The sequence below is a fragment of the Agrococcus sp. TSP3-2-1 genome, from assembly GCF_049897585.1.
Classification (GTDB): Bacteria; Actinomycetota; Actinomycetes; order Actinomycetales; family Microbacteriaceae; genus Agrococcus.
Window position 1 is genome coordinate 1 of record NZ_JAFCWN010000008.1, and the last position, 108,803, is coordinate 108,803.

Consider the following 108,803-nt stretch of genomic DNA (forward strand, 5'->3'; position numbering starts at 1 on the left):
GCCAACCGGCCTCTACGGCACCGGCCTCGCCGCCGACGAAGGACTCTGGCAACGCGCAGGCTGGGCCGGACACTCATGACACACCCGAACGCATCCACACGTTTTGGCCAATAACCCGCCGAGCCTCCCGACGGAACCGCCTAGGAGCACGGAGACGAGCGAAGGCCCGGAGGACATGATCCTCCGGGCCTTCCGCGTGGGGTGAGTAACGGGGCTTGAACCCGCGGCCTCCTCGACCACAACGAGGCGCTCTACCAACTGAGCTATACCCACCATGTGCGCGAGCGCAACCATGACAGCATACGACATCCGCGACGCCTGCACGACATCGGCGGGACGGTGTGTCAGCTGCCGAGGTGCTCCCCGAAGCCGTCGACGACGTCGGCCGCGATCGCCTGGAGCTCCTCGCTCGAGCGACCCGGCGCATCCGTGAACACCGCGCGCCGGTAGTAGCGCAGCTCGCGGATCGACTCGAGGATGTCGGCGAGCGCGCGGTGGCCGCCCGCCTTCTCGGGGCTCTGGAAGTAGGCGCGCGGGAACCAGCGGCGCGAGAGCTCCTTGATGCTCGAGACGTCGATCGAGCGGTAGTGCAGGAAGCCGTCGAGCGCCGGCATGTAGCGCGCGAGGAACATCCGGTCGGTCCCGATCGTGTTGCCGCCGACGGGGGCCGAGCGCTCGAGCGGCACGAAGCGCTGCACGTACTCGAGCACGAGCAGCTCCGCCTCGGCGAGCGAGACGCCGTGCTCGAGCTCGGCGTCGAGCCCGCTCGTCGCGTGCATCTGGCGCACGAAGTCGTTCATCTGCTCGAGCGCGGCGTCCGACGGCTTGATGACGACCTGCAGGCCCGGGTCGAGCACCCGCAGCTCGAAGTCGGTCACGACGACCGCCACCTCGACGAGCTCGTCGACCGTGGGGTCGAGGCCCGTCATCTCGCAGTCGATCCAGACGATCCGGTCAGCGGCAGCCACACGCCGAGTCTACGGGCGGCCCGTCGGCGCTCAGCCCAGCTGCGCGAAGAGGGCGTCGGCGTCGATGTCGGCGAGCGTTGCGATCGTGCGCTCGGCTGGCACGGGCGACGCGGTCAGCTGCGTCGTGAGGAACCAGAGCCGGGCACCCGCGGCTGCCGCCGAGCGCGCGCCGCTGCTCGAGTCCTCGAACGCGACGCTCGCGGATGCGTCGGCCCCGAGGCGTCGGACGGCGAGCGCGTAGGGCTCGGGGTCGGGCTTCGAGCGCTCGACGTCGTCGGCCGTGACGGCGAAGCGCAGCGCGCCCGCGGGCGCCGCCTGCAGCAGCGCCTCCGCGTTCTCACGCGTCGCGTTCGTGACGAGCGCGGCGGGCACGCCCGCCTCGGCGACGCGCTCGAGCAGCGCGACGCTGCCCGGGAGCCACGGCGTCTCCTCGCGCACGGCGGCGGCGACGGTGCCCGCGACGGTGGCGATGATCGACGCGCGGTCCATCGTGACGCCGCGCTCGCGCATCCGGTCGGCCCACTCGATCATCGGCCTGCCGGTCGTCCAGTGCGCGTCCTCCGCGGTCCACTCGATGCCCTGCACGCGCGCGAAGGCGCGCATCTCCTCGTGCCAGAGGGGTTCGGAGTCGATGAGCGTGCCGTCCATGTCGAACAGGAGTGCGCCGGGCATGCCTCCAGCCTGGCATGCCGCCGAGCCGTGCCCGGCCGAGATGCGCACGGACAGCCTGCGCGCGACGTCCCGGTAGATTGGGCAGGCCCCCGTAGCTCAGCGGATAGAGCAGAGGCCTTCTAATCCTTTTGTCGCGGGTTCGACTCCCGCCGGGGGCGCACGCGCCGGGGTTGTGGGTGGCACGCTCTAGCATCCGCTCATGAAGCGCTGCGCGCGGTGCCTGGCGGAGAAGGCCGTCGGCGACTTCAATCGAAATCCGCGCAACAGCGATGGGCTGCACTCGTACTGTCGCGCCTGCCAGAAGGCCTACTACCGGGAGAACGCGGTCCGGCACAAGGCCAACGTGCGCCGAACGAGCAGAGCCCGACGGCAGCAGGCGTTCGACCTGATCATGACGCGGTTCTCCGAAGGGTGCGTGGACTGCGGCAGCGCGGACATCCGGGTGCTCGAGTTCGATCACGTCCGGGGGAGCAAGGTCGACACGGTCGGCAACATGGTGCGACGGGGACGCGCTCTGTCCGTGATCCGAGCGGAGATCGCGAAGTGCGATGTGCGCTGCCGGAACTGCCACGCGATCGTCACGATCACGCGCAGGGGCTTCTCGTGGCACGACGCCTACCTGATGGATCCACCAGATCGACGACCGTAGGCTGTCGTGGTGCTCCCGACCATCCTGCAGTCCACCCAGCCCTCCGACGAGCTGAGCGGCGTCGCCGGTTGGGCGGTGGGACTCATGGAGACGATCGGCGCTCCGGGTGCCGCCGTCGCGATCGCCGCCGAGAACCTCTTCCCGCCCATCCCGAGCGAGGTCATCCTGCCGCTCGCAGGCTTCAGCGCGGCGCAGGGCACCTTCACCGTCGCCGAGGCCATCATCTGGACCACGATCGGCTCGGTCTTCGGCGCGCTCGTGCTCTACCTGCTCGGCCGCTGGCTGGGCCACGACCGGCTCGCGTCGATCGCGCGGAAGATGCCGCTCGTGCGCGCGAGCGACATCGACAAGACGACCGCGTGGTTCGCGAAGCACGGCTGGAAGACGGTGCTCTTCGGCCGCTTCCTGCCGATCTTCCGCAGCCTCATCTCGATCCCCGCGGGCATCGAGCGCATGCCGGTGCTGCTCTTCCTCGGGCTCACCCTCGTCGGCTCCGCCATCTGGAACACGATCTTCATCCTCATCGGCGTCTTCCTCGGCCGGAACTACCACGTCATCGAGCCCTACATGGACTGGCTGCAGTGGGTCGTCATCGGGCTCGTCGTCGTGGTGCTCGTGTGGTTCGTGGTGCATCGGATGCTCCAGAACCGCAAGGAGGGGAAGCCGCTGCTCTCGGGCGAGTGACGGGCCGCGAGGCGCGTCGCAACGGATCGGGAATGGCTTCGCGCGATAGCGTGTTGTTCGAATTCGTACGACTTCACCGACGCCCCGAAAGGCACCCATGCTGCAGAACTTCCCCGGCTACCAGCCCGGCACCTACGTCATTGACGGCTCGCACTCGAACGTCACCTTCTCCGTCCGCCACATGATGGTCGCGAAGGTCCGCGGCGAGATCGAGGGTCTCGAGGGCACGATCGTGCTCGCTGAGAACCCCGAGGAGTCGTCGATCACGGCGACCGTCGACCCGTCGACGATCAACACGAAGAACGCCGACCGCGACCAGCACCTCCGCTCCAACGACTTCTTCGCCATCGAGGAGCACCCCGAGTGGACCTTCGTCTCGACCGGCGGACGCGTCGAGGGCGACGACCTCTACGTCGACGGCGACCTGACGCTCCGCGGTGTGACGAAGCGCGTCGCGCTGCTCGTCGAGTTCGGCGGCATCGGCCCCGACACGTGGGGCAACACCCGCGCGGGCGCGTCGGCGCGCACGCGCATCAAGCGCTCCGACTTCGGCATCAGCTGGAACGTCGCGATCGAGACGGGTGGTGTCATGCTCTCCGACGAGGTCGACATCGAGATCGAGATCTCCGCGATCCAGCAGGCGCCTGTCAGCGCCTGATCCGCACGGCGAACCGGGGCGGGGCCGGGGCGAGAGCCTCGGGCCCGCCCTTGTCGTCTCGGCAGTGGATCATGGGCCGGTGAAGCACGCGAGCGCGTCGTCGAGCGACCAGCACTGGCCGATCGGCAGCATCGCGGTGCCGCCGGACAGCAGGCGACGCGCCTCGAACGCGGGTCCGGTCGCCGCGTCGACGCGGGCGATGTAGCCGAGGGCGAGGCCGGACGCGCTGACCACCCTCCAGAGGTCGTCGCGCACGCGCTTGGTCGCCACGTGCGGCGCGTGCGGGGCGGTGCGCCGCTGGGCGGTCGACATGATGGCCATGGCGTGCTCCTTCCTTCCTGTCTGCGACGCTACGGGCGGCCACCGACATCGGGATCGCACAGCCGCCGCCGCTACGCTGGCGGCATGCAGGAGATCGTGCTCGCCGGTGGTTGCTTCTGGTGCCTCGACGCCGCCTATCGCGTCGTCGACGGCGTCGACGACGTCGTCTCGGGCTACACGGGCGGCTCGGTGCCGCACCCGAGCTACGAGCTCGTGTGCACGGGGGCGACGGGTCACGCGGAGGCCGTGAAGGTCGTCTACGACGAGGAGCGGCTGCCGACCGAGGTCGTGCTCGACATGTTCTTCACGATGCACGACCCGCGCCAGCTCAACCGCCAGGGCAACGACATCGGCACGCAGTACCGCTCGGCGATGTTCTACCGCGACGACGCCGAGCGCGAGCGCTTCGAGACCGCGATCGCCCGCGCGGGCGAGTGGTGGCCGGGCGAGATCGTCACGACGCTCGAGCCGCTCGGCGACTTCTACGACGCCGAGGACCACCACCAGGACTTCTTCGCGAAGAACCCGACGCAGGGCTACTGCCTCGCCGTCGCGGCGCCGAAGGTCAACAAGATCCGCGCCGGCTTCGCGGAGTACCTGCGCGCCTGACGCGGTTCTCCACAGGCCGCGCGTCGAGGCGCTCGTCGCCTCCGCTCGCCGGTGCATCCTCGCCCGCATGAGCGAAGCAATCTCCGTGGTCGGGTCCATCGGCACCGACCCCATCCTGAAGTCCGTCGCCGGCGACCAGGTCGCCGAGTTCCGCATCGGCTGCAAGTCCCGTCGCAAGGACGGCGACGACTGGGTCGATGCCCACACCAACTGGTTCACCGTCGAGGCCTGGGGCGGCTTCGCGCGGAACGTCATCACGTCAGTCCGCAAGGGCGACGTGGTCGTCGTGCTCGGCCGCCTCAAGGTCGACCAGTGGGAGTCGGGCGAGCGCCGCGGCACGAGCGTGAAGATCCGTGCCGACCACATCGGGCACTCGATGCGCGTGAGCCCCACGTCGCGCGAGCGGCGCCCCCGTGACGACGCTGAGCAGCGCGCGGCCGAGCAGCCGGGCGCCTCGCTCGATCCGGTGGAGCCGTCGCCACTCGAGCCGCAGGAGCCCGCGCTCGCGAGCGCGGGCGGCGAGCAGTGGGGCGCTCCGGTCATCGGCAGCGAGACGCCGTTCTGAGTCGGCATCCCTGGTGCACCCCGCTGCGGCCGGATAGCGTGACGATGACCCGAGCGGCGAGGAGGTCCACCGATGGAATGGCTGATGATCGTCTTCCTGGTGCTGGTCTTCGCGATCGCGACCGCGTTCCTGCTCGCGATCGATGCGGTCAGCGCCGTGCTCGCGAAGCTCGTCGTCTCGCTTTCGGGCCGCGTGCGGCGCGGCCGAGGCGCCGCGCTCTGAGCCCGCGCGGGGAGCGGGCCGCGAGCGGCGGCCGTCCTAGACTGGCCGCGTCCTGTCACGCATCGGAGGTGGGCGCGTGCGCCAGCTCGCGGCAATCGCGCTCGTCGGCGTCCTCGCGCTCGTCGGCTGCGCCGCCGATGTGCCGGCGCCGTCGCCGTCAGCATCCGACGCGGGTGGCAGTGCGGACGTCGATGTCGAGACCGATCCCGAGCTCGACGCGTTCCGCGCGGCGCTCGAGGGGCACTCGCCCGCCGATCCCCACGCGCTCGTCGCTGCCGTCGAGGCTGCAGGCTTCGAGCGCTCCGCGATCGAGCGCACGCGCGAGCTCGACTCGCTCGGCGAGCCGGTCACGTTCCTCGAGATCGCGGTGCGGCAGGGGGAGTCGTGCCTCCTCGGCCAGGTCGGCGAGGACGAGGCGAACGCGCTGCGCGCCGACGCCCTCGGCGCCGGCCGGTGCCTCGTGGGCGAGATCGTCACCGTAGACTGAGGGCATGGCCGAGTACATCTTCTCCATGGTGCGCGCCCGCAAGACGGTGGGCGACAAGGTGATCCTCGACGACGTCACGACCGCGATCCTGCCGGGAGCGAAGATCGGCGTCGTCGGACCCAACGGTGCGGGGAAGTCGACGATCCTGAAGATCATCGCCGGCCTCGACACGCCCTCGAACGGCGACGCGAAGCTCACGCCGGGCTACTCCGTCGGCATCCTCATGCAGGAGCCCGAGCTCGACGAGTCGAAGACGGTGCTCGAGAACGTGCAGGAGGCCTTCGGCCACCTGACCGCGAAGATCACGCGGTTCAACGAGATCTCCGCCGAGATGGCGAATCCCGACGCCGACTTCGACGCGCTCATGGCAGAGATGGGCACGCTGCAGGAGGACATCGACGCGGCCGACGCATGGGACCTCGACTCGCAGCTCGAGCAGGCCATGGACGCGCTGCGCTGCCCGCCGGGCGACTGGCCCGTCACGAACCTCTCGGGCGGTGAGCGCCGCCGCGTCGCGCTCTGCAAGCTGCTGCTCGAGAAGCCCGACCTGCTGCTGCTCGACGAGCCCACCAACCACCTCGACGCCGAGAGCGTGCTGTGGCTCGAGCAGCACCTCGCGAAGTACCCCGGCGCCGTCATGGCCGTCACGCACGACCGCTACTTCCTCGACCACGTCGCGGGCTGGATCTGCGAGGTCGACCGCGGCCGCCTCTACCCCTACGAGGGCAACTACTCGACCTACCTCGAGAAGAAGGCCGAGCGCCTGCAGGTGCAGGGCAAGAAGGACGCGAAGCTCGCCAAGCGCCTCTCGGAGGAGCTCGACTGGGTGCGCTCCAACGCGAAGGGCCGCCAGGCGAAGTCGAAGGCGCGCCTCGCGCGCTACGAGGAGATGGCCGCCGAGGCCGAGCGCACCAGGAAGCTCGACTTCGAGGAGATCCAGATCCCGCCGGGCCCGCGCCTCGGCTCGATCGTCCTCGAGGCGAACGACCTCGAGAAGGGCTTCGACGACCGCCAGCTCATCGACGGCCTCTCGTTCACGCTGCCGCGCAACGGCATCGTCGGCGTCATCGGCCCGAACGGCGTGGGCAAGACGACGCTGTTCAAGACGATCGTGGGGCTCGAGCCGCTCGACGGCGGCTCGCTCAAGATCGGCGAGACGGTCAAGCTCAGCTATGTCGACCAGGGCCGCGCCAACATCGACCCGAACAAGAACCTGTGGGAGGTCGTCTCCGACGGCCTCGACTACATCCAGGTCGGCAACGTCGAGATCCCCTCGCGCGCCTACGTCTCGCAGTTCGGCTTCAAGGGCCCCGACCAGCAGAAGAAGGCGGGCGTGCTCTCCGGCGGTGAGCGCAACCGCCTCAACCTCGCGCTCACGCTCAAGCAGGGCGGCAACCTGCTGCTGCTCGACGAGCCCACGAACGACCTCGACATCGAGACGCTCGGCAGCCTCGAGAACGCCCTGCTCGAGTTCCCCGGCTGCGCCGTCGTCATCACGCACGACCGGTGGTTCCTCGACCGCATCGCGACGCACATCCTCGCCTACGAGGGCACCGACGAGGAGCCCGCGAACTGGCACTGGTTCGAGGGCAACTTCGAGGCGTACGAGCAGAACAAGATCGAGCGCCTCGGTCCCGACGCCGCGAAGCCGCACCGCTCGGCCTACCGGAAGCTCACGAGGGACTGATGCGCCTCGCGGTGCCGGTGACGGTCCGCTGGTCGGACCTCGATGCCTACGGGCACGTCAACAACGCATCGCTGCTGACGCTCCTCGAGGAGGCGCGCGTCGCCGCCTTCTGGGCCGGCGGGCCCGAGGGCTCGCCGTCGACGGCCATCATCGACGCCGGCCACGGGGCGACGAGCATCACGGTGATCGCCCGCCAGGAGGCGGAGTACCTCGGCCAGATCCCGCACCACCGCGAGCCGATCATCGTCGACACGTGGATCGGGCACATGGGCGGCGCGAGCATGCTCCTCTGCTACGAGGTGCGCTCGCCCGACCGCACCGAGCTGTACGCGCGGGCGACGACGACGGTGGTGATGCTGGATGCGTCCACGGGCCGGCCGCGTCGGCTCACGACCGCGGAGCGCGAGGCCTGGGAGCCGTACTTCGAGGAGCCGATCGCCTTCCGGCGTCGCTGACCCGCCGCCGATAGGCTGGAGGGGCAACGTCGCCATCCGAGGAGGAGCCCCATGACCGACACCGCCGTCGAGCCCGAGGAGCAGATCAACGACGAGGTGAGGGACGACCCGAGCGGCCCCGACCGCATCCCGCACTTCATCGACGGGCAGCGTCGACAGGGAGCCGGTGAGACGGCGCCCGTCTTCAACCCGGCCCTCGGCACGCCCGTCTCCCAGGTGCCGCTCGCCGGCGCCGACGAGGTCGGCGAGGCGATCGCCGCCGCGAGCGCGGCGTTCCCCGCGTGGCGCGACCTCTCGATCGCGAAGCGCCAGGCGATCATGTTCCGCTTCCGCGAGCTCATCGTCTCGCGCAAGGATGAGCTCGCCGCGATCGTCACGCGCGAGCACGGCAAGGTGCACTCCGACGCGCTCGGCGAGATCGCGCGCGGCATCGAGGTCGTCGAGCTCGCGACCGCCTTCCCGCTGCTGACGAAGGGCGAGTACTCCGAGAACGCCTCGACCGGCGTCGACGTCTATTCGCTGCGCCAGCCCCTCGGCGTCGTCGGCATCATCAGCCCGTTCAACTTCCCGGCGATGATCCCGCTGTGGTTCGCGCCGGTCGCGCTCGCCGCGGGCAACGCCGTCGTCATCAAGCCGAGTGAGAAGGACCCGTCGGCCTCGGTCTTCATCGCCGAGCTCTTCCAGGAGGCGGGGCTGCCCGATGGCGTGCTCAACGTCGTGCACGGTGGCAAGGAGGCCGTCGACACGCTGCTGACGCACCCCGAGGTCCAGGCCATCTCGTTCGTCGGCTCGACGCCGATCGCCGAGTACGTCTACGAGACCGGCTCGAAGCACGGCAAGCGCGTGCAGGCCCTGGGCGGCGCGAAGAACCACATGCTCGTGCTGCCCGACGCCGACCTCGACGTCACCGCCGACGCGGCCGTCAACGCGGGCTTCGGCTCCGCGGGCGAGCGCTGCATGGCGATCTCGGTCGTCGTCGCGATCGACTCGATCGCCGACGAGCTCGCCGCGAAGATCAAGGAGAAGATGGCGTCGATCCGCACGGGCGACGGCACGCGCGACAACGACATGGGGCCGCTCATCACCGGGCAGCACCGCGACAAGGTCGCCGGCTACATCCAGACCGCCGCCGACGACGGCGCCTCGCTCGTCGTCGACGGCCGCGACCCGGAGGTCGACGGCGACCCGAACGGCTTCTGGCTGGGGCCCACGCTCGTCGACAACGTGCCCACCGACTCCGCCGCCTACAAGGAAGAGATCTTCGGCCCCGTGCTCTCGATCGTGCGCGTCTCGACCTACGAGGAGGGGCTCGAGCTCATCAACTCGAACCCCTACGGCAACGGCACCGCGATCTTCACGAACGACGGCGGCGCCGCGCGGCGGTTCCAGAACGAGGTGCAGGTCGGCATGGTCGGCATCAACGTACCGATCCCCGTGCCGGTCGGGTACCACTCGTTCGGCGGCTGGAAGCGCTCGATCTTCGGGCAGGGCAAGGCCTACGGCAAGCACGCGTTCGAGTTCTACTCGCGCGAGAAGGTCGTCACGAGCCGCTGGCTCGACCCGAGCCACGGCGGGCTCAACCTCGGGTTCCCGCAGCACGACTGAACGCTGCAGGTGGAGGCGGAGGCCCTTCCGGGCTTCCGCCTCCACTTGCTTCGCCTCCTACGTGGCGCGCCGCACCGCGAAGATCAGCGAGGTGCCGAGCTCGCCCGTCGCGGGGTTGAGCTCGTCGTCGACGAAGCGCCCCTCGAGCTCCATGCCGAGCCGCTCCGCGACCTTCCGCGAGCCGACGTTCTGCTCGTCGAGGTGGGCGATGACGCGGTGCGCGCCCATCGCGAAGGCGAGCTCGAGCGCGGCGCGCGCGGCCTCGGTCGCGATGCCCTTGCCCTGCTGCTCGGCCGCGATCATCCAGCCGAGCTCTGCCTGCCGGCTGCCGAGGCTCGTGATGCGCAGCATGAGATCGCCGACGAGCACCCCGTCGAGCTCGATGCCCAGCTGCGCGGCGTCGCCGTCGCGCAGGAAGACGGGCGCGCCGCCCGCCGTCCAGGCCATGAGCTCGGCCTCGGTCTGGTCGCGGTTGTAGGTCCAGCGGCGCTGGTCGGGTGCGTTCCGGTAGCCGCGCACCGCGTCGAGGTCGGCGGGGGAGAGCGTGCGCAGCAGCAGCCGCTCGGTGCGCAGCGGCAGCACCGCGCGCAGCGTGCGCATCGCCTCTGCGGGCGCGATCGGCCGCACCGGCATCAGTGCTGCTGCTCCTCGGTCGGCACGCGCACCATCCCCTCTTGCGCGATCGTCGCGACGTGCGTGCCGTCGGTCTTGTAGACGAGGCCGTGGCCGAGCCCGCGGCCGCCGCCGGAGGAGCTCGTCTCGAGCTCGAGCAGCAGCCACTCGTCGACTCGCGCGCGACGGTGCCACCACACGGCGTGGTCGAGGCTCGCGGCCTTGAGGCCCGGCGTCGACCACGCGGCGCCGTGCATGCGGACGATCGGTTCGAGGATCGCGTAGTCCGAGAGGTAGGCGAGCGCCGCGCGGTGCAGGGCGTCGTCGTCAGGCAGGCGGTCCTTCGCCTTGATCCAGACGTGCTGCTTGCCGTGCCGCGGGCGCGAGGGGTCCGGGAGGTAGACGGGACCCTCGACGTGGCGGATGTCGAAGGGCCGCGCGATCACGGCTCGCGCCGAGGGGTTCTCGGCGAACGGCGCGAGCAGATCATCCGAGGAGGGCAGGTCCTCGGGCGCCGGCAGTCCCTCGGGCATCGGGTGCTGCGAGCTCGGGCCGGGGTCGACGTCCTGGAACGACGAGATCATCGACATGATCGGCAGCCCGTGCTGGTAGGCCTGCACGCGCCGCGTCGAGAACGAGCGGCCGTCGTGGATGCGATCGACCGCGAAGGTGATCGGCAGCTCGACGTCGCCGGGCCGCACGAAGTAGCCGTGCACCGAGTGGATGAACCGGTCCTCGGCGATCGTCCGCTGCGCCGCGACCACGGCTTGCGCCATCACCTGTCCGCCGAAGACCCGGCCGAGCGGCATCGGGTGGCTCGTGCCGGTGAAGATGTCCTCGTCCGTGCGGGCACCGGTGTCGACCAGGTCCAGGGTCTCCAGCAGGATGCGGATGCGGTCGCTCATTCGGTTCCTCTCGCGGTCTGCCGCCTAGTCTAGGGAGCGCATGCACGCCATCCTCGCCCTCGACGACCGGGCGCGCGCCGACCTCGTCCTGCTGCTCGACCGCGCCGCCGTGTTCGGCGACGGCACGGTGCGACTCGTCGCCGACGGCGACGTCGCGCTCCTCACGACGCCCATGGCGGCGGCTGCCGGACTCCTCGACTCGGGGCCCACGATCCTGGTCGCGCGAGCGTCGCGCATGCGGGAGCCGGCGCGCTTCGACGGCGTCGTGCCGCTGCCGGCGCTCCGCGATGCGCTCCGCGACGGCGCGGATGTGGAGATCCCGGATGCGGTGACCCGGCCCGCGTGGGCCGCGGTCTCGCCGCCTCGGTCGGGTTGGGCGCACGCGGGCGATGTCTCGCCCGAGACGATCCGCGCGCTCGCCGCCGAGGCCGCGTCTGACGTCGAGGCGGCGCTCCCGACGTCGCCCGGCGAGGCGGTGCGTCGACGCGCGGAGCGAGCGGTGTGGGCGCGGCCGGTCGACCCGAGCGGGCTCACGGCGGGCCAGGCGGCGGCGATCGTCGCGATGCGGTTCCTCGGCGACGCTCCCGTGCGCGTGACCGCTGCCGGCGGCTGGACGCGCGCGTCGGCTCGCGCCGGCGAGGTGCTCGCGCGCTAGCCGATCGGCGCGGAGGCCGCGGTGGCCGGCTCTGCCCGCATCGAGCGCGACAGACGCAGCAGCAGCGCGAGCGCCACGAGCACGAGCACGACGCCGAAGGCGAGCGGGAGCAGCGAGCGCGGGTTGGCGGTGAGCGCCACCATGAGCCCGCCGAACGCCACGCCTGACAGGCCGAGCGCGAGCACGCCCGTCGCAACGAGGAGCCGCGCGGCGAGGGCCGGCCGGCGCGCGAGCGCGCGGTCCACCTCGACGCCGGTGCGCGCGATCCTCCGCAGGGCTCTGGAGGCCGCGGTGATCGCCATGAGACCGGAGAGGCCGAGCACGAGCAGGAGCAGCGAGGGCATGGAGAGTGCGCGCTGGCCGACGAGCGCCGCGAGCAGCATCGCGACGATGCCGGTGCAGACGAGCGCCGCCGAGGCGAGCGCTCCGGTGCGCGCGACACGAGCCCAGCCCGCGCGCGCCGCCGTGCCGTCGGGGACCTCGCGGCCCTGCTGCTCTGGCTCGGCCATGGCGTCACCGTATCCCGTCGCTCGTGCGACCGGGACACGCTCAGTCCTGCGCCTGCTCCACGAGCTCGAGGAGGCCGCGCGGGACCAGGTCGAGCGCGGGGTCGCGGAAGCGCTCGACGGGGAGCCACCACACCGGGTGGCCGGCATCCGTGACCGAGGGGAGCACCGCATCCGCCGCCGCCTCGACCGCGAGCACGAACACGTGCTCGTGCAGCGTGTGCCCGGCGAAGTCGAAGACGTGCTCGATGACGCTGAGGAGCCGGGGCGACTCGACCGCGAGGCCGAGCTCCTCGTCGAGCTCGCGCACGATCGTCCCGGTCGCGAGCTCGCCCGGCTCGATGCCGCCGCCCGGCGGCCGGACGAACGTGCGACCGGTGACGGGATCGTCGGTGCTCGTCACGAGCAGGCGGCCGTCGGCGTCGCGGATGAGCGCGATCGCGATCGGGCGGATGCGGTCGGGCGAAGCCGGGCTCACAGGATGTCGAGCTCGGGGATGGCGCCGAGCTCCTTCGCGAGCCCGCCGCCGTTCGACGACCACACCCACGGGTGCATCGAGCGCGTGTCGGCGTGCTTGCGGCCACCGGCGAGCACCGCCTCCTGCGCTGAGAGCTCGCGGATGGCGACGGCGCGCACGTGCTCGGGGTGGGCGCTCGCGAACTCGCCGTAGAGCTCCTCGTCGTGCTGGCCGTCGTCGCCGACCAGCAGCCACCGCACGTGCGGCAGCTCGCGCGCGAGCCGGCGCAGCTGCGCGCGCTTGTGCTCCTTGCCGGAGCGGAAGAAGCGGTCGGGGGTGGGGCCCCAATCGGTCAGCAGCATGCTGCCCGCGGGGTAGAGGTTGCGGGAGAGGAAGCGCGTGAGCGCCGGCGCCGCGTTCCAGGCGCCGGTCGAGAGGTAGATGAAGGGGCTCTCGGGATGCCGCTGCGCGATGCGCTCGTAGAGCACCGCCATGCCCGGCACGGGGGAGCGCGCGTGCTCATCGAGCACGAACGCGTTCCAGGCGGCGAGGAGCGGGCGCGGCAGCGACGTCACCATCACTGTGTCGTCGATGTCGCTCACGACGCCGAAGCGCGTGGCGGGATCGACGACGAACACGGGCGCCGTGACGGGCGCGCTGCCCGCGACGGAGACGGTCACCTCGCGCCAGCCGGGCTCGAGCTGCATCGGCACGCGGGCGTCGACGAGGCCGCCGCGATCGGCGGTCACGACGTGGCGTTCGCCGCCCGCCTCGATCATCACGTCGACGTCGTTGAGCGCGAGCGACGTGAACGAGCGCCAGCCGCGCACGTTCTCGTAGAGCGCGCCGCGCTCACCGCCGGGCTCGACGAGCAGCACGCGCGCGAGCACGCGCACCCAACCCTCGCCGCCGTAGCCGGGGTAGGTGACGATCGCGGGCATGCGGCCGGATCGCAGCGCCCCGGCCTCGCGGTGCTCGTGCACCCAGTCCTCCACGCGCGCCGCGACGTGCTTGATCGGCTCGGGGATGCGGGCGAGCGGCACCAGCTCATCCATGGGCGGCTCCTCCCGCGACTCGGTCGGGATCGACCCTACCGACTCGACACCGGCTCGATGAGCGACGGGCCCTCCTCCCGCACGCTCCCGACGCGTCGATCGACCTCGTGCATCGCGAGCGACTCGGCGACCGAGCCCGCCTCGGCGACGACGGCCTCGAGCGCGGCCTCGCCGTCCTCGTCCGGGTCGAGCCACGCATCCCGCATCTCGGGGGAGACGACGACCGGCATGCGCTCGTGGATGTCGGCGAGCGCACCCGTCGCCGCTGTCGTGAGGATCGTCGTCGAGAGCAGCCATGAGCCGTCGGGCTGCTTCCACCAGGCGTAGAGGCCGGCGAAGCTCAGCGGGCGGTCGTCGTGGATGTAGAAGGGCGTCTTCGACTCGCCCCGCTTCTGCCACTCGAACCAGCCGTCGGCAGGCACGAGCGCGCGGCGCTCGCGGACGGCGTCGCGGAACATCGGCTTCGACGCCGCGCTCTCGGCGCGCGCGTTGAACGCGCGCGAGCCGACCGAGACGTCGTCGGCCCACGACGGCACGAGGCCCCAGCGGGCGGGCTCGAGCCGCCGGATGGGCGGCGAGTCGTCGCGCGGGGCCGGCTCGACGACGATCGGCACCGTCGTCGTCGGCGGGATGTTCCAGTTCGCCGCGGGGATCTCGCCCTGCTCGTCGACCTCGAAGAGGGCCACGAGATCGGTCGCGGGCGTCGCCATGACGTAGCGTCCACACATGCCCGACATGCTCTCACCGCTCGGGCACCCCGTGCGAGAGGATGGACGCATGAACGATCGCCAGGGCAGCGGCTCCTCCGTCACGGTGCGGCATGAGCCGGTGCAGGCGCGCGCGGCGCTGCGCATCGAGGCACTCCTCGACGCAGCGGCGGCGGTCGTGGTCGATCACGGCATCGAACACCTCACGACGGCCCTCGTCGCCGAGCGCGCCGGCGCCTCGATCGGCACGGTCTACCGCTACTTCCCCGACCGCGTCGCGGTGCTCGTCGCGCTCGCCGAGCGCAACCTCGAGCGCATCCGGCTCGCGATCGAGCGCGTGCTGCTCGCCGAGCACCCCTCGCTCATGGCGACGATCGAGGCGGTCGTGGACGCGATGGTCGAGACGTTCCGCACGGTGCCGTCGTTCCGCTCGCTCCGCGGCGGCGAGGGGCTCGACCTCGGCCCCTCCGAGCGGCCGCCCGTCGCTCCGACCTTCGTCGACGACATGGCCGCGCACCTTCGCGAGCGCTGGGAGATCGAGCTCGACGACGAGCAGCGCCAGTCGCTCGAGCTCGCGATCGGGGCGCTCGACGCGCTCGTGACCTACGCGTTCCTGCACGACCCCGACGGCGACCCGCGCTACCTCCAGCTCGGCGTGCAGGTGATGCGCGAGCGCGTCGTCGCGGCGCTGCCGCAGCTCGCCGAGGGCGCGTAGCGCTCAGCCGTCCTCGCCCGAGCGCCCTTCGGCCGAGCGTTCTTCGATGTCGTCGTCCTCGCGCATGTGCCGAGCCTCGAGCCGTGAGACGAGCTGCTTGACGCCCCACACGACGAGGATGAAGGCGACGATCACCCCGACGAGCACGTAGCCGGCGCCGTGCAAGTCGTCGGCGAGCTCGCGATAGCTGCCGCCGGCCGCCCAGCCGGCGCTCGCGTAGGCCGTCGCCCACAGCACGCACGCGGGGATCGTCCAGGCGAGGAACCGCCGGTAGGGCATCGGCGAGGCGCCGGCGATGAGCGGCACGAGCGAGTGCGCGACCGGGAGGAAGCGCGAGAGGAAGATCGCGATGCCCCCGCGCCGCGCGAGGTACCGCTCGGTGCGGCGCCAGCGCTTCGATGCCGCCGGCCAGCGGCGGGCGAGCCACCGATCGATCGATGGGCCGAGCCAGCGCCCGATCGCGAAGCCGATCGACTCGCCCGCGAGCGCGCCGAGCACCGTCGCGGCGATGAGGGCGAGCCACCACGGCCACTCCTCGACCGCGAGGGCGGCGATGATGACGACCGTGTCGCCCGGCACGAAGAGCCCGAGCAGCACGCTCGTCTCGAGCGCCATCGCGAGGAACGCGAGCAGGGTGCGCAGCCACGGGTCGATCGAGCCGACCGTCTCGAGCACGACGTCGATGACGTCATCGATCACGAGCGGCCCGCCATCGCCGGCGTGCGGAGCCCCTCGAGCCGCTCCCGCCACGCGCCGACGCGCGATGGTGCGGCGACCTCCGGCCCGCCGAGCCACGCCGCGACGCCGCGGATGCCGCGCAGCGCGTTCGCGAGCCACACCTCGGCGCCCTCGAGCTCCTCCGGGCGCGCTGCGACGCGCCGCACCTCCACGCCGTCGAGGGCGGCGACCTCCTCGATCACCGCGGCGGTCACAGAGGCCATGCGGCGGATGCGCGGGGCCGGCACGTGCAGGACGCCGTCCTGCCACCACAGCAGCGCCGACCGGGATCCCTCGGCGACGCAGCCGTCCGAGCACAGGATCGGCTCGACGTCGCGGCCGGCCCTCGCCGACTCCTCCTCCAGCAGCGCCTGCAGCGCCTCGAGGTCGGGGCCCTTCCGCAGCGGCTCGCGCCGGGGATCGCGCGACGCGGTGACGACCTCGACCGTGTCGCTCGGCGCCGGTGCCGGCCGGATCCGCAGCCGGATGCCTGCCGGGGTGAGGTCGACGCGCGGCGACCAGCGGCCCTCAGCGGGCGCGAGCCCGACGGCGCTCCTGACGGCCGCCATCGCGTCGAGACGATCCCCGCCCGCCTCCGCCACCGCATCCGCGAACCGCAGCTGGTGCCGCTGCCACGCGAGCACGCGGCCGTCGACGACGAGCCACGAATCGGCCGCGAGCGTCGCGCCGATCGGCTCGTCGACGGGCTCGAAGCCACCCGCCGTCCACGCGCGGACGGGGTGCTCGGCGCTCATAGGATGCACCCTATGCCAGCGACCTCTGCGCACTTGCTGCCGCACCTCGGCGCTCGCTGGTCGCTCCCCGTCGACGTCTCGCCCGAGTCGGCGTTCGCCGCGCTCGAGGCCGCCGGCGGCGACGTCGTCTGGCTCGACTCCTCGTCGAGCGGCGACCACGTGATCGGCACCGGAGCGCACGTGCTGCTCGTCGAGGACGGCCGCGCGTCGCTCGACGGCCGCCCCGTCGAGGGGGACGCGCTCGAGGCGCTCGAGGCGGCGCGGGCGGCGACGCCGGGCGCGTGGGTCGGCTGGCTCGGCTTCGAGGCGGGTGTGCGGATGCTCGGGCTCGAGCCCGCGCCGGGGCGCTTCCCCGAGGCGGTGTGGCTGCTGCTCGACCGCTGGATCGTCGTCTCGGGCGGCCAGGCGCAGCTGCAGTCGCGGAGCGGCGAGCCGTGGGCGCTCGCGGAGGTGCCCCCCGGGCGCGTGCCCTCGAGCGCGCGCATCGATCCGTCGAGCCTCCGCTGGCGCGACGACGACGCCGCCTACGCCGCGAAGGTCGAGCGCTGCCGCGACCACATCCGCGACGGCGACTCCTACGTGCTGTGCCTCACGACCGCGATCGAGGCGCCGCCGCTCGACATGGTCGCGACCCACGCGCGGCTGCGCGCCGCGAGCCCCGTGCACCACGGCGGGCTGCTCCGCATCGGCGGCGTCACGGTCTCGAGCGCGAGCCCCGAGACCTTCCTGCGCGTCGAGGGCGGTGTCGCCACCACCCGCCCGATCAAGGGCACGCGCCGCCGGGGCACCAACGACGACGAGGCGCTCGCGCGCGAGCTCTTCGAGAGCGAGAAGGAGCGCGCCGAGAACGTCATGATCGTCGACCTGTGCCGCAACGACCTGCAGCGGGTCTCGGCGCCCGGTTCGGTCGACGTCGCGGACCTGCTCGCCGTCGAGACGTACCCGACGGTGCACCAGCTCGTCTCCACCGTGCGCTCCCGGCTGCTGCCCGGCCTCGGCCCGCTCGACGCCGTCCGAGCGCTGTTCCCCGCGGGCTCGATGACCGGCGCGCCGAAGCGCCGCACGGTCGAGCTGCTGCACGAGCTCGAGGGCGCCCCGCGCGGCATCTACAGCGGATGCTTCGGGATCGTCGCGGGCGAGACGTGCCAGCTCGCGATGGTCATCCGGTCCGTCGTCGCCGACGCCGCGGGTGCCCACATCGGAGTCGGCGGGGGAGTGACGGCCCTCTCGGAGCCGGCGTTCGAGGTCGAGGAGCTGCACGTCAAGGCCGCGGCGATGCTCGCGTCGCTCGTGCCAGCCTGAGCGACGCGAGACTGCGGCTCAGCCGCGGTCGCGATCGCCCGCCGCGCGTTCCTCGGCCAGCCGCGCGACGCGGTCGAGTCGCGACTCCCACTGCCGCCCGATCGCGTCGAGCCGGTCGGCGAGCGCGCTGAGGCTCGCGCCGATCGCCCGGTGCCGCACCGAGCGGCCCTCGCGCGTCGCATCGACGAGGCCGGCGGCCTCGAGCACCGCGAGGTGCTTCGCGATCGCCTGCCGCGAGACGGGCAGCTCCTCGGCGAGCTCGCTCGCGGAGCGCGCCCCGCTGCCGAGCAGCTCGAGGATCGCCCAGCGGGTGTCGTCGGCGAGCGCCGCGAGCTGCTGCGTGGGGGCGGCCAGTCCGCTCATGCCGCGGCCTCGAGCACGTGCCGCCGCAGGCCGTCGAGCACCATCTCCCACCCGGTGGCGTTGCCGCGCATCCGGTCGTCGCGCACGTCGCCGGGCACGCGCATCCACCCCGACTCCACGACCGTGACGCGAGTGCCGTCGCCGAGCGGCTCGAGGTCGAAGCGCACGTCGCACGCCGTCGGGCCCGGCTCGGGCTCGCCGATCTCGCCCCAGCGGAACGCGAGCGTGCGCTCGGGTCGCAGCACGCGGATCGCGACCGGCCACCGCTCGCCCTCGTGCTCGAACGTGCCCGTGACGCCCTCGCGGAGGCCGCCGGGGAAGTCAGCGGGATGCCCCCACCACGCCTCGATCGAGGCCGGATCGGTGAGGTGCCGCCAGACGAGCGAGACCGGCGCCGGGACGTCGAGGGTGCGGGTGATCGTGCCGGCGAGCGGGTCGACCGCGGAGGGCGTCCAGCGGCGGGCGATGAGCGCGATGAGCTCGTCGAGCTCGGACGTCCAGCCCTCGCGATTGTCCTCGAGCGCGGCGCGCACGGCGAGCTCGTCGCCGAGCCGCTCGAAGCCGCTCTCGACCACGGTGACGCGCGTGCCGCCGTCGACCTCCTCGAGCGTGAAGGTCGCGAGCGTGCTGGTCTCGTCGCGGAGCGGCTCGCCGCGCCGGCTCCACCGGAACGCCCACACGTTCGGCGCATCCGCGCGCTCGACCCGCGCGGGGAACTCGCCGGCGTCGCTCCAGCCGAAGGAGCCCGACGCGCCCGCGCCGGTGCCGCCGGGGAACGTCGCGCTGTCGCCGAACCACTCCGCGAGCGAGGCGGGGTCGGTGAGGCACTCCCACACGACCTCGATCGGGGCGCGCACCGCGATCGTTCGCGTCACGCGAGCGTTCGGCTCGTCGATCGCCGCCTGGGCGTCGTGCGTGTGCCCGGACTCCGTCTGCGACATGGCTCCTCCTGCAATCGTTCGGTTGCAGGTCACGCTAGGCGCATGAGGGTCGAAGTGCAACCCTCGGGTTGCTTCAGGTGCTCGCCGACTCGAGGTGCTCGGCGAGGTCCACGAGCTCGTCGAGCTCGACCGTCCAGCCGGCGGCGAGCGCGCGCAGCGACTCGCGCTTCGACGCGTCGTCGCCCTCGAGCGGGAACCCCGACTCGACGAGGTGCACCTGCGTCTGGCCGTCGACGTCGCGCAGGGTCACCTCGACCGTCGACGCCTTGTCCGAGAGGATGCCCTCGGCCCAGTCGAAGACGAAGCGCGAGCCGGGCTCGAGCTCGCGGATGCGCGCGGCGAGCACGACCTCGCCCGTCCAGGCGAAGCGGCCGGTCGCGCCGGCGACGACGCCGTCGGGGAACGCGGCGATGTCGCCGAGCCAGCGCGCGAGCAGCTCGGGCTCGGTGAGGCAGCGCCACACCGTGGCGCGCTCCGCGTCGACGGCGACGATGCGCGTCACGCGCACGCCTGGCACATCGACCGTGGCGGGCGGATTCTCGAACTCCGGCACCGTTGGGCCTCCCTCCGGCTGCCCCGATTGTGCCACGCGTCGCCTGCGGACGAGCGCCCGTAGACTGGGAAGCCGTCGTGCCGACTCCGGCCGACGACATCCAGGAGCCCACGTGACCGACGAGACCTACGACTTCGCCCGCATCCAGCAGCGGTGGCTGCCGGTGTGGGATGAGCTGCGCCCCTTCGCGACCGACGACGAGACCGACGCCCGGCCGCGCAAGTACGTGCTCGACATGTTCCCCTACCCCTCGGGCGACCTCCACATGGGGCACGCCGAGTCGTACGCCTACGGCGACGTGCTCGCGCGCTACTGGCGGCAGCAGGGCTTCAACGTGCTGCACCCGATCGGCTGGGACTCGTTCGGCCTCCCGGCCGAGAACGCCGCGATCCGGCGCGGGGCTGACCCGAAGGAGTGGACCGAGGCCAACATCGAGCAGCACAAGCGCTCGATGCGGCTGTACGCGACCGCGTTCGACTGGGACCGCATCCTCCACACCTCCGACCCCTCGTACTACAAGTGGAACCAGTGGCTGTTCCTCGAGATGTACAAGGCGGGCCTCGCCTACCGGAAGCCCTCGAACGTCAACTGGTGCCCCAGGGACCAGACGGTGCTCGCGAACGAGCAGGTCGTCGGCGGGCTGTGCGAGCGCTGCGACACCCCCGTGGTGAAGAAGAAGCTGACCCAGTGGTACTTCAAGATCACCGAGTACGCCGACCGCCTGCTCGACGACCTCAACCAGCTCGAGGGCCGCTGGCCCGAGAAGGTGCTGCGGATGCAGCGCAACTGGATCGGCCGCTCCGAGGGTGCCGAGGTCGAGTTCGAGATCGAGGGGCACCACTCGCGCGTGCCCGTCTTCACGACTCGCCCCGACACGCTCTACGGCGCGACCTTCATGGTCGTCGCGCCCGATTCCGACCTCGCCGCCGAGCTCGTCGCGGGCGCGAGCCCTGAGGTGCGGATGCGGTTCCAGGACTACCTGGACACGGTCGGGCGGATGACCGAGATCGACCGGCAGAGCACCGAGCGCCCGAAGACGGGCGTCGACCTCGGCCGCGTCGCGATCCACCCGCTGACGGGGGAGCGGATGCCCGTGTGGGCCGCCGACTACGTGCTCGCCGACTACGGCCACGGCGCCGTCATGGCCGTGCCGGCCCACGACCAGCGCGACCTCGACTTCGCGCGCGCCTTCGACCTGCCGATCAAGGTCGTCGTCGACACGCTCGCGCCCGTCACGGGCGTCATGCCGACGATCCCGCTCGACGAGCACGGCAACGCGGTGCTGCCCGACGACCTGCCGGCGCTCGACCCGGCCTCGACCGGCGTCGCGCTGCCCGGCGAGGGCCGGATGATCAACTCCGGCGAGCTCGACGGGCTCTCGAAGGAGCACGCGATCAACCGCATGATCCAGCTGCTCGAGCGTGAGGGCGTCGGCCGCGCGGCGAAGTCGTTCCGCTTGCGAGACTGGCTCGTGAGCCGACAGCGCTACTGGGGCACGCCCATCCCGATCATCCACACCGCCGACGGGCAGGAGGTGCCGGTGCCGCTCGAGCAGCTGCCCGTCACGCTGCCCGACTCGCACGGCCTCGACCTGTCTCCGAAGGGCACGAGCCCGCTCGGCGCCGCCGAGGACTGGGTCAACGTGGCGTCGCCGATCGACGGCAGCCCCGCGCGCCGCGACGCCGACACGATGGACACGTTCGTCGACTCCTCGTGGTACTACCTGCGGTTCCTGAGCCCGAACGACGACACCCAGCCGTTCGACAAGGCGCAGGTCGAGCGCTGGGCGCCCGTCGACCGCTACGTCGGCGGCGTCGAGCACGCGATCCTGCACCTGCTCTACGCGCGCTTCATCACGAAGGTGCTCTTCGACATGGGCCACGTGCCCTTCACCGAGCCCTTCGAGTCGCTGCTCAACCAGGGCATGGTGATCCTCGACGGCGGCAAGATGTCGAAGTCGAAGGGCAACCTCGTCGAGCTCTCGGACGAGCTCGAGAAGCACGGCGTCGACGCGGTGCGGCTCGCGATGAGCTTCGCCGGCCCGCCCGAGGACGACATCGACTGGCGCGACGTGAGCCCGACCGGTGCGCAGAAGTTCCTGGCGCGCGCCTGGCGGCTCTCGAAGGAGCCGCTCGCGAAGCGCGGCGCCGACCCGAAGGGCGGCGACCGGGGGCTGCGGCGCGAGACGCACCGGTTCCTGGCGGATGCGCCGGGTCTCGTCGAGTCGCTCAAGTTCAACGTCGTGGTCGCTCGCCTCATGGAGCTGACCAACGCGACGCGCAAGGCCGTCGACTCGGGCGCCGGCGCCGCTGACCCCGCGGTGCGCGAGGCGGTCGAGACGATCGCGCTCGGCCTGTCCCTCTTCGCGCCGTACACGGCGGAGGACATGTGGGCGAACCTCGGCCACGAGCCCTCGATCGCGAACGCGGGATGGCGGAAGCCCGACCGCTCGCTGCTCGTCGAGCAGTCCGCGACGGCGATCGTGCAGGTGAACGGCAAGGTGCGCGACCGCGTCGACGTGCCCGTCGACATCGCCGATGCCGAGCTCGAGCGCCGCGCGCGCGAGCTGCCGGGCGTCGCGCGCTCGATCGGCGACGGCGTCGTGCGGCACGTCGTGGTGCGGGCGCCGAAGCTCGTGAACTTCGTCGTCGGCTGACCCTCCGCTGGCTGCCCTTCGGCTCGGTGAGCGCCTCCGGCGCGCACCGGCTCAGGGTCCGCCGATCCGCGCGCGCAGCGCGCTGACCGTGTCGAAGCGCGGCTGATCCACAGACCGCCCTCGCGACGGCGCCAGCGCCGAAGCATCCGTCCTACCGTTCCCGGATGGCCGGGACGGATGCGCGTTGGCGGCTCGGCGCGGGCGCCGCAGTGCTGCTCGTCCTGGGCGCCGTCGCCGGCGGCGTCGCGCAGCGCATGGTGCAGGACGCCGCGCCTGCGACGATCGTCGCGGAGCCGGTCGCGACGGCCGCCTCGGACCTCGTCGTCGATGTCCAGGGCGCGGTCGCCCGGCCGGGGGTGTACCGGTTGCCGAGCGGCTCGCGCGTGCTCGACGCGCTCGCCCGGGCCGGCGGCACGAGCGCCGAAGCGGCGCCGGGCGCGCTGAACCTCGCGCGCCCCGTCGTCGACGGCGAGCAGCTCGTCGTGCCGACCGTCGAGCAGGCGGCCGCGGCCCCGCAGCCCGGTGCGCCCGGCAGCGGGGTCGCGGCTGGCGGGCTCGTGTCGCTCAACCAGGCGGATCAGGCGGCACTCGAATCGCTGCCGCGCGTCGGCCCGTCGCTGGCGCTCGCGATCATCGCCCACCGCGACGAGCACGGGCCCTTCACCGACCTCGCTCAGCTCGACGACGTGCCGGGCATCGGGCCGGCGCTGCTCGCGACCCTCACGCCGCTCGTGACGCTCTGATGCGCGACCTGCGCCTCGCCCTGCCGGTCGCGATCGCGTGGGCGCTGCTCGCGGGGCTCAGTCCGCACCCGGTCGCGCTGACGCCCGCGGCGAGCGTGTGCGCGACAGTCGCGGCCGGCGGCCTGCTGCTCGCGCACGTGCTCGCGAGGCGCAGCCAGCGGGCCGCGGCGCTGGTGCGGACGATCGCGGTCGGCGCCGCGCTCGCGTGCCCGCTGCTCGTGGGCGCTGACGCGGCGGCATCGAGCGAGCTCGAGCGCTGCGACGAGCTGGCCCTGCTGGTGCTCGGGGAGGTCGCGCCGACCGAGGTCGTCGTCACGGCTTGTGACGGTGCTGGCTCGGCGCGCAGCGCGATGCTGCTGCGCGCGCCGGATGCGCCGCTCGCGATCGGCGCAACCGCGGTCGGCCGCTGCGACGCGTGGCTCGACGGCTCGCGCTGGCTCATCACCTGCGGCTCGCTCGAGGTCGGTGAGCCGGCCGGCTGGGCCTCATGGGCGGGGACGCTGCGCGACGGACTGCTCGCGGCGTCCGCGCAGCTGCCCGGCATGGGCGGCGAGCTGCTGCCCGGTCTCACGATCGGCGACGAGCGACGCGTGAGCGCGACGCTTCGGGCCGCGATGCTCGACTCCGGGCTCAGCCACCTCACCGCGGTCTCGGGAGCGAACTGCGTCATCGTCGTCGGCGCAGCGTTCCAAGCCGCCGCAGCGCTCGGCGCTCGACGGCCGGTCCGCGTCGCGGTCGCGGCCGCAGCGCTCGCCGGCTTCGTCGTGCTCGTCACGCCGGAGCCGTCCGTCGTGCGGGCGGGAGCGATGGCCGCGATCGCGCTCGTCGGCGTCGTCACGGGGCGGCGAGCAGGCGCCGTCGCGCTGCTCTCGCTCGCGGTGCTGCTCGTGCTCGCAGCGCAGCCGCACCTCGCGACGAGCCCCGGCTTCGCACTCTCGGCACTCGCGACGTGCGGCCTCATCGTGCACGGGCGCCCGATCGCCGAGGCGCTCTCGCGGGTGCTGCCGATGCCGATCGCGGCGCTCGTCGCGGTGCCGGCGGCCGCGCAGCTCTGGTGCCTGCCGGTGCTCGTCGGGCTCGACGCGAGCGTGAGCGCCGTCTCCGTGCTCGCGAACCTGCTCGCCGGACCGGCGGCGCCGATCGTCACGGTCGTCGGGCTCGCGGCCTGCCTCGCGTCGCCGCTCGCGCCCGCGGTCGCGGCGGGCCTCGCGTGGGTCGCGTGGCTCCCCGCCGCATGGATCGCGCAGGTCGCGATGGTCGCCCAGCAGCTGCCGGCCGCCCAAGTGCCGTGGCCGGTCGCCCCCTGGGGCGCGCTCACCGCATCCGCCATGCTCGCCGCCGTGCTCGTCGGTCATGCGCGCGGCCGGATCGCGCGAAGCGTCGCGATCGCCACCGCCGTCGGGCTCGTCGCCGCGGGCTTCGCCGCCTGGCCGAGCGTGCGCCTGGGCGCGCTCGCCGACTGGAGCATCGCGCAGTGCGACGTCGGGCAGGGGAGCGCGACGCTCATGCGCCATGGCAGCGCGACCGTGCTCGTCGACGCCGGCGCCGAGCCGTCGCGCATCGACGGCTGCCTCACGGCGCTCGGCGTGCGCCGCGTCGACCTGCTCGTGCTCACCCACTTCGACATCGACCACGCGGGCGGCGCGAGCGCGCTGCTCGGCCGGGTCGGGCTGCTCGTGCACGGTCCGGTCGACGAGCGATCCGAGGCGCTCGTCGCCGAGCTCGCCGCGACCGGTGCCGCGACGCACGAGGCCCGCCGCGGGGACGCGTGGGCGCTCGGCGAGCTGCGCGTCGAGGCGCTCTGGCCGATCGCCGACAACGAACCGGGCAACGACGCGAGCGTCGCTGTCGCGATCGACGCGCCGGGCGGCGGGCTCGAGCTCGTCGTGCTCGGCGACCTCGGTGCGCAGGCGCAATCGCGACTCCTGCGCGCGGGCGTGCCGAGCGCATCCGTCGTCGTCGTCGCTCACCACGGCTCCGCCGACCAGCTGCCCGCCCTCTACCGCCGCATCGGTGCCGCCGTCGGGCTCGTGGGCGTGGGGGAGAACGACTACGGGCACCCGACGGATGCGTCCCTCCGGCTCGTGCGGGAGGCCGGCGGCCAGGCGCTGCGCACCGACGAGCTCGGCACGATCGCGCTCGCGGTCGACGAGGGCGGCGTGCGCGTGTGGTCGGAGCGCGTCGGCGGCCCGCCGTAGGCTGGAGGCGTGGCAGCGAGCGTCCCCAAGATCGCCATCCCGAAGATCACGTGGGAGCAGGTGTCTCCCGCGCCGGTCGTGCTCGTGTTCGGCAAGGAGTCGTTCCTCGCCGATCGCGCGATGCAGCGGCTGCGCGCGCTGCTGCTCATGGAGGATCCCGAGCTCGAGATCCACGACGTCGACGCCGGCCAGTACATCGACGGCGCGCTCGAGCTCATCGCGAGCCCCTCGCTCTTCGACGAGCCGCGGCTCGTGCGCGTCGGGAACGGCGTGAAGGCGACCGACGCCCTCATCGCCGACGTGCTTCGCTACCTCGCCTCGCCCGTCGATGGCACGACCCTCGTCATCCGCCACGACGGCTCGACCGTGCGCGGCAAGAAGATGCTCGACGCGATCCGCAAGACGCCGGGCGCGATCGAGGTGGTGTGCCAGCCGCTGAAGCGTGACGAGCTCGTGCCGTTCGTGCGCGGCGAGCTGCGGCTGCTCGAGCGCGAGGCGACGCCGGGCGCGATCGCCGCACTCGTGGATGCGTTCCACTCCGACATCGCGGAGCTCGCGAACGCGGTGCGCCAAGTCGCGCTCGATACGCAGGGCGACGTCACCGAGCAGGTCGTGCGCACCTACTACTCGGGCCGTGTCGAGACGACGGCGTTCGCCGTCGTCGACGCCGTGATCGCGGGCGACGTCGCGACAGCGCTCGTCACGCTCCGGCACGCGATCGCGACCGGCGCCGATCCCGTGCCGATCGTCGCCGCGTTCGCGATGCGCTTCCGGCAGCTCGCGAAGGTCTCCGGCGCGGGCGGCGGCGATTCGCAGGCCGCGCGGCAGCTCGGCATGCAGGACTGGCAGGTGCGGAACGCCCGCAAGGACCTGCGCGGCTACACCGATGCGACGCTGTGCGACGCGATCGAGGCGATCGCCCACGCCGACCACGCCGTGAAGGGCGCCGAGCGCGACCCGCACTACGCGGTCGAGCGACTCGTGCGGCAGCTCGCCGCGCGCGCCTGACGGCCCGCGACCGCTGGCCGCAGGCTACGCCGAGCCGCTCCACGGGGCGGGGGCGAGCACCCAGATCGCGACCGCGCGCTCGTCGCCCGCGACGCGCCACGTGTGGGGCTCGCGGCCCGGCATCGTCAGCGCATCGCCCGCACCGACGAGCACGGTGCGATCGGCGAAGCGCACCTCGACCGCGCCCGCGACGACGTGCAGCACCTCCACCTCGCAGCTGATCGTGTAGAGCTCCGAGCCGCCGTGCGCGCCGGGCTCGAGCTCCGAGCGCAGCACCTGCAGCTGCTCCTGCCCGCGCGGCGAGAGCATGCGCTCATCCGCACCGACGCCACCGAGGTTGATGCGCGGCGCATCCGCCCACTGCACGAGCTGCACGTCCGGCTCCTCGAAGAGCGCGCCCACCGGCAACGAGAGCACCTGGCACAGCTGCACGAGCGTCGCGACGCTCGGCGACGTCTCATCGCGCTCGAGCCGGCTGAGGAAGCCCTTCGAGAGCCCCGACGTCGCCGCGACCTGGCTGAGCGACATGCCCTGCGCGGTGCGCGCAGATCGCAGCCTCGCGCCGATGGCGATGGAGCTGTCGTCGGCATCGGGGTGGATGGGGCGCATGTCGATCCTCGCTGTTGGTCGCTCACCTTGACGGACGCTCGGCGACGGGCGTACGGTGACCACACTAGTTGCACGAAGCGTATCGAAAGTTGTCTAACATGCAACCCATCGAGAATCGTCCCTCGACGCCGCGCGGACCGGTCGACGCGAGCGCGGTACCGCGCTTCGCCGGGATCGCCACCTTCGCCCGGCTGCCGCGGCTCGATGAGGTCGGCCGCGCCGACATCGCGGTGGCGGGCGTGCCGTTCGACAGCGGCGTGAGCTACCGGCCCGGGGCGCGCTTCGGCCCGTCGCACGTGCGGGAGGCCTCGCGACTCCTGCGCCCGTACAACCCGGCGCAGGACGTCTTCCCGTTCGGCGCGCAGCAGGTCGCCGACGCGGGCGACATCGTCGCGAACCCCTTCGACCTCGAGGCGGCGGTCGCCGACATCGAGGCCGGCTCGCGCGCCCTCCACGAGAGCGCCGACCGCATCGTCGTGATCGGCGGCGACCACACGATCGCGCTGCCGCTGCTGCGCGACATCGCCAAGCAGCACGGGCCGGTCGCGGTGCTGCACTTCGACGCGCACCTCGACACGTGGGACACCTACTTCGGCGCCCCGATCACGCACGGCACGCCGTTCCGCCGAGCGTCGGAGGAGGGGCTCATCGACCTCACCGCGAGCATGCACGTCGGCACGCGCGGTCCGCTCTACGACAAGCAGGACCTCGTCGACGACGAGCGGCTCGGCTTCGCGGTCGTGACGAGCGAGTTCGTCGAGGAGCACGGCGTCGCCGCCGCGATCGAGCGCATGCGCGCGCGCATCGGCTCCGCGCCGCTCTACATCTCGATCGACATCGACGTGCTCGACCCGTCGCACGCGCCCGGCACCGGCACGCCCGAGGCCGGCGGTCTCACGAGCCGCGAGCTGCTGCGCATGCTGCGCGCGCTGTCCGACCTGCACATCGTCGGCGCCGACGTCGTCGAGGTCGCCCCCGCCTACGACCACGCCCAGCTCACCGCGATCGCGGCGAGCCACGTCGTCTACGAGCTGCTGAGCGCGATGGCGCCGACGGCGGATGCCTCCGGTGACGGCAGTGCGGACGCCTGACGCCGCCGAGGTCGAGGCCGCGGCGGTCGCGATCGTCGACGCCTTCGCAGCCACCGACGGCGAGCGCTACTTCGCCGCCTTCGCCGACGACGCATCCTTCGTCTTCCACACCGAGCCCACCCGGCTCGACAGCCGCGCCGAGTACGAGCGGCTCTGGAGCACGTGGGTCGAGAGCGGCTGGCACGTCGTCTCGTGCGCCTCGAGCGAGCCGCTCGTGCAGCCGCTGCCCGGCGGCGCCGTCTTCAGCCACACCGTCGACACGACGGTCGCGACGGGCGAGGGTCGCGAGTCGTACCGCGAGCGCGAGTCGATCGTCTTCGCCGTCGACGGTGACCGCCTCGTCGCCGTGCACGAGCACCTCTCGCCGCTCGCCTGATCACTCCCTGTCCCGTCCCAAGCCCCACCCGTCGAAGGAGACCGATGTCGCTCTACTCCCGCCTCGAACGCCGACTGGAGGCGAGCGCCGACGACGCCGGTCCCGTCCGCGGCACCTACTCGTCCAGCCGCATGCTCATGATCTGGCTCGCGGCGAACCTCGTCGTGACGACGCTGCTGACCGGGACGCTCTTCGTGCCCGACGTGCCGTACGGCCTCGTGCTCGGCCTCATCGTCGGCGGCACCGTGCTCGGTGCGTCGGTGCTCGTGCTGATCGGCGCGATCGGCACCCGCACGGGCCTGCCGACGATGGCGCTCACGCGCGGCCCGTTCGGCACTCGGGGCAGCCTGCTGCCCGCCGCCGCGAACCTCGTGATCCTGATGGGCTGGAGCTGGGTGCAGGCGATGCTCGCCGGCATCTCGCTCAACTACATCGTCGAGGCGGTCACCGGCTTCTCGAGCCCGGTGATCTTCGCCGTGCTGTGCCAGACGGTCGTCGTCATCCTGGCGATCTTCGGCCACGCGGGCGTCGCGCGCGTCGAGCCGTGGTTCGCCGCGGTCATCCTCGCGATCTCCGCCTACGTCTTCATCACCGCCTTCTCGACCTTCACGCCCGCCGAGTTCGCGGCGATCCCCGGCACCGCCGAGCCGTTCTACACGCCCGGCCTGATGTTCGACGTCGTGCTCGCGACCGCGATCTCGTGGACCGTCCTCTCGGCTGACTTCAACCGCTTCGCGCGCACGACGAAGGGCGGCGCGATCGGCTCTGGCGTCGGCTACACGCTCTCGACCGTCACCGCGATGACCGTCGGCGCGACCGCGATCGGCTACGTCGTGCTCAGCGGCGGCGAGCCGGTGGCCTTCGACCCGACGACGATCATCGAGCCCTTCGGCGCGCTCTTCGCCGTCGCGATCTTCCTCTCGGTCATGGCCACCAACACGATGGTCGTCTACGGCATGGTCACCACAGTCGTGAACGCGCTGCCGGGCAAGCGCGTGCCGTTCCTCGCGAGCGCGCTCATCCTCGGCGCGATCTCGATCATCGGCGCGACCTTCTTCGGGCTGCTCGACCAGTTCACGACGTTCCTCGTCACGATCAGCGCACTCTTCGCGCCGGTGTTCGCGATCATGATCGTCGACTACTACCTGCTGCAGCGCCGCGCCTACAGCGCCGACATCCTCGAGGCGCGCGGCGGTCGCTACTGGTACACCGGCGGCGTCAACTGGGTCGCCGTCGGCGCGTGGGTCGTGGGCGCGGCGCTCGCCTACGTCTGGGCGTACGTGTGGCCGCTGCCGTTCGGCGCGACCGTGCCGAGCTTCGTCGTGACCTTCGTGCTCTACCTCGCGCTCTCGTGGCCGAGCCGCGCGAAGGGTGCACCGGAGCGCGCGCCGCACCTGGCCGAGACGGCGGATGCGCGCTGAGACCACGGGGAAGGGTCGCGGCACGATCGTCGACCTGAGCCATCCCGTCGTCGACGGGATGCAGGTCTATCCCGGCGACCCGGAGGTGCGGATCGCTCCCGCGCTCACCGTCGCAGCCGATGGCGTCGACGTCGCGAGCATCCGGATGGGCTCGCACACCGGCACGCACGTCGACGCCCCCTCGCACTCGATCGAGGGCGGCCGCACGATGACCGACGTCGCGCTCGACGAGCTCGTGGGGGAGGCGCTCCTCATGCGCGTGCCCGGTCTCTCGGCCGGCGACGTCTACGGCTGGCGCGAGCTCGAGGCCAGTGGCTCGCTGCCGGAGCGGCTGCCGCCGATCGTGCTCATCGACACCGGCTGGGCCGCGCACTTCGGCACCGGGCTCGCGCTGCAGCATCCCGCGCTCGCGCCGGACGCGGCGCGCGAGCTCCAGCGTCGCGGCATGCGGGTGCTCGCGGTCGACACGCTCAGCCCCGACCCGACGGGGGCGGCGGATGCGTCGTTCCCGGTCCACGAGGTCGTGCTCGGCGCCGACGGGCTCATCATCGAGAACATCCGCGGTCTCGAGGGGCTGCCGACGCGGGTGCGGGTGGGCTTCTTCCCGCTGCGCCTCGCGGGCGACGGCGCCCCGGTGCGCGCGGTCGCCTTCCTCGACTGACCGCTCACGCGCGGGAGTGACCGCTCGGGGGTGGAATTGACCGCTCACGCGCGGAAGTGACCGCTCGGCGGGCGGAAGTGACCGCTCGCGGGCGGAAGTGACCGCTCGCGGGCGGAAGTGACCGCCCGGCGGGGGACGACGAAGGCGGGGACCCATCGGGCCCCCGCCTGTCAGCGCTGCTGCTCAGATCAGAGCGCGGCGACCTGCTTCGCGATCGACGACTTGCGGTTCGCGGCCTGGTTCTTGTGGATGACGCCCTTCGAGGCAGCCTTGTCGAGCTTGCGCGCCGCCACGGCGACCTTCTCCTGCGCCACGGCCTTGTCGCCGGCGGCGATGGCCTTCTTGGCCTCGCGCACAGCGGTCTTGACCTCGCTCTTGACGGCGCGGTTGCGGTCGGTCGCCTTCTGGTTGGTGAGGATGCGCTTGATCTGCGACTTGATGTTCGCCACGTGGGGTCCTGTTCTGATCGGAAGATGGTTGGCGGCGGCTTGCGCTCCTGCAGAGCCCCGCCGCGACCCGCCCTCGCGCGACGGGCACGCGGAAGAAGGGGAAGCCAACGAACGACTCTACCAGCGCGCCGCCCGCGGTCGCAACGCGGCCCGACGCATCCGCTGTGGGAGAATGGACCATTCCGCACCACTCCATCGAGACCCCCATCGAGAAGGACCCGTGAGCCCCAGAGCGACCAAGGCACTCGAGCCTGCCTCGACCGATCCCGCGAGCATCCGCAACTTCTGCATCATCGCGCACATCGACCACGGCAAGTCGACCCTCGCCGACCGGATGCTGCAGCTCACGGGCGTCGTCGACGACCGCTCGATGCGCGCGCAGTACCTCGACCGGATGGACATCGAGCGCGAGCGCGGCATCACGATCAAGTCCCAGGCGGTGCGGATGCCGTGGGAGCTCGACGGCGAGACCTTCGCCCTCAACATGATCGACACCCCCGGTCACGTCGACTTCACCTACGAGGTGAGCCGCTCGCTCGCCGCGTGCGAGGGCGCGATCCTGCTCGTCGACGCCGCGCAGGGGATCGAGGCGCAGACGCTCGCGAACCTCTACCTCGCGATGGACAACGACCTCGAGATCATCCCGGTGCTCAACAAGATCGACCTGCCGGCCGCCGACCCCGACAAGTTCGCGGCCGAGATCGCCGGCCTCATCGGCGGCGACCCCGACGACGTGCTGCGCGTGAGCGGCAAGACGGGCGTCGGCGTCGACGCGCTGCTCGATCGCGTCGTGCGCACGATCCCCGCGCCGCAGGGCGACGTCGACGGCCCCGCTCGCGCGATGATCTTCGACTCGGTCTACGACAGCTACCGCGGCGTCGTCACCTACGTGCGCATGGTCGACGGCAAGCTCTCGCCGCGCGAGCAGATCCAGATGATGTCGACCGGCGCGCGCCACGAGCTGCTCGAGATCGGCGTCTCGAGCCCCGAGCCCGTCCCCGCGAAGGGCCTCGGCGCTGGCGAGGTCGGCTACCTCATCACGGGCGTGAAGGACGTGCGCCAGTCGAAGGTCGGCGACACGGTCACGACCTTCCGCGCCCCCGCGACCGAGCCGCTCAAGGGCTACGCCGACCCGAAGCCGATGGTCTTCTCAGGGCTCTACCCGATCGACGGCAGCGACTACCCGGTGCTGCGCGAGGCGCTCGACAAGCTCAAGCTGTCGGATGCGGCGCTCGTCTACGAGCCGGAGACCTCCGTCGCGCTCGGCTTCGGCTTCCGCTGCGGCTTCCTCGGCCTCCTGCACCTCGAGATCATCACCGAGCGGCTCGAGCGGGAGTTCAACCTCGACCTCATCGCGACCGCCCCGAGCGTCATCTACGAGGTGCAGACCGAGGACCGCGTCGTGCACACCGTGACGAATCCGAGCGAGTTCCCCGACGGCAAGATCCACTCGATCGTCGAGCCGATGGTGCGCGCGACGATTCTCGCGCCGAAGGACTACGTCGGCGCGATCATGGAGCTGTGCCAGTCGCGCCGCGGCACGCTCGGCGGCATGGAGTACCTGTCGGAGGACCGCGTCGAGCTGCGCTACCGCCTGCCGCTCGGCGAGATCGTCTTCGACTTCTTCGACCAGCTGAAGTCCAAGACGCAGGGCTACGCCTCGCTCGACTACGAGCTCGACGGCGAGGAGGAGGGCGACCTCGTCAAGGTCGACATCCTGCTCCAGGGCGAGCAGGTGGATGCGTTCAGCGCGATCGTGCACCGCGACAAGGCCTACGCCTACGGCGTGCTCATGGCGGGCAAGCTCAAGGAGCTCATCCCGAGGCAGCAGTTCGAGGTGCCGATCCAGGCCGCCGTCGGCGCGCGCATCATCGCGCGCGAGACGATCCGCGCGATCCGCAAGGACGTGCTCGCGAAGTGCTACGGCGGCGACATCTCCCGCAAGCGCAAGCTGCTCGAGAAGCAGAAGGAGGGCAAGAAGCGCATGAAGATGGTCGGCCGCGTCGAGGTGCCCCAGGAGGCGTTCATCGCCGCCCTCTCGAGCGGCGAGTCGAAGAAGGACGCGAAGTGAAGCCCATCCGCGAGCGCTCGACGAACTACGGCGCCGTCGGCGCCACCTCCCACTTCGACTTCACGCGCTTCCCGCCGAAGGGCTTCGAGGTCGTGCAGCGCCGCTCGCGCATCGGCCACGGCCGGCCGCGCTTCGACGCCGCCGTCGCGGCGCTGCGCACCTGGAAGGTGCAGCGGCTCGCGGGCATCGAGGTCGACGTCGTCGGCACCGAGGACGGCACCGTCTACCGCCCGGTCGGCTTCCAGGACGGCGAGGCGACGCGCGCCGCGAGCGTCGAGCCGCAGCAGGACTTCGGGCCTGACGGCGAGCCGTTCCTGCAGCCGGGCGACTCGATCGACCAGCGCATCCGCTTCCTCGGCATCCAGCTCCACGCCCCGATGCGCGTCATCGCGGTCGAGGAGGAGCCGAACAGCCACGGCGTGATCCTCGGCTCGCTCGAGGGCCACCCCGAGGCGGGCGAGGAGCGCTTCACCGTCGAGATCGCCGAGGACGAGACCGTCTTCCTGCACTTCCGCGCGATCGTCCGCAACGCCGCCTGGTACGCCAAGCTCGGCGCGCCCGTCTCGAAGGCGCTGCGCGCGAAGTACCACGACCGCTACATGGACGTGCTGCGCTCGATCGACGTGCGCTGACGTGGGTCGCCTGCCCGACGGCGAGGCGGCTCCGGCCGACGGCCGGCTGCCCGAGGGCACCGCGGCCGACGCGCCCTTCGGCGCCTACATCCACGTGCCGTTCTGCTCCGTGCGGTGCGGCTACTGCGACTTCAACACCTACACGGCCGACGAGCTGCGCGGGGCGAGCCGCGCGGGCTACCCCGGCGACGTCGCCGCCGAGATCCGCCTCGCGCGCGAGGTGCTCGGCGAGCTCGGGCCGCTCCGCCCGATGCAGACCGTCTTCTTCGGCGGCGGCACGCCCACGCTCCTGCCCTCGGGCGACCTCGTCTCGATGCTCACGGGCGTGACGGATGCGTTCGGGCTCGCCGAGGGCGCGGAGGTCTCGGTCGAGGCGAACCCCGACTCGATCGACCTCGCCGGGCTCGTGCAGCTGCGCGCGGGCGGCGTGACGCGCGTCTCGATCGGCATGCAGTCGGCGGTGCCGCACGTGCTCGCCGCGCTCGACCGCACGCACGACCCCGAGCGCGTGCCGCTCGTCGTCGAGTGGGCGCGCGAGGCGGGCCTCGAGGTGAGCCTCGACCTCATCTACGGCGCGCCGGGCGAGTCGCTCGCCGACTGGCAGCGATCGCTCGACGCGGTCGTCGCGATGGCGCCCGACCACGTCTCGGCCTACGCGCTCATCGTCGAGGAGGGCACCGCGCTCGCCCGACGCATCCGCCGTGGAGAGCTCGCCGCGCCCGACGACGACCTGCAGGCGGCGATGTACGAGGCGGCGGATGCGTCCCTCGGCCAGGCGGGCTACTCCTGGTACGAGATCTCCAACTGGGCGCGGGGCGACAAGGTGGCGCGCCACAACCTCGCCTACTGGCGCGGGCACGACTGGTGGGGCTTCGGCCCCGGCGCGCACAGCCACGTCGGCGGTGTGCGCTGGTGGAACGTCAAGCACCCCGCCGCGTATCGCGATCGGCTCGTCGCGGCGTCGTCGCCCGCGCTCGCGCGCGAGGTGCTCGACGACGAGACGCGCCGGGTCGAGCGCGTGCTGCTCGAGTCGCGGATCGCCGAGGGGCTCGCGATCGACGTGCTCGACGCGGAGGGGCGCCGCGCGGTCGCGGGACTCGTCGCCGATGGCCTCGTGGACGGCAGAGCCGCCCTCGCCGGCCGGGTGATCCCGACGCTGCGAGGGCGGCTGCTGGCCGACGCCGTCGTGCGGCGCCTGCTGCCGTAGGGCCTACTTCACCAGCCGCCAGTTGAACGGGTAGCGGTAGGAGCCGCCGGCGTTGACGCGCACGCCGCCGATGATCGAGAAGATCACCTGCAGCAGCGGCGGCACCCAGTAGAAGGCGCCGAGGATCGAGCCGATGCCGAAGGTGATGATGCCGAGCACGACGGCGAGCACCCAGATGCCCACGACCAGGATCGTCATGAAGATGCCGAAGTTCAGCGCCTCCTTCGACTCCTGCCGGGCGAAGGCGCTGCGGTCCTTGTAGATCAGGTAGACGATGAGCGGCCCGATCCAGCCGCCGAAGCCGCCGGTGACGATCGTCGAGAGGCCCGAGAGGTGGCCCCACATGCCGGCGTTCTTCTCGTCGACGGGCGACATCGGGGCGCCGGCCGCGTACTGCGGCTGACCGGGGGCGCCGTACTGCGGCGACCCGGGCTGGGGCGAGCCGTACTGCGGCGCGTCGTACTGCTGGCTGCCGGGCTGGCCGTATCCGGGCTGGCCGTAGCCGCCCTGGCCGTACCCGGGCTGTCCGCCGGGCGGCTGGCCCTGCTGGCCCGGCTGCGGCTGGCTCCACTGGCGGTTGGGGTCCGCGCCCCCCGCGCCGAACGCCGGCTGGCCCGGGGCGCCGGGTGCGCTGCCGGCCGCGGGAGCGGAGAACGGCTCGGCCGGCTGGCCGAGCGCGGGAGCTGCGGGCGCGCTGGGGGCTGCGTGCTGCTCGTGGGTGACCGAGAAGCCCTCGACGGAGGGGTCGGTCGGGTCGTGCTGATCGTCTCGGCGGGGCACGTTGGGGTCGGACATGGGGAGTGCCTTTCGTGAATGGTCCGCGAAGTCTGCGGACGTTCCGCACGGCCATTGTGCGCCCGGGTGGCTGGGGAAGGGGTGAGCGATCGGGCGCGGCGCGTCGCGGCGCGGTAGGATTGGCAGTCAGCATCGGAGAGTGCCAGTCGGGGGAAGGAGCGCGAGATGGTCTCGGATCGCGGTCTCGACGTCCTCCGGGCGATCGTCGAGGACTACGTCGCCCTCCGCGAGCCGGTGGGCTCGAAGTCGATCGTCGAGCGGCACGCCTTCGGCGTCTCCGCCGCCACGATCCGCAACGACATGGCGCTCCTCGAGGAGGAGGAGCTCATCGTCGCGCCGCACACCTCCTCGGGGCGCGTGCCGACCGACAAGGGCTACCGCGTCTTCGTCGACCGGCTGCAGCGCATGCAGCCGCTCACGCCCGCGCAGCGCCAGGCGATCGCGCGCTTCCTCGACGAGTCCGTCGACCGCGACGACGTGCTCGCCCGCACCGCGCGGCTGCTCTCGAGCCTCACGAACCAGGTCGCGCTCGTGCAGGTGCCGCTGCGGCGCCCCGGCGCCGTGCGCCGCGTCGAGCTCGTCGCCGTCACGGAGTCGAAGGTGCTCGCCGTGCTCATCCTCGACTCGGGCCGCGTCGAGCAGCGCCTGCTCGACGTCGGGCAGCGCATCGAGCCCGACCAGGCCTCGGTGCTCGGCCGCGCGTTCACCGAGACGATCGCCGAGCTCGCGCCCGCCGAGGCCGTCCAGCGCCTCTCGTCGACCGCCGCATCCGCCCCCGCCTCCATCGCCGCCGCGACCGGTGCCGTCGCGCAGACGCTGACCGAGATGCTGCAGGGTGCCGGCGGCGACCGCATCGTGATGGCGGGTGCCGCGAACCTCGTGCGTGAGGAGCGAGACTTCCAGGGCACCGTGACGCCCGTGCTCGACGCGATCGAGGAGCAGGTGACGCTGCTGCGCCTCTTCGACGAGATGGGCTCCGAGGGAGAGGTCGCGACCCGCATCGGGCGCGAGCTCTCGGGGCCGCTCGGGGAGGCGGCGGTCGTGGCATCGACCTACACCGCCGACGGCAGCGAGGGGCACGTGGGCGTCCTGGGCCCGACCCGGATGGACTACGCAGGGAACATGGCCGCGGTGCGCGCAGTGGCGCGCTACCTCACGCGGCTGCTGAGCGAGGACTGAGTGAGCGACCACTACGAGACACTCGGCGTCGAGCGCGACGCCACGCAGGACGAGATCAAGAAGGCGTACCGCCGCCTCGCGCGCGAGCTGCACCCCGATGTCAACCCGAGCGAGGACGCGGCGGAGCGCTTCAAGGACGTCACGCACGCCTACGACGTGCTCGGCGACCCGCAGTCGCGCGCGGAGTACGATCGCGGGCCCTCGCTCGGCGGCGGGAGCTTCGGATTCGGCGACATCTTCGAGCAGTTCTTCGGCGGCGGCCGCTCGGCCGGCCCGCGCTCGCGGCGCCAGCCGGGGCAGGACAGCCTGCTGCGCGTCGACCTCGACCTCGCCGACGTCGTCTTCGGCGTGCACCGGGAGCTGCGCGTGCAGACGGCCGTGCTGTGCGAGACGTGCGACGGCGCGTGCACGGCGCCCGGCACGAGCCCGCAGCGCTGCACGATGTGCGGCGGCTCCGGTCACGTGCAGCGGCAGGTGCGGTCGCTGCTCGGCAACGTCGTCACGTCGCAGCCGTGCGCGGCGTGCCAGGGCTACGGCAGCATCATCCCCGAGCCGTGCCCGACGTGCGCCGGCCACGGCCGCGTGCGCGCCGAGCGCACGATCCCGGTCGACATCCCCGCGGGCGTCGACACGGGCCTGCGCATCCAGCTGCCCGGCCAGGGCGAGGTCGGCGAGGCCGGGGGACCGGCCGGCACGCTCTACCTCGAGATCAACGTGCGCCACCACGATGTCTTCTCCCGCTCGGGCGACGACCTGCTCGGCACGCTCGAGGTGTCGATCTCGGACGCGGCGCTCGGCGCGCGCAGCACCGTCGAGGGCATCGACGGGCCGGTCGAGGTCGAGGTGCGCCCCGGCACGCAGTCGGGCGACGTCATCACGATCGGCGAGCGCGGCGTCTCGCGCCTGCGCGGCGCCGGTCGCGGCGACCTCAAGCTCGGCGTGCAGGTCGTCACGCCGCAGCGCATCGACCGCCGCACGGAGGAGCTGCTGCGCGAGCTGCGCGACCGCACGAAGGCGCCCGCGCCGCAGCTCGCGCAGTTCAAGCAGGGACTGTTCGCGAAGATGCGCGACCGCTTGCGCCTCTGATGGCCCACTGCTACTGGCACGACGCGCTCGCGGGCGCCGAACCGGGCGCCGTGGTGACGCTCGAGGGCGAGGAGGCGCACCACGCCGCCGTCGTCTCGCGGATGCGCCGCGGCGAGCGCGTGCTCGTGAGCGACGGCGCGGGGACGCTCGCCGAGGGGATCATCGACCGCGTCGAGCGCGACGGGGTCGACGTCGTGCTGCAGCGCGTCGAGGCGGTGCCGCAGCCGAGCCCGCGCATCGCGCTCGCCCAGGCGCTCGCGAAGGGCGACCGGGCCGAGCTCGCCGTGCAGGCCTCGACCGAGCTCGGCGTCGACGCCATCGTGCCGTGGCAGGCGCGGCGCAGCGTCGTGCAGTGGAAGGGCGATCGCGGCGACAAGGCGATCGAGCGCTGGCGGCGCATCGTCCGGGAGGCGGGCAAGCAGGCGATCCGCGCGCGGCTGCCCGAGGTGACCGGCGTCGTCGACACCGCGGGACTCGCGGCGCTCGGCGCGCGATGGCAGCTCGTCGTGCTCGACCCGACCGCGCCCGCCTCGATCGCGGAGGTGCCGATCGAGCGCGACGCGCTGCTCGTCGTCGGGCCCGAGGGCGGCATCGACCCGGGCGAGCTCGAGGCGCTCGACGCGGCCGGCGCCGTGCGCGCTCGCATGGGCGACCACGTGCTGCGCACGTCGACCGCTGGCCTCGCGGGGCTCGCTGCCCTCTCGCTGCGGCTCGGGCGCTGGTGAGCCGGGCGCGGGTAGGCTGACTGCCATGGCTGAGCCCACCGTGTTCGAGCGGATCGTCGCCCGAGAGATCCCGGCGGAGATCGTCCTCGAGACCGACCGCATCATCGCCTTCACCGACATCGCGCCGCAAGCGCCGATGCACGTCGTCGTGACGCCGAAGTCTGCGCAGTACCGCGACGTCGTCGAGCTCGCGGCCGGCGATCCCGACCTCATGGCGGAGATGGTGCAAGCGGCGCAGGCGATCGCCCGGGAGCGCGCCGAGGGCGACTTCCGGCTGGTGTTCAACACCGGCGAGCTCGCCGGGCAGACCGTCTTCCACGTGCACGCGCACGTGCTCGCCGGCGCACTCGGAGAGGGATCGCTTGCCTGACGCAACCCGTTCGATCGAGATCGACGGCATCGAGATGGTGCGGCTGCTGGGGCCGCAGGACCGGCTCCTCACGCGCCTCGAGCACGAGCACCCCGACGTGCGCGTCGCCGTGCGCGGCAACCTCGTCACGCTCGAGGGCCCCGAGCAGGACGTCGAGGTCGCCGGCCGGCTCGTGCAGGAGCTCGTCGACCTCGTGCGGCAGGGCACGGCCCTCAGCCAGACGGAGGTCGCCGAGGGCAGCCGCATCCTCCGGCAGGACAGCTCGCGGAGCCTCGCCGACGCGATCGGCGAGGTGATCCTCACGAGCAAGGGCAAGTCGATCCGCGCGAAGACCGAGGGCCAGCGCGCGTACGTCGAGTCGATCGATGCGCACACGATCGTCTTCGGCATCGGCCCCGCCGGCACGGGCAAGACCTACCTCGCGATGGCCAAGGCGGTGCAGGCGCTGCACCGCAAGGAGGTCAGCCGCATCATCCTCACGCGTCCCGCGGTCGAGGCGGGAGAGCGGCTCGGCTTCCTCCCGGGCACGCTCACCGACAAGATCGACCCCTACCTCCGGCCGCTCTACGACGCGCTCAACGAGATGATGGATCCCGAGCTCGTGCCGAAGCTGCTCGCGACCGGCGTCGTCGAGGTCGCACCGCTCGCCTACATGCGCGGCCGCACGCTCAACGACTCGTTCATCGTGCTCGACGAGGCGCAGAACACCACCCCCGAGCAGATGAAGATGTTCCTCACGCGCCTCGGCTTCGGCTCGAAGATGGTCGTCACGGGCGACGCGACGCAGGTCGACCTGCCCGCCGGCACCTCTGGGCTGCAGGTCGCGCAGCAGGTGCTCGGCAAGATCGACGACATCCGCTTCGCGATGCTCACGAGCGCCGACGTCGTGCGGCACACGCTCGTCGGCGAGATCGTCGACGCCTACACGGCGCACGACCAGAAGGTCATGGCGCGGCAGGCCCGTCAGGGCCAGCCGACGCACCACTCGCGGCGAGGGCGGCACTGATGTCGATCGACCTCTTGAACGAGGCGGATGCGTCGGTCGACGAGGCGCAGCTCGTGCGGCTCGTCGCCCACCACCTCGAGAAGCTCTTCGTGCACCCCGACGCCGACGTGTCGATCGCGCTCGTCGACGTCGGCGCGATGGAGCAGCTGCACGTGCAGTGGATGGACGAGCCCGGCCCGACCGACGTGCTCTCCTTCCCGATGGACGAGCTGCGTCCCGGCAGCCACGACCGGCCGGCGCCCGCCGGCCTGCTCGGCGACATCGTGCTGTGCCCCGAGGTGGCGCAGCAGCAGGCGCTCGAGGCGAACCACTCGCTCATGACCGAGCTGCGGCTCCTCACGACGCACGGCCTCCTGCACCTGCTCGGCTTCGACCACGCCGAGCCCGCGGAGCGCGACGAGATGTTCGAGCTGCAGGACACGCTGCTCGCGGCGTTCGAGGCGGCCGACAGCGGCACGCCCGGCCGCGTCCGCTGATGTTCGAGGTCGTCCTCTTCGTCGTCGCAGGGCTGCTGATCGTCTTCGGCGCCTGGCTCGCCGCGTGCGATGCGGCGCTCGGGGTCGTCTCGCGCGCCGAGCTGCAGGAGGCGGCGGTCGCCGCCCGCCGCGGCAGGAAGATGCTCGCGATCGCCGACGACCTGCGCGGCCACGTCATGACGCTCCAGTTCGGACGCATCATGTGCGAGACGATCGCGGCGGTGCTCGTCGCGCTCGCGGTCGACTCGCTCGTCACGGAGTGGTGGATCACGCTGCTCGTCGCCGGCGGCGTCATGATCGTCGTCTCCTTCGTGCTCGTCGGCACGAGCCCGCGCGCCGTCGGCCGACAGCACGCCGTCGCGCTCCTGCGCGCATCCGCCGGCTTCCTGCGGTTCTGGCGCGTGCTGATGGGACCCATCGCGATGCTCGTCGCGACCGTGGGCGAGAAGGTGACGCCCGGCCGCCAGCGCGAGATCGCGTTCACGACCGAGGCGCAGCTGCTGTCGATGGTCGACGCCGCAGCCGAGAGCGACGTGCTCGAGGACGAGGACCGCGAGCTCATCCACTCGATCTTCGAGTTCAACGAGACGCTCGTGCGCGAGGTGATGGTGCCGCGCCCGGACATGATCGTCGTCGAGCGCGACGTGACCGCGCAGGATGCGCTCCGGCAGTTCCTCGACAACGGCCTCTCGCGCATGCCGGTCGTGGGGGAGTCGACCGACGAGATCCTCGGCATCCTGTACCTGCGCGACGTCGTGCGCTCCCGCACGTGGCGGCCCGACGCATCCGAGACCGCCGAGGAGCTCGCGCGCCCCGCGCTGCTCGTGCCGGAGTCGAAGAAGGCCGACGACACGCTCGCGCTCATGCAGGCCGATCGCGTGCACGTCGCGATGGTCGTGGACGAGTACGGCGGCATCGCCGGGCTCGTGACGCTCGAGGACCTCGTCGAGGAGCTCGTGGGCGAGATCCACGACGAGCACGACCGGGGCCGCAGCGAGGTCGTCGAGGTCGGCGACGGCTCGTGGCGCGTCTCGGCGCGGCTGCAGATCGACGAGCTCGGCGACCTGTTCGACCTCTCGCTCGACGACGAGGAGGTCGACACCGTCGGCGGGCTCGTGCAGAAGGAGCTCGGGCGCATCGCCGAGGTCGGCGACGTCGTGCACGTCGCGGGGCTGCGCATCGAGGTGCGCTCGCTCGACGGCCGCGGCCGGCGCGCGGGCGAGATGGAGGTCTCGCGCATCGTCGAGGCCGAGACGACGGCGGAGGCCGAGGCATGAGCGAGCACCGGAGCGGATTCGTCACCTTCGTCGGGAGGCCGAACGCGGGCAAGTCGACGCTCATGAACGCGCTCGTGGGCGAGAAGATCGCGATCACGTCGTCGAAGCCGCAGACGACGCGCCACGCGATCCGCGGCGTCGTGCACCGCGACGACGCGCAGCTCGTCATCGTCGACACCCCGGGCATGCACAAGCCGCGCACGCTGCTCGGCAAGCGGCTCAACGCCGTCGTGCAGACGACGCTCGGCGACGTCGACGTCATCTGCCTGTGCGTGCCGGCCGACGAGCCGCTCGGCCCCGGCGACCGCTACATCGACCAGCAGCTCGAGGGCTTCCCGCGCGCGAAGAAGGTCGCCGTCGTGACGAAGACCGACGCCGCCTCGAAGGAGCGCGTCGCGCAGCAGCTGCTCGCGGTGAGCGAGCTGCGCGAGTGGGATGCGATCGTGCCGCTGTCGTCGGTCGCGGGCCACCAGCTCGACGTGCTCGTCGACGCGCTCGTCGAGCTGCTGCCCGAGGGGCCGCCGCTCTACGAGGCCGAGACGACGACCGAGGAGCCGCTCTCGGTGCGCATCGCGGAGCTCATCCGCGAGGCGGCGCTCGAGGGTGTGCGCGACGAGCTGCCGCACTCGATCATGGTGACGCTCGACGACATCGTGCGCCGCGAGGACCGCGAGCTCACCGACGTCTACGCGAACCTCTGGGTCGAGCGCGACAGCCAGAAGGGCATCATCATCGGGAAGGGCGGCTCGCGGCTGCGGCAGGTGGGGGCGGATGCGCGGCGCGAGATCGAGCGCATCGTCGGCACCCAGGTGCACCTCGACCTGCGCGTGAAGGTCGCGAAGGAGTGGCAGGGCGACCCGAAGCAGCTGGGCCGCTTCGGGTTCTGACCTGCGGGTGCGGGCGAGCGCCCGGCTTGTCCCCCTCCCGGATGATTCCGCGCCCGCGCAGGCCGACGCATCCGCTGCCCGCCATACGCTGGCAGGCGTGACCGCCGACACCCTCGCGCCCGACGCGCAGCCCGCCGTCCCGGCGCGGGCGCGCGCCGCGCTCGATCGCGACGCGCTCCGCACCGACGGCCTCATCGCGGCCGTCACGCTCGGCATGCTCGCGGTGCCGACGCTGCTCATCGGCGGGCTCTTCTTCAACTGGGGCTGGCACTGGCTGCTGCTCGTGATCGAGACCGCCGCGATCGGCGCGGCGATCCTGGCGCGCCGCCGCTGGCCGCTGCTCGCGCTCGCCGGGCTCGTCGCGCTCGCGGCCGTGCACGTCGCGCTCGCCGCACCGCTCTTCCCGGTCTGGTTCGCGGTGCTCGTGCCGCTCTACTCCGCCGGTCGCTTCTGCCGCTGGCCCGGCAGGCTCGCGGCGGCCGGGCTCTCGCTCGTCGCCTCGGTGCTCGCGGCCTACTGGATCACGACCACGGGCGGACTCGCCGGCTACTCGCCCGGCGTGCTCGTGCCCTTCGACGAGGTGCTGCGGCTCGCGGTGGTCGTGTGGGTGCCGCCCATGCTGCTGTTCTCGATGACGATCCTGATCGGCTGGGGCGTCTCCTCGGTCGCGCGCTCGGAGGCCGCGGTCCAGGTCGCGCAGGTCTCGAGCCGGCGCGCGACCGAGCAGGAGGAGCGCGCCGCCCTCGCTCGCGACATGCACGACGTCGTCGCCCACTCGCTCGCGGTCGTCATCGCGCAGGCGAACGGCGCACGCTACACGCGAGACCCCGCGGTGAAGGACGCGACGCTCGAGACGATCGCCGGCACCGCGAAGCAAGCGCTCGGCGACGTGCGGCTGCTGCTCGCGCAGCTGCGCCACAGCGAGGCGCCCGACCCCGTCGCGTCGCTCGACGACGTCGACGCTCTCGTCGAGAGGATGCGCGGCAGCGGCCTCGACGTGCGGCTCGAGCGGGTGGGCGGCCGGCCCCCGCTGCCGCGCACGGCCGACATCGCCGCCTACCGGATCCTGCAGGAGGCGCTCACGAACGCGCTGCGGCACGGCGATCGCGACCAGCCGGTGCACGTGCGGCTCATGACGCTCGGCCCTGGCATCGTGATCGACGTGCACAACCGACTCGCCGCCGCGCCCGGCCCCGTCGGCCACGGGGTGAGCGGCATGCACGAGCGCGCGAGGCTCGCGGGCGGCGACGTCTGGACGGGCATCGAGCACGACTGGTTCCGCGTGCGCGCAGCGTTCCCGGCGGGGCTCGCATGATCCGCGTCCTCATCGTCGACGACCAGGCGCTCTTCCGCAGCGGCATCCGCATGCTCATCGAGTCGCAGCCCGACCTGCAGTGCGTCGGCGAGGCCGCCGACGGCGCGCAGGCCGTGCGACTCGCCGAGGCGCAGCAGCCCGACGTCGTGCTCATGGACGTCCGGATGCCCGTGCTCGACGGCATCTCGGCGACCGACCGCATCGTGCGGGCGCAGCCCGATGTGCGGGTGGTCGTGCTCACGACCTTCGACCTCGACGAGGCGGCCGCCCGCGCCATCCGGGCCGGCGCCTCCGGCTTCGTGCTGAAGGATGCCGAGCCCGAGCTCGTGCTCGCCGCGATCCGCACGGTGCACGCCGGCAACGAGGTCGTCGCGGCGAGCGCGACGCGCGAGCTGTTCAAGGCGTTCGGCCGCCAGCGGCAATCGGCGCCGGCGGCCTTCGCCGAGCTCACCGAGCGCGAGCGGCAGATCTTCGCGCTTGCCGCGAAGGGCCTGTCGAACACCGAGATCGCCCGCAGCGAGTTCGTCTCGGAGGCGACGGTGAAGACCCACGTCTCGCGCATCCTCGGGAAGCTCGGCCTGCGCGACCGCGTGCAGCTCGTCGTCTTCGCCTACGAGCACGGGCTCACGGGCGAGTCGCGCTGACCGCGCCGCGTCGCATGCACGTCGACGAGCTCGGGCAGGCGGATGCGCCGGCGCTCCTGCTGCTGCACGGCGGCGGGGTCGCCGGCTGGATGTGGCGACCGACGCTTGCCGCGCTGCGGACCCCCGTGCGCGCGCTCGTGCCCGACCTGCCCGGGCACGGGCGCAGCGCCACCGAGCCCTACCGCTCGCACGCCGACACCGTCGCCCGGCTCGAGGCGCTGCTCGAGGAGCGCGCGCCCGGGGGCGCGGTCATCGCGGGCTTCTCGCTCGGCGCGCAGCTCGCGGTGCTGCTCGCCGCCCGCCGCCCCGAGCTCGTCGCCGACGCGGTCGTCGTGAGCGCGCAAGCGAGGCCGCTGCCGCTCGCAGGCCCGACGCTCGCGCTGCTCGGGCTCACCGCGCCGCTCGCGCGCGTGCCGTGGTTCGCAAGGCTGCAAGCCCGCGAGCTCCTCGTGCCCGACGAGCTGCTGCCCGAGTACGTCGCGGGCAGCGCCGCGATCACGCGCGCGACGCTCCTCGCGAGCGTGGGGGAGAACCTGCGCTTCACCGTGCCGGACGGCTGGGGCGCGAGCGGCAGTGCGCTCGTCATCGTCGGCGGCAGCGAGCGGCGCGTCATGCGCGACTCGGCGAGGCTCCTGCACGACGCGCACCCGCGCAGCGAGCTGCGCGTCGTCTCCGGCGCCGGCCACGGGCTGCCGCTCGAGCACCCGGAGCGCATGGCCGCGATGCTCGACGAGCGGCTCGCGCGGCTCGACGCGTGACGGGCGGATGCGCGGCTGATCCTGCGCTGATCATCCTGCGTGGATCATCCCGGCGGATGACCTCGGTTCCGGCTCCGGGCTGACGACGCGCGTGAGCGCCGGCCCTTGACTGGGAGCATGCCCAGCAACGCTCTCCCGTCCTCGCACGCCCTCCTGCTGCGCGGCGTCACGAAGCGCTACGGCACCGGCGCCGCCGCCGTCACCGCGCTCGACGGCGTCGACCTCGTGATCGAGCCCGGTTCGATCACCGCCGTCATGGGCCCGTCCGGCTCGGGCAAGTCGAGCCTCCTGCACCTCGCAGCCGGCCTCGACGCGCCGAGCGCCGGCGACGTCGTCATCGGCGGCCGATCGGTCGTCGGCCTCGACGACGACGCGCTCACGGCGCTGCGCCGCGACGAGGTGGGCGTGGTCTTCCAGTCGTTCAACCTCGTGCCGAGCCTCACCGCGCTCGAGAACGTCGAGCTGCCCGCGCGCCTCGCGGGGCGCGCGCCCGACCACGAGCGCATCGCCGCGCTGCTCGACGACCTCGACGTCGCGGCGCTCGCCGAGCGTCGCCCGCACGAGCTCTCGGGCGGCCAGCAGCAGCGCTTCGCGATCGCCCGCGCTCTCGCGCAGCGACCCGCGATCGTCCTCGCCGACGAGCCGACCGGAGCGCTCGACTCCGCGACCTCCCGCGAGGTGCAGGACATCCTCGTCGCGAGCGCCGCGGCCGGGCAGGCGATCGTCGTCGTCACCCACGACCCCGCGGTCGCCGCTCGCGCCGAGCGCATCGTGCTGCTGCGCGACGGCCGCATCGAGGAGGAGCTGCCCGCGACCGACGCCGCGACCGTCGCCCAGCGCATGTTCGAGGCCGCCCGATGAGCGGCACCGATCCCCGCGCCTCACGCTCGGGGCTGTGGCTCGCGTTCGCCGTCTCGGCGCTCGCCGCGGGCTTCGGCACCGCGCTGTCGACCGTCATGGAGCACGCCGCGCTCGAGCTGTACGGCGAGGCGCTCATCGCAGGCAGCGAGACCGGACGGCTGCTGCTCGCGCTCGCGCAGTCGCTCCTCATCGGCGTCTCGATCGTCGTCGGCGCGATCGTCACCCGGCAGGCGCTGACGGGCGCGGTGGAGGACCGCCGCGCGGAGATCGCGCTGCGGCGGCTCCTCGGGGCGTCCTCCCGCGCCGAGCGGCGCCGCCTGCTCGGGGGCTTCGCCCTCGTCGGCGTGGGAGGCGCCGCGGCGGGCTGGGTGCTCGGCGTCGGCGGCGCCGCGCTCGCGAGCGAGGCCTTCGCGGCGCTGCCCGAGGGGCTCGACCTGCGCGGCCTGCCCGTCGTCGAGCCGTGGGCCGCGGTGCCCGCCGTGATCGTCGCGGTCGCAGGGGTGCTCGCGGCGATGATCGCGACGCGCTCGGTGCTCTCGGTCTCGCCGCTCGAGGCGCTCCGCAGCGCAGGCGTCGACGTCGAGACGACGGTCGAGCGCCGCCGCACCGGCGGCGTCGTGACACTCGTGATCGGCGCCGTGCTGCTCGCCGCCGCGGTGCTGCTCGGCCCGCTCTCGCCGCTCGCCGTGCTCGTCGGCTTCGTCGGCGGCGTCGTGGCCACCGCCGGCATCGTCGCGCTCGCGCCCGCGATCGCCCCGCCGCTCGTCGCGCTCGCGTCGCGGGCGCTCGGGCGGAGCGTGCCCGCGCGAGCCGCGGCCGGCACGCTCGCGACGCATCCGGGACGCACGTCGGCCCTCGTGCTCTCGCTCTTCGCGGGGACGGCGGTCGTCACGATGATGATCGCGGCGGGCTCGTCGCTCACGACCGCGGCCCACACGATCGAGCGCGACCCCTTCTTCCAGCAGCAGCTGCGCGAGCTGATCGTCGGCGTCACGAGCGTCGTCGCCGGCATCGTCGGGTTCTCGGGGCTGCTCGGCATGCTCGGCTTCGTCGCGTCGATGCTGCTCTCGGTGCGCCGCCGCACGCGCGAGATCGGGCTGCTGCGCACGCTCGGCCTCCGCCGCGGCCAGACGCGCTCGATGCTGCTCGCCGAGGCGGGTGCCATCACGATCGTCGCGGTCTCGACCGGCTTCGCGGTCGGCACGCTCTACGGCTGGGTCGGCGCGCACGCGATGCTCTCGTCGGTGCAGGGCGTCGTCTCGACCGCGCCGTCGCTGCCGTGGCAGCTGCCGCTCGCGCTCGCGGCCGTCGGCCTCGCCGTCGCGGTGGCGACGAGCGTCCCGGCGGGGCAGCGCGCGGCGCGCATCGCACCGCTCGCCGCGGCCGCCGCGGAGTGACGCACCCGGCGCCGCACGGGCGCCGGGTGTAGTCTGATCGCATGCAGAGCGTGCTGCTCCTTCGTCGCCGCGGCGAGGCCTGAACCCCGGGCTCCCTCGTCGCGGAGGCTGTCCTGCCCGGACTACAGGAGCAAGCGACAGGAGCGATCGATGAAGAACATGCAGCAGCCGTCCGGGATGCCGGCGCACCGCTACAGCCCGTACCACGAGCAGATCAAGGTCGAGCTGCCCGACCGCACGTGGCCCTCGAAGCGCATCGAGCGCGCGCCCCGCTGGTGCGCCGTCGACCTGCGCGACGGCAACCAGGCCCTCATCGACCCGATGACGCCCGACCGCAAGCTGCAGATGTTCCAGCTGCTCGTGCGGATGGGCTACAAGGAGATCGAGGTCGGGTTCCCGTCGGCGAGCCAGCTCGACTTCGACTTCGTGCGGAAGCTCATCGACGAGGGACTCATCCCCGACGACGTCACGATCCAGGTGCTCACGCAGTGCCGCGACCACCTCATCCGCCGCACCTTCGAGGCGATCGAGGGCGCGAAGCAGGCGATCGTGCACATCTACAACTCGACGAGCGTGCTGCAGCGCGACGTCGTCTTCCGCTCCGACCGCGAGGGCGTCAAGCAGATCGCGATCGACGGCGCGAAGCTGTGCCTCGAGCTCGAGGGGATGCTCGGCGACACGAAGGTCTTCTACGAGTACAGCCCCGAGTCCTACACGGGCACCGAGCTCGACTACGCGCTCGAGGTCTGCAACGCGATCATCGAGACGCTCGACGCGCGCCCCGAGCGGCCCGTCATCATCAACCTGCCCGCGACCGTCGAGATGGCGACGCCCAACGTCTACGCCGACTCGATCGAGTGGATGCACCGCCACCTCGCGCGCCGCGAATCGGTCATCCTCTCGCTGCACCCGCACAACGACCGCGGCACGGGCGTCGCGGCCGCCGAGCTCGGCTACCTGGCCGGCGCCGACCGCATCGAGGGCTGCCTGTTCGGCAACGGCGAGCGCACCGGCAACGTCGATCTCGTCGCGCTCGGCCTCAACCTGCTGACGCAGGGCATCGACCCCGAGGTCGACTTCTCCGACCTCGACGGCATCCGCCGCGTCGCCGAGCACTGCAACCAGCTGCGCGTGCACGAGCGCAGCCCGTGGGCGGGCGACCTCGTCTACACCGCCTTCTCGGGCTCGCACCAGGACGCGATCAAGAAGGGCTTCGAGCGGATGGCCGACGACGCTGCCGCCGTCGGCAAGCACGTCGACGACATGCCGTGGGCGGTGCCGTACCTGCCGATCGACCCGAAGGACGTCGGCCGCACGTACGAGGCCGTCATCCGCGTCAACTCGCAGTCGGGCAAGGGCGGCGTCGCCTACCTGTTGAAGACCGACCACGGCCTCGACCTCCCGCGCCGGCTGCAGATCGAGTTCTCGAACGTCGTGCAGGCGCGCTCGGACAGCGAGGGCGGCGAGGTCTCGAGCGACGAGATCTGGACGATCTTCGGCGACGAGTACCTGCCGAGCGACCCGGCGACGGGCGCAGCCCAGTGGGGGCGCTTCGAGCTCGTGACCTTCGAGACCACCTCGTCGCACGAGGGCTCCGCGCAGCTGCACGCGCGGCTCCGCGACGGCGAGAGCGTGCGCGACGTCGCCGCGAGCGGCAACGGCCCGATCGACGCGATGCTGCAGCTGCTGCGCGGCGAGGGCGTCGACGTCGCCCTCACCGACTACGTCGAGCACACCATGAGCGCCGGCTCCGACGCGACCGCCGCGTGCTACATCGAGCTCGCGGTCGCCGGCAACGCGGTGTGGGGCGTCGGCCTCGACCCGAGCTCGACCTCGGCGGCGCTCAAGGCGATCGTCTCCGGCGTCAACCGGGGGCTGCGCATCCACGACCGCAGGGTGCAGCCGGTCGGCTGAGCCGTGCCCACCTACCGCGACGAAGGCGTCGTCCTCCGCACCCACCAGCTGGGGGAGGCCGATCGCATCGTCACGCTCCTGACGCGCGAGCACGGCAAGGTGCGCGCCGTCGCGCGGGGCGTGCGGCGCACGTCGTCGCGGTTCGGGGCCAGGCTCGAGCCGTTCATGGTCGCCGACCTGCAGCTCGCCGTCGGCCGCAGCCTCGACATCATCACGCAAGCGGTGACGCTCGGCGCCTACGCGCCGGTCATCGTGGCCGACTACCGCGCCTACACCGCGGCGACCGCGATGGTCGAGACCGCCGACCGGCTGACCGATGAGGACGGCTCCCGCCAGCAGTACCTGCTGCTCGTCGGCGCGCTCCGCTCGCTCGCGCGCGCCGAGCACGATCCGTCGCTCACGCTCGACTCCTACCTGCTGCGGGCGCTCTCGATCGCGGGCTGGGCACCGTCGTTCGGCGATTGCGCCGTGACCGGCGAGCCCGGCCCGCACCGCGCGTTCGTGCCGCAGCTCGGTGGCATGGTCTCCGACGAGGCGGCCCCGCCGGGCGCGCTCCGCATCGACCCCGCGACGCTCGAGCTGCTCGGGGCGCTGCTGACGGGCGAGTGGCAGGTCGCGGAGGCGTCGCCCGCGGGTGTGCGCACCCGCGCCTCTGGCGCGGTCGCGGCCTACGTGCAGTGGCACCTCGAGCGCGGCTTGCGCTCGCTCGAGCACGTCGATCGAGGAGCGCGGTGAGCGAGCTCAGGCCCATCGACTGGACGGGCCAGCAGCCGCCGCAGTACCCCGCCGGCAGCCTGCCCTCGCACGTCGCGATCATCATGGACGGCAACGGCCGCTGGGCCAACCAGCGCGGGCTCACGCGCACGCAGGGGCACGCGGCGGGGGAGGAGCGGCTGCTCGACGTCGTCGCCGGCGCGCTGCAGGTCGGCATCCAGCACCTGTCGGTCTACGCCTTCTCGACCGAGAACTGGAAGCGCAGCCCCGACGAGGTGCGCTTCCTCATGGGCTTCAACAAGGACGTGCTGCGGCGCCAGCGCGACCAGCTGGATGCGTGGGGCGTGCGGGTGCGCTGGGCCGGCCGTCGGCCGCGGCTGTGGCCGAGCGTCATCCGCGAGCTCGAGGAGGCTGAGCGCCGCACGTCCGGCAACCGGGCGATGACGCTCCAGATGTGCGTCAACTACGGCGGCACGCACGAGATCGCGGATGCGGTGCGCTCGATCGCCGAGGACGTCGCGGCCGGGCGCCTCAAGCCGTCGGGCATCGACGACAAGCTCGTGCGCCGGCGCATGTACAACCCCGACATCCCCGACGTCGACCTCTACATCCGCTCGTCGGGCGAGCAGCGCATCTCGAACTTCCTGACGCTGCAGGGCGCCTATGCCGAGATGGTCTTCCTCGACCGGCTGTGGCCCGACTTCACGCGCGAGGACCTCTGGGAGGCGCTCGACCAGTACACGGGCCGCGACCGGCGCTTCGGCGCGGCGGTCGACGCCCCGACCCGCTGAGACCTCCCGTTGATCCAGTAGCGGCCGAGGCCTTCTCCCGTTGATCGAGTAGCAGCCGAGGCCTTCTCCCGTTGATCGAGTAGCGACCGGAGGTCGCGTATCGAGATCGTCTCGATACGGCCCTGCGGGCCTACTCGACGAGCGGGGAAGGGTCGCTCGAGGCGGTCAGGGGATAGGCGACGGCACGGCGTCCGGCGATGCGCTGAGCCGCTGCCGCCATGGGTGGTCGTCGGCGAGGCGCTCGATGACCCACGCGCGCGCCTCGTCGTCGAGCGCGGGCAGCGCGTCCTCGAGCCACGAGACGTCGGCTCGCTCCGCAGCGGCGTAGGCGAGCACGATCTGCGGCTTCGCGTAGCGGATGCCGTCCTTCTCGAAGAGCGCGTCGTCGAGCGGCATCGTGACGGCGGTGTCGCGCCGGAAGCGCCACGACTCCGTGTCGCTCGGGTCGAGCAGGATCTCGTACTCCCACTGGCCGTAGGCGCTGCGGCGCAGCCAGATGCTCGTGGTGCCGATCGGCAGCACGTCGGAGTCGTGGGGCCGCAGCGGCTTGAGCGCGCCCTGGAAGGCCGACCACAGCTGCCAGCGGCCGCCGAGCCAGCCGCGCAGCAGGCTCAGCTCGCTGCGCGGGATGACGATGTCGATGTCGGTGCGCGGTCGCTCGATGCCGGTCGCGGCGCCGATCGCCCAGCTGCCGCCGATCCACCAGGAGCCGGAGTAGCCGTCGAGCAGCTCTGCGGCGTCGGACGGCCAGCGCTCCGCCCAGGCGCCGTAGAGCTCGCGACCTTCCTCGCTCTGCATCCGACCTCCTCGCACACGACGGGGCGCCCGCGCCCCGAGAGAAGACCCTATCTCAGCGACGCTTGGCGACACCCTGCACAGCACACTTCGAGCGCGGGCGGCGGTGCCCGCCGCGCTCGGTAGAATCGAGCTTCACGTGTCGCGCCGCGATCCAGCTGGCGCGCGCAGCCGCATCCTCGAGGAGCATCCGTGGTCCAGAACCGTCTCGACGCCGTCATCAGCCTCGCGAAGCGCCGTGGCTTCGTGTTCCAGGCGGGCGAGATCTACGGAGGCTCCCGCTCGGCGTGGGACTACGGGCCCCTCGGCGTCGCGCTCAAGGAGAACATCAAGCGCCAGTGGTGGAAGACCTTCGTGCAGGGCCGCGACGACATGGTCGGCCTCGACTCGTCCATCATCCTGCCCTCGGCCGTCTGGAACGCATCCGGTCACGTCGCCACGTTCACCGACCCGCTCGTCGAGTGCCTGCAGTGCCACAAGCGGCACCGGCAGGACCACCTCGAGGAGGCGTTCGAGGCGAAGAAGGGGCGCAAGCCCGAGTCGATGGCCGACATCACGTGCCCCGATTGCGGCACGACCGGCAAGTGGACCGAGCCGCAGCTGTTCTCGGGTCTCATGAAGACGTTCCTCGGCCCCGTCGACAACGAGGCCGGCCAGCACTACCTGCGCCCCGAGACGGCGCAGGGCATCTTCGTGAACTTCTCGAACGTGCTCACGGTCTCGCGCAAGAAGCCGCCGTTCGGCATCGGCCAGGTCGGCAAGGCGTTCCGCAACGAGATCACGCCCGGCAACTTCATCTTCCGCACGCGCGAGTTCGAGCAGATGGAGATCGAGTTCTTCACGCACCCCGACGAGGCGGCCGCATGGTTCGACCGCTGGGTCGAGGCGTGCTGGGACTGGTTCGTCGACCTCGGCGTCGACCCGGCGAACATGCGCCGCTTCGACGTGCCCGAGGAGGAGCGCGCGCACTACTCGGCCGGCACGATCGACGTCGAGTACCGCTTCGGCTTCCAGGGCTCGGAGTGGGGCGAGCTCATGGGCATCGCGAACCGCACCGACTTCGACCTCTCCTCGCACTCGGAGGCCTCGGGCAAGGACCTCGTCTACTTCGACCAGGCGTCGGGGGAGCGCTACACGCCGTACGTCATCGAGCCGTCGTTCGGCCTGACCCGCAGCCTCATGGCGTTCCTCGTCGACGCCTACGTCGAGGAGGAGGTGCCGAACGCGAAGGGCGGCACCGACACCCGCACGGTGCTGCGCCTCGACCCACGCCTCGCGCCCGTGAAGGTCGCCGTGCTGCCGCTGTCGCGGGGCGAGAAGCTCTCGCCGCTCGCGCGCGACATCGCCGCGGGCCTCCGCAAGCACTGGGCGATCGACTTCGACGACGCCGGCGCGATCGGCCGCCGCTACCGCCGCCAGGACGAGGTGGGCACGCCCTTCTGCGTCACCGTCGACTTCGACTCGCTCGAGGACGGCGCCGTCACGGTGCGCGAGCGCGACTCGATGCAGCAGCAGCGCGTCGCGATCGACGACCTCGAGGCGCACCTCGCGCAGGGGCTCGTCGGAGCGTGACGGCAACCGTGAGCACGCCGGCGCTGTCGATCGGGCCGATCGGCCTCGACTCGCCGGTCGTGCTCGCGCCCATGGCCGGCATCACGAACACCGCGTTCCGGCGGCTGTGCCGCGAGTACGGGGCGGGGCTCTACGTGAGCGAGATGATCACGTCGCGCGCGCTCGTCGAGCGCACCCCCGAGACGATGCGGCTCATCAGCCACCACCCCTCCGAGTCGCTGCGCTCGGTGCAGCTCTACGGCGTCGACCCGAAGACGGTCGAGACGGCCGTCGGCATCCTCGTCGACGAGGACCGCGCCGACCACATCGACCTCAACTTCGGCTGCCCCGTGCCGAAGGTGACGCGCCGCGGCGGCGGCAGCGCGCTGCCGTGGAAGCGCGACCTGTTCGGCGCGATCGTGCGCCGCGCGGTCGAGCGAGCGGGCGACATCCCGGTGACCGTCAAGATGCGCATCGGCATCGACGACGAGCACATCACCTACCTCGACGCCGGCCGCATCGCCGAGGACGCGGGCGTCGCCGCGGTCGCGCTCCACGGCCGCACGGCCGCGCAGCACTACTCGGGGAACGCCGACTGGACGGCGATCGCGAAGCTCAAGCAGGCCGTCACGTCGATCCCCGTGCTCGGCAACGGCGACATCTGGCAGGCAGAGGATGCGCTGCGCATGGTCGACGAGACCGGCGTCGACGGCGTCGTGGTCGGCCGCGGCTGCCTCGGCCGCCCGTGGCTCTTCGGCGACCTCGCCGCGGCGTTCGCGGGCTCCGACACCCGCTACCGCCCGGGCCTCGGCCAGGTCGCGGACGCGTTCCGCCGCCACGCGGAGCTGCTCGTCGAGTTCTTCGGCGAGGAGGACCGCGCGTGCCGCGACATCCGGAAGCACGTCGCGTGGTACTTCAAGGGCTACCCGGTGGGCGGCGACGCGCGCCGCGAGCTCGCGGCGGTCGAGTCGCTCGCGCACATGGACGAGCTGCTCGGCCGGCTCGACCGCGACATCCCCTACGTCGCCGAGGGCATCGAGGGCCAGCGCGGCCGAGCCGGCAGCCCCCGCACGCCCGCGCTGCCCGACGGCTGGCTCGACAGCCCCGAGCTCACGCCCGCCCAGCGCGAGGCGCTCATCGAGGACGAGAGCGATACCCGTGGCGGCTGACGCGCGCGGCACGGTGTCGTCGGGCACGGCGTCGTCCGGCTACGGCGACCACGACGTCGAGCGCCGGCTGCCCGAGACGCACTCCTCGTCGCGCACCGACTTCTCGCGCGACCGCGCGCGCCTCACGCACTCGAGCGCGTTCCGCCGCCTGGGTCAGAAGACGCAGGTGCTCTCGCCCACGATGGGCTTCGACGACTCGCGCACGCGCTTGACCCACTCGCTCGAGGTCGCGCAGATCGGGCGCGAGATCGCGGGCGAGCTCGGCCTCGACCCCGACGTCGTCGACACCGCGTGCCTCGCGCACGACATCGGTCACCCGCCCTTCGGCCACAACGGCGAGAAGGGCCTCAACGAGTGGGCGCTCGGCATCGGCGGCTTCGAGGGCAACGCGCAGACGCTCCGCGTCATCACGCGCCTCGAGCCCAAGGTGATCCGCGAGCAGCCGTACGGGCTCAACCTCACGCGCGCGAGCGTCGACGCGGCCTGCAAGTATCCGTGGCCCGCCGCATCCGACGTCCACGACGCATCCGGCCGCATCAAGTTCGGCTACTACGACGACGACCGCGAGGCGTTCGAGTGGATGCGCGAGGGCGCCCCCGAGGGACGCCCGAGCATCGAGGCGCAAGCGATGGACCTCGCCGACGACATCGCCTACTCCGTGCACGACTTCGAGGATGCGGTGGTCGGCGGCTACGTCGACGTCGCGAAGCTGCAGAGCCGGGTCGGGCACGACGAGCTCGTCTCGATGATGCTCACGTGGGTCGGGCCGGAGTACACGCGCGACGAGCTGCTCGACGCCTTCGACCGGCTCGACGACCTCGAGACGTGGCTGCGCTCGTTCGACGGCTCGCGCGCCGACCACGCGCGGCTGAAGAACCTCACGTCGAAGCTCATCGGGCGGTTCGCGAACGCGGCGATCCGGCTCACGCGCGAGGCGCACGAGGGGCCGCTCGCCCGCTTCGGCGGCACGATCGAGGTGCCGCGCGAGGTGCGCGCCGAGATCGCGGTGCTCAAGGGCACGGCGGCGAGCTTCATCCTCGCCGAGCGGCGCCAGCCGATCTACGCGAGCCAGCGGCGCATCCTGAAGGAGCTGTGCGATGCGCTCGTGCGGCTCGGGCCGTCGGCGCTCGATCGCGCCTACGCCGACGACTGGGCGGCCGCGCCCGACGACGCCGCGCGCGCCCGCGTGGTCGTCGACCAGGTCGCGAGCCTCACCGATCGCGGCGCGTTCGCGTGGCACGAGCGCTACGTGGGGGATTGAAGCGGCCATGGCGGGCAGGATCCGGCGCAGCGACATCGACGAGCTGCGATCGCGCATCTCGATCGTCGACGTCGTCGGCGAGCACGTCACGCTGAAGTCGGCGGGCGTCGGCAGCATGAAGGGGCTCTGCCCCTTCCACGACGAGCGCACGCCGTCGTTCCACGTGCGGCCGGCCGTCGGCCGCTACCACTGCTTCGGCTGCGGGGAGGACGGCGACGCCTTCCAGTTCGTCATGGCGATGGACCACACGTCGTTCCAGGAGACGGTCGAGCGCTTCGCGGCGCAGCTCGGCTACACGCTCCACTACGAGGACGGCAAGCCGCAGGAGGAGACGAGCGGCCGCGTGCGGCTGCTCGCCGCGAGCCGCGACGCTGAGGCGTTCTTCCGCGAGCAGCTGCTCACGCCCGCCGCGGCGCTCGGGCAGCGCTTCCTCGGCGAGCGCGGCTTCGACCTCGCCGCCGCCGAGCGCTTCGGGGTCGGCTTCGCGCCGCAGTCGTTCGACGCGCTCAAGCACCACTTGCGCGGCAAGGGCTACACCGAGGCCGAGCTGCTCGGCGCGGGTCTGCTGAGCGAGGGCCAGCGCGGCAGCTACGACCGCTTCCGCGGCCGGCTCGTGTGGCCCATCCGCGACGTCACGGGCGCGACGGTCGGCTTCGGCGCCCGTCGGCTCTCCGACGACGACAAGGGCCCGAAGTACCTCAACTCGCCCGAGACGCCGATCTTCCGCAAGAGCCAGGTGCTCTACGGCCTCGACCTCGCCAAGCGCGACATCGCCCGCGGCCACGAGGCGGTCGTCGTCGAGGGCTACACGGATGTCATGGCGTGCCACCTCGCGGGGGTCACGACCGCGGTCGCGACGTGCGGCACCGCCTTCGGCGTCGACCACATCAAGGTGCTGCGGCGCGTGCTCGGCGACGTCTCGACGACCGACACCCGCTCGCTCGGCCGGGTCATCTTCACGTTCGACCCCGACGAGGCTGGCCAGCAGGCCGCGGCGCGCACGTTCGCCGAGGAGCAGCGCTTCGCCGCCCAGACGTTCGTCGCGGTGCCGCCGCAAGGGCTCGACCCGTGCGATCTGCGGCTCGAGCGCGGCGACGACGCGGTGCGCAAGCTCGTGCAGCAGCGCCGGCCGCTGTTCGAGTTCATGCTGCGGCGCATCGTCGCCGAGCACGACCTCGAGACGGTCGAGGGCAGGGTCGCGGCGATGCGCCGCGCGGCGCCCGTGCTGCTGTCGATCCGCGACCGCGCGCTCGCCGACGGCTACGTGCGCACGGTCGCGGGCTGGCTCGGCGTGAACCCCGACGAGGTGCGGCGAGCGGTGCGGCAAGCGGCGCCCCGGCCGACGCCGACGCCGGGCGACCGGCCCGCCGAGGCCGGCCCCGCGCATCCGCCCCCCGACGTCGCCCTGCAGCAGCTCGAGCGCGACCCGGCGTCGCGGCTCGAGCGCGATGCGATCGCGGCGCTCCTGCAGCAGCCGGCGGTCGTCGGGCGCGACCTCGCGGCGCGCGGCGCATCGGCGTACATCGCGAACCCGTCGCTCGCGGTGGTGCGCGACGGCATCCTCGCGTCGCTCGATCGCATCGAGGCGCCCGACTTCTCGGAGCACGTCGCGCAGGCGGTGCCGGCCGAGCTCGTGCCGCTCGTGCGCACGCTCGCGATGGCGCCCATCCCGCAGTCGTCGAAGGAGGGGGTGCGCGCCTACGTGCAGGGCATCGTCTCATCGCTCGTCGACCGCGACATCCTGCGGCGGAAGGCCGAGATGCTCGGCAGCCTGCAGCGGCTCGGGGCGAGCGACCCGGAAGGCTCGAAGCGGCTGCAGGAGCAGCTGCTCGAGCTCGAGCGCGAGCGGCGCTCGCTGCGCGAGGAGGTGTAGCGGCGGGCGTCAGCGCCCGTGGTCGGGAGCGGCGACCGCGCGCTCCTTGCGACGATCCTCGGCCTGGATCGCCTCGAGCTCGCCGGGCTCGAGGTCCGGACAACCGGCGTCTTGCTCGCTCATCGGCCTGCCCCCGTCCTCAGGGTTGCCATGCTCTCGCGAGCGGCCCGGAGCGGAGCGGCGATTGCCGCAATCCGCATCGAATCCTGAGGTCGGTCAGTCGCCCTTCACGTTGACGATCTGCCGGAGGGTGTGACGGATGCGCACGAGATCGGCGGCGTCGGCCATGACGGTGTCGATGTCCTTGTAGGCCTGCGGGATCTCGTCGAGGAACGCATCCGTGCGCCGCCACTCGATGCCCCGCATCGCCTCCTCGAGCTGCGCGCGCGTGAAGGTGCGCCGCGCCCTCGACCGCGAGTACTCGCGCCCCGCGCCGTGCGGCGACGAGTTGAGCGCCGTGCGGTCGCCGAGCCCCTCGACGACGTAGGAGCGTGTCCCCATCGATCCGGGGATGAGCCCGAGGACCCCTTCGGCGGCGTCGATCGCGCCCTTCCGCGAGAGCCAGACGTCCTCGCCGAAGTGCTGTTCGCGCGCGGTGTAGTTGTGGTGGCAGTTGATGCGCTCGAGCTCGCCCGCTCCGGTGCCCGTCCACGACTCGAAGGCGGCGACGACGCGATCCATCATCTCCTCGCGGTTGAGGAGCGCGAAGTGCTGCGCCCAGTCGAGCTCGGCGATGTAGCGGTCGAACTCCTTCGTGCCCTCGACGAGGTAGGCGAGGTCGCGGTCGGGCAGCTCGATCCGGTGCGCCTTGGCGTATGCGTGCGCCGCGGCGATGTGCCGCTGCGCGATCTTGTTGCCGACCCCGCGGGAGCCGGAGTGCAGGAACAGCCAGACGCGGTCCTGCTCGTCGAGGCTGATCTCGATGAAGTGGTTGCCCGAGCCGAGGGAGCCGAGCTGCATCCGCCAGTTCTTGGCGTCGTCGGCGGGATCGAAACCTGCATCCTCCGCCATCGCCTCGAGCTCGGCGACGCGCGTCGCGGCGCTCGGTGTGAGCCGCTTGTTGTAGTGGCCGGCCGAGAGGGGCACGGCGCGCTCGATCGCCAGCCGCACCTTCGACCGGTCCCTCGGCAGCGAGTCGGCGGTGTGCGACGTCAGCACGGCGATCATGCCGCACCCGATGTCGACGCCGACGGCGGCGGGCATGATCGCGCCGCGGGTGGGGATGACGGAGCCGACCGTCGCGCCCTTCCCCAGGTGCGCGTCGGGCATGAGCGCGAGGTGCGGCTGGACGAACGGCATCTCCGAGGTGCGCTTCGCCTGCTCGAGCGTCTGGTCATCGATGATCGAGGCCCAGCTGTAGAGCTTGGGTGATACCCGCTCGGCGGTCATGGTGCCCTCCTTCGTGCGGCCACTTCCGGTCGGGGGTCGGCCGATGTGACCCGGGCTCGCGCGGGATGCTACGATGGTCGTCGCTCCCGCAGCGATCCTCGATAGCTCAATTGGCAGAGCAGCCGGCTGTTAACCGGCAGGTTGATGGTTCGAGTCCATCTCGGGGAGCGACAGGCCCTCACCCTTCGGGGTGGGGGCCTTCTTCGTGCGCGTTCAGCGGCCCTCAGCGGCGCCGGTTCCGACCGCTGATCCAGCCGAGCGCGGAGCTCAGCAGTGAGCCGCGTCCGCGAGCGCCGGCCGCGCCGCCCATGCCGGTCGAGCGCCTGCCGCGCGCAGCGCCGCCCGAGCGGCGACGCGAGACCGCGTTCCGCAGTTGAGAGAGGAAGTTCATCGTGCACGCTCCTTCGTGTTGGTGCACGGAACGTAGCGCCTCCGGCTGGAGGATCGCCGGGCCGACGGCTCGCCGGTCACGCGTCGAGGTCGTCCTCGCCCGGCATCCAGCTGAGGCCGTCGACGCCCCACTTGTTGCGCTTGATCGCCTTCTGCACGCCCTTCGTGCCGAACGCATCCAATCGGTCGGCGTAGAGGATGCCGTCGAGGTGGTCGAACTCGTGCTGCAGGATGCGCGCGAGCCATCCGGAGGTCTCGAGCTCGTAGTGCTCGCCGTGCTCGTCCTGCGCGCGCAGGATCGCACGCTCGGCGCGCTTGAGCGCGAAGCGCTCGCCGGGGATGGAGAGGCAGCCCTCCTCCTCGTCCTCCTCGGGCACGCCGATGGGGAGCGGCGAGATCCACAGCTCGGGGTTCGCCGCGACGCCGCGCGTGCGCACGCCCTCGGAGTCGGTCCAGTCGTAGACGAACAGCCGCGTGCCGATGCCGATCTGCGGAGCCGCGAGGCCGACGCCGGGCGCGGCCTCCATCGTGGCGAACATGTCGGCGACGAGCGTCCGCAGCTCCTCGTCGAAGTCGGTGACGGGCTCGGCGACGGTGTGCAGCACGGGATCGCCCGTGATGCGGATGGGCAGTACGGTCATGTCCTCCAGGGTATCGGCGAGCCGAACGGTAGGTTTTCTTGGTGCTGTTCACCTCTCTCGACGACCTGGCGGCTGAGATCTCGCTCACGCCGATGCAGGCCCTCGGGATCCCGGTGGCGATCGTCGGCGCCGTCTTCCTCTCGGTCGGCACGCAATTCCAGCACCGCGGCGTCGACCAGTTCGAGGGTGGCGACCAGCGCGGCGCGCACCTCGGCGGCTCGGCGGTGCTGCGGCTGCTGCGGAACCCCGCGTGGGTCGTCGGCACGCTGCTGCTCGGCCTCGCGGTCGTCATGCAGCTCGGTGCGCTCGCGCTCGCACCGCTCATCGTCGTGCAGCCGCTCGGCGCGGTCGCGCTCGTCGTCACGGCGATCCTGAATGCGCGACTCGCGAAGATCAAGCTCGATCACCGCACGATGCGCGCGATCGCGCTGTGCCTCGTCGGCATCGGCATCTTCGTCGGCGTCGCCGCGATCTTCGCCGTCGAGCGTCCCATCAGCGACCGGCAGCTGCTCACGGTGCTCGCCCTGCTCGTGGTGGGCCTCGCGGGCGTCGGCATCGCGTGGTGGTTCTACCGCAAGCGCGCGAACGCGATCTTCTACATCGTCACCGCCGGCGTGCTCTACGGATTCGTCGTCACCCTCTCGAAGATCGTCATCAACCGCATCATCTCCGGCCAGTTCGAGTGGCTCACGATCGTCTGCGGCATCGGTGTCGTGATCGCGCTCGCGGCCGGGAGCTACGCAGTCCAGCTCGCCCACGCATCCGGCCCGCCCGATCTCGTGATCGCCGGGCTCACGGTCGTCGACCCGCTCGTGGCCGTGCTCATCGGCGTGACGGTGCTCGGCGAGGCCGCCGCGACGCCGCCGTGGGCCATCATCGTCTTCGCCGCCGCGGGAGCGATCGCCGTCACCGGCGTGCTGCAGCTCGCGCGGCACCATCCCCAGATCCGCCCGCTCGCCGAGGCGCCCGAGGAGACTCCATGACCGACCGACCGCTTCGCGTCCTGATCGCGACGGACACCTTCGCGCCCGACGTGAACGGCGCCGCCAAGTTCACCACGCGGCTCGCCGCCCGGCTCACGAAGCGCGGGCACGAGGTGCACGTGGTCGCCTCCTCGCTCGGTCGCGGCCGGCACGGCACGCACGTCGAGGAGCACGAGGGCGAGCGGTTCACGGTGCACCGGTTGCGCTCGCTGCTCTACCCGGGGCACGAGTGGCTGCGGTTCGCCGAGCCGTGGCGCATGTTCTCGAACGCGGCATCGCTGCTGGATGCGCTGCGCCCCGACGTCGTGCACTTCCAGTCGCACATCGTGCTCGGCCGGGCGTTCTCGATCGAGGCCAAGAAGCGCGGCATCCGGGTCATCGGCACGAACCATCTCATGTTCGAGAACCTCATGGATCACTCGAACATCCCGCAGGCGCTGCAGGGCAAGACCGTCGACTTCGCCTGGCGCGACGCGGCGAAGGTGCTCGGCCGCTGCGACGTCGTCACGACGCCGACGCGCCGCAGCGCCGACTACCTCGAGAAGATGACGGGCCTCACGGGCGTGCACGCCATCTCGTGCGGACTGCCGGGCGATGAGTACCGTCCGAACCCCGAGCGGCAGCACGGCCGCATCGTGTTCGTCGGCCGCGTGACGAGCGAGAAGCGGCTCGAGACCCTCGTGCGCGCCGTCGCGCAGCTGCCCGCTGATCTCGACTGGCACCTCGACATCGTCGGCGGCGGCGACCAGATCGACGAGCTCGCGGCGCTCGCGCGCGACCTGCACGTCGTCGACCGCGTGACCCTCACCGGCTTCGTGAGCGACGAGGAGCTGCGCGAGCGCTTGCGCAGCGCCGAGGTCTTCGCGATGCCGTCGACCGCCGAGCTGCAGTCGATCGCCACGATGGAGGCCATGGCGACGGGGCTGCCGGTCGTCGCGGCCGACGCCATGGCGCTCCCGCACCTCGTGCGCGACGGCGCGAACGGCTGGCTGTTCCGGCCCGATGACGCGGTCGACCTCGCCGAGAAGCTCGAGCGCATCATGCGGCTGAGCGACGAGGAGTACGGCAAGTACCGCCAGCACAGCCTCGAGATGGTCGCGCCGCACGACATCGAGCGGACGATCACCGCGTTCGAGCGCCTCTACCGGGGTGAGGACATCCGCGACCCTGACACCCGGGTCGACCTCAGCGACTAGGCTCGACCGGTCGGGCCTCGCGCCCGCGGGGCGGTAGCTCAGCTGGTCAGAGCAGGGGACTCATAATCCCTCGGTCACGGGTTCAAGTCCCGTCCGCCCTACGAGGAGCATTCGGGCAGAGCCCGCGATGGGCGGCTCCTCGTGCAACACTCGCCTCGGAGCGACGAGCACCCCAGCGCGGCCGCCCGATCGTCCCTCGAGAGGCTCGTCTATGCGACGCACGCTCGCCGCGCTCACCATCAGCGCCGCCACAGCGGTCGGACTCACCGGCTGCGTCATCATCCCGCCGTTCGCCGACCCGTTCAGCTACGGCTTCGTCGGCGGCTACGGCCCCTACGACCCGTCGAGCGACGACGGGTCCGACCCGGCCGAGGAGGAGATGTACCAGGAGGAGCACCGCACGTGGGAGCGGGACTTCGCCGCCTCCGTCGCCGAAGAGCTCCGCGTGCGCGGCTCGGAGCTGCCGCCCGCCGAGGGTGAGCCGATCGAGGCGTTCCGCCACGTCGTCATCGGCGCCGGCTACCAGTGGTGCGACCGCCTCTACATCGACGAGGAACGAAGGGGCGACGCCGGCGAGCACGCCGAGCAGGCTGCGCTCTACGGCTGGAGCGCGGACGAGTACCGCGTCATCGCCGAGGCCGCGGAGACAGAGCTGTGCGGCATGTGATCCTGGGTCGGCACTGCGATCGCTGTCGCCGCGCCTCATCCGCGTACCTCTGCCCGAAGCACGGGCACTGAGCGGCGGACCTCTCCCACGGCGACCTGGCACTGGCCAGGGGAATGCTCGCGGCCGCTCGCACCTTGCACCCCTCATGCGAGCCATCGTCTACTCCCAGCCCGGCCCTTCGTCGGTCCTCGAGCTCAACGACCGCGAGCCCGGTGTGCCGGGCCCGGATGACGTGCGGGTCCGCGTCGCGGTGTCGGGCGTCAATCCCACGGACTGGAAGGCCCGTGCGGGCAACCGGCCGCTCGAGTTCGCAGAGGTCGTCCCGAACCAGGACGGCGCCGGCGTCGTCGATGCCGTCGGCTCGGACGTCGAGGATCTGCAGGTCGGCGATCGCGTGTGGATCCACCTCGCCGCCCACCAACGACCGACGGGGACCGCGCAGGAGCTCACGGTCGTGCCTGCAGACCGCGTCGTCCGCCTGCCCGACGGCATCGGATTCGACGTCGCGGCGAGCCTCGGCGTGCCGGCGATGACCGCCCACCGCGCGCTCACCGTGCACGAGCTCGGGCCGGCGCGGCTCGCGCCCGGGGCGCTCGACGGGCGCTTCGTGCTCGTGCAGGGAGGGGCAGGAGCCGTCGGACACGCGGCGATCCAGCTCGCGGTCTGGGCAGGGGCGACCGTCATCGCGACGGTGAGCAGCGACGGCAAGGCAGCGCTCGCTCGCGCGGCGGGCGCGCACCACGTGCTGCGGTACCCGGATGCGCAGCTCGCCGACGAGGTGCGCGCTGCGGCTCCCGAGGGGGTCGACCACATCGTCGAGGTCGCACCGGCGCAGAACGCCGCGCTCGACGTCGAGGTGCTCGCCAACCACGGCAGCATCGCCTACTACGCGAACAACAACGGCGATGACTTCACCGTCCCGATCGCGGCGAGCTTCGCGAAGAACGCCCGCTGGCAGGGGCTGCTGCTCTACACCGTCGGACGGGACGCGCTCGCCGCCGCCGCGGAGGACATCACGGCCGCGCTCGAAGCCGGCGCCCTTCCGGTGGGGGAGGCCGCTGGCCTGCCCCTCACGTGGTTCCCGCTCGAGGAGGCCGCGGCCGCCCACGATGCCGTCGAGGGCGGCGTCACCGGGAAGGTGCTCATCTCCGTGGCCGACGACCTCCGCTGAGCGAGCCGTCGCGGGTCCGGCCGCGCCGTGCGCGTCGGCGGTTCAGCGCGATCGGGACCTCGAGGGCGACGAGTGCTCGGGCGCCGGCGAGGCCCCACGGGACACGGGCAGCTGCTTCTGGTGGGATGACTCGAGCAAGCGGTGCAGCAGCTCGCCGAGCCTTGACGTGGTCGCTCTTCGGGCGCGTCACTCATCCTCGCTATCCCTGCTTGACGGCTGAGGGATCGACGCAGACGACGCCCCGGTTGCCCTCTCGGTCGGCGATCACGGTGAGCCACGGAGCCTTGCTGTCGTCGACGACCGTCCCGCCGGCGGAGAGCGCGGCGGCGATCCGCTGCGGACCGACCTCCGGCGGTACGTAGACCTCGATGTGGCAGCGCTCCTGGTTCCCCTCCGCAGCGTCCCCGAACCACAGGTTCGGCACCCGTCCCGTGGGGTCGCGGATCTCGTCGCTGGGGGAGCCGAGGCCCTGCGCCGCCGGGTCGCCCGTCAGGAGCGCCGCCCACACCGGTGCGATAGCGGCGGAGTCTGCCGTGTCGAGTCCGAGCTCGATAGCCGTGACCGCAGCCGGGTCGGCCGTGAGTCCCTGCTCGGCCGCGATCTCGGAGATCCGCCGGGCGAGGTCGAGATCCTTCTGGGTCACCCATTGCACGACGTGCTCGCTGCCGGCGTCGTCGCGGTAGATCGCGTCGTCGCTGAGGAGCTTGAGGTCGACGTGCCCGTCGCCGAGGGCGACGCTCGGATGGTGACCGAGCGCATCCCCCGCGCCTCCCACCTCGACGAGGAAGCGCGCCCCGGCGCCGAAGTCGTCGATGCGGTAGCGAGCGTGCAGCCCTTGCGCGAGCTTGCGCCAGTCGGCCAGGTCAGCGGCGGCGATCTCCTCGCCAGACAGCATGTCCATGCGACCTCCCTCGGTCAGCCGCAACGCTTGCAGAGCATGGCGGTCGGCGCAATCGCCTCACGTGCACAGCGCCCCGGCAGGACGCGCGCGCTAGCGTCGGCGCACACGAGCGGGCGACGGCGAGGAGATCGACATGCGGGTGCAGGGCACGCCGGACGAGCACGGCACCACGGGCGAGCGGGTCCACGACGCGGGCGAGCCGGAGGTCGAGCTCGCGCGCTCGAGCTCACCGCTCGCGCGCTGGATCTCGGAGCTCGCCGCGAAGCTCGGCGAGCTCGTCGGCCCCTACGGCACGCTCATCCTCACCCTCGCGATCGGCGCGGTGGTCGCGTTCGCGCTCGCCCTCGGCGCCGTCGGCGTCTACGACGCGGTCACCGACGAGGACGGCGTCGCGGGCATCGACCGCCCGCTGCTCGACGCCATCCTCACCATCCGGGATCCACGGGCGGATGCGTTCATCACGGGGTTCACGGATCTCGCGGGCACGATCGGCATGCCCCTCATCGCGATCGTGTCGCTCCTCATCCTGATCCTTCGCCGCCGCTCGTGGACGCCCCTCGTGCTCGTCGTCGCAGCGGGCGCGGGCTCGCTGCTCATGACGGTCGCGGGCAAGGTGCTCATCGGCCGCGACCGCCCGCCGCTCACCGACGCCGTGCCGCCCTACGAGGTCTCCGCCTCGTTCCCGAGCGGGCACACGCTCAACGCGGTCGCGATCCTCGGCATCATCGCTTACCTGCTCGTGCTCCGACGCCGCTCGGTGTGGGCCCGGGCGGGGATCATCGCCATCGCGGTGGTCGCCTCACTGCTCGTCGCGGCGAGCCGCGTCTACCTCGGGCACCACTGGGTGACCGACGTCGTGGCGGGCTGGCTGCTCGGCGCCGCGTGGCTCGCGATCGTCATCACCGCCCACCGGCTCTACCTGCTCACTCGTCTCCGGCACGATCAGCAGCGGGCGCCGGCTGCGGCTTCGTGATGCCGAACCGCGTCGCCGCGTAGGCGACGAGGCCGACCGCGATCGCGATCGCGCCGAGCAGCCACACGTGCGCGTCCTGCTGCGTGAGCAGCAGGATGCACGAGGCGATCCCGAGCACGGGCACGAAGGTCCAGACCCGGAAGTGGTCGCGGTCGACCTTCTCGCGGCGCAGCACGAGCACCGCGACGTTCGTGCTGAGGAAGATGAACAGCAGCAGCAGCACGACGGTCTCGGCGAGGGTGCCGAGGTCGCCGATGAACGTGAGGCCGATCGCGATCGCGGTCGTCACGAGGATCGCGACCCACGGCGTGCGGCGCTTCGGCAGCACACGCCCGAGCACCGAGGGCAGCAGCCCCTGCTCGGCCATGCCGTACGCGAGCCGGCTCGCCATGATCATCGTCAGCAGCGCGCCGTTCGCGACCGCGATGAGCGCGATGGCGCTGAAGACCCAGCCGGGCACGGCGAGCCCCGTCGCCTCGAAGACCTCGAGCAGGGGCGCGCTCGAGTCGGCGAGCTCGTCAGCCGGCATCGCGATCGAGCTCGCGAGCCCGACGAGCACGTAGACGACGCCCGCGACGATGAGCGAGCCGAAGAGCGCGCGGGGGTAGACCCTGCGCGGGTTCCGCACCTCTTCGATGACGTTCGCGGACGTCTCGAAGCCGACGAAGGAGTAGTAGGCGATGATCGCGGCCGAGAGCGTCGCGATCGCCGGGTTGACGCCCGCGGGGAACTCGCCGACGCGCGAGACGTCGCCGCCTCCGCCGCCCATCATGAGCCCGACGGCGATGATGATGATCAGCAGGCCCGAGAGCTCGATGACGGTCATGACGACGTTGCCCGCCATCGACTCGCGGATGCCGCGCGCATTGAGCGCGGCGACGAGCAGCAGGAAGATCGGCGCGGCCACGACGGCGGGCACCGGCACGAACTCGGCGAGGTAGTCGCCGGCGAACGCGAGCGCGAGCCCCGCGGCGCTCACGACGCCCGCGGCCATCATGCTGAAGCCGACGAGGAACGAGACGATGGGGCTCTTGAAGGCGCGCTGCGCGAAGACGGCCGCGCCGCCCGCTTGCGGGTACTTCGTCACGAGCTCGGCGTAGGAGCCGGCCGTCAGCAGCGCGAGGAGCAGCGCGACGATGAGCGGCACCCACAGCGCACCGCCGACCTCGGCGGCCATCGTGCCGGTGAGGGCGTAGACACCGGCGCCGAGCACGTCCCCGAGGATGAACAGGAACAGCAGCGGTCCCGTGATGCCTCGCTTCAGCTTCGTGCTGATCTCGCCGTTCTTCGCCGCTGTCTGCTCGTCCAAGCTCATAGCCGAAGCCTAGGTCGGCGCCCCTGCGGGACCGCCGAGCGCGGCGCCCGATAGCCTCCAGGCATGGCACCCTCGACGCCCTTCCTCGCGATCGACCTCGAGCGGATGCAGGCGAACATCGCGCGCGCGGCCGAGGCCGCCACCGCGCGCGGCATCGCCCTGCGGCCGCACGCGAAGACCCACAAGACGATCGAGATCGGGCGGATGCAGCTGGCGGCCGGGGCGCACGGGCTCACCGTCGCGACGGTCGGGGAGGCGGAGGCGTTCGCCGCAGCCGGGCTCGACGACCTCTTCATCGCCTTCCCGCTGTGGATCGACGGCGACCGCGCGGCCAGGCTGAGCCACCTCACCGCGGCCGGCGCCGCGGTCTCGATCGGCGTCGACTCCGTCGAAGGCGCCGAGCGCATGGCCCGGGCCGGCCTCGCGGGTCGCGTCGCGGTGCGCGTCGAGGTCGACGTCGGCCATCACCGCTCCGGGTGCGCGCCCGAGCGCGCGGGCGAGGTCGCGGTCGCCGCGGCGGGGGCGGGCATCCACGTCGAGGGCGTCTTCGCCTTCCCGGGGCACGCGTACGCGCCCGGGGCCCGGGCGGAGGCCGCGCAGCAGGAGGCTGCGGGGCTCCGCGTCGCAGCGGAGGCGATGCGCGCGGCGGGCCTCGAGCCGATGGTCGTGTCGGGCGGCTCGACGCCGAGCTTCGAGGCGGCGCTCGGGATCGATTCGCCCGTCACCGAGCTGCGGCCGGGCGTGAGCGTCTTCGGTGACGCGCAGCAGTGGGAGCTCGGCACGATCGACCCGACGGCGATCGCGCTCACCGCGCACGCGACAGTCGTCTCGCACGCGGGCGGCCGGATGGTGCTCGACGCCGGCTCGAAGGTGCTCGGCCCGGATCGCGCCGCGTGGGCGAGCGGTCACGGTCGCCTGCTCGACGATCCGGATGCGCGCATCGTGCAGCTGAGCGAGCACCACGCCGTCGTCGAGCTGCCCGGCGACCTCCCGCCGCTCGGCTCGCGCGTGCGGGTCGTGCCGAACCACGTGTGCATGGCGGTCAACCTCGTCGACGAGCTGCACGTCTTCGACCGCGGCGACGACGAGCGCCCCGCGACCCGCTGGCGCGTCGCGGCTCGCGGCCGCAACGACTGACTGCTCAGGCGCCGAGCGAGCCGATCGTCTCCGCGAGCCGGAGGATGCCGTCACCGGCGTTGATGCGCCCGTCGCGGTCGAGCGCGAAGATCGGCACGCTCGTCGCGCCCGCATCGGCGAGCGCGGCCGCGCGGTCCGCGATCTCGGCGGCCGACGCATCCGCCCGCACGCTCGTGAACTGCACGACCCCGAACGGCGCGTCGAGCCCGTGCTCGGCCCGCACCGCGCGGATCGTCGCGACCGCCGCGCGGGCGGAGTCGGGCGTCGCGTCGCCGGCGAGGATCACGCCGTCGCCGAGCTCGGCCGCGAGCGCGAGCGTCTTCGGCCGCTCGGCCCAGGTAGAGGGGCGGCGATGCGGCGGGCGGCCAGCGCAGCTGCACGCGATCGAGCTGCACGTAGCGGCCCCGCACGCTCACCTCGTCGCCCGCGAGCAGCTGTCGCAGCGCCTCCGCGTGCTCGCGCAGCAGCGTGAGCGGCGACTGGGCGCGCACGCCCGCTTGCCCCATCCACTCGAGGACCCCGTGGCCGGCGCCCGGCAGCACGCGGCCGGGCGCCATGCGCTCGAGCGTCGCGATCTCCATCGCCGTGAGCGCGACGGCGCGGAGCGGCACGGGCATGAGGCCGATGCCGACCCGCAGCCGCTCGGTCGCGGCGAGCACCGCTGCCGCGGTGGCCGAGCCCGACTCGGCGAAGCAGTCCTCCCACATCCACACCTCGTCGACGCCCGCGCCCTCTGCGGCGCGGGCGATCGGGACGAAGCGCTCGGGCGCCGCGTCGGGAGGGATGATGAGGCTCAGCTGCGGCATCGCGTCCATGACCCCACGCTAGGCGGCCGTGCACCCCTCGATCGATAGGCTTGGGCCATGACCGACGCCGCCGTCACGAGCCCCGACACCACCGTGCCCGAGTCGCACCTCGCCTTCCGCCGCAAGCGCGACGCGAGCGTGCGCGGCCCGCAGGGCGCGGTCGCGCTCGTCACCACCGCGTGGGTCTCGGAGCCGACCGAGGTCGAGGGCGTGCCGGGCACGTGGGCGCCCTCGCCCGCGGGTGACGGGCTGCAGGTGACGGCGGATGCGTCGGCCGAGATCATCGTCGACGGCCAGCTCGTCCACGGGGCGGCGATGGTCTACAGCCACGACTCGATGACGCCGAGCTCGGTGCGCTTCGACGACCGTCGCACGGCGTTCGTGATCGGTCCGGACTTCCACGGCCGGTTCGCGCTGCGCGTGTGGGACGCGGAGGCGGGCGACGACCGCGGCTTCGACGGCATCTCGACCTTCGACTACGACCCCGCGTGGGTCAAGCACGGCACGTTCGAGCCCGTCGACGGCGGCGTCGCCTTCGAGTACGGCAAGTCGCAGGGCGGCTCCATGCGGAAGGGCGTCTCGCCCGGCACGATCCGCTTCGAGCACGAGGGCGCATCGGTCGAGCTCGTCGCGCTGCCCGACGGCGACAGCCTGCAGATCGTCTTCGCCGACGCGACGACGGGGGAGGCCACGTACGACGTCGGCCGCTTCCTGTTCGTCAAGCCGCGGCACGACGGCACGGTCGAGCTCGACTTCAACCGCGCGATCGTGCCCCCGTGCGCGATGAGCGACCAGTTCAACTGCCCGCTCCCGCCGGCGGGCAACCGCCTCGCGTTCCCGATCGAGGCCGGGGAGCAGCGGCCGATCTTCGCGGAGGCCGCGCAGACCGAGTAGCGAATGACACGCTTGGAGTTCGCAGCCGGCGTGTGACAGACTCGAGGCATCGACTCGGGCTCGTTCGACCGATGGGGAAGTCGCATCGAACGAGGGAGAGACGATGACTGCTGCGAACATGCTCAGGCGACGTCCCGCGACCACCGCGGGGGTCGTCTGGATCCACGCGTCCCCGCGCGTCATGCGCACCCACCTCGAGTGGGCCATCGGCCAGGCCGTCGGCGATGCGCTGCGCTTCGTGTGGCAGCCGCAGCCGGCCGAGCCGGGTGCCGAGCGCACCGAGGTGCACTGGACGGGGCCCGTCGGCACCGGCGCCGCGATCGCGAGCGCGCTCGCCGGCTGGCGCGATGTGCGCTTCGAAGTGACCGAGGACCCGTCGCCCGGCAGTGACGGCATGCGCTGGATGCACACGCCGCAGCTCGGCATCGCCGCGCGCCGCATCGACGCCGCGGGCTCCCTGCTCGTGCCGGAGGACCGCATCCGCAGCGCCATCGACGCCGCCGGTCCCGACTCCCGCGCCCTGCTCGCCGAGCTCGACGAGGCCATGGCAGGCCCGTGGGATCGCGAGCTCGAGGGCTACCGCCACGCCTCCGAGGCATCCCCCGTCGCCTGGCTCCATCGCGTCGGCTGACGCACTCCAGACGACCGAGGCCCCCGCTGCGAACAGCGGGGGCCTCGGTGCTTCGCGAGCTCAGACCGAGCGGATCGCGATGACGGCGTTGTGGCCGCCGAAGCCGAACGAGTTCGACACCGCGAGCTGCGGCTCGTCGCCGAGCGGCATCGGCGCGCTCGAGATGCGCAGCGGCGCGTCGGGGTCCTGCTCGGTGACGTTGATCGTCGGCGGCGCCTGGCGCTCCTGCACCGCGAGCGCGGTGAAGATGGCCTCGAGGGCGCCCGTGCCGCCGAGCAGGTGGCCGTGGGCCGCCTTCGTCGCCGAGACGGGGATCTCGCGGATGCGCTCGCCGAACACGCGCTCGAGCGCGCGCACCTCGGCGACGTCGCCGACGGGCGTCGACGTGGCGTGCGCGTTGATGTGCGTGACCTCGTCGGGCGTCGCGCCGGCCGCCTCGAGCGCCATGTGCACGGCGCGGCTCGCGCCGAGGCCCTCGGGCTCGGGCGCGGTGATGTGGTACGAGTCGGCCGTGACGCCGCCGCCGGCGAGCTCTGCGTAGATCTTCGCGCCGCGCGCGAGCGCGTGCTCCTCCGTCTCGACGACGAGCACGGCAGCGCCCTCGCCCATGACGAAGCCGTCGCGCGTGATGTCGTAGGGGCGGGATGCGGTGGCGGGGTCGTCGTTGCGGCGCGAGAGCGCCTGCATGGACGAGAACGCGGCGAGGGTGAGCGGGTGGATGGCGGACTCGCTGCCGCCCGCGAGCACGACGTCGGCGAGGCCCGCCTGCAGGTGCTCGTACGCGTTGACGAGCGCCTCGGTGCTCGAGGCGCACGCGGCGGCGACGGTGCGGGCGTAGGCGCGGGCCTCGAAGTGCATCGAGATCGCGGCGGACGGCGCGTTGGGCATGAGCATCGGCACCGTCATGGGCAGCACACGGCGGGGGCCGCGCTCTCGCAGCGTGTCCCAGGCGTCGAGCAGCGTCCAGAGGCCGCCGATGCCGGTCGAGAAGTCGACGCCGAGGCGCTCCGGGTCGATCTCGGGAGAGCCCGCGTCGGCGAACGCCTCCTTCGCGGCGACGAGCGCGAGCTGGCTCGACGGGTCGAGCCGCTTCGCGACCGGCCGGTCGAGCACCGAGTCGGGGCGCACCTTCGCCTCGGCGGCGAACGTGACGGGCAGCTGCAGCTCCTGCACCCAATCGTGCTCGAGCGCGCGCGCGCCGGACTCGCCGGCGAGCAGCGCCTCCCAGCTCTCGCGAGCGGTGCCGCCGATGGGCGACGTGGCGCCGATGCCGGTGATGACGATCTTCTTCGTCATGCCTCTCCTCACAGATCGCGCGTGCGGCCGGTCGACCCGGCCGCACGCGCAGTCGAACAGGCCTCAGGCAGCCTGGGCGTTCGTGATGTAGTCGACCGCGTCCTGGACGGTCTTGAGGTTCTTGACCTCGTCGTCCGGGATCTTGACGTCGAACTTCTCCTCGGCGTTCACGACGATGGTCATCATCGAGATCGAGTCGATGTCGAGGTCGTCGGTGAACGACTTCTCGAGCTGGACGTTCTCGGTAGCGATGCCGGTCTCGTCGTTCACGAGGTCGGCGAGCCCTGCGAGGACCTCGTCCTTGGTGTAGGCCACGGGATGTCTCCTTCTGTCGGTCGAACGGGTTGAAGTCTAAGGGAGGACCACGACCTGGGCGCCGTACACGAGACCGGCGCCGAAGCCGATCTGCAGCGCCAGGCCGCCCGAGAGCTCGGGGTGCTCCTCGAGGATGCGGTGCATCGCGAGCGGGATCGATGCCGCCGAGGTGTTGCCGGTCGTCGCGATGTCGCGCGCGATCACGACCGACTCGGGCAGCTTCAGCTGCTTCGCGAACTCGTCGATGATGCGCATGTTCGCCTGGTGGGGGATGAACGCGGCGAGGTCGTCGGGCTCGATGCCCGCCGCGTCGAGCGCCTCGCGCGCCTTCTTCGCCATCTCCCACACCGCCCAGCGGAAGACCTTCTGGCCGTCCTGGCGGAGCGTCGGCCACGCGGCGCCCTCGCGCATCGAGCCGAGCGTGTTCGTCATGCGGATGGTGTCCCACTGGCCGCCGTCGGATCCCCACACCGAGGGGCTGATGCCGGGCTCATCGGCGGGGCCGATGACCACGGCGCCGGCGCCGTCGCCGAGCAGGAAGCTGATCGAGCGGTCGGTCGGGTCGACGATCTCCGAGAGCTTCTCGACCCCGACCACGAGCACGTGCTCGGCCATGCCGCTGCGCACGAGCGCGTCGGCCTGGGCGACGCCGTAGGCGTAGCCGGCGCACGCGGCGGAGATGTCGAACGCGGGCGCGGGGGTTGCGCCGATCCGCTCGGTGAGCAGCGCCGCCATCGAGGGCGTCTGGACCGTGTTGCTGATGGTCGAGACGATCACCGCGTCGATCGTCCCGCCGTCGATGCCGGCGCGCTCGAGCGCCTCCTTCGCGGCCGTCTCGGCGAGGTCGACGGCCTCGATGCCCTCGGATGCGCGCACGCGGCTGATGATGCCGGTGCGCTGCCGGATCCACTCGTCGGAGGAGTCGATCGGGCCGACGAGGTCGTCGTTGGGCACCTCGCGGTCGCCGCGCGCGGCGCCGACCGAGAGGATGCGTGCCCCGGCGCGGGTGGGAAGGCTCGACAGGTTGGGCTTGCCCGTGGTGCTCGTCATGCTGCGGCTCCGCTCTCCAGCAGCCGGACGGCTGCCTCCAGGTCGTCGGGGGAGCTCACGCCGACCGCGGGCACGCCGCGCAGGCCGCGCTTCGCGAGGCCGACGAGGGCTCCCGCGGGGGCGAGCTCGATGATGCCGGTCACGCCCGCCTCCTGGAAGGCGGCCATGCACAGGTCCCAGCGCACGGGGCTCGAGAGCTGCCCGACGATGAGCTCGAGGAACTCCGCGCCGCGCTCGACGGCGCTGCCGTCGCGGTTCGTCCACAGCGTCGTGGTCGGGTCGGCGGTGGGGGTGGATGCGGCCTTCGCGCGGAAGCGCTCGACGGCCGGCTCCATGAAGCTCGTGTGGAAGGCGCCGGCGGTCTGGAGCGGGATGACGCGAGCGCGCGCGGGCGGCGCCTCGCCGAGGGCGCCGAGCGCGTCGAGGGGGCCGGCGACCACGACCTGGCCGCCGCCGTTGTAGTTCGCCGGCTGCAGGCCGAGCTCCGCGAGCCGGGTCTCGAGCTCCGTCTCGTCGGCGCCGATCACGGCGGCCATGCCCGTGGGGGTCTGCGCGGCCGCATCCGCCATCGCGCGCGAGCGCTCGCCGACGAGCGCCATCGCATCCTCGGCCTCGAGCACGCCCGCGGCGACCGCGGCGGTGATCTCGCCCACGGAGTGGCCCGCGACGCCGCTCGCGAGGCTCGCGCGCTCGCCGAGGGCGTCGAGCGCGAGGATGCCCGCGGCGACGATGAGCGGCTGGGCGACGCGCGTGTCGCGGATCGTGTCGGCGTCGCTCACGGTGCCGTGCTCGATGAGGTCGATGCCCGCGGCCTCGCCGAGCGCGGCGAGCCGAGCGCGAGCGCCGGGGAGCTCGAGCCAGGGGGAGAGGAAGCCGGGCTTCTGCGAGCCCTGCCCGGGAGCGACGATGACGATCACGTCGTTCATCCTCCCACCGTCCCCTTGCCCGGCGAGGCATGGCGGCTCGGCTGCGGCGGCCGCTGGGCGCGCTCGCGGGAGGCGTCGTGGATCGCGCCGAGGATGATCGCGGTGTGCAGCGCGAGCGCCTCGCGGGCGCCCGTCGCGTCCCAGCCGATGATCTCGCTGATGCGCTTGAGGCGGTAGCGCACCGTGTTCGGGTGCACGAAGAGCTCGCGGGCCGTGGCCTCGAGCGAGCGGCCGGTGTCGAGGTAGCACGCGAGCGTCGCGAGCAGGTCGGAGGAGTGGTCGCGCAGCGGCTGGTAGACCGAGCGCACGAGCTGCTGGCGCGCGAGCGGGTCGCCCGCGAGGGCGCGCTCCGGCAGCAGGTCGTCGGCGCGCACGGGCCGCGGCGTGCGCCGCCACGCGTCGGCGACGGCGAAGCCCGCGAGCGCAGCCTTCGCGCTCCTCGCCGCGTCGGTGATGCCGGGCACCGCGGGGCCGAGCACGAGGTGCCCCTCGCCGAATCCCTCGGCGAGCTGCGCGGCGATCGCGAGGAACTCGATCGGCTCCGGCTCGCGCTCGTCCTCGCTCGCGGCCTCGCGGCCGATGACGACCACGAGCCGGGTGCCCTGCACCCCGACGAGCACGTCGCATCCGGCATGCCTCGCCTTCCGGCGCACGACGTCGACGTCGAGCATGCGCGGGGCGACGCCCACGAGCACGGCGCACTCGCCCCGACCGTGCCAGCCGAGCGCGGCCGAGCGGCTCGGCAGCTCGTCGTCGTGCTCACCGGTGAGGATCGAGTCGACGACGAGCGCCTCGAGGCGCGCGTCCCACAGCCCGCGCGACTCCGCCGCGCGCGCGTAGACGTCGGCGGCCGCGAACGCGATCTCGCGCGAGTAGCGCAGGAGCGGCTCGCGCATCGCCGGGTCGGCGTCGCCGATGCGCTCCTCGAAGACCGACACGACCGTGCGGATGAGCTGCAGCGTCTGCTGCAGGCTCACGCTGCGCAGGAGCTCGCGCGGCGCGGCTGCGAAGACGTCAGCCGCGATCCACGGCTGCGCCTCCGGGTCCTCGTGCCACGCGATGAACGACGTGATGCCCGATTGCGCGACGAGGCCGACGGCGCTCCGCCGGGAGGGCGGCATCGTCCGGTACCACGGCAGCCGGTCGTCCAGTGCGCGCATCACTTGCGTCGCGAGGTCGCCGGAGGTGCGGCGCAGCCACGCGAGCTGCTGCGCCTTCAGCTCGGCGTCAGCGGTCAGCGGCGGCCGCCTAGGAGTCGCCGCCGACGGTGCCGGACATGCCCGCGTTCACGTCGTGGATGCTGTACTTCGCGATCGCCTGCTGCACCATGCCGAGCGGCACCTTGCCCTGCTTCGCGAGCGCGTCGAGCGCGCGCACGACCACGGAGTGGCTGTCGATCTTGAAGAAGCGGCGAGCGGCGGCGCGGGTGTCGGCGAAGCCGAAGCCGTCGGCGCCGAGGGTCGCGTAGTCGCCCGGGACCCACTCGCGGATCTGGTCGGGCACCGCGCGCATGTAGTCGCTCGTCGCGACGAACGGGCCGTCGGCCTCCGACAGGCGCTGGGTGACGTACGGCACCTTCGCGGGCTCCTGGGGGTGCAGCAGGTTGTGCTCGTCGGCCTCGAGGCCGTCGCGGCGCAGCTCGCTCCACGACGTGACCGACCAGATGTCGGCCGAGATGCCCCAGTCGGTGCCGAGGATCTCCTGCGCGTGGTGGAGCCACGGCAGGGCGACGCCCGAGCCGAGCAGCTGCACCTTGATCGGGTGGTGGTCGCTTGTCGAGACGCGGTGGATGCCGCGGCGGATGCCCTCGACGTCGACGCCCTCGGGCTCGGCGGGCTGCACCATCGGCTCGTTGTAGACCGTCAGGTAGACGATGACGTCCTCGGGAGTCTCGCCGTACATCCGCTCGATGCCCATCTGCGTGATGTGGGCGATCTCGTAGCCGTAGGCGGGGTCGTAGGCGAGCACAGCGGGGTTCGTCGACGCGAGCAGCGGCGAGTGGCCGTCGGCGTGCTGCGTGCCCTCGCCCGCGAGCGTCGTGCGGCCCGCGGTCGCGCCGATGAGGAAGCCGCGCCCCATCTGGTCGGCGGCGGCCCAGATCGAGTCGCCCGTGCGCTGGAACCCGAACATCGAGTAGAAGACGTAGATCGGGATGAGCGGCTCGCCGTGCGTCGAGTACGACGTCGCGGCGGCGGTGAACGCGGCCATCGCGCCGGCCTCGTTGATGCCGACGTGCACGATCTGCCCGTCGGGCGCCTCGCGGTACTTCAGCAGCAGGTCGCGGTCGACCGACGTGTAGTTCTGGCCCTGCGGGTTGTAGATCTTCGCGGTCGGGAAGAACGCGTCGATGCCGAACGTGCGGGCCTCGTCGGGGATGATCGGCACGAAGCGGGCGCCCCAGCCCTTGTCGCGCAGCAGGTCCTTCAGCAGGCGCACGAAGGCCATCGTCGTGGCGACCTGCTGCTTGCCCGAGCCCTTCTTGGGCATGTCGTAGGTCTTGTCCTCGGGCAGCGGGATGATCGTGTGCTTCGAGCGGCGCTCGGGCGTGAAGCCGCCGAGCTCGCGCCGGCGCTCGAGCATGTACTGGATCTCGGGGGAGTCCATCCCGGGGTTCCAGTACGGCGGGTGGTACGGGTCGCTCTCGAGCTGCTTGTCGGAGATGTCGATCTGCATCGCGTCGCGGAACGACTTGAGGTCGTCGAGCGTGAGCTTCTTCATCTGGTGGGTCGCGTTGCGGCCCTCGAAGCTCTTGCCGAGGCCGTAGCCCTTGACGGTCTTCGCGATGATGACCGTCGGCTGGCCCTTGTGCTCGGTCGCCGCCTTGTAGGCCGCGTAGACCTTGCGGTAGTCGTGACCGCCGCGCTTGAGCGCCCAGATCTCGTCGTCCGAGAGGTGCTTGACCATCTCGAGGGTGCGCGGGTCGCGCCCGAAGAACTGCTCGCGCACGAACAGGCCCGACTCCGCCTTGTAGGTCTGGTAGTCGCCGTCGGGGGTGCGGTTCATGAGGTCGCGGAGGGCACCCTCGTGGTCCTGCTCGAGGAGCGCATCCCACTCGCGGCCCCAGATGACCTTGATGACGTTCCAGCCCGCGCCGCGGAAGAACGACTCGAGCTCCTGGATGATCTTGCCGTTGCCGCGCACCGGGCCGTCGAGGCGCTGGAGGTTGGCGTTGATGACGAAGTTGAGGTTGTCGAGACCGTCGTTCGCGGCGAGCTGCAGCGCGCCGCGCGACTCGACCTCGTCCATCTCGCCGTCGCCGAGGAACGCCCACACCTGCGAGTCGAGCTCGCTCTTGATGCCGCGGTTGACGAGGTAGCGGTTGGCCTGCGCCTGGTAGATCGCATTGATGGGGCCGAGGCCCATCGACACCGTCGGGAACTGCCAGAAGTCGGGCATCATCCGCGGGTGCGGGTAGGAGGGGATGCCGTTGGGCGCCTTCGACTTCTCCTGGCGGAAGGCGTCCATCTGCGACTCGCTCAGCCGGCCCTCGAGGAACGCGCGGGCGTACATGCCGGGGGAGGCGTGGCCCTGGTAGAAGATCTGGTCGCCGCCGCCGGGGGCGTCCTGGCCGCGGAAGAAGTGGTTGAGGCCGACCTCGTAGAGCGACGCCGACGAGGCGTAGGTCGAGATGTGGCCGCCGACGCCGATGCCGGGCGCCTGTGCGCGGTGCACCATGATGGCCGCGTTCCAACGGATCCAGCGGCGGTAGGTGCGCTCGAGCGCCTCGTCGCCGGGGAACTCCGCCTCGGCGTCAGGCGCGATGGTGTTGAGGTAGTCGGTCGTGGGCACCATCGGCACGCCGAGGTGGAGCTCCTTCGAGCGCTTGAGCAGGCTGAGCATGATCTCGCGCCCGCGCTGGTGGCCGTTCGCCTCGACGAGCTGGGTGAGCGACTCCTGCCACTCGGCGGTCTCGCTGGGGTCCGTGTCGTTCACGTGGGCCGAGTACGGGTCCTGGTCGTTCAGCACCGAAGCTCCTGACGTCGATTGGGCGCGTGCGCTCCTGGGTGGCGGGCGCAGCCCCTCCACTCTATCCACCGGGCGGTCCTCGACGGGCGCGCGCGGGGGCGCTCTGGCACGATGGTCGAGCGGATGCGCGAGACGACTTGAGGAGACCCGCATGGCACTGCAGATCGGCGACGAGGCGCCCGACTTCACGCTCACGGACCACACGGGGGAAGCGGTGACGCTCTCGGAGCTGCGCGGCCGCCCCGTCGTGCTCGTCTTCTACCCGGCTGCGTTCACGGGGCGGTGCACGGGGGAGCTGTGCTCGATCCGCGACGATATCGGCGACTTCGAGGGCTCCGAAGCGGAGGTGCTCGCCATCTCGGTCGACACGGCGGCGTCGCTCGGCGTCTTCGCCGAGCAGGAGGGCTTCTCGTTCCGCCTGCTGAGCGACTTCTGGCCGCACGGGGCGGTCGCGCAGGCCTACGACGCATTCCTGCCGGAGCGCGGGGTCGCGACGCGTGCGACGTACGTGATCGACCGCGAGGGTCGCATCGCTGACCACTTCCGGGTCTCGACTTCGGAGTCGCGCGACCTCGACGCCTACCGCGAGGCGCTCGCGAAGGTCGCCTGACCTTCCCGCCGCGGGGCCGCTCCGCCCCCGCTGCCGCTCGCTGAGCCGCTCCGCCGCCGCAGGCGGCTGAGCGTGTCGAAGCGCCGTCGCTGCGCCTGCCGAGTTCTCCACAGGCCCCTCGATCCTCGAACAGAGTTTCGAGTCGCTCGGTAGAATCGGGGGACAGCGATGGCATCGTGGTCGTCGCGTTGGAGGGTCGTGATGGACGGGCAGCAGCGGCAGGGCAGGTCGCCCGAGGCGGCTGGTCTGCGCGAGCGGCTGGCCGCGGTCCAGGCGGATGTCGAGGCGATCCTGGCCGGGTTCGAGTCCATGGGCGATGTCGAGCGGTGGGATGCGTTCGCCGCTATCGGCGAGCTCTCCCGCGTGGCCGATGGGGCGCTGGTGCGGGTGGCGGGGGTGGTGGAGCGGTCGGTGCCGGCGATGGATGCGCCGAACCAGGCGCGCACGTTCGGGTACCACTCGACGAAGACCGCGCTGCGCCACGAGGCGGGCGTCTCGGCCTCGCGGGCGAAGGCGATCCTGCAGCTCGCCCGGGTCTCGACGCCGCGGGTGGGGTCGACCGGGCTGCCGCTGGAGCCGCTCTACCCGCACGTCGCGCAGGCGCTGGAGGACGGGTCGATCGCGATCGACCAGGGCCGGGCGATCGTGGAGGTGCTGGAGGCCGCCGGCGGCCGCGCCGACCCCGACGCGCGGCTCGCGGCGGAGGAGGACCTCGTGGGCGCGGCGGTCGGGGAGCAGCGTCCGGGTGAGCGCGGCTACGACGACGCGGTCCCCACCCCGCCGGAGCTGCTCGCGGTCACGGCGAGGCAGTGGGTCTCCGCGCTCGACCCCGACGGGGCGGAGCCGCGCGAGGATCAGCAGGTCGCGGAGCGGGAGTTCACGCTCGCGCAGTGCGCGGACGGGATGTTCCGCGGCCGGGTGGCGTTCCCGCCGGTGGAGGGGGCGGAGGTGATGGCGGTGTTGGCCGCCTACGACTCGCCCCGCACCGGGGACGGGTTCGAGAACCCCGACGCGCCGGCCGATGATGAGCGCACGGACGGGCAGCGGCACGCGGACGTGCTGGTGGGCCTGTTCCGCGCCCACGCCCGCTCGGGCGAGCCGCCCCGGCCCGGCGGCGACGCGCCGACGCTGCTGGTCGCGATCACCCAGGCGGAGCTCGACAAGCACGCCGAGGGGCGGCCGGCGACGTGCGACATCGTCGAGACCGGCGAGACCGTCCCGGCCGGGCTCGCGGCCCGGATCGTCTGCGACGGGTTCGTGCAGGCCGCGCTCGTCGACGGCGACGGCCACGTCTTGAGGCTCGGCCGCCGCAAGCGGCTGTTCTCCCTCTGGCAGCGGATCGCGATCATGCTCCGCGACCGCCACTGCCAGGGCCCCGACTGCCGCATCCCCGCCTCCTGGGGCGACGTGCACCACGTGCTGCGCTGGGCCGACGGCGGCCCGACCGACACCGACAACGGCATTCTGCTGTGCCCGACGTGCCATCGCGAGGTCCACAGCGGCAGGCTCCGCATCGACAGGATCGGCACCCGCTGGCGCGTCACCCGCACCCTCCTGCCACCCATCCGCAGACCCCGACGACGCCAGCGCGAACGCATCGCAGGATGGCTCGGAGCGGGCCCGGCCCGACTCGGCACGACGCCTCCGTCAGTCCCGATGCGCACCTAGGCCGTCCGACGCGAAGGGACGGCAGATCGCTCAGCCGTCGAGGTAGGCCTTGGCGAACGCCGCGCTCGGCGCGATCGGCTGGATCGCGTCGAGCAGCACCCCATCCGGCGCTTCGAAGATGCAGTGCCGTTGCCCGAAGTCCTCGTCGCGCAAGGGGAGCAGCGACTCGAGCCCGAGCTCGCGCGTGAGCCGCTCGTGCGAGCTCGAAGTCGCCCAGTCGCAGGGACACGTACCACTCGGTCTCGAATGTCGTCTCGAAGCCGAGGGCACGGCGGTAGAAGCTCGCCGCGGCCGGGACGTCGCTCGCCATGAGCACGGGATGCCACGCTGTCGCCGTCATGGCGGCCTCCTTACGTACACTGTGCATGTATCGTCTCCGAAGATGCATACGTCGAGTCTGTGAAGGAAGACCATGCCTCGAGCCTCTGCCGCTGACGCCGCGCGGACCGCGGAGCGGATCCTGGGGCGAGCGAGCGCGCAGTTCGCGGCCCAAGGCGTCGCCGCGGTCTCTCTCGACGATGTGGCACGCGCGGCGGGGGTGACGCGCGGGGCGGTCTACCACCACTTCGGCAGCAAGGCTGGGGTGCTCGCCGCAGTGGTCGACCGTCTGCACGGGGAGGTGGCCGAGCGCGTGGTCGCCGCTGCCGACGAGGCCGGCGAGGATCCGCTCGACCGGCTGCGCGCTGGATCGCACGCCTTCCTCGACGCCATCACGGCCCGCGCGACCGCTCGCATCCTGCTCGTCGACGCGCCAGCGATCCTCGGCTGGGAGGCGTGGCGGCAGAGCGACGCCGAGCACTCGGGTGCCCACCTCCGCGACGCGCTCGAGGAGCTGGGGGTGAGCGCCGACCTGCTCGAGGCGCTCGCCGCGCAGCTCTCCGGAGCGATGAACGAGAGCGCGGTCTGGGTCGCCGCCCAGCCCGACCCGGCTGCGGCGCTGCGGTCGGCGCACTCGGCACTCGATCGGCTGCTGCGGGCCGCAGTCGATTGAGGCCGCTCGTGGGCGGTGCCGGGCTCGAACCGGCGACCCCTTCGGTGTAAACGAAGTGCGCTACCAGCTGCGCCAACCGCCCTCGACCATCATCGCACCGACCGCGGTGGCGGCGCGCGCTCCCTAGGATGGGGCCATGACGACCGTGGCGGATGTGCAGCGTGCCGTCGAGGCGCTCTGGCCCGCCGCGACCGCCGAGGACTGGGACGCCGTCGGGCTCGTCGCGGGCGATCCCGCTGACGAGGCGTCGCGCATCCTGCTCGCCGTCGACGCGACCGAGGCCACCGCGGCCGAGGCCGTCGAGCGCGGCGCCGACCTGCTGCTCGTGCACCACCCACTCCTGCTGCGCGGTGTCTCGAGCGTCGCCGCGACGACGCCCGCCGGCCGCGTCATCACGCGGCTCGTGCGCGAGCGCGTCGCGCTGCTCGCTGCACACACGAACGCCGACGCCGTCGACCGCGGCACGAGCGGCGAGCTCGCCTCGATGCTGCGCCTCGCGGGTGCCGAGCCGATCGTCGTCAACCGCGTCGACGACGCGAAGGGGCTCGGTCGCGTGGGCGACCTGCCCGAGCCGACCTCGCTCTCTGGCCTCGCGCGCACCCTCGCGCAGCTGCTGCCCGCCGTCGCGGGCGGCGTGCGCGTCGCGGGCGATCCCGAGCGCTCGGTGCGTCGCGTCGCGATCTGCGGCGGCGCGGGCGACTCGCTGCTGCGCGAGGCCGCGGTGCTCGGCGCGGACGTCTACATCACGAGCGACCTGCGCCACCACCCGGCCTCCGATGCCCGAGAGCGGCACATCGCTGGCGAGGGCCCCGCGCTCATCGACGTCTCCCATTGGGCGAGCGAGTCGCTGTGGCTGCGGCCCGCCGCCGAGCAGCTGCGCGCGGCGCTCCCGGGCGTCGCCGTCGAGGTGAGCGAGATCAGGACCGACCCATGGGACTTCGCCGTCCCCCAGGAGGAGCACGCATGGCACTGAAGGCCTCGAACCACGAGCAGCGTCGGCTGCTCGAGCTGCAGGACGTCGACACCCGCATCGTGCGGCTGACCGCGAAGGCGAAGGCGCTGCCGCAGGCCAAGCGCATCGCCGAGCTCGACGCGCGGCTCGCCGAGCTCGACCGCGAGGTGCTCGACCGGCTCGGCGCGCACGACGACGCGACCGCAGAGGTCGCCCGCACCGAGAGCGACGTCAAGGTCGTCGAGGCGCGGCTGCAGCGCAACCGCGAGCGGCTGCCCTCGATCACCGACGCGAAGGTCGCGACCGCGACCGAGCACGAGATCGTGACGCTCGAGCGCCGGCGCAGCGACCTCGAGGACCTCGAGCTCGAGGCCATGCAGGCGCAGGAGGACGCCGCGACCGCGCTCGAGCAGGCGCGCGCGGCGGCCGGCGAGGCGCGCGCCGAGCGCGACCGCCTCGACGCCGAGCGCGCCGCCGACGCCGCCGGGATCGAGCGCGAGCTCGAGGAGGCCCGAGCGGAGCGCGAGCAGCGCACGGCCGTCATCTCGCCCGAGCTGCTCGCGCTCTACGAGCGCCAGCGCGCCCGCTACGGCATCGGCGCGACGCTCCTGCAGCGCCGCACGTCGGTCGCCTCGGGTGTCGAGCTCACCGCAGCCGAGCTCTACACGATCCAGTCGGCCGCCGACGACGACGTGCTGCTCGACCCCAACTCCTCCGCCATCCTCGTGCGCACGGAGGAGAGCGGCATCTAGCGCGGGCCGCGCACCGGCCCCCGTACGATGCGGGGCATGGGCAGCGGCCTCCGCGTCGAGCAGGTCGCCGACGAGGCGGGCCTGGATGCGTTCCTGCGCCTCGGCCACGACACGCACGGCGGGCTCGCGGTGCCGCTGCCCGAGCGCACGGTGCGCAGCTGGTTCAGGGGCTGGCACCCGCATCCGCACCCCATCACGCTGCTCGTGGCGCGCCGCGGCGACGAACCGGTCGGCCGCGCGGTCGTGCACCGCGACGACCGGCTCGACGCCCGGCTCGGCACCCGCGCGCTCGTGTTCGGCGCGCTCGTCGCCCCCGACGCATCCGTCGTCGACGCTCTCGTCGACGAGTTCGCGGTGCGCGCGGCGAGCGCGGGCGCGACGGAGCTCTTCGGGCCCGCGCAGCTGCTGCCGAACCAGTCGGGCGGCGTCATCACGGGCGGCTTCGAGGAGCGCGGCTTCCTCGACTCGGCGTGGAACCCGTCGTGGCTCCCGGGAGCGCTCGAGGCGCGCGGCTTCGAGCGCTGGTACGAGGCCGACACGTGGATCGTCGAGGTCGTGGACGACGACGGCCCGACTGAGGCGGAGCTCGACCGCGTCGGCATCCGCATCGACGAGGTCACGCGCTTCGGGCTCGGCCGCGGCCTGCGCGCGCTGCTGCCGCTGCTGAACGACTCGTTCGCGCTGCTGCCGACCTTCACGCCCTACTCGCGGGAGGAGCTCCGCGCGCAGACCGACGGGCTGTGGTGGCTGCACGAGGAGGGATTGTTCCTCATCGCGCGCGACGAGCAGGAGGAGCCGGTCGCATTCGTGCTCGCCGTGCTCGACCCCTCGCGCGTGCTGCAGCGATCGGGCGGCCGCCTCGGCGCGCGCGAGCGCTGGGAGCTCATCGCCCGGCGCGGCGCGCTGCGCCGCGAGGCGGTGCTCGTCATGCAGGGCGCGAGGCCGCACGCGCAGGGCAAGGGCATCGTGACGCTCCTGACCCGGCGGCTGCACGCCAACCTCGCCGAGCTCGGCTGCACCACGCTCCGCTCGACGCTCGTCGGGCGCATGAACCCCGGCTCGGTGCGGCAGTTCACGCGCTTCGGCGGGCGCCCGCTGCACGCGACCGCCTACTACCGCAAGGCGCTCGAGCGGTGACGAGCGGATGCCTCCGGCCGGCTCGGGCGGTACCCTGAGGTCGTGAACCGGTCGGCTAGGCGGTCGCGTCGCCACCCCTTCGGGGGCGGTGCCGAGGAACGTCCGGGCTCCGCAGAGCAGGGCGGTGGATAACGTCCACCCGGGGCAACCCGCGAGAAAGTGCAACAGAGAGCAGGTCCACCGATCGGGCGACCGATCGGCCAGGAGTGAAACGGTGGGGCAAGAGCCCACCAGCGTCGCGTGCGAGCGCGGCGGCTAGGCAAACCTCGCCCGGAGCAAGACCAGACAGCGGATCATGGGGCTGCTCGTCCCGTCCGCGGGTAGGTCGCTGGAGGGCTGCAGCAATGCATCCCCGAGAGAGATGACCGTCCACGACAGAACCCGGCGTATCGGCCGGCCGGTTCACCTCGAGCAGTCGACGGGGCGCGGGAGTCCTCACCGCGCCCCGTCGAGTCGAGCGGCTCACACGGCGACCGGCTCCGCCTCGGGCTGCGCCTGCCGCTGGGGCGAGCGTCGCGCCCAGCGCTTGAGCGCGATGACGGCGAGGCCGGTCACGACGGTGCCGACGGCGATCGCGAGCACGAACATCGCGATGTTGCCGATCGCGAAGAACACGAAGATGCCGCCGTGCGGCGCCTGGCTCGTGACGCCCGCGGCCATCGAGATCGCGCCGGTCGACGCCGCGCCGAGGATCGCGGCGGGGATGACCCGCAGGGGGTCCGCGGCCGCGAAGGGGATCGCGCCCTCCGAGATGAACGAGGCGCCGAGCAGCCAGGCCGCCTTGCCGTTCTCGCGCTCGGGGACGGTGAAGAGGCGCCGGTCGAGCACCGTCGCGAGCGCCATGCCGAGCGGCGGCACCATGCCCGCCGCCATGACCGCGGCCATGATCATCCAGGGCGCGGGGTTCTCGGGGCTGCCCTGGCTCAAGCCGGCCACCGCGAAGCCGTAGGCGACCTTGTTGATGGGCCCGCCGAGGTCGACGGCCATCATCGTGCCGAGCAGCAGGCCGAGACCGATGGCGGCGGCGCCCGAGAGCGACTCGAGCCAGCCGGTGAGGTTCGCCATGAGCGCCGCGATCGGCCCGCCGAGCAGCATCACCATGAGGCCCGACGCGAACAGCGACGCGAGCAGCGGGATGATGACGACGGGCATGAGCCCGCGCATCCACTGCGGCACCCGCCACGAGCCGATCCACCACGCCGCGAGCCCCGCGAGCAGGCCGCCGACGAGGCCGCCGATGAAGCCGGCGCTCATGAGCAGCGCGACGGCGCCCGCGACGAAGCCCGGAGCGATGCCCGGGCGGTCGGCGATCGCGTAGGCGATGTAGCCGGCGAGCGCCGGCACGAGGAAGCTCATCGAGGCCGCGCCGATCGAGAACAGCACCGCGCCGAGGTACTGACCGAGCCCGCCGTCGGGCAGGTTCCAGAGCGCGTTCTGCACGATGACGTCGCCCGCGACCTCGGTGATGCGGTAGCCGCCGAAGAGGAACCCGAGCGCGATGAGGAGCCCGCCGCCGGCGACGAACGGGATCATGTAGCTCACTCCGGTGAGGAGCGCTCGCTTGACGGTGCCGCCGAGCGCGCTGCCGCTCACGGCCGCCGCGCCGGCCGGCTCGTCGCCGCCCGAGCCACCGGCGACGCGCGCGCCGCTCGGATCGTCGGCGACGCGCAGCGCGTCGACGATGAGCGCGTCCGCGGCGTCGATGCCGCGCTTGACCGGCACTTGCACGAAGGGCTTGCCCGCGAACCGCGAGCGGTCGCGCACGTCGACGTCGACGGCGAAGATCGCGGCATCGGCCGCGGCGATGACGGCCGGGTCGAGGCGCTTCGTGCCGCTCGACCCCTGGGTCTCGACGACGACGCGCACGCCGGCGCGCTCACCCGCCGCCTGCAGCGCATCCGCCGCCATGTAGGTGTGCGCGATGCCGGTCGGGCACGCGGTCACGGCGACGATGCTGCGATCGCCCTCCGGGACCGGCGCGAGCGCCGCCTCGTCGCGCTCCGCGACGGCACCGTCGACGAGCGCGACGACCTCCTCGGGCGTCTCGGCGGCGCGCAGCGCGCTCGTGAACTGCTCGTCGATGAGGGAGCCCGCGAGCCGCGACAGCACGGCGAGGTGCGTCTCGGCTGCGTCGTCGGGCGCCATGATCATGAAGACCAGGTCGGCCGGGCCGTCAGGCGCTCCGAAGTCGACCGCGGGCTGCAGCCGTGCGAAGCCGAGGCTCGGCTCGCGCACCGCCGCCGACTTGCAGTGCGGGATCGCGATGCCCGCACCCATGCCGGTGGGGGTGAGAGCCTCGCGGGCGAGGACGGCCTCGACGAGACCGTCGCCGTCGGAGACGCGCGAGGTGCCGGCCGCCCGCGCGGCGAGCGCGCGGATGACCGCTTCCTTGTCGGTGCTGAGCGCTGCGTCGAGGACGACGAGCTCTGGCGTGATGATCTGGGGCATCAGTGCTCCTGGGTCTCGGCGGCCTGAGCCGCGGTGGAGAGGGGGACGGCGCCCGCCTCGAGGCGGGTGACGTCGACGCGGGACGCGTCGGCGTCCGCGGTCGTGGGGGTGCCGGTGCCGGGCAGCGCCGCGGCGGCCGAGCCGTGCGCCACGGCTTGCGCGAGCCGTCCGGGGGCGTCGTCGCCGCGGCGCTCGGCGATGAGCCAGCCGGCCAGGCTCGCGTCGCCGGCACCGACCGTCGAGCGGACGAGCGTCGGCGGGGGCGTCGCGTGGAAGGTGCGCTCCGCGTCGGCGAGGATCGCGCCGGCACCGCCGAGGGTGAGCAGCACCGCGCCCACGCCGCGGCCCACGAGCGCACGGGCGGCGGTCGCGGCGGCGTCGATGCCGGCGATCGCGCCGCGCGCGAGCCCGAGGAGCTCCTCGAGCTCCTCGTCGTTGGGCTTGACGAGGTCGACGCCGTGCGTCACCGCTGATGCGAGCGCGGGGCCGGAGGTGTCGACGGCCACGCGGATGCGCGGCGCGGCGCGGCGAGCCGCGTCGATCGCGTCGACCACGATCGACGTGCGAGCGCCGGCCGGCAGCGAGCCCGAGATGACGAGCCAGTCGGCACCGGCAGCAGCGTCGCCGAGGGCGGCGAGCATGCGTCGCTCGGCCGCGGCATCGAGCTCGGGGCCTGGCTCGTTGAGCTTCGTCGTCGTGCCGTCGGGCTCGGTGATCGCGAGGTTCGTGCGCACGGGCGCCGCGACCGGGACGCACACCGCGGCGATGCCGTCGGCGGCGAGCAGCGTCGAGAAGCGGTCGTGCGGGTCGGCCATCACGACCGCGCGCGAGGCGATGCCCGCCGCGGCGAGCGCCCGCGTGACGTTGACGCCCTTGCCGGCCGCGACATCCGTCGCCGGGCCGCCGAGGCGCTGCACCGCGCCGCGCACGAGCGTGCCGGGCAGCTCGATCGTGCGATCGATCGAGGGATTGAGGGTGAGTGTGACGATCACGCGACGTGCACTTCGGTGCTGGCGGCGTCGAGCGCCGCGGCGAGCTCGCGCGCGGGTTCGGTGTCGGTGAGCAGCACGTCGATCGCATCGAGCGGCGCGAAGCGCACGAGCGACACCTCGCCGAGCTTGCTCGAGTCGGCGAGCAGGGCGACGCGCCGCCCGGCCGCGACGATCGCGGACTTCACCGCGGCCTCGTCGGGATCGGGCGTCGAGGCGCCGTCGTGGTCGAGCGCATTCGTCCCGAGCACGACGAGGTCAGGGCGCAGCGCGCTGATCGAGAGCACCGTCTGTGCGCCGACCGCGGCGCCCGTGACCGCGCGGATGCGGCCGCCGATCGCGTGCACCTCGATCGAGGGATGCGCCGCGAGGGTCTGCGCGATCGCGGGGGAGTGCGTGGCGACGACGAGCCGCGGACCGGCGGCGCGCGGCCAGGTCGCGACGAGCTCGGCGGCGAGCGCGGCGGTCGTCGTGCCGGCGTCGAGCAGCACGCTCGTGGGCGCGAGGGCGATGAGCCGCTCGCTCGCGAGCCGAGCGATCCGGCGCTTCGCGTCGGCGTGTGCGGACTGGCGCGCGCCCACGGCGGTCTCGACGAGACTCGACCTCGCGGCGCTCACCGCTCCGCCGTGCACGCGTCGCGCGATGCCCGCCTGCTCGAGCGCATCGAGGTCGCGGCGCACCGTCTCGGTCGTGATGCCGAGCTCGCGGGCGAGCTCGGTGACGAGCACCCGCCCGTCGATGTTGAGTCGCGCAGCGATCCTGTCGCGTCGCTCGGGGACGAGCATCGATGCTTCCATGAGGAAGACGTTACAACACGAACACAGATGAAACAAGACAAACGCAGAATTGTCCCCACGACTGCGCAGCGGCGGGCGCGAGGCAGTTCAGTCCCGCCGGGGCATCCGGCTCAGCTCGCGAGGCTCCAGCGCACCGCGAGCCACAGCGCGATGTGCTCGTCGCTCGCGCCGCTCCTGACGCGCGGCGGCACGACGTCGTGCTCGCGCACGATCGAGTACTCGCTCACGAGCGCGTCGAAGGGCGCGGCCCACGCGCGCGTGGCGACGAGCGCGCGACCGTGCGAGCGCAGCGCGAGTGCGAACGGCAGCCCCGGTAGGTCAGCTCGAGCCCAGCACCGATGAGCGCGGCGTCGCCCGTGACGCGCATCGACGCGCGCCGCACGATGCCGCCGCCGCCTCGACGAGGGTGCCGACGCGCTCGCCGTGGAGCAGCACCGGCACGCCGTCTGCCTCGGGGCGCCGCCACGGCCGTGCCCGCTGCTCGTCGAGGCTGCGGCGGTCGGTGCGGTCGAGCTCGATGACCGCGTCGCGCACGGTCGCGCGCACGCGCGCGCCGTCGAGCTCGGCCGTGGCGGGTCCCCATGCGGCGCGGCGGAACATCCGCCACTCGGTGCGGGGCTGCGCACGCCGGCGCTCGTCCGCGTGCCCGCGATGCCGGGCGCGCGGCTCGCGGCCGTCGCGCTCGCGCCGCGTGCTCACACTCCGCGCGCGAGGGCCGCCGCGCCGATGATGCCCGCGTTGTTGCGCAGCTTCGCGGGCACGATCGGCGTGGCCAGCTGCAGCAGCGGCAGGAACTTCTCCGACGACTTCGACACCCCGCCGCCGACGACGAACAGGTCGGGGGAGAAGATGAACTCGAGGTGGCTGTAGAAGCGCTGCAGCCGCTCGGCCCACTCCTCCCAGCTGAGGTCCTCGCGCTCGCGCACCCTGTTCGAGGCACGCGTCTCGGCGCCGACGCCGTCGAGCTCGAGGTGGCCCAGCTCGGCGTTCGGGACGAGCACCCCGTTGTAGATGAGGGCGCCGCCGATGCCGGTGCCGAGCGTCGTCAGGATGACGAGACCCGACGCATCCTTCGCCGCCCCGTAGTGATCCTCGGCGAAGCCCGCGGCGTCCGCGTCGTTGACGAAGTGGATGTCGCGGCCGAGAGCCCGTTCGAAGAGCTGCTCGGCCTCGAGCCCGATCCACGACTTCGAGACGTTCGCGGCGCTCATCGTGCGACCGTGCCGCACGATCGCGGGGAAGGTGACGCCGATGGGGGTCTCGTCGTCGATCTCGAGCAGCTCGACGAGGCTCACGACCGCGTCGCGGATCGCGTCCGGCTCGCCGCCCGCGGGCGTCGGGACCTTCACGCGATCGCTCAGCAGGGAGCCCGTCCGCACGTCGACGAGCGCCGCCTTCACACCCGTGCCGCCGATGTCGACGCCGACTGCCTGATCGCTGGAGCTGGTCACGCTTGCCGATCCTGCCATGGATCGGATCAGGCCGACGGCAGGGTCAGGATCTCGGCACCGCCCTCGCGCACGACGATCGTGTGCTCGAACTGCGCGGTGATGGATCGGTCGCGCGTGACGATCGTCCAGCCGTCGTCCCAGCCGTCCCACTCGTGCGTGCCGAGCGTGAGCATCGGCTCGATCGTGAAGACCATGCCGGGCATCATCTCGGTGTCGTACTGCTCGGTGTCGTAGTGGGGGATGATGAGCCCCGAGTGGAACGACGTGCCGACGCCGTGGCCGGTGAAGTCGCGCACGACGCCGTAGCCGAAGCGCTTGGCGTACTGCTCGATCGTGCGGCCGATGACGTTGACGCGGCGGCCGGGCATCGCGACCTTGATCGCGCGCCGCAGCGCCTCCTCGGTGCGCTCGACGAGCTGCGTCACCTCGTCGCTCGCCTGGCCGACGATGAAGGTGCGGTTCGAGTCGCCGTGCACGCCGTCCTTGAACGCCGTGATGTCGATGTTGACGATGTCGCCGGCCTCGAGCACCGTGTCGTCGGGGATGCCGTGGCAGACGACCTCGTTGACGCTCGAGCACACCGACTTCGAGAAGCCGCGGTAGCCGAGCGTCGACGGGTAGGCGCCGTGGCTCGTGACGAAGTCGTGGCCGATGCGGTCCAGCTCGTCGGTCGTGACGCCGGGGCGCACCGCCGCGCCGACGGCGGCGATCGCGTCGGCGGCGATCGTGCCCGCCGCCCGGATGCGGTCGATCGTCGCCTCGTCGTAGACGTCGCCGCCGACGTGCTTCGCGGGGCGCGGCTTGCCGACGTACTCGGGGCGGGCGATGGATGCGTCCACGGGCCTCAAGGGAGAGATGCGACCGGGGATCAGGTGACCTCTCACGTCCTTCGGCATAGGCTCCATCCTAGGCAGACGGCCTAGGCAGACGGCCGCGGCAGACCGACCCGCGGCGGATCCCGAGGAGGCGCGCATGACCGAGTACTGGTACAACCTGGAGACCGGCGTGGTCGAGGAGGGCATGGTCTCTCCGGGCTACGACCGCGCAGGCCCCTTCGCCACTCGCGAGGAGGCGGCACGCGCCCCCGAGATCATCGAGGAGCGCTCGCGGAAGTGGGCGGCCGAGGAGGCCGCAGAGGACGACTGGGGCAGCTCCTCCCGCTGACCGGGCCGCGCAGCGTCAAGCGACCGCGACGATGCGGCGCAGCGTGCGCAGGTTGCGGGTCGTGACGCGATCCTTCGCCTGCCGCTCGAGCGCCTTGCCGAACGGGCTCGAGAGGGTCGTGCCCTTCGGGTTCGACCAGTGGACGACCGCGTCGCCCGCGGCGATCGCCTCGCCCTCGCCCGGCTCGAGCGCGGCGAGCTCCCCCGCGATCCCCGGCTCGAGCTCGAACACGACGTAGGGCGTGTGGTCGTCGTCCTCGCCGTGCGGGTAGTCGGCGATGATGCGCTCGAGGTCGTCGATCGCGACGCCGAGCACGCGGATGCGCCTGCCGTACCGCGCCTCGAGCGCGACCTCCGCCGCCTTCGCCGCGCCCGACGCATCCGCCGCCGTCACCACCGCGTTGCCGCTCGCCAGCACGGTCACGACGTCGTCGAGCCCCGCATCCTCGAGCAGCGCCTCCAGGTCGGCCGACCGCACGGTGACGCCGCCGACGTTCACGCCGCGGAGGAGCAGCGCGATGCGCATGGGATCGTGCTCCCCGGGCTACTCGTACTCGTGCTCCGGCGCCGGGTAGGCGCCGGAGGAGACGTCCTCGCGGAACGCGTTCGCGGCATCCTCGAGGTCCTGGCCGATCTGCGCGTACTGCTTGACGAAGCGGGGGATGCGCCCGGTCGTGAAGCCCGCCCAATCGGTCCAGACGAGCAGCTGCCCGTCGCAGTGCGGGCCCGCACCGACCGAGATCGTCGGGATCGTGAGCGCCTCGGTCACCGCGCGCGCCGACTCCGAGGGCACCATCTCGAGCACGACCGCGAACGCGCCGGCTGCCTCGACGGCCTGCGCGTCGCGCAGCAGCTTCTCGGCGCCCTCCGCGCCGCGGCCCTGGATGACGTGGCCGCCGAGCCCGTGCTCGGCCTGCGGCGTGAAGCCGACGTGCGCCATCACCGGGATGCCCGCCTCGACGATGTGGCGGATCTGCTCGGCCGAGCGCTCGCCGCCCTCGAGCTTGACGGCGTGCGCGCCGGTCTCCTTCATGAAGCGGATGGCGGTGTGCACGGCCTCGCGCGGATTCGTCTCGTAGGAGCCGAACGGCAGGTCGGCGACGACGAGCGCCCGCTTCGCGCCGCGCGCGACCGCGCGCGTGAGCGGGATGAGCTCGTCGACCGTCACCGGCAGCGTCGTGTCGTAGCCGAAGACGGTGTTGCCCGCCGAGTCGCCCACGAGGAGGAAGTCGATGCCCGCGCGGTCGAAGATGCCGGCCGAGAGGTAGTCGTAGCTCGTGAGCCCGACGATCTTCACCCCGTCGCGCTTCGCCTGCTGGAAGTGGCGGATCCTCACGCGCTTGGGGCTCGATGCTCCGCCGCCGTAGGGCGCTGCGGGCTCCTGCGCGCTGTCGCTGAATGCCATGCGCCCGAGCCTATCGACAGGCGCGCGCCCACTAGCCTGAGGGCAGGCCTTCAGGAGGGACTCGGATGGACAAGCAGCGGGACTTCGTGCTCCGGACGATCGAGGAGCGCGGCGTCAAGTTCGTGCGGCTGTGGTTCACGGATGTGCTCGGCACGCTCAAGTCGGTGGCGATCGCGCCTGCCGAGGTCGAGGGCGCCTTCACCGAGGGGCTCGGCATCGATGGCTCGTCGATCGAGGGGCTCTCGCGCTCCTCGGAGGCCGACGTCATCGCGAAGGCCGATCCGTCGACGTTCCAGGTGCTGCCGTGGCGCGGCGAGATCGACCCGACCGCGCGCATGTTCTGCGACATCGCCACCCCCGACGGGCAGCCCGCGGCCGCCGATCCGCGGCACGTGCTCAAGCGCACGCTCGCGAAGGCCGCCGACCTCGGGTTCAGCTTCTACACGCATCCCGAGTGCGAGTTCTACCTGCTCAAGTCGGCCGACGTCCACAACCCCGAGCCCGTCGACCGCGCCGGCTACTTCGACAATGTGCCCGGCGGCACGGCGCACGACTTCCGCCGCGCGAGCGTGCGCATGCTCGAGGACATCGGCATCTCGGTCGAGTTCAGCCACCACGAGGCTGGCCCGGGCCAGAACGAGATCGACCTGCGCTACGCCGATGCGCTCTCGACCGCCGACAACATCATGACGTTCCGCACGGTCGTGAAGGAGGTCGCGATCCAGGAGGGCGTCTACGCGACCTTCATGCCGAAGCCCTTCGAGGGGCAGCCCGGCAGCGGCATGCACACCCACATGTCGCTGTTCGAGGGGGAGCGGAACGCCTTCCACGACCCCTCCGGCCAGTACCAGCTCTCGAAGGTCGGGCGGCAGTTCGTCGCGGGCCTCCTCCACCACGCGCCGGAGTTCACGGCGGTGACGAACCAGTTCGTCAACTCCTACAAGCGCATGTGGTCGGGCGACGAGGCGCCGAGCTACGTCTCGTGGGGTCACAACAACCGCTCCGCGCTCGTGCGCGTGCCGCTCTCGAAGCCCAACAAGGCGACGTCGGCGCGCGTCGAGTACCGCGGGCTCGACTCGGCCGCCAACCCCTACCTCGCCTTCTCGGTGCTGCTCGCCGCGGGGCTCAAGGGCATCGAGGAGGGCTACGAGCTGCCCGAGGAGGCGACGGACGACGTCTGGGCGCTCTCCGACCGCGAGCGCCGCGCGCTCGGCTTCACGCCGCTGCCGGCGAGCCTCGACCGGGCGCTGCAGCACATGGAGGAGTCGGAGCTCGTCGCCGAGACGCTCGGCGAGCAGGTCTTCGAGTACTTCCTGCGCAACAAGCGCGAGGACTGGCAGCGATACCGCGCCCAGGTGACGCGCGTCGAGCTCGAGTCGAACCTCCTCTCGCTCTAGCGCATGCGCATCCCGTCGCCGCGCGCTCGGCTGGCGCAGCTCGGGTTCCGCGAGCCGAGCCGTGCCGCGGCGTGCCTCGAGGAGCTCCCGGATGCGTGGCGGGGCACGGGCAGGACGGCCCTCGTCGAGGCCGCGGCGCGCGCCGCCGACCCCGACACGGCGCTCGAGTCGGCCGTGCGGCTCGAGCGCGCCGGCGTCTCGCTCGACGAGGCGCTCGCCGACGCGGGCTCGCGTGAATCGCTCCTGCGCGTGCTCGGCGGCTCGATGGGCATCGCCGAGCACCTCGAGCGGCACGCCGAGGACCTCGACGTCGCCGCCCGGCCGATGCCGCCCGCGCCCGCCGAGCGCTACGTCGACAGCCTGCTCGAGTCGGTCGAGGCATCCGCCGCATCAGCCGAAGTCGCCCCGGTCGCCCGAAAGCCCAGGGACGAAGCGATCGCCGCGATGCGTGGACGCTATCGGCGCCACCTCACCGAGCTCGTCGCGTGGGACCTCGGGCTCGACGACCCGACCGCCTCGGTCGACGTCGTCTCGGCGGCGCTCGCCGACCTCGCCGCCGCCGCGCTCGAAGCGGGCCTCGCGATCGCCCGCGCCGCCGCTCGGGAGCGGTACGGCGACGACGCCGACCGCGTGCGGCTCGCGGTGATCGCGATGGGGAAGACCGGCGCGCGCGAGCTCAACTACCTCAGCGACGTCGACGTCATCTGGGTGCACGAGGCCGAGGGCGTCGAGGATCCGAGGGCGACGCAGATCGCGACGCTGCTCGCGCGCGAGACGACCGCCGCGTGCGCGCAGTTCCGGAAGGCGCCCCCGCTGTGGGAGGTCGACGCGAACCTGCGCCCCGAGGGCAAGGACGGCGCGCTCACGCGCACGCTCGCCTCGCACGTCGCGTACTACGACCGGTGGGCGAAGTCGTGGGAGTTCCAGGCGCTGCTCAAGGCCCGCGCGGTCGCCGGCGACGCCGAGCTCGGCGCCGCCTACGAAGCGGCCGTGCGCTCGAAGGTGTGGGAGTCGTCGAGCCGCGAGGGCTTCGTCGAGTCGGTGCAGCGGATGCGCGAACGGGTGAGCGAGCACATCCCGGCCGACGAGGTGGCGCGGCAGCTCAAGCTCGGGCCCGGGGGCCTGCGCGACATCGAGTTCACGGTGCAGCTGCTGCAGCTCGTGCACGGCGCCGACGACGAATCGGTGCGGCAGCGCAGCACGCTCGAGGCGCTCGACGCCCTCGCCGAGCTCGGCATCATCGGCCGTGCCGACCGCGACGAGTTCAGCGATCACTACCGGTTCCTGCGCGTGCTCGAGCACCGCATCCAGTTCTGGCGCATGCGTCGCACGCACCTCATGCCGGTCGAGCCCGACGAGCTGCGGCGGCTCGCGCGCTCGGCGGGTCTGCCGGATGCCGCGACGCTCACCGAGCGCTGGCAAGCGGTGCGGCGCGCCGTGCGCTCGCTCCACGAGCGGCTCTTCTACCGGCCGCTGCTCGGCGCCGTCGCGTCGCTCGGCCACGACGACGTGCGGCTCACGCCCGAGCACGCCGCGAAGCGGCTCGAGGCCGCCGGCTACGCCGACGCGCGCGGCGCCCTCGGGCACATCGCCGAGCTCACCGGCGGGGTGACGCGCCGCGCGCAGATCCAGCGGCTGCTGCTGCCGGTGCTGCTCGGCTGGTTCGCCGAGGGCGTCGACCCCGACATGGGGCTGCTCGCGTTCCGGCGCCTGAGCGAGGCGCTCGGCGAGAGCCCGTGGTTCCTGCGCATGCTGCGCGACTCGCCCGTCGCCGCGCGCCGGCTCACGAAGCTGCTCTCGTCGTCGCGCCTCATCGGCTCGCTCATGGAGCGCATCCCCGAGGCCGCGTCGTGGCTCGACGGCGACGAGCAGCTGCGGCCGCGCTCGGAGGAGTCGCTCCACGAGGAAGCGAGCGCCGTGCTCGGTCGCCACCGCGGCGACCCGGATGCGGTGCGGAACGCACTGCGGGCGCTCCGCCGCCGCGAGCACTTGCGAGTCGCGATGGCGAGCGCGCTGCAGCGCATCGACGAGTCGGCCGTCGGCGTCGCGCTCACCGCGATCGCGGCGGCCCTCGTCGAGGCCGCGCTCGCGCTCCACACGCCCGAGGGGCTGCGGCTCGCGACCATCACGCTCGGTCGCACCGGCGGTCGCGAGATCGGCTTCGGCAGCGACATCGACGTCATGCACGTCGCGGCCGGCGAGGGCGACCCGATCGCGGTCGCGACGACCGTCATCCGCAAGGTGCAGGAGACGCTCGCCGACCCGTCGCTGCCGTTCGAGCTGGATGCGGCGCTCCGGCCCGAGGGACGGCAAGGGCCGATCGTCCGCACGATCGACAGCTACCGCGCCTACTACGAGCGCTGGTCGGAGCCGTGGGAGGCGCAGGCGCTCCTGCGTGCGCGGCCGTTCGCGGGCGACGCAGAGCTCGCGGCGGAGCTCATGGCGATCATCGACGAGCGCCGCTACCCGGCGGAGCTGCCCGCCTCGGCGGCGCGCGAGGTGCGGCGCATCAAGGCGCGCGTCGAGTCGGAGCGGCTGCCGAAGAACGCCGACCGGCGTCGCCACCTCAAGCTGGGCGACGGCGCGCTGAGCGATGTCGAGTGGCTCGTACAGCTGCTGCAGCTGCAGCACGCGGGACACGAGCCGAGCCTGCGCACGCCGTCGACGCTCGAGGCCCTCGCCGCTGCCGCGCGCGCCGACCTCATCAGCGATCGCGACGCCGAGATCCTGCGCGAGGCGTGGACGCTCGCGACCCGGCTCCGCAACGGGCTCGCGCTCGCGCGCGCGCGCACGATCGACGTGCTGCCGAACGAGCGCACCGAGCTCGAGGCCGTCGCGCGCCTCATCGGCATGCCCGCGCGCTCGGCGCTCGCGCTCGAGGAGCACTACCTCGCGGTCACCCGGCGCTCGCGTCGCGTCTTCGACCGCCTCTTCTACGACGCCTGACGGTCGCGCCGCTCGTCGAGCAGCGGCCGCCCCGTCCGCTCGTCGAGCAGCGGCCGCAGGCCGCGTATCGAGACGCCGCGCGCCACGATCCCGATGCGGGCGCGGGTGCACCGAGCGCTACTCGATCGACGTGGCCGCCAAGGGAGGCTCGCAGGCTTCCTCCGTACGCTGGCGCGATGTTCTTCATCTTCGGCTTCGGCCCCAAGCAGGAGGAGCTCGGCCAGGGCCTCACCCGCACGTGCGTCAACTGCAGCAACACCGCAGTGTGGCGCCGCATCCGCGAGTCGAAGCGCTTCACGCTCTTCTTCATCCCGATCGCGCGCTGGGGCAAGCGCGAGTTCGAGGCGTGCCCGATCTGCGGCTACGCGGTCTCGGCCTGAACGCATCCGCGACCGAACGCATCCGGCCGTGAACGCCGAGAGCCGGCCACCCGCAGGTGACCGGCTCTCGCGCAGGGAGCGTCAGACGCCGTAGTAGAGCTCGAACTCGTACGGGTGGGGGCGGAGCGCCATCGGCAGGATCTCGGTCTCGCGCTTGAGCGAGATCCACGTGTCGATGAGGTCCTTCGTGAAGACGTTGCCCTCGAGCAGGAACTCGTGGTCGTTCTCGAGCGCGACGAGCGCCTCCTCGAGCGTGCCCGGCACCTGCGGGATGCCCTTGGCCTCCTCGGGCGGCAGCTCGTAGAGGTCCTTGTCGATCGGGTCCATCGGCTCGATGCGGTTGCGGATGCCGTCGAGGCCCGCCATCATCTGCGCCGCGAACGCGAGGTACGGGTTCGACGCCGCGTCGGGCGCGCGGAACTCGATGCGCTTCGCCTTCGGGTTCGAGCCCGTGATCGGGATGCGGATCGCGGCCGAGCGGTTGCCCGCCGAGTAGACGAGGTTGACCGGCGCCTCGAAGCCCTTCACGAGGCGGCGGTAGGAGTTGATCGACGGGTTCGTGAACGCGAGCACCGCCGGCGCGTGCGCGAGCAGGCCGCCGATGTACCAGCGAGCCGTGTCTGAGAGGTTGCCGTAGCCGTTCTCGTCGAAGAAGAGCGGCTTGCCCTCGAGCCACAGCGACTGGTGCGTGTGCATGCCCGAGCCGTTGTCGCCGAAGAGCGGCTTCGGCATGAACGTCGCCGTCTTGCCCCACTCGAGCGCCGTGTTCTTCACGATGTACTTGAAGGCGAGGATCTCGTCTGCCGCCTTGACCATCGTGTTGAAGCGGTAGTTGATCTCGGCCTGGCCGCCGGTGCCGACCTCGTGGTGGCTGCGCTCGACCTGCAGGCCGATCGCCTCGAGCTTGAGGCAGATGTCGTCGCGCAGGTCGGCCTGCTTGTCGACGGGGGAGACGGGGAAGTAGCCGCCCTTGAAGGGCGTCTTGTAGCCGAGGTTGCCGCCCTCCTCGACGCGACCGCTGTTCCAGGCGCCCTCCTCCGAGTCGACGGAGTGGAACGACTGGTTCGCCGTGACGGAGTAGCGCACGTCGTCAAAGATGTAGAACTCCGCCTCGGGCGCGAAGAACGCGGTGTCGGCGATGCCGGTGGAGGCGAGGTACTGCTCGGCCTTGTGCGCGACCTGGCGCGGGTCGCGGTGGTAGATCTCGCCCGTGCGCGGGTTGTAGATGTCGAAGATCATCACGAGCGTCTTGTGCTCGCGGAACGGGTCGAGGTAGGCGGTCGACACGTCGGGGATGAGCTGCATGTCGGACTCGTTGATGGTCGCGAAGCCGCGGATCGAGGAGCCGTCGAAGAGCTGGCCGACCGAGAAGAACTCCTCGTCCACCGTCGACGCGGGGATGTTGAAGTGCTGCTGCACCCCGGGCAGGTCGGTGAAGCGGATGTCGAGGAACTTCACCTCCTCGTCCTTGATGAAGGCGAGGGCCTCGGACGGGTCCTTGAACATGGTGCTCCTGACTTGGCGGATCGGTTGAGCTGGTGCCTGACCTCGACGCTACGCGGGAGCCGTTGCCCGACCGTGACGCCGATGTTTCGGCGGTGTTACGTCAGCGCGGCCGGCCGGGTCGCACCCGGCGGGGATCGATGCCCTTCGGGATGGGCAGGTTCGTCTGCCCGAGCGAGGTGAGCCGGTTCGCGACCGCCATCACCTCGGCGCGGCTCAGCACCTTCTTCAGCCGGCGCATCGACTTCGTCATCTTGCGCAGCTCGAGCGCCGAGTCGGGCCCGATCTCGAGCACGTTGACCGGCACGTTCGGCACGATGCGCTTGAGCTTCCGCTGCTCCTCGCCCACGAGCCGCGCGACGCGCTCTCGCGGGCCCTCGGCGATCAGCACGATGCCGGGCTTGCCGACCGCGCGGTAGACGGCGTCCTGCGTGCGCGGGTTGACCGCGACGGGCATCTCGCTCGTCGACCAGTTGCCGCGCAGGCCGCTCTTCAGCACGGCGCCCACCGCGCCGGGGCGGCCCTCGATCTGCGAGAACGCGATCTTCTCGGCGCGCCACGTGAGCGTCATCATCATGAGCATCAGGCCGATGAGCACGCCCGAGATCACCCAGAGGACGAACCACAGCACGTCCTGCCGCATCACGATCGCGAGCACGACGACGACGATGATGGGCCCGAAGAAGGCCAGCAGCATCAGCGGCAGCGCCGCCTTGTCGTTCTTGCGGGTCATCTGGAAGATGGACCACATCGTCTTGAGCCTGCCGGGCTCCTTCTCGGTCTCGCGCGCCATGCTCTCCAGGATACCGGGGTGCGGAGCCTCCGCTCTCCACAGCGAGGTGGGGATTCCGCTCGCTCCCTCCCGCCGCCGTGGCATGGTCGCGCCGTGGATGTCGAGGCAGCGTCGATCGCCGGCTACCCGCTCGTGCGCGCGGTGCGGCGGTCGTTCGATCGCGAGGTCTGGGTGGCGGATGCGTCTGGGCGCGGCGTCGAGGTGCACCGTGCCCTCGCGGGCGGCGATGCGCCGCTCGCGCGCGAGGCCGAGGCGCTGCTGCTCGCGGAGCACGAGCACCTGCTGCCCGTCGTCGACGTCGCGACCGACGACGGCGTCGTCGTGGTGCGGCAGCTCGAGCCGTGCGACCTCGCCGGCTGGCTGCTCGAGCGCGGTGAGCCCGAGCCGGGGGAGGCCGTCACCGCGCTCGCGCCGATCGCGGCGGCGCTCGGCGCCCTCCACGCGATCGGCGCCGTTGCTGGCGGCGTGACGGCGCACGACGTGCGCGTCGACGCCGACGGCGCGCCGCTGCTCGCCGCCGAGGGCGCGCACCTCGAGACCGACCGCCCGACCGAGGCGTGGCGGGAGTCGAGCGACGGCGTCGCGGCCGACGCGCTCGGCTGGCGCGAGCTCGCGCTGCTGCTCGCCGACGCGAGCGGGCAGCCGCTGCCGCAGTCGGTCGAGGCGGCCGTCGAGCGCCGCGACCTCGCTGCCGCGAGCTCGGCCCTCATCGCCGCGTGGCCCGCGCTGCCGCTCGCGCTCGACCCGCCCGTCGAGCGCGGCGAGCCGGCACCGTGGCGGATGCGTCCGCGCGAGCGGGCGAGCGGGCTCGAGGCGGTGTGGGCGCGCGTCGCGCTGCTGCTCGAGCGGCTCCCGCGGGGCGCGCCGGTCGCCGCGCGGCTGCTCGACTCGGCGCGCGCTGTACGCCCGCGCTACTGGGCCGTCGGCGGTGGGGGCGCCGTCGCGCTCGTCGTGGCGGCGCTGCTGCTCGGCGGCAGCGGTCCGCCGGTCGCGGACGCGGCGGCGGAGCCATCGCCGACGCCGACCCTCAGCGACGTGGCTGCCGCGCCGCCCGCGGCGGTGCCAGCCGCGCAGCCGCCGCCGGGCGGTGTGCCGGCCGACCCGGTCGCGGGCGCGGCCGCACTGCTCGCCGAGCGCGAGGCGTGCCTCGATGCGGGCGACGCAGCGTGCCTCGTCGGGCTGCACGAGCCCGACAGCCCGCTGCTCTCCGCTCCCGCGCCCTGGCGGATGCCCGACGACGGGGTGCTCGAGGTCGAGCAGCAGCTCGGCGACGCGTGGCTGCTGCGGGTGGTGTCCGGAGACGAGCCTGCCTCGGTGCTCGTCATGAGCACCGAGGCAGGCTGGACCCTTCGGGACGCGTGGTCTGACTAGACCTCGAACGCACCCGACTCGAGGCGCTGCTTGACCGCCGCGAGGTAGCGGGCGGCGTCGGCGCCGTCGATGATCCGGTGGTCGTACGACAGAGCGAGGAACACCATCGAGCGGATCGCGATCGAGTCCTGGCCGTCGACCGAGACGACGACCGGGCGCTTCACGACCGTGCCGACGCCGAGGATCGCGCGCTGCGGCTGGAACACCACTGGGGTGTCGAAGAGCGCGCCGCGCGAGCCGGTGTTCGTGAGCGTGAAGGTGCCGCCGGCCAGCTCGTCGGGCTTGAGCTGGTTGTCGCGCGTGCGCTGCGCGAGATCGGCGATCTCCGCGGTCAGCTCGCGGATACTCTTCGACGACGCGTCGCGGATGACCGGCGTGAGCAGGCCGCGCTCGGTGTCGACCGCCATCGCGAGGTTCTCGGTCTCGGGATACGTGATCGTCTCGCCGTCGTCCGTCGCGTTGATGAGCGGGTGCGCCTTGAGCGCCTCGACCGCCGCTTGCGTGAAGAACGGCAGGAAGGTGAGCTTGTTGCCCGTCTCCTGCTGGAACGAGGCCTTCTTCGCCTCGCGCAGCTGCGCGACCTTCGTCACGTCGACCTCGACGACGGTCGTGAGCTGGGCGAGCTCCTGCATCGACTCGACGGCGCGCTTCGCGACGACCTTGCGCAGGCGCGACATCTTCGCGGTCGTGCCGCGCAGCGGCGAGACCTCGACGGGAGCCGGTGCGGCCTCGGCCACGGGCGCTGCCTGCGGGGCCTCGGCGGGCTTCGCCTCGGCTGCCGCGAGCACGTCCTCCTTGCGGATGCGGCCGCCGACGCCCGTGCCCGAGATCGAGCCGAGGTCGACGCCGCGCTCGTTCGCGAGCTTGCGGACGATCGGCGTCACGTAGACGCCGGTCGACGCGGACTGCGCAGCGGGCTGCGCGGGCGACGCCGACGCCGACGGAGCGGCGGGTGCCTGCGCCGCGGAATCCGACTGCGCGGGCTTCGACGGCGCGGGCGGTGCCGGCTGCTTCGGCGCCTCGGCCCTCGGGGCCTCCTGCTTCGGCGCCTCGGCCTCGGGTGCCTTCGCGGGCTCGGGCTGCTCGGTCGAGGGCTCCGCGGGCTCGGGCTGCTCGGCCGGCGTCGCGTCCTGCTCCTCGGCGGAGCCCGACGACGGCGCGGGCTCGTCGGTCGCTGCGTCGTCGGTCGTCGGCTCGCCGCGGGAGGGCGCGCTCGCCGAGCCGCCCACGCGCGCGATGACGCTGCCGACCTCGACCGTGTCGTCCTCGGCCGCGAGCAGCTCCGAGATGGTGCCGGCCACGGGGGAGGGGACCTCGGTGTCGACCTTGTCGGTCGAGATCTCGACGATCGGCTCGTCGACCTCGATCTCGTCGCCGACCGCCTTGAGCCAGCGGATGATCGTGCCCTCGGTGACGCTCTCGCCGAGCTCTGGGAGCTTGATGTCGGTGCCGCCGCTCGACTGCTGCGCGTCGGCCTGCGGCGCTGGCGCCGACTCCTGCTGCTCGTCGGCCTGCTTCGAAGGCGACTCCTGCGCCTCGGCGGCCGACTCGTCGTCGGCCTCCTGCTCGGGCTCGGCGTCGGTGCCCTCGGTCGCCGTCTCGGCGTCGGTCTCCGGCGCCTGCTCGGCGGGCGCGTCGCCCGCGTCGCCGACGCGCGCGATGACGGCGCCGACCTCGACGGTGTCGTCCTCGTCGGCCAGGATCTCGGTGAGCGTGCCGGCGATCGGCGACGGCACCTCGGTGTCGACCTTGTCGGTCGAGATCTCGACGAGCGGCTCGTCGACGGCGATCTCGTCGCCGACGGCCTTCAGCCAGCGCGTGATCGTGCCCTCGGTGACGCTCTCGCCGAGCTCGGGGAGCTTGATGTCAGTCATTCTCGGATCTCCTGTGGCTGTCGATCAGATGGCGTGGAGCGGGGTGCCCGCGAGCTTCATCATGGTCTCGCCGAGCGCCTCGTGCTGCGTCGGGTGCGCGTGCACGAGCTGCGAGACGTCCTCGGGGTAGGCCTCCCAGTTCACGATGAGCTGGGCCTCGCCGATGAGCTCGCTCACGCGGCGGCCGATCATGTGGACGCCGACGACGGGGCCGTCCTTGACGCGCACCGCCTTGACCGAGCCCGTCGTGCCGACGATCTCGCTCTTCGCGTTGCCGCCGAGCGAGTACTCGTACGACTCGATCCTGTCCTCGCCGAACTGCTCCTTGGCCTTCGCCTCGGAGTAGCCGATCGACGCGACCTCGGGGTCGGAGTAGGTGACCTTGGGGATGTTGATGTCCTGCACCATGCGCGGCTCGAGCCCGGCGATCTCCTCAGCGACGAAGATGCCCTGCTGGTAGCCGCGGTGCGCGAGCTGCAGACCCGGGACGATGTCGCCGACGGCGTAGACGCCCGGGACGGAGGTCTGCAGGCGGTCGTCGACGGTCACGAAGCCGCGGTCGAGCTGCACGCCGACCTCCTCGTAGCCGACTCCGGCGGTGTTCGGGCCACGCCCGACGGCGACGAGCAGCAGGTCGGCGTCGATCGTCTCGCCGGTCTCGAGCGAGACGTGCACGCCCGAGTCGTCCTGCGTGACGCCCGAGAAGCGCGCGCCGAGCTTGAACTGGATGCCGCGCTTCTTGTAGGCGCGCTCGAACTGCTTCGAGACCGACTCCTCCTCGTTCGCGACGAGGTGGGGCAGGCCCTCGATGATCGTGACCTCGGCGCCGAAGGCGCGCCAGACGCTCGCGAACTCGACGCCGATGACGCCGCCGCCGAGGATCGCCACGCGCTGCGGGATCCAGTCGAGGCGGAGCGCCTGCTCGCTCGTGATGACGTTGCCCGTGATCTCGAGACCCGGGAGCGTCTTCGCGTACGAGCCGGTCGCGAGCACGATGTTCTTGCCCGTGAGGGTGCGGTCGCCGACCTGCACGGTCGTGGGGGAGGCGAGCTTGCCCTCGCCCTCGACGACCTCGATGCCCTTGGCCTTCAGGAGGCCCTGCAGGCCCTTGTACTTCTTCGAGACGATGCCCTCGCGGAACGCGGTCACCCGCTCGATGTCGATGCCCTTGAGCTCGGCGTCGACGCCGGCGTGACCCGCGTCGCGCACCTCGTCGGCCACCTCGGCCGAGTGCAGCATCGCCTTGGTGGGCACGCAGCCTCGGTGGAGGCACGTGCCGCCGAGCTTGTCCTTCTCGACGATCGCGACGGTCTTGCCGAGCTGCACGGCGCGCAGCGCGACGGCGTAGCCGGCACTGCCTCCACCCAGGACGACGATGTCAAAGCTCTGATCGGACACGCACTTGCTCCTCATGAGTCTCTCGTGCCGCGCCGGTGGGCGCAGCGGTGCACGGCAGTTCCTGCCCGAGCCAGCCTAGCCGCTCAGCCCTGACCGGCCGGTGTCAGCCGGTGAGCCGGTGTCACTCCGCCGAGCGCGACATCTTCGAGATCATGCGCAGCACGCCGCGCACGACGACGCCCGTCGCGCCCGACGGCGTGTGGCCGAAGGGCTTGCCGGTGTTCATCGAGGGACCGGCGATGTCGATGTGCGCCCACGGGATGGGGGAGCCGTCGCGCTCGCCCACGAACTCGTTGAGGAAGGCGGCCGCGAGGAGCATGCCGCCGGAGCGGTTGCCGACCTTGGCGTTCTGGAGGTCGGCGACCTCCGAGTCGAGCATCGAGCGCATCTCCTCGGGGATCGGCATGGGCCAGACGAGCTCGCCCACCTCGCGCGAGGCGCGCACGAGGGCGTCGACGAACGCCTCGTCGTTGCCCATCACGCCGCTCACGCGGTCGCCGAGCGCGACCTGCTGCGCGCCGGTGAGGGTCGCGACGTCGATGATCGCGTCGGGCTGCGCCTCGGAGGCGAGCACGAGCGCGTCGGCCATCACGAGCCGGCCCTCGGCGTCGGTGTTCGTGACCTCGACGCTCGTGCCGCCGCGGATGACGATGACGTCGTCGGGCCGGGTCGACGTCGACGAGACCATGTTCTCGGCGAGCGCGAGGTGCGCGGTGACGCGGATCGGCAGCTGCAGCGCGGCGGCGGCGGCGGTCACCGCGTAGACGGTCGCGGCGCCCGTCATGTCGTACTTCATGTGCTGCATCGAGCCGGCGGGCTTGAGCGAGAGGCCGCCCGAGTCGAACGTGATGCCCTTGCCGACGAGCACGACGTGGCGCGTCGCGTTGTCGGGCGCGTGCTCGACCGTCACGAGCCGCGGCGGGCGGCTCGAGCCCTGGCCGACGCCGACGATGCCGCCGAAGCCCTCGCGGCGGAGGCGCTCCTCGTCGCGCACGACGACGCTCAGGCCGGCCTGCTGCGCCTCGGCGGCGACGCGGTCGGCGAAGTGCACGGGACTCAGCAGGTTCGGCGGCGTGTTCGCGAGGTCGCGCGTGAGCCAGACGGCGGTCGAGGCGGCCTTCGCCATCGCGACGACGGTCTCGGTCACCTCTGCCTCGCCCGCGACGACCGCGATCTCGACGACGCCGGGCTTGGGCTCGCGCTTGAGCCCGTCGAAGCGGTAGGCGCCGAGCGCCGCACCCTCGAGCACCGCGAGCACGTCGTCGGTCGTCCGCACCGGCAGCGCGAGCGCGAGCGTCGGCACGTCGCGCAGCGCGCGCACCGCGGCGCCGGCGATCTGCCGCAGGCGCACCGACCCGGTGTCGTCGCCGAGCCCGACGAACGCGACGCGGCGGCCGTCGACGACCGCTCGCACGACCTGCTCGCGCTCGCCCGTGGCGCCGATGCCGCGGAGGAGCTCCGGGTCGAAGCCCTCGGCGGTGGGCTCCTCCCCCGGGTGCACGCCGTGCACGATGAGCTCGGCGGTCGCGTCCTCGGGGCGGGCGATGATGGAGAGTGCGGGGATGGGCATGGGTCACGAGGATACCTGCGGCTCGACGGTCACTAGGCTGAGAGGGTGTTCGATCCGCGCGCGCTGACCCTGCACCTCGAGGACCTCGAGACGGTCCCGCGCGGCCTCGACCTCGTGATCGCGATCCACGGCTTCGTCGACGCGGGCGCCGCGGCGGAGGCCGCCGCCGCCGCGATCCTCGACACGCTGCCGCACCGCCCGGTCGTCGCGTTCGACACCGACGTGCTCATCGACCACCGCTCGCGCCGGCCGCGCATGCTCTTCAACGAGGACCACGTCGAGGAGTACCTGCCGCACTCGCTCACGCTCCTGCAGGTCGAGGACGACGCGGGCGCGCCCTTCCTGCTGCTCACCGGGCCCGAGCCCGACTGGATGTGGGAGCGGTTCACGGATGCGCTGCTCGAGCTGCACGAGGAGCTCGCGATCGCCTCGACGACGATCATCAGCTCGATCGGCATGCCGGTGCCGCACACGCGGCCGCTCGTCTCGACCGTCTCCGGCAATCGCGCAGAGCTCATCGAGCAGTACTCGGCCTGGCGGCCGGTCTCCTCGGTGCCGGCCTCCGTCATCCACCGCATCGAGCACCGCCTGCACCCGAACTCGCCCGTCGCGTCCTTCACCGTGCTCGTGCCGCACTACGTCGGTGAGTCGGGCTCGGCTGGACCTGCGCTCGCGGCGCTCGAGGGCGTGACGAGCGCGACCTCGCTCGCGTTCCGCACCGAGGAGCTGCGGCAGGCCGATCGCGAGTTCCAGCAGCTCGTCGCGCAGCAGATGGAGACGAACGAGGAGCTGCAGCGCGTCGTGCGCACCCTCGAGGCCCGCTACGACGCGTTCATGGCGCAGTCGTCGGTGAAGTCGCCGCTCACGGACGAGGACGGCTCGCTGCCGAGCGCCGACGAGATCGCGGAGGAGCTCGAGCGCTACCTGCAGGAGCGGCGGAAGCCGGGCTCGGATCCCTTCGGATGAACAGCGCGCGCTCCTGGCTGGTCTGGGGCGTGGCGGCGCTGGCGTACATCGGGGCGGTGCTGCACCGCTCGTCGCTCGGCGTCGCCGGTCCCGCGGCCTCCGAGCGATTCGAGGTTGCCGCGACGGAGCTCTCGACGCTCGGCGCCGTCCAGGTGGGCGTCTACGCGGCGATGCAGATCCCGGTCGGCGTGCTGCTCGACCGGCTCGGCCCGCGCGTGCTCATCGCCTCCGGCGCGGCGGTCATGGCCGGCGGTCAGCTGCTCGTCGCGATCGCCGAGGACATGCCGCTCGCGATCCTCGGCCGCGTGCTCGTCGGCATCGGCGACGCCGCGACGTTCATCTCGGTCATCCGGCTGCAGTCGGGCTGGTTCCGGGGGCCGATCCTCGCGCAGATGTCGCAGTACACCGCCATCAGCGGCCAGGTCGGGCAGCTGCTCTCCGCCGTGCCGTTCGTCTGGCTGCTCTCGGCGGCCGGCTGGACCCTCTCGTTCGGCACGCTCGCGGCCGTCGGCGCCGTCGCCTTCGTGCTCGTCCTCCTCATCGTCTTCGACGCGCCCCCGGGCGGTGTTCCGCCGACCGGCTCGATCGACGTGCCCGAAGGATGGCTGCCGCGGCTCCGCAGCGCCTTCCGCACGCCCGGCACGCGGCTCGGCTTCTGGACGCACTTCTCGCTCCTGGGCTCCACCAACCTCTTCCTGCTCCTGTGGGGATTCCCGATGCTCGTCGAGGGGCTCGACTACTCGCAGGCCCAGGCAGCCGGCCTCATGAGCATCATCGTCGTGACCGGCATGGTCGTCGGCCCGATCGTCGGCATCACGACCGCGCGCTTCCCGCTGCGGCGCTCGACGCTCGTGCTCGCCCTCGTCGCCCTCGTCGTCGCCGCCTGGGCCGTCGTGCTCGCGTGGCCGACGCAACCGCCGACCTGGCTCGTCGTGCTGCTGCTCATCGTGCTGGGTGCGGCCGGCCCCGGCTCGACGGTCGGCTTCGACTTCGCCCGCACATCGAACCCGCTGCGGGTGCTCGGCTCGGCGAACGGCATCGTCAACGTCGGCGGCTTCATCGCGACCTTCGCCGCCATGCCGGCGGTCGGCATCATCCTCGACCTCGTCCACTCGGCGCGCGTCGCGGGCGGCGAGGCCGTCGGCCTCTACGACTGGGAGGGCTTCCGTGTCGCCCTCTCGTTCCAGTTCGTGCTGCTCGCGCTCGGCTTCCTCATGGTCGTGCGGATGCGTCGCATCACTCGCTCGCGGCTGCGCGAGGAGGAGGGGATCGAGGTGGGTCCGCTGTGGGCGGCCATCGCCAGGCGCATGCGCCGACGCCCGGATTGAGCGCCCGATCGACGACTTGGGAATGCCCATGCCACATCCGGCGCTATACTGTCAAGACCGACCCAGTCGAGATCGTGCCCGCGCCCGGACTTGACATGGGTCATTCGACTGCCCTCAGCGCGACTGGACCGAGTCTGGACGCTTGACCGACCGGAGGACGCATGCCAGCTGACAAGACCACGAGCCCGCGAAGCCGAACGACGAAGGCGGCTGTCGACGCTGAGCAGAGCGCCACGACCGCCGCGCCGAAGGCTGCCCCCGCCAAGGCCGCCGCCGCGAAGACGACGGCCGCGAAGCCGACGGCGGCGCAGGCGACGACCGCGAAGACGACGGCGGCGAAGGCGCCTGCCGCGAAGACGACGGCCGCCAAGACGACCGCTGCGAAGACCGCTGCGGCGAAGGCGCCGGCCAAGACCGCCGCTGCCAAGACGACGGCTGCCAAGACGACGGCTGCCAAGACGACGGCCGCGAAGGCG

At 72.5% G+C, this 108,803-nt stretch carries 109 protein-coding genes, 5 tRNA genes, 1 other RNA gene and 1 pseudogene (1 of these 116 running past the window's edge); 70 read left to right on the forward strand and 46 right to left on the reverse strand.

Going from position 1 to position 108,803, the window contains the following annotated elements; all coding sequences use genetic code 11:
• Positions 1-197: 197 nt before the first annotated feature.
• The 3 genes from ACP7BI_RS11490 to ACP7BI_RS11500 all read right to left on the reverse strand — a co-directional run bounded on the left by ACP7BI_RS11490 (position 198) and on the right by ACP7BI_RS11500 (position 1,640).
• A tRNA-His gene (locus tag ACP7BI_RS11490) sits at positions 198-273 on the reverse strand.
• A 71-nt stretch (positions 274-344) separates the two neighbouring features.
• On the reverse strand, positions 345-968 hold the full coding sequence (gene orn / locus ACP7BI_RS11495) for an oligoribonuclease (protein WP_425846357.1): 624 nt from the start codon (positions 966-968) through the stop codon (positions 345-347).
• Positions 969-998: 30 nt separating this feature from the next.
• Positions 999-1,640: an HAD family hydrolase gene (locus tag ACP7BI_RS11500; RefSeq protein ID WP_425846360.1), complete on the reverse strand. Its 642-nt coding sequence runs from the start codon at positions 1,638-1,640 to the stop codon at positions 999-1,001.
• Positions 1,641-1,725: 85 nt separating this feature from the next.
• Here ACP7BI_RS11500 and ACP7BI_RS11505 point away from each other — a divergent pair.
• The 4 genes from ACP7BI_RS11505 (at position 1,726) to ACP7BI_RS11520 (ending at position 3,631) form a co-directional block, all read left to right on the forward strand.
• Positions 1,726-1,798: transfer RNA gene (locus tag ACP7BI_RS11505), tRNA-Arg, on the forward strand.
• A 41-nt stretch (positions 1,799-1,839) separates the two neighbouring features.
• The gene (locus ACP7BI_RS11510; protein ID WP_425846363.1) at positions 1,840-2,289 is read left to right on the forward strand and encodes a hypothetical protein; all 450 of its coding nucleotides are present in this window, start codon (positions 1,840-1,842) and stop codon (positions 2,287-2,289) included.
• Between the two features lie 9 nt (positions 2,290-2,298).
• Entirely contained in the window at positions 2,299-2,973 is a 675-nt protein-coding gene (locus tag ACP7BI_RS11515; RefSeq protein ID WP_425846366.1) for a DedA family protein, read from the forward strand.
• Positions 2,974-3,070: 97 nt separating this feature from the next.
• Positions 3,071-3,631 (forward strand): YceI family protein, encoded by a 561-nt coding sequence (locus ACP7BI_RS11520; RefSeq protein WP_425846369.1) that lies wholly within the window; start codon positions 3,071-3,073, stop codon positions 3,629-3,631.
• Between the two features lie 69 nt (positions 3,632-3,700).
• On the opposite strand, the gene ACP7BI_RS11525 is transcribed toward ACP7BI_RS11520, so the two are convergent.
• Entirely contained in the window at positions 3,701-3,952 is a 252-nt protein-coding gene (locus ACP7BI_RS11525; RefSeq protein WP_425846372.1) for a hypothetical protein, read from the reverse strand.
• Between the two features lie 84 nt (positions 3,953-4,036).
• Between ACP7BI_RS11525 and msrA the strand changes: the two genes are divergently transcribed.
• The 7 genes from msrA to ACP7BI_RS11560 all read left to right on the forward strand — a co-directional run bounded on the left by msrA (position 4,037) and on the right by ACP7BI_RS11560 (position 9,582).
• The gene (gene msrA, locus ACP7BI_RS11530; protein WP_425846374.1) at positions 4,037-4,561 is read left to right on the forward strand and encodes a peptide-methionine (S)-S-oxide reductase MsrA; all 525 of its coding nucleotides are present in this window, start codon (positions 4,037-4,039) and stop codon (positions 4,559-4,561) included.
• A gap of 67 nt (positions 4,562-4,628) precedes the next feature.
• Positions 4,629-5,126, forward strand: a complete 498-nt coding sequence (locus tag ACP7BI_RS11535) for a single-stranded DNA-binding protein (RefSeq protein WP_425846377.1) — start codon at positions 4,629-4,631, stop codon at positions 5,124-5,126.
• A gap of 72 nt (positions 5,127-5,198) precedes the next feature.
• Complete coding sequence (locus ACP7BI_RS11540) at positions 5,199-5,348, forward strand: hypothetical protein (protein WP_425846380.1); 150 nt, start codon at positions 5,199-5,201, stop codon at positions 5,346-5,348.
• Between the two features lie 76 nt (positions 5,349-5,424).
• The gene (locus ACP7BI_RS11545; protein WP_425846383.1) at positions 5,425-5,835 is read left to right on the forward strand and encodes a DUF6993 domain-containing protein; all 411 of its coding nucleotides are present in this window, start codon (positions 5,425-5,427) and stop codon (positions 5,833-5,835) included.
• A gap of 4 nt (positions 5,836-5,839) precedes the next feature.
• Positions 5,840-7,522: an energy-dependent translational throttle protein EttA gene (ettA, locus tag ACP7BI_RS11550; protein WP_425846386.1), complete on the forward strand. Its 1,683-nt coding sequence runs from the start codon at positions 5,840-5,842 to the stop codon at positions 7,520-7,522.
• Complete coding sequence (locus ACP7BI_RS11555; protein WP_425846389.1) at positions 7,522-7,977, forward strand: acyl-CoA thioesterase; 456 nt, start codon at positions 7,522-7,524, stop codon at positions 7,975-7,977. Before ettA ends, ACP7BI_RS11555 begins: the two co-directional genes overlap by 1 nt.
• 51 nt (positions 7,978-8,028) lie before the next feature.
• On the forward strand, positions 8,029-9,582 hold the full coding sequence (locus ACP7BI_RS11560) for a CoA-acylating methylmalonate-semialdehyde dehydrogenase (RefSeq protein ID WP_425846391.1): 1,554 nt from the start codon (positions 8,029-8,031) through the stop codon (positions 9,580-9,582).
• A 57-nt stretch (positions 9,583-9,639) separates the two neighbouring features.
• On the opposite strand, the gene ACP7BI_RS11565 is transcribed toward ACP7BI_RS11560, so the two are convergent.
• Together ACP7BI_RS11565 and ACP7BI_RS11570 are read right to left on the reverse strand one after the other, a co-directional pair.
• On the reverse strand, positions 9,640-10,215 hold the full coding sequence (locus ACP7BI_RS11565) for a GNAT family N-acetyltransferase (RefSeq protein WP_425846393.1): 576 nt from the start codon (positions 10,213-10,215) through the stop codon (positions 9,640-9,642).
• Positions 10,215-11,099 carry an acyl-CoA thioesterase gene (locus ACP7BI_RS11570; RefSeq protein WP_425846395.1) on the reverse strand — a complete coding sequence of 295 codons (885 nt, stop codon included), beginning with the start codon at positions 11,097-11,099 and terminating at the stop codon, positions 10,215-10,217. Before ACP7BI_RS11570 ends, ACP7BI_RS11565 begins: the two co-directional genes overlap by 1 nt.
• 40 nt (positions 11,100-11,139) lie before the next feature.
• Between ACP7BI_RS11570 and ACP7BI_RS11575 the strand changes: the two genes are divergently transcribed.
• The gene (locus ACP7BI_RS11575; protein WP_425846397.1) at positions 11,140-11,754 is read left to right on the forward strand and encodes a hypothetical protein; all 615 of its coding nucleotides are present in this window, start codon (positions 11,140-11,142) and stop codon (positions 11,752-11,754) included.
• On the opposite strand, the gene ACP7BI_RS11580 is transcribed toward ACP7BI_RS11575, so the two are convergent.
• Genes ACP7BI_RS11580 through ACP7BI_RS11595 form a run of 4 tightly spaced genes read right to left on the reverse strand, consistent with a single transcriptional unit; the run spans position 11,751 to position 14,500 of the window.
• The gene (locus ACP7BI_RS11580) at positions 11,751-12,263 is read right to left on the reverse strand and encodes a hypothetical protein (protein ID WP_425846400.1); all 513 of its coding nucleotides are present in this window, start codon (positions 12,261-12,263) and stop codon (positions 11,751-11,753) included. The two genes, ACP7BI_RS11575 and ACP7BI_RS11580, sit on opposite strands and share 4 nt — an antisense overlap.
• Before the next feature lie 40 nt (positions 12,264-12,303).
• Entirely contained in the window at positions 12,304-12,738 is a 435-nt protein-coding gene (locus ACP7BI_RS11585) for an NUDIX domain-containing protein (RefSeq protein WP_425846403.1), read from the reverse strand.
• The gene (locus ACP7BI_RS11590; RefSeq protein ID WP_425846405.1) at positions 12,735-13,772 is read right to left on the reverse strand and encodes an App1 family protein; all 1,038 of its coding nucleotides are present in this window, start codon (positions 13,770-13,772) and stop codon (positions 12,735-12,737) included. The genes ACP7BI_RS11585 and ACP7BI_RS11590 overlap by 4 nt, the downstream gene beginning before the upstream one ends.
• 35 nt (positions 13,773-13,807) lie before the next feature.
• Positions 13,808-14,500 (reverse strand): SOS response-associated peptidase, encoded by a 693-nt coding sequence (locus tag ACP7BI_RS11595; RefSeq protein WP_425846406.1) that lies wholly within the window; start codon positions 14,498-14,500, stop codon positions 13,808-13,810.
• 49 nt (positions 14,501-14,549) lie between these two features.
• Here ACP7BI_RS11595 and ACP7BI_RS11600 point away from each other — a divergent pair, with 49 nt between their 5' ends.
• Positions 14,550-15,194 carry a TetR/AcrR family transcriptional regulator gene (locus ACP7BI_RS11600; RefSeq protein WP_425846409.1) on the forward strand — a complete coding sequence of 215 codons (645 nt, stop codon included), beginning with the start codon at positions 14,550-14,552 and terminating at the stop codon, positions 15,192-15,194.
• Between the two features lie 3 nt (positions 15,195-15,197).
• Here the strand turns inward: ACP7BI_RS11600 and ACP7BI_RS11605 are convergent, their stop codons facing one another.
• Together ACP7BI_RS11605 and ACP7BI_RS11610 are read right to left on the reverse strand one after the other, a co-directional pair.
• Positions 15,198-15,893: a DedA family protein gene (locus ACP7BI_RS11605; protein WP_425846410.1), complete on the reverse strand. Its 696-nt coding sequence runs from the start codon at positions 15,891-15,893 to the stop codon at positions 15,198-15,200.
• The gene (locus tag ACP7BI_RS11610; protein WP_425846416.1) at positions 15,890-16,666 is read right to left on the reverse strand and encodes an aminotransferase class IV; all 777 of its coding nucleotides are present in this window, start codon (positions 16,664-16,666) and stop codon (positions 15,890-15,892) included. The genes ACP7BI_RS11605 and ACP7BI_RS11610 overlap by 4 nt, the downstream gene beginning before the upstream one ends.
• A 12-nt stretch (positions 16,667-16,678) precedes the next feature.
• On the opposite strand from ACP7BI_RS11610, the gene ACP7BI_RS11615 reads away from it, so the two are divergent.
• Positions 16,679-17,968, forward strand: a complete 1,290-nt coding sequence (locus ACP7BI_RS11615) for an anthranilate synthase component I family protein (RefSeq protein ID WP_425846418.1) — start codon at positions 16,679-16,681, stop codon at positions 17,966-17,968.
• Positions 17,969-17,986: 18 nt separating this feature from the next.
• On the opposite strand, the gene ACP7BI_RS11620 is transcribed toward ACP7BI_RS11615, so the two are convergent.
• From ACP7BI_RS11620 to ACP7BI_RS11630, 3 genes are all read right to left on the reverse strand, one after another.
• Positions 17,987-18,331 carry an ArsR/SmtB family transcription factor gene (locus ACP7BI_RS11620; protein WP_425846421.1) on the reverse strand — a complete coding sequence of 115 codons (345 nt, stop codon included), beginning with the start codon at positions 18,329-18,331 and terminating at the stop codon, positions 17,987-17,989.
• The gene (locus tag ACP7BI_RS11625) at positions 18,328-19,272 is read right to left on the reverse strand and encodes an SRPBCC domain-containing protein (RefSeq protein WP_425846422.1); all 945 of its coding nucleotides are present in this window, start codon (positions 19,270-19,272) and stop codon (positions 18,328-18,330) included. Before ACP7BI_RS11625 ends, ACP7BI_RS11620 begins: the two co-directional genes overlap by 4 nt.
• A 73-nt stretch (positions 19,273-19,345) precedes the next feature.
• Positions 19,346-19,774 (reverse strand): SRPBCC family protein, encoded by a 429-nt coding sequence (locus ACP7BI_RS11630; RefSeq protein ID WP_425846424.1) that lies wholly within the window; start codon positions 19,772-19,774, stop codon positions 19,346-19,348.
• Between the two features lie 163 nt (positions 19,775-19,937).
• On the opposite strand from ACP7BI_RS11630, the gene leuS reads away from it, so the two are divergent.
• From leuS to holA, 4 genes are all read left to right on the forward strand, one after another.
• Entirely contained in the window at positions 19,938-22,481 is a 2,544-nt protein-coding gene (gene leuS, locus ACP7BI_RS11635; protein WP_425846426.1) for a leucine--tRNA ligase, read from the forward strand.
• Positions 22,482-22,645: 164 nt separating this feature from the next.
• Positions 22,646-23,224: a helix-hairpin-helix domain-containing protein gene (locus ACP7BI_RS11640; RefSeq protein WP_425846429.1), complete on the forward strand. Its 579-nt coding sequence runs from the start codon at positions 22,646-22,648 to the stop codon at positions 23,222-23,224.
• Positions 23,224-25,422, forward strand: coding sequence for a ComEC/Rec2 family competence protein (locus ACP7BI_RS11645; RefSeq protein ID WP_425846432.1), 2,199 nt, complete (start codon positions 23,224-23,226; stop codon positions 25,420-25,422). Before ACP7BI_RS11640 ends, ACP7BI_RS11645 begins: the two co-directional genes overlap by 1 nt.
• A 9-nt stretch (positions 25,423-25,431) precedes the next feature.
• Positions 25,432-26,430, forward strand: coding sequence for a DNA polymerase III subunit delta (gene holA, locus ACP7BI_RS11650; RefSeq protein ID WP_425846435.1), 999 nt, complete (start codon positions 25,432-25,434; stop codon positions 26,428-26,430).
• Positions 26,431-26,454: 24 nt separating this feature from the next.
• Here the strand turns inward: holA and ACP7BI_RS11655 are convergent, their stop codons facing one another.
• The gene (locus tag ACP7BI_RS11655) at positions 26,455-27,039 is read right to left on the reverse strand and encodes a helix-turn-helix domain-containing protein (RefSeq protein ID WP_425846438.1); all 585 of its coding nucleotides are present in this window, start codon (positions 27,037-27,039) and stop codon (positions 26,455-26,457) included.
• A gap of 98 nt (positions 27,040-27,137) precedes the next feature.
• On the opposite strand from ACP7BI_RS11655, the gene speB reads away from it, so the two are divergent.
• Genes speB through ACP7BI_RS11675 form a run of 4 tightly spaced genes read left to right on the forward strand, consistent with a single transcriptional unit; the run spans position 27,138 to position 30,588 of the window.
• Entirely contained in the window at positions 27,138-28,130 is a 993-nt protein-coding gene (speB, locus tag ACP7BI_RS11660; RefSeq protein WP_425846440.1) for an agmatinase, read from the forward strand.
• Positions 28,108-28,506 (forward strand): nuclear transport factor 2 family protein, encoded by a 399-nt coding sequence (locus ACP7BI_RS11665; protein WP_425846442.1) that lies wholly within the window; start codon positions 28,108-28,110, stop codon positions 28,504-28,506. Before speB ends, ACP7BI_RS11665 begins: the two co-directional genes overlap by 23 nt.
• A gap of 44 nt (positions 28,507-28,550) precedes the next feature.
• Complete coding sequence (locus tag ACP7BI_RS11670) at positions 28,551-29,927, forward strand: purine-cytosine permease family protein (RefSeq protein WP_425846444.1); 1,377 nt, start codon at positions 28,551-28,553, stop codon at positions 29,925-29,927.
• A complete protein-coding gene (locus ACP7BI_RS11675) occupies positions 29,917-30,588 on the forward strand; it encodes a cyclase family protein (protein WP_425846446.1) in 672 nt (223 codons plus the stop codon). The genes ACP7BI_RS11670 and ACP7BI_RS11675 overlap by 11 nt, the downstream gene beginning before the upstream one ends.
• A 188-nt stretch (positions 30,589-30,776) precedes the next feature.
• Here the strand turns inward: ACP7BI_RS11675 and rpsT are convergent, their stop codons facing one another.
• Positions 30,777-31,037 (reverse strand): 30S ribosomal protein S20, encoded by a 261-nt coding sequence (rpsT, locus tag ACP7BI_RS11680; protein WP_211448823.1) that lies wholly within the window; start codon positions 31,035-31,037, stop codon positions 30,777-30,779.
• Positions 31,038-31,257: 220 nt separating this feature from the next.
• Between rpsT and lepA the strand changes: the two genes are divergently transcribed.
• Genes lepA through hemW form a run of 3 tightly spaced genes read left to right on the forward strand, consistent with a single transcriptional unit; the run spans position 31,258 to position 34,947 of the window.
• Positions 31,258-33,108 carry a translation elongation factor 4 gene (gene lepA, locus ACP7BI_RS11685; RefSeq protein ID WP_211448825.1) on the forward strand — a complete coding sequence of 617 codons (1,851 nt, stop codon included), beginning with the start codon at positions 31,258-31,260 and terminating at the stop codon, positions 33,106-33,108.
• Positions 33,105-33,740, forward strand: coding sequence for a DUF1990 family protein (locus ACP7BI_RS11690; RefSeq protein ID WP_425846449.1), 636 nt, complete (start codon positions 33,105-33,107; stop codon positions 33,738-33,740). The genes lepA and ACP7BI_RS11690 overlap by 4 nt, the downstream gene beginning before the upstream one ends.
• A 1-nt stretch (position 33,741) precedes the next feature.
• Positions 33,742-34,947, forward strand: a complete 1,206-nt coding sequence (gene hemW / locus ACP7BI_RS11695; protein WP_425846451.1) for a radical SAM family heme chaperone HemW — start codon at positions 33,742-33,744, stop codon at positions 34,945-34,947.
• A gap of 3 nt (positions 34,948-34,950) precedes the next feature.
• Here hemW and ACP7BI_RS11700 read toward each other — a convergent pair whose 3' ends face one another.
• Entirely contained in the window at positions 34,951-35,742 is a 792-nt protein-coding gene (locus tag ACP7BI_RS11700; protein ID WP_425846453.1) for a DUF4870 domain-containing protein, read from the reverse strand.
• A gap of 165 nt (positions 35,743-35,907) precedes the next feature.
• On the opposite strand from ACP7BI_RS11700, the gene hrcA reads away from it, so the two are divergent.
• From hrcA to ACP7BI_RS11780, 16 genes are all read left to right on the forward strand, one after another.
• On the forward strand, positions 35,908-36,921 hold the full coding sequence (gene hrcA, locus ACP7BI_RS11705; RefSeq protein WP_425846455.1) for a heat-inducible transcriptional repressor HrcA: 1,014 nt from the start codon (positions 35,908-35,910) through the stop codon (positions 36,919-36,921).
• Entirely contained in the window at positions 36,922-38,007 is a 1,086-nt protein-coding gene (locus ACP7BI_RS11710) for a DnaJ C-terminal domain-containing protein (RefSeq protein ID WP_425846457.1), read from the forward strand.
• The gene (locus ACP7BI_RS11715) at positions 38,007-38,732 is read left to right on the forward strand and encodes a 16S rRNA (uracil(1498)-N(3))-methyltransferase (RefSeq protein WP_425846459.1); all 726 of its coding nucleotides are present in this window, start codon (positions 38,007-38,009) and stop codon (positions 38,730-38,732) included. The genes ACP7BI_RS11710 and ACP7BI_RS11715 overlap by 1 nt, the downstream gene beginning before the upstream one ends.
• A 25-nt stretch (positions 38,733-38,757) precedes the next feature.
• Entirely contained in the window at positions 38,758-39,102 is a 345-nt protein-coding gene (locus ACP7BI_RS11720; protein WP_425846461.1) for a histidine triad nucleotide-binding protein, read from the forward strand.
• Between the two features lie 34 nt (positions 39,103-39,136).
• Positions 39,137-40,108, forward strand: coding sequence for a PhoH family protein (locus ACP7BI_RS11725; protein ID WP_425846678.1), 972 nt, complete (start codon positions 39,137-39,139; stop codon positions 40,106-40,108).
• On the forward strand, positions 40,108-40,584 hold the full coding sequence (gene ybeY / locus ACP7BI_RS11730; RefSeq protein ID WP_425846464.1) for an rRNA maturation RNase YbeY: 477 nt from the start codon (positions 40,108-40,110) through the stop codon (positions 40,582-40,584). The genes ACP7BI_RS11725 and ybeY overlap by 1 nt, the downstream gene beginning before the upstream one ends.
• Positions 40,584-41,861: a hemolysin family protein gene (locus ACP7BI_RS11735; protein ID WP_425846466.1), complete on the forward strand. Its 1,278-nt coding sequence runs from the start codon at positions 40,584-40,586 to the stop codon at positions 41,859-41,861. The genes ybeY and ACP7BI_RS11735 overlap by 1 nt, the downstream gene beginning before the upstream one ends.
• The gene (era, locus tag ACP7BI_RS11740) at positions 41,858-42,748 is read left to right on the forward strand and encodes a GTPase Era (protein ID WP_021011327.1); all 891 of its coding nucleotides are present in this window, start codon (positions 41,858-41,860) and stop codon (positions 42,746-42,748) included. Before ACP7BI_RS11735 ends, era begins: the two co-directional genes overlap by 4 nt.
• Positions 42,749-42,845: 97 nt before the next feature.
• Positions 42,846-44,063, forward strand: coding sequence for a sensor histidine kinase (locus ACP7BI_RS11745; protein WP_425846468.1), 1,218 nt, complete (start codon positions 42,846-42,848; stop codon positions 44,061-44,063).
• A complete protein-coding gene (locus ACP7BI_RS11750; protein WP_425846471.1) occupies positions 44,060-44,707 on the forward strand; it encodes a response regulator in 648 nt (215 codons plus the stop codon). Before ACP7BI_RS11745 ends, ACP7BI_RS11750 begins: the two co-directional genes overlap by 4 nt.
• A gap of 14 nt (positions 44,708-44,721) precedes the next feature.
• Complete coding sequence (locus ACP7BI_RS11755) at positions 44,722-45,465, forward strand: alpha/beta fold hydrolase (protein WP_425846473.1); 744 nt, start codon at positions 44,722-44,724, stop codon at positions 45,463-45,465.
• Between the two features lie 117 nt (positions 45,466-45,582).
• Entirely contained in the window at positions 45,583-46,326 is a 744-nt protein-coding gene (locus ACP7BI_RS11760) for an ABC transporter ATP-binding protein (RefSeq protein ID WP_425846476.1), read from the forward strand.
• Positions 46,323-47,723: an FtsX-like permease family protein gene (locus tag ACP7BI_RS11765; RefSeq protein ID WP_425846479.1), complete on the forward strand. Its 1,401-nt coding sequence runs from the start codon at positions 46,323-46,325 to the stop codon at positions 47,721-47,723. Before ACP7BI_RS11760 ends, ACP7BI_RS11765 begins: the two co-directional genes overlap by 4 nt.
• 150 nt (positions 47,724-47,873) lie before the next feature.
• Positions 47,874-49,637, forward strand: a complete 1,764-nt coding sequence (gene leuA, locus ACP7BI_RS11770; protein ID WP_425846482.1) for a 2-isopropylmalate synthase — start codon at positions 47,874-47,876, stop codon at positions 49,635-49,637.
• Between the two features lie 3 nt (positions 49,638-49,640).
• A complete protein-coding gene (gene recO, locus ACP7BI_RS11775; RefSeq protein WP_425846485.1) occupies positions 49,641-50,372 on the forward strand; it encodes a DNA repair protein RecO in 732 nt (243 codons plus the stop codon).
• A complete protein-coding gene (locus ACP7BI_RS11780) occupies positions 50,369-51,142 on the forward strand; it encodes an isoprenyl transferase (protein WP_425846488.1) in 774 nt (257 codons plus the stop codon). Before recO ends, ACP7BI_RS11780 begins: the two co-directional genes overlap by 4 nt.
• A 165-nt stretch (positions 51,143-51,307) precedes the next feature.
• On the opposite strand, the gene ACP7BI_RS11785 is transcribed toward ACP7BI_RS11780, so the two are convergent.
• Complete coding sequence (locus ACP7BI_RS11785) at positions 51,308-51,940, reverse strand: hypothetical protein (RefSeq protein WP_425846491.1); 633 nt, start codon at positions 51,938-51,940, stop codon at positions 51,308-51,310.
• 189 nt (positions 51,941-52,129) lie between these two features.
• Here ACP7BI_RS11785 and ACP7BI_RS11790 point away from each other — a divergent pair, with 189 nt between their 5' ends.
• From ACP7BI_RS11790 to dnaG, 4 genes are read left to right on the forward strand one after another with little or no spacing between them, the layout of a single operon-like run.
• Entirely contained in the window at positions 52,130-53,509 is a 1,380-nt protein-coding gene (locus ACP7BI_RS11790) for a glycine--tRNA ligase (protein ID WP_425846494.1), read from the forward strand.
• A gap of 8 nt (positions 53,510-53,517) precedes the next feature.
• Positions 53,518-54,657, forward strand: a complete 1,140-nt coding sequence (gene dusB, locus ACP7BI_RS11795; RefSeq protein ID WP_425846497.1) for a tRNA dihydrouridine synthase DusB — start codon at positions 53,518-53,520, stop codon at positions 54,655-54,657.
• Positions 54,647-55,918, forward strand: coding sequence for a deoxyguanosinetriphosphate triphosphohydrolase (locus ACP7BI_RS11800; RefSeq protein WP_425846500.1), 1,272 nt, complete (start codon positions 54,647-54,649; stop codon positions 55,916-55,918). Before dusB ends, ACP7BI_RS11800 begins: the two co-directional genes overlap by 11 nt.
• 7 nt (positions 55,919-55,925) lie before the next feature.
• Entirely contained in the window at positions 55,926-57,791 is a 1,866-nt protein-coding gene (gene dnaG, locus ACP7BI_RS11805; protein WP_425846503.1) for a DNA primase, read from the forward strand.
• Positions 57,792-58,007: 216 nt separating this feature from the next.
• On the opposite strand, the gene ACP7BI_RS11810 is transcribed toward dnaG, so the two are convergent.
• The gene (locus ACP7BI_RS11810) at positions 58,008-59,180 is read right to left on the reverse strand and encodes an RtcB family protein (protein WP_425846506.1); all 1,173 of its coding nucleotides are present in this window, start codon (positions 59,178-59,180) and stop codon (positions 58,008-58,010) included.
• A 95-nt stretch (positions 59,181-59,275) separates the two neighbouring features.
• Between ACP7BI_RS11810 and ACP7BI_RS11815 the strand changes: the two genes are divergently transcribed.
• Positions 59,276-59,348 (forward strand) — tRNA-Asn (locus ACP7BI_RS11815).
• Between the two features lie 299 nt (positions 59,349-59,647).
• On the opposite strand, the gene def is transcribed toward ACP7BI_RS11815, so the two are convergent.
• Complete coding sequence (gene def, locus ACP7BI_RS11820; RefSeq protein WP_425846509.1) at positions 59,648-60,211, reverse strand: peptide deformylase; 564 nt, start codon at positions 60,209-60,211, stop codon at positions 59,648-59,650.
• A gap of 41 nt (positions 60,212-60,252) precedes the next feature.
• Between def and ACP7BI_RS11825 the strand changes: the two genes are divergently transcribed.
• The 5 genes from ACP7BI_RS11825 to ACP7BI_RS11845 all read left to right on the forward strand — a co-directional run bounded on the left by ACP7BI_RS11825 (position 60,253) and on the right by ACP7BI_RS11845 (position 64,228).
• Positions 60,253-61,194: a DMT family transporter gene (locus tag ACP7BI_RS11825; protein ID WP_425846512.1), complete on the forward strand. Its 942-nt coding sequence runs from the start codon at positions 60,253-60,255 to the stop codon at positions 61,192-61,194.
• Positions 61,191-62,390, forward strand: a complete 1,200-nt coding sequence (locus ACP7BI_RS11830) for a glycosyltransferase (protein WP_425846515.1) — start codon at positions 61,191-61,193, stop codon at positions 62,388-62,390. The genes ACP7BI_RS11825 and ACP7BI_RS11830 overlap by 4 nt, the downstream gene beginning before the upstream one ends.
• 27 nt (positions 62,391-62,417) lie before the next feature.
• Positions 62,418-62,491, forward strand: a tRNA-Ile gene (locus ACP7BI_RS11835).
• Between the two features lie 110 nt (positions 62,492-62,601).
• Positions 62,602-63,057 (forward strand): hypothetical protein, encoded by a 456-nt coding sequence (locus tag ACP7BI_RS11840; RefSeq protein WP_425846518.1) that lies wholly within the window; start codon positions 62,602-62,604, stop codon positions 63,055-63,057.
• A gap of 145 nt (positions 63,058-63,202) precedes the next feature.
• Positions 63,203-64,228 (forward strand): NADPH:quinone reductase, encoded by a 1,026-nt coding sequence (locus tag ACP7BI_RS11845; RefSeq protein ID WP_425846521.1) that lies wholly within the window; start codon positions 63,203-63,205, stop codon positions 64,226-64,228.
• Between the two features lie 199 nt (positions 64,229-64,427).
• Here the strand turns inward: ACP7BI_RS11845 and ACP7BI_RS11850 are convergent, their stop codons facing one another.
• Complete coding sequence (locus ACP7BI_RS11850) at positions 64,428-65,129, reverse strand: VOC family protein (protein ID WP_425846524.1); 702 nt, start codon at positions 65,127-65,129, stop codon at positions 64,428-64,430.
• A 133-nt stretch (positions 65,130-65,262) separates the two neighbouring features.
• Between ACP7BI_RS11850 and ACP7BI_RS11855 the strand changes: the two genes are divergently transcribed.
• On the forward strand, positions 65,263-66,102 hold the full coding sequence (locus ACP7BI_RS11855; protein ID WP_425846527.1) for a phosphatase PAP2 family protein: 840 nt from the start codon (positions 65,263-65,265) through the stop codon (positions 66,100-66,102).
• Here ACP7BI_RS11855 and ACP7BI_RS11860 read toward each other — a convergent pair.
• Positions 66,053-67,417, reverse strand: coding sequence for an APC family permease (locus tag ACP7BI_RS11860; RefSeq protein WP_425846530.1), 1,365 nt, complete (start codon positions 67,415-67,417; stop codon positions 66,053-66,055). The two genes, ACP7BI_RS11855 and ACP7BI_RS11860, sit on opposite strands and share 50 nt — an antisense overlap.
• A gap of 63 nt (positions 67,418-67,480) precedes the next feature.
• Here ACP7BI_RS11860 and ACP7BI_RS11865 point away from each other — a divergent pair, with 63 nt between their 5' ends.
• Entirely contained in the window at positions 67,481-68,554 is a 1,074-nt protein-coding gene (locus tag ACP7BI_RS11865; RefSeq protein ID WP_425846533.1) for an alanine racemase, read from the forward strand.
• 4 nt (positions 68,555-68,558) lie between these two features.
• On the opposite strand, the gene ACP7BI_RS11870 is transcribed toward ACP7BI_RS11865, so the two are convergent.
• On the reverse strand, positions 68,559-68,840 hold the full coding sequence (locus ACP7BI_RS11870) for a hypothetical protein (RefSeq protein ID WP_425846536.1): 282 nt from the start codon (positions 68,838-68,840) through the stop codon (positions 68,559-68,561).
• A 103-nt stretch (positions 68,841-68,943) separates the two neighbouring features.
• Positions 68,944-69,369, reverse strand: a pseudogene (locus ACP7BI_RS11875) (LLM class flavin-dependent oxidoreductase); the annotation flags it as partial.
• Positions 69,370-69,417: 48 nt separating this feature from the next.
• On the opposite strand from ACP7BI_RS11875, the gene ACP7BI_RS11880 reads away from it, so the two are divergent.
• Complete coding sequence (locus ACP7BI_RS11880) at positions 69,418-70,254, forward strand: DUF1684 domain-containing protein (protein WP_425846539.1); 837 nt, start codon at positions 69,418-69,420, stop codon at positions 70,252-70,254.
• Positions 70,255-70,357: 103 nt separating this feature from the next.
• On the forward strand, positions 70,358-70,885 hold the full coding sequence (locus ACP7BI_RS11885; RefSeq protein ID WP_425846542.1) for a DUF3145 family protein: 528 nt from the start codon (positions 70,358-70,360) through the stop codon (positions 70,883-70,885).
• A gap of 60 nt (positions 70,886-70,945) precedes the next feature.
• Here the strand turns inward: ACP7BI_RS11885 and ACP7BI_RS11890 are convergent, their stop codons facing one another.
• The 6 genes from ACP7BI_RS11890 to aceE form a co-directional block, all read right to left on the reverse strand.
• Entirely contained in the window at positions 70,946-72,181 is a 1,236-nt protein-coding gene (locus ACP7BI_RS11890) for a beta-ketoacyl-[acyl-carrier-protein] synthase family protein (protein ID WP_425846545.1), read from the reverse strand.
• Between the two features lie 63 nt (positions 72,182-72,244).
• The gene (locus tag ACP7BI_RS11895; protein ID WP_021011716.1) at positions 72,245-72,496 is read right to left on the reverse strand and encodes an acyl carrier protein; all 252 of its coding nucleotides are present in this window, start codon (positions 72,494-72,496) and stop codon (positions 72,245-72,247) included.
• Positions 72,497-72,532: 36 nt separating this feature from the next.
• The gene (locus tag ACP7BI_RS11900) at positions 72,533-73,546 is read right to left on the reverse strand and encodes a beta-ketoacyl-ACP synthase III (RefSeq protein ID WP_425846548.1); all 1,014 of its coding nucleotides are present in this window, start codon (positions 73,544-73,546) and stop codon (positions 72,533-72,535) included.
• Positions 73,543-74,463, reverse strand: a complete 921-nt coding sequence (locus ACP7BI_RS11905; protein WP_425846681.1) for an ACP S-malonyltransferase — start codon at positions 74,461-74,463, stop codon at positions 73,543-73,545. The genes ACP7BI_RS11900 and ACP7BI_RS11905 overlap by 4 nt, the downstream gene beginning before the upstream one ends.
• A 5-nt stretch (positions 74,464-74,468) precedes the next feature.
• Positions 74,469-75,632, reverse strand: coding sequence for a PucR family transcriptional regulator (locus ACP7BI_RS11910; RefSeq protein ID WP_425846550.1), 1,164 nt, complete (start codon positions 75,630-75,632; stop codon positions 74,469-74,471).
• Positions 75,633-75,720: 88 nt separating this feature from the next.
• Positions 75,721-78,438: a pyruvate dehydrogenase (acetyl-transferring), homodimeric type gene (aceE, locus tag ACP7BI_RS11915; RefSeq protein WP_425846553.1), complete on the reverse strand. Its 2,718-nt coding sequence runs from the start codon at positions 78,436-78,438 to the stop codon at positions 75,721-75,723.
• Between the two features lie 151 nt (positions 78,439-78,589).
• Between aceE and ACP7BI_RS11920 the strand changes: the two genes are divergently transcribed.
• Positions 78,590-79,048, forward strand: a complete 459-nt coding sequence (locus ACP7BI_RS11920; RefSeq protein WP_425846555.1) for a peroxiredoxin — start codon at positions 78,590-78,592, stop codon at positions 79,046-79,048.
• A gap of 201 nt (positions 79,049-79,249) precedes the next feature.
• Complete coding sequence (locus ACP7BI_RS11925) at positions 79,250-80,716, forward strand: DUF222 domain-containing protein (RefSeq protein WP_425846558.1); 1,467 nt, start codon at positions 79,250-79,252, stop codon at positions 80,714-80,716.
• Positions 80,717-80,746: 30 nt separating this feature from the next.
• Here the strand turns inward: ACP7BI_RS11925 and ACP7BI_RS11930 are convergent, their stop codons facing one another.
• Entirely contained in the window at positions 80,747-80,869 is a 123-nt protein-coding gene (locus ACP7BI_RS11930) for a hypothetical protein (protein ID WP_425846560.1), read from the reverse strand.
• 259 nt (positions 80,870-81,128) lie between these two features.
• On the opposite strand from ACP7BI_RS11930, the gene ACP7BI_RS11935 reads away from it, so the two are divergent.
• On the forward strand, positions 81,129-81,707 hold the full coding sequence (locus tag ACP7BI_RS11935) for a TetR family transcriptional regulator (RefSeq protein ID WP_425846563.1): 579 nt from the start codon (positions 81,129-81,131) through the stop codon (positions 81,705-81,707).
• 9 nt (positions 81,708-81,716) lie between these two features.
• Here ACP7BI_RS11935 and ACP7BI_RS11940 read toward each other — a convergent pair.
• Positions 81,717-81,789: transfer RNA gene (locus ACP7BI_RS11940), tRNA-Val, on the reverse strand.
• A 54-nt stretch (positions 81,790-81,843) separates the two neighbouring features.
• Between ACP7BI_RS11940 and ACP7BI_RS11945 the strand changes: the two genes are divergently transcribed.
• The 4 genes from ACP7BI_RS11945 (at position 81,844) to rnpB (ending at position 84,953) form a co-directional block, all read left to right on the forward strand.
• Positions 81,844-82,680 carry a Nif3-like dinuclear metal center hexameric protein gene (locus ACP7BI_RS11945; RefSeq protein ID WP_425846566.1) on the forward strand — a complete coding sequence of 279 codons (837 nt, stop codon included), beginning with the start codon at positions 81,844-81,846 and terminating at the stop codon, positions 82,678-82,680.
• Positions 82,671-83,411 carry a zinc ribbon domain-containing protein gene (locus ACP7BI_RS11950; protein WP_425846569.1) on the forward strand — a complete coding sequence of 247 codons (741 nt, stop codon included), beginning with the start codon at positions 82,671-82,673 and terminating at the stop codon, positions 83,409-83,411. Before ACP7BI_RS11945 ends, ACP7BI_RS11950 begins: the two co-directional genes overlap by 10 nt.
• 36 nt (positions 83,412-83,447) lie before the next feature.
• A complete protein-coding gene (locus ACP7BI_RS11955) occupies positions 83,448-84,548 on the forward strand; it encodes a hypothetical protein (protein WP_425846571.1) in 1,101 nt (366 codons plus the stop codon).
• Between the two features lie 47 nt (positions 84,549-84,595).
• Positions 84,596-84,953, forward strand: an RNA gene (gene rnpB, locus ACP7BI_RS11960) — RNase P RNA component class A.
• Between the two features lie 57 nt (positions 84,954-85,010).
• On the opposite strand, the gene ACP7BI_RS11965 is transcribed toward rnpB, so the two are convergent.
• The 6 genes from ACP7BI_RS11965 to map form a co-directional block, all read right to left on the reverse strand.
• On the reverse strand, positions 85,011-86,996 hold the full coding sequence (locus ACP7BI_RS11965; RefSeq protein WP_425846574.1) for a PTS fructose transporter subunit IIABC: 1,986 nt from the start codon (positions 86,994-86,996) through the stop codon (positions 85,011-85,013).
• Positions 86,996-87,988 carry a 1-phosphofructokinase family hexose kinase gene (locus tag ACP7BI_RS11970; RefSeq protein WP_425846577.1) on the reverse strand — a complete coding sequence of 331 codons (993 nt, stop codon included), beginning with the start codon at positions 87,986-87,988 and terminating at the stop codon, positions 86,996-86,998. The genes ACP7BI_RS11965 and ACP7BI_RS11970 overlap by 1 nt, the downstream gene beginning before the upstream one ends.
• Positions 87,985-88,782, reverse strand: a complete 798-nt coding sequence (locus tag ACP7BI_RS11975) for a DeoR/GlpR family DNA-binding transcription regulator (RefSeq protein ID WP_425846579.1) — start codon at positions 88,780-88,782, stop codon at positions 87,985-87,987. Before ACP7BI_RS11975 ends, ACP7BI_RS11970 begins: the two co-directional genes overlap by 4 nt.
• 318 nt (positions 88,783-89,100) lie before the next feature.
• A complete protein-coding gene (locus tag ACP7BI_RS11980; RefSeq protein WP_425846581.1) occupies positions 89,101-89,382 on the reverse strand; it encodes a hypothetical protein in 282 nt (93 codons plus the stop codon).
• Between the two features lie 95 nt (positions 89,383-89,477).
• Positions 89,478-90,233, reverse strand: coding sequence for a polyphosphate--glucose phosphotransferase (gene ppgK / locus ACP7BI_RS11985; protein ID WP_425846584.1), 756 nt, complete (start codon positions 90,231-90,233; stop codon positions 89,478-89,480).
• A gap of 26 nt (positions 90,234-90,259) precedes the next feature.
• Positions 90,260-91,129: a type I methionyl aminopeptidase gene (map, locus tag ACP7BI_RS11990; RefSeq protein WP_425846586.1), complete on the reverse strand. Its 870-nt coding sequence runs from the start codon at positions 91,127-91,129 to the stop codon at positions 90,260-90,262.
• A gap of 76 nt (positions 91,130-91,205) precedes the next feature.
• Between map and ACP7BI_RS11995 the strand changes: the two genes are divergently transcribed.
• A complete protein-coding gene (locus ACP7BI_RS11995; RefSeq protein ID WP_425846589.1) occupies positions 91,206-91,397 on the forward strand; it encodes an SPOR domain-containing protein in 192 nt (63 codons plus the stop codon).
• Between the two features lie 15 nt (positions 91,398-91,412).
• On the opposite strand, the gene ACP7BI_RS12000 is transcribed toward ACP7BI_RS11995, so the two are convergent.
• Both ACP7BI_RS12000 and panB read right to left on the reverse strand, forming a co-directional pair.
• Entirely contained in the window at positions 91,413-91,922 is a 510-nt protein-coding gene (locus tag ACP7BI_RS12000) for a DUF1697 domain-containing protein (protein WP_425846591.1), read from the reverse strand.
• Positions 91,923-91,940: 18 nt separating this feature from the next.
• Positions 91,941-92,801, reverse strand: a complete 861-nt coding sequence (gene panB / locus ACP7BI_RS12005; protein WP_425846593.1) for a 3-methyl-2-oxobutanoate hydroxymethyltransferase — start codon at positions 92,799-92,801, stop codon at positions 91,941-91,943.
• A gap of 65 nt (positions 92,802-92,866) precedes the next feature.
• On the opposite strand from panB, the gene ACP7BI_RS12010 reads away from it, so the two are divergent.
• The 3 genes from ACP7BI_RS12010 (at position 92,867) to ACP7BI_RS12020 (ending at position 97,524) form a co-directional block, all read left to right on the forward strand.
• Positions 92,867-94,198, forward strand: a complete 1,332-nt coding sequence (locus tag ACP7BI_RS12010; protein WP_425846596.1) for a glutamine synthetase family protein — start codon at positions 92,867-92,869, stop codon at positions 94,196-94,198.
• Between the two features lie 3 nt (positions 94,199-94,201).
• Complete coding sequence (locus tag ACP7BI_RS12015) at positions 94,202-97,144, forward strand: bifunctional [glutamine synthetase] adenylyltransferase/[glutamine synthetase]-adenylyl-L-tyrosine phosphorylase (protein ID WP_425846598.1); 2,943 nt, start codon at positions 94,202-94,204, stop codon at positions 97,142-97,144.
• Positions 97,145-97,320: 176 nt separating this feature from the next.
• On the forward strand, positions 97,321-97,524 hold the full coding sequence (locus tag ACP7BI_RS12020; RefSeq protein ID WP_425846601.1) for a zinc-ribbon domain-containing protein: 204 nt from the start codon (positions 97,321-97,323) through the stop codon (positions 97,522-97,524).
• Positions 97,525-97,605: 81 nt separating this feature from the next.
• Here ACP7BI_RS12020 and glnA read toward each other — a convergent pair whose 3' ends face one another.
• Positions 97,606-99,030 carry a type I glutamate--ammonia ligase gene (gene glnA / locus ACP7BI_RS12025; protein ID WP_211448940.1) on the reverse strand — a complete coding sequence of 475 codons (1,425 nt, stop codon included), beginning with the start codon at positions 99,028-99,030 and terminating at the stop codon, positions 97,606-97,608.
• 100 nt (positions 99,031-99,130) lie between these two features.
• Entirely contained in the window at positions 99,131-99,820 is a 690-nt protein-coding gene (locus ACP7BI_RS12030; protein ID WP_211448942.1) for a DUF4191 domain-containing protein, read from the reverse strand.
• Between the two features lie 93 nt (positions 99,821-99,913).
• Between ACP7BI_RS12030 and ACP7BI_RS12035 the strand changes: the two genes are divergently transcribed.
• Entirely contained in the window at positions 99,914-101,191 is a 1,278-nt protein-coding gene (locus tag ACP7BI_RS12035) for a hypothetical protein (RefSeq protein ID WP_425846604.1), read from the forward strand.
• On the opposite strand, the gene sucB is transcribed toward ACP7BI_RS12035, so the two are convergent.
• From sucB to ACP7BI_RS12050, 3 genes are all read right to left on the reverse strand, one after another.
• The gene (gene sucB, locus ACP7BI_RS12040; protein WP_425846606.1) at positions 101,188-103,065 is read right to left on the reverse strand and encodes a 2-oxoglutarate dehydrogenase, E2 component, dihydrolipoamide succinyltransferase; all 1,878 of its coding nucleotides are present in this window, start codon (positions 103,063-103,065) and stop codon (positions 101,188-101,190) included. The two genes, ACP7BI_RS12035 and sucB, sit on opposite strands and share 4 nt — an antisense overlap.
• 24 nt (positions 103,066-103,089) lie before the next feature.
• Positions 103,090-104,478, reverse strand: a complete 1,389-nt coding sequence (lpdA, locus tag ACP7BI_RS12045) for a dihydrolipoyl dehydrogenase (RefSeq protein ID WP_425846608.1) — start codon at positions 104,476-104,478, stop codon at positions 103,090-103,092.
• A 106-nt stretch (positions 104,479-104,584) separates the two neighbouring features.
• Positions 104,585-106,033, reverse strand: coding sequence for a leucyl aminopeptidase (locus ACP7BI_RS12050; protein ID WP_425846611.1), 1,449 nt, complete (start codon positions 106,031-106,033; stop codon positions 104,585-104,587).
• A gap of 45 nt (positions 106,034-106,078) precedes the next feature.
• Between ACP7BI_RS12050 and ACP7BI_RS12055 the strand changes: the two genes are divergently transcribed.
• From ACP7BI_RS12055 to ACP7BI_RS12065, 3 genes are all read left to right on the forward strand, one after another.
• Complete coding sequence (locus ACP7BI_RS12055; protein WP_425846614.1) at positions 106,079-106,999, forward strand: PAC2 family protein; 921 nt, start codon at positions 106,079-106,081, stop codon at positions 106,997-106,999.
• Positions 106,996-108,327 carry an MFS transporter gene (locus ACP7BI_RS12060; RefSeq protein WP_425846616.1) on the forward strand — a complete coding sequence of 444 codons (1,332 nt, stop codon included), beginning with the start codon at positions 106,996-106,998 and terminating at the stop codon, positions 108,325-108,327. Before ACP7BI_RS12055 ends, ACP7BI_RS12060 begins: the two co-directional genes overlap by 4 nt.
• Positions 108,328-108,488: 161 nt before the next feature.
• Positions 108,489-108,803, forward strand: the 5' end (the start) of a protein-coding gene (locus tag ACP7BI_RS12065) for an RNA polymerase sigma factor (RefSeq protein ID WP_425846619.1). The gene runs 1,149 nt beyond the window's last position; 315 of the gene's 1,464 nt are visible here — the first part of the coding sequence; the start codon lies at positions 108,489-108,491; its stop codon lies beyond the right edge, outside the window.

What these genes read in the sequence shown, in the direction of transcription:
- ACP7BI_RS12030 (WP_211448942.1), bottom strand. Translation starts at nt 99,820, where the DNA reads ATGGCGCGCGAGACCGAGAAGGAGCCCGGCAGGCTCAAGACGATGTGG.
- ACP7BI_RS12020 (WP_425846601.1), top strand. Translation starts at nt 97,321, where the DNA reads ATGTTCTTCATCTTCGGCTTCGGCCCCAAGCAGGAGGAGCTCGGCCAG.
- ACP7BI_RS11610 (WP_425846416.1), bottom strand. Translation starts at nt 16,666, where the DNA reads ATGAGCGCCGAGCACCCCGTCCGCGCGTGGACGGCGGGTGGCTTCGAG.
- ACP7BI_RS11595 (WP_425846406.1), bottom strand. Translation starts at nt 14,500, where the DNA reads ATGTGTGGACGCTACGTCATGGCGACGCCCGCGACCGATCTCGTGGCC.
- ACP7BI_RS11760 (WP_425846476.1), top strand. Translation starts at nt 45,583, where the DNA reads ATGCCCAGCAACGCTCTCCCGTCCTCGCACGCCCTCCTGCTGCGCGGC.
- ACP7BI_RS11725 (WP_425846678.1), top strand. Translation starts at nt 39,137, where the DNA reads ATGGTGCGGCTGCTGGGGCCGCAGGACCGGCTCCTCACGCGCCTCGAG.
- ACP7BI_RS11645 (WP_425846432.1), top strand. Translation starts at nt 23,224, where the DNA reads ATGCGCGACCTGCGCCTCGCCCTGCCGGTCGCGATCGCGTGGGCGCTG.
- ybeY (WP_425846464.1), top strand. Translation starts at nt 40,108, where the DNA reads ATGTCGATCGACCTCTTGAACGAGGCGGATGCGTCGGTCGACGAGGCG.
- glnA (WP_211448940.1), bottom strand. Translation starts at nt 99,030, where the DNA reads ATGTTCAAGGACCCGTCCGAGGCCCTCGCCTTCATCAAGGACGAGGAG.
- ACP7BI_RS11535 (WP_425846377.1), top strand. Translation starts at nt 4,629, where the DNA reads ATGAGCGAAGCAATCTCCGTGGTCGGGTCCATCGGCACCGACCCCATC.
- ACP7BI_RS11735 (WP_425846466.1), top strand. Translation starts at nt 40,584, where the DNA reads ATGTTCGAGGTCGTCCTCTTCGTCGTCGCAGGGCTGCTGATCGTCTTC.
- ACP7BI_RS12050 (WP_425846611.1), bottom strand. Translation starts at nt 106,033, where the DNA reads ATGCCCATCCCCGCACTCTCCATCATCGCCCGCCCCGAGGACGCGACC.
- ACP7BI_RS11720 (WP_425846461.1), top strand. Translation starts at nt 38,758, where the DNA reads ATGGCTGAGCCCACCGTGTTCGAGCGGATCGTCGCCCGAGAGATCCCG.
- ACP7BI_RS11570 (WP_425846395.1), bottom strand. Translation starts at nt 11,099, where the DNA reads ATGAGCGACCGCATCCGCATCCTGCTGGAGACCCTGGACCTGGTCGAC.
- ACP7BI_RS12015 (WP_425846598.1), top strand. Translation starts at nt 94,202, where the DNA reads ATGCGCATCCCGTCGCCGCGCGCTCGGCTGGCGCAGCTCGGGTTCCGC.
- ACP7BI_RS11830 (WP_425846515.1), top strand. Translation starts at nt 61,191, where the DNA reads ATGACCGACCGACCGCTTCGCGTCCTGATCGCGACGGACACCTTCGCG.
- ACP7BI_RS11855 (WP_425846527.1), top strand. Translation starts at nt 65,263, where the DNA reads ATGCGGGTGCAGGGCACGCCGGACGAGCACGGCACCACGGGCGAGCGG.
- ACP7BI_RS11670 (WP_425846444.1), top strand. Translation starts at nt 28,551, where the DNA reads ATGTCGCTCTACTCCCGCCTCGAACGCCGACTGGAGGCGAGCGCCGAC.
- ACP7BI_RS12000 (WP_425846591.1), bottom strand. Translation starts at nt 91,922, where the DNA reads ATGCGCATCGCGCTGCTCCTCCGCGGCGTGAACGTCGGCGGCGTCACC.
- ACP7BI_RS11910 (WP_425846550.1), bottom strand. Translation starts at nt 75,632, where the DNA reads ATGCGCGCACTGGACGACCGGCTGCCGTGGTACCGGACGATGCCGCCC.
- ACP7BI_RS11600 (WP_425846409.1), top strand. Translation starts at nt 14,550, where the DNA reads ATGAACGATCGCCAGGGCAGCGGCTCCTCCGTCACGGTGCGGCATGAG.
- ACP7BI_RS11715 (WP_425846459.1), top strand. Translation starts at nt 38,007, where the DNA reads ATGGCCCACTGCTACTGGCACGACGCGCTCGCGGGCGCCGAACCGGGC.
- ACP7BI_RS11765 (WP_425846479.1), top strand. Translation starts at nt 46,323, where the DNA reads ATGAGCGGCACCGATCCCCGCGCCTCACGCTCGGGGCTGTGGCTCGCG.
- ACP7BI_RS11640 (WP_425846429.1), top strand. Translation starts at nt 22,646, where the DNA reads ATGGCCGGGACGGATGCGCGTTGGCGGCTCGGCGCGGGCGCCGCAGTG.
- ACP7BI_RS11850 (WP_425846524.1), bottom strand. Translation starts at nt 65,129, where the DNA reads ATGGACATGCTGTCTGGCGAGGAGATCGCCGCCGCTGACCTGGCCGAC.
- ACP7BI_RS11540 (WP_425846380.1), top strand. Translation starts at nt 5,199, where the DNA reads ATGGAATGGCTGATGATCGTCTTCCTGGTGCTGGTCTTCGCGATCGCG.
- ACP7BI_RS11750 (WP_425846471.1), top strand. Translation starts at nt 44,060, where the DNA reads ATGATCCGCGTCCTCATCGTCGACGACCAGGCGCTCTTCCGCAGCGGC.
- ACP7BI_RS11615 (WP_425846418.1), top strand. Translation starts at nt 16,679, where the DNA reads ATGCCAGCGACCTCTGCGCACTTGCTGCCGCACCTCGGCGCTCGCTGG.
- ACP7BI_RS11755 (WP_425846473.1), top strand. Translation starts at nt 44,722, where the DNA reads ATGCACGTCGACGAGCTCGGGCAGGCGGATGCGCCGGCGCTCCTGCTG.
- ACP7BI_RS11865 (WP_425846533.1), top strand. Translation starts at nt 67,481, where the DNA reads ATGGCACCCTCGACGCCCTTCCTCGCGATCGACCTCGAGCGGATGCAG.
- ACP7BI_RS11995 (WP_425846589.1), top strand. Translation starts at nt 91,206, where the DNA reads ATGACCGAGTACTGGTACAACCTGGAGACCGGCGTGGTCGAGGAGGGC.
- hrcA (WP_425846455.1), top strand. Translation starts at nt 35,908, where the DNA reads ATGGTCTCGGATCGCGGTCTCGACGTCCTCCGGGCGATCGTCGAGGAC.
- ACP7BI_RS11935 (WP_425846563.1), top strand. Translation starts at nt 81,129, where the DNA reads ATGCCTCGAGCCTCTGCCGCTGACGCCGCGCGGACCGCGGAGCGGATC.
- ACP7BI_RS11965 (WP_425846574.1), bottom strand. Translation starts at nt 86,996, where the DNA reads ATGCCCCAGATCATCACGCCAGAGCTCGTCGTCCTCGACGCAGCGCTC.
- ACP7BI_RS11575 (WP_425846397.1), top strand. Translation starts at nt 11,140, where the DNA reads ATGCACGCCATCCTCGCCCTCGACGACCGGGCGCGCGCCGACCTCGTC.
- ACP7BI_RS11885 (WP_425846542.1), top strand. Translation starts at nt 70,358, where the DNA reads ATGACTGCTGCGAACATGCTCAGGCGACGTCCCGCGACCACCGCGGGG.
- ACP7BI_RS11525 (WP_425846372.1), bottom strand. Translation starts at nt 3,952, where the DNA reads ATGGCCATCATGTCGACCGCCCAGCGGCGCACCGCCCCGCACGCGCCG.
- ACP7BI_RS11845 (WP_425846521.1), top strand. Translation starts at nt 63,203, where the DNA reads ATGCGAGCCATCGTCTACTCCCAGCCCGGCCCTTCGTCGGTCCTCGAG.
- lpdA (WP_425846608.1), bottom strand. Translation starts at nt 104,478, where the DNA reads ATGAGGAGCAAGTGCGTGTCCGATCAGAGCTTTGACATCGTCGTCCTG.
- ACP7BI_RS11860 (WP_425846530.1), bottom strand. Translation starts at nt 67,417, where the DNA reads ATGAGCTTGGACGAGCAGACAGCGGCGAAGAACGGCGAGATCAGCACG.
- ACP7BI_RS11675 (WP_425846446.1), top strand. Translation starts at nt 29,917, where the DNA reads ATGCGCGCTGAGACCACGGGGAAGGGTCGCGGCACGATCGTCGACCTG.
- ACP7BI_RS11625 (WP_425846422.1), bottom strand. Translation starts at nt 19,272, where the DNA reads ATGTCGCAGACGGAGTCCGGGCACACGCACGACGCCCAGGCGGCGATC.
- ACP7BI_RS11510 (WP_425846363.1), top strand. Translation starts at nt 1,840, where the DNA reads ATGAAGCGCTGCGCGCGGTGCCTGGCGGAGAAGGCCGTCGGCGACTTC.
- ACP7BI_RS11955 (WP_425846571.1), top strand. Translation starts at nt 83,448, where the DNA reads ATGGGCAGCGGCCTCCGCGTCGAGCAGGTCGCCGACGAGGCGGGCCTG.
- ACP7BI_RS11920 (WP_425846555.1), top strand. Translation starts at nt 78,590, where the DNA reads ATGGCACTGCAGATCGGCGACGAGGCGCCCGACTTCACGCTCACGGAC.
- ACP7BI_RS11560 (WP_425846391.1), top strand. Translation starts at nt 8,029, where the DNA reads ATGACCGACACCGCCGTCGAGCCCGAGGAGCAGATCAACGACGAGGTG.
- ACP7BI_RS11785 (WP_425846491.1), bottom strand. Translation starts at nt 51,940, where the DNA reads ATGCAGAGCGAGGAAGGTCGCGAGCTCTACGGCGCCTGGGCGGAGCGC.
- ACP7BI_RS11590 (WP_425846405.1), bottom strand. Translation starts at nt 13,772, where the DNA reads ATGGATGAGCTGGTGCCGCTCGCCCGCATCCCCGAGCCGATCAAGCAC.
- leuA (WP_425846482.1), top strand. Translation starts at nt 47,874, where the DNA reads ATGAAGAACATGCAGCAGCCGTCCGGGATGCCGGCGCACCGCTACAGC.
- ACP7BI_RS11500 (WP_425846360.1), bottom strand. Translation starts at nt 1,640, where the DNA reads ATGCCCGGCGCACTCCTGTTCGACATGGACGGCACGCTCATCGACTCC.
- ACP7BI_RS11880 (WP_425846539.1), top strand. Translation starts at nt 69,418, where the DNA reads ATGACCGACGCCGCCGTCACGAGCCCCGACACCACCGTGCCCGAGTCG.
- ACP7BI_RS11555 (WP_425846389.1), top strand. Translation starts at nt 7,522, where the DNA reads ATGCGCCTCGCGGTGCCGGTGACGGTCCGCTGGTCGGACCTCGATGCC.
- ACP7BI_RS11580 (WP_425846400.1), bottom strand. Translation starts at nt 12,263, where the DNA reads ATGGCCGAGCCAGAGCAGCAGGGCCGCGAGGTCCCCGACGGCACGGCG.
- ACP7BI_RS11890 (WP_425846545.1), bottom strand. Translation starts at nt 72,181, where the DNA reads ATGACGAAGAAGATCGTCATCACCGGCATCGGCGCCACGTCGCCCATC.
- ACP7BI_RS11980 (WP_425846581.1), bottom strand. Translation starts at nt 89,382, where the DNA reads ATGTTCCGCCGCGCCGCATGGGGACCCGCCACGGCCGAGCTCGACGGC.
- def (WP_425846509.1), bottom strand. Translation starts at nt 60,211, where the DNA reads ATGACCGTACTGCCCATCCGCATCACGGGCGATCCCGTGCTGCACACC.
- ACP7BI_RS12010 (WP_425846596.1), top strand. Translation starts at nt 92,867, where the DNA reads ATGGACAAGCAGCGGGACTTCGTGCTCCGGACGATCGAGGAGCGCGGC.
- ACP7BI_RS11945 (WP_425846566.1), top strand. Translation starts at nt 81,844, where the DNA reads ATGACGACCGTGGCGGATGTGCAGCGTGCCGTCGAGGCGCTCTGGCCC.
- ACP7BI_RS11950 (WP_425846569.1), top strand. Translation starts at nt 82,671, where the DNA reads ATGGCACTGAAGGCCTCGAACCACGAGCAGCGTCGGCTGCTCGAGCTG.
- map (WP_425846586.1), bottom strand. Translation starts at nt 91,129, where the DNA reads ATGCCGAAGGACGTGAGAGGTCACCTGATCCCCGGTCGCATCTCTCCC.
- ACP7BI_RS11810 (WP_425846506.1), bottom strand. Translation starts at nt 59,180, where the DNA reads ATGACCGCCGAGCGGGTATCACCCAAGCTCTACAGCTGGGCCTCGATC.
- ettA (WP_425846386.1), top strand. Translation starts at nt 5,840, where the DNA reads ATGGCCGAGTACATCTTCTCCATGGTGCGCGCCCGCAAGACGGTGGGC.
- ACP7BI_RS11700 (WP_425846453.1), bottom strand. Translation starts at nt 35,742, where the DNA reads ATGTCCGACCCCAACGTGCCCCGCCGAGACGATCAGCACGACCCGACC.
- ACP7BI_RS11840 (WP_425846518.1), top strand. Translation starts at nt 62,602, where the DNA reads ATGCGACGCACGCTCGCCGCGCTCACCATCAGCGCCGCCACAGCGGTC.
- panB (WP_425846593.1), bottom strand. Translation starts at nt 92,801, where the DNA reads ATGGCATTCAGCGACAGCGCGCAGGAGCCCGCAGCGCCCTACGGCGGC.
- speB (WP_425846440.1), top strand. Translation starts at nt 27,138, where the DNA reads ATGCAACCCATCGAGAATCGTCCCTCGACGCCGCGCGGACCGGTCGAC.
- ACP7BI_RS12060 (WP_425846616.1), top strand. Translation starts at nt 106,996, where the DNA reads ATGAACAGCGCGCGCTCCTGGCTGGTCTGGGGCGTGGCGGCGCTGGCG.
- ACP7BI_RS11655 (WP_425846438.1), bottom strand. Translation starts at nt 27,039, where the DNA reads ATGCGCCCCATCCACCCCGATGCCGACGACAGCTCCATCGCCATCGGC.
- ACP7BI_RS11565 (WP_425846393.1), bottom strand. Translation starts at nt 10,215, where the DNA reads ATGCCGGTGCGGCCGATCGCGCCCGCAGAGGCGATGCGCACGCTGCGC.
- ACP7BI_RS11925 (WP_425846558.1), top strand. Translation starts at nt 79,250, where the DNA reads ATGGACGGGCAGCAGCGGCAGGGCAGGTCGCCCGAGGCGGCTGGTCTG.
- era (WP_021011327.1), top strand. Translation starts at nt 41,858, where the DNA reads ATGAGCGAGCACCGGAGCGGATTCGTCACCTTCGTCGGGAGGCCGAAC.
- sucB (WP_425846606.1), bottom strand. Translation starts at nt 103,065, where the DNA reads ATGACTGACATCAAGCTCCCCGAGCTCGGCGAGAGCGTCACCGAGGGC.
- ACP7BI_RS11900 (WP_425846548.1), bottom strand. Translation starts at nt 73,546, where the DNA reads ATGACGAGCACCACGGGCAAGCCCAACCTGTCGAGCCTTCCCACCCGC.
- dnaG (WP_425846503.1), top strand. Translation starts at nt 55,926, where the DNA reads ATGGCGGGCAGGATCCGGCGCAGCGACATCGACGAGCTGCGATCGCGC.
- msrA (WP_425846374.1), top strand. Translation starts at nt 4,037, where the DNA reads ATGCAGGAGATCGTGCTCGCCGGTGGTTGCTTCTGGTGCCTCGACGCC.
- ACP7BI_RS11520 (WP_425846369.1), top strand. Translation starts at nt 3,071, where the DNA reads ATGCTGCAGAACTTCCCCGGCTACCAGCCCGGCACCTACGTCATTGAC.
- ACP7BI_RS11620 (WP_425846421.1), bottom strand. Translation starts at nt 18,331, where the DNA reads ATGAGCGGACTGGCCGCCCCCACGCAGCAGCTCGCGGCGCTCGCCGAC.
- ACP7BI_RS11975 (WP_425846579.1), bottom strand. Translation starts at nt 88,782, where the DNA reads ATGGAAGCATCGATGCTCGTCCCCGAGCGACGCGACAGGATCGCTGCG.